Below are 115,343 nucleotides of genomic sequence, written 5' to 3' on the forward strand. Positions count from 1 at the left end.
AGGCCCTACAGCAAGCTGGACGACGACGCCTTCACCCGGGTGCGCGTCATCTACATGAACGGCATCATGGCGGATGCCCTGCGCACCAAGCACATGATGGCGCGCATCAACGCGTCCTTGCGCGAGCCGCTCGCCCGCATCCGCCGCGTGGAGCACTTCGAGCAGACGCTCATCAACTGGCTCAACCCCGCGGACCAGAACCCGCTGGAGACGACGCTCGGCTTCGAGCAGGTGGCCATCGAGGTGACCGCCAGCGTGGCCCTGCGCGAGCCCGACCCCTACCTGGCGCAGACCTACCGCTTCGGGCTCCTGGAGGACTTCGACCACCTGTACCGCTACTCGGCGCTCTACGACCGGCTCGAGGGCAAGGACCCCAACAACATCACCCAGTCCTATACGGACATCATCCCCGGCCGCCCCACCGTGGTGGAGCACCGCCACCCCGTGGATGACCTGCGCCGCCCGTACGACAAGACGCGCGCGCACCCGCTGACGAAGATTCACGCCATCAGCATCACCGCGGCGGAGAACCAGACGCACGACTACTACATGACGGTGGGCCCGTTCTTCGCGGACCCGGTCGCGCGTCAGCTCTACGCCGAAATCGCCGCCATCGAGGAGCAGCACGTCACCCAGTACGAGTCACTGCTCGACCCGGGCGAGACGCTGCTGGAGAAGTGGCTGATGCACGAGGCCGCGGAGGTCTACAACTTCTACTCCTGCCTCGAGTACGAGACGAACCCGCGCGTGAAGGAGGTGTGGCAGCGCTTCCTGGACTACGAGCTGGGGCAGCTGCACTTCGTCAAGGACCTGTTCGAGAACGTCGAGCGCCGGGACGCGGCCGAGGTGCTACCGAAGACCTTGCCCGAGCCCATCGAGTACAAGCAGCACCGCGAGTTCGTCCGCAAGACGCTCAGCCAGGAAGAGGACCTGGCCACCAACGGACCGGACTACGTGCGCATGGCGGAGCTGCCGGCGGACCACCGCTCGCGCGTGTACCGCGACCAGCTCAACTCGGAAGGCTCGCCGTCGGAGATCGCCGCGGCCGGCTACCAATGGACTCCTGGCACGGAGCTCGCCGCGCGGGCACAGCGCATGGGCTCGGTGGTCGAGGGAAGGAAGGTTCACTGACATGAAGAAGACGACCAGTGACATGGGACTCAACCGCACGGGCATCGCCACGTCGCCCATCGACAGCGCGGACATCTTCCAGCAGGCGCAGGAGCGGCTGCCCAGCTCCGCGGGGGATGGCTCGCTCATCCTGGAGGTCCGCCAGCAGTACGCGCGCGAATCCGATGGCCTGGGCAGCGTGCCGCCGCCGGCCAACCTCAAGGGCGTGGCCAAGACGGCGGTGGAGCTGCTCAAGGGCGCCAGGCCCACCGTGTTCCTCGACAAGCTGGGGGAGCGGCTCGCCTTCGAGCGCTCGGGCTCGCGGCTCTACGAGGGCGCGCTCGCCAAGCTCGACGTGTACGGCACGTGGGAGGGCGGCCCCACCCGCGAGGGCCTGGAGCGCATCCTCGACGACGAGCTGGCCCACTTCGGCCTCGTCTCCGAGACGCTGACGAAGCTGGGCGCGGACCCCACCGCGATGACGCCGTGCGCGGACCTGGTGGCCGTCACGTCCATGGGGCTTCCCGCGGTGCTGTCCGACCCGCGCACCAACCTGCGCCAGTCCCTGGAGGCGCTGCTGGTGGCGGAGCTGACGGACAACGCGAGCTGGGAGCTGCTCATCGAGCTGGCGCGCGGCCTGGGCCATGACACGCTGGCGGACCGCTTCCAGCTCGCGCTGGACGCGGAGGCCGAGCACCTGACGCTGGTGCGCGGCTGGCTCGCCTCGGGCATCACCCTGGAGGCCCGCGCCTCGCAAGCCGAGCCGGCTGGCGCTCCGGCCTGACGTCGACTCAGAAGGACGAGCCCGGCTCCTGGAGGAAGCGCGCTTCCTCGGGAGTCGAGGCCCGTCCCAGCGCGTCGTTGCGGTGCGGGAAGCGCCCGAAGCGCTCGATGACGTCCCGGTGCCGGCGCGCGTAGTCGAGCGTCTCCAGGCTGCCGGAGTGGTGCATCGTCAAGAGCTCGAAGAGGTCCACCGACAGCCGCTGGTCGTACAGCTCCTCGCTGTGCTCGAACGGCAGGTACATGAACCAGCGCCACACCGAGGGCAGCGTCACGTCCAGGCCCCGGGCCAGCGCGTGGCGGGCCACCGAGCGGGCCTTCGCATCCGTGGCGAACGCGCGCGGCGTGCCCCGGAAGAGGTTGCGGGGCACCTGGTCGAGCAGCAGGAGCAGCGCCAGGCACGTGCGGGCTTCGTTGCGCCAGGAGTCCAGCTCGCCCGCGGCCGCGCGCTCGTGGGCTCCCTGGAAGCGCTCCCTGCACTCCGCGTCGAAGGCCGCGTCGCGCTGGAACCAGACGGCCCGAGGTCGGATGCACGCTGGATTGCGAACCGGGTCCGCCGGCTGACCGAACCAGAAGTCGAGGACTTCCTCCGCACTCACCATGTCGTTCCTCCCCAAAGGCTCGATAGAGCGCCCACCCGTCAACAGTCAACGGGGGTGGACCCGGGGGCAGGTCGTTACCACCTTGCAGCGAACACTGCGCCCGCACACCGCGCGCAAGGAGACAGACCATGCACACCTCGTGGGAGACCTCGACGCGCACCGTGCCGGGGCCGGTCAAGCGCACCGCCCTCAACCCCACGCTGCGCACCGAGTCCGTCATCGCGCTGGGCGCGTTCGGCGCGCTCACGCTCGGCGCCGCCGCGCTGGGGGCCCGCCACAGCACCGCCGACACGCGCTGGTACCGCCACCTGCGCAAGCCGCCCTTCCAGCCGCCGCCCGCCGCCTTCGGGCCGGTGTGGACCGCGCTCTATGCGCTCATCGCCGTCTCCGGGTGGCGCGTGTGGACGGCGCCGGCGGGGCCCTCGCGCTCCCGGGCGCTCGGCTGGTGGGGCGTGCAGCTGGGCCTCAACGCCGCCTGGTCCTGGCTCTTCTTCGGCAGGCACCAGCCCAGGAAGGCCCTGGCCGACAACCTGGCGCTCCTGGGCAGCATCGGGGCCTACATCGCCGCGACGCGCGAGGTGGACCGGCCCGCCGCGTGGCTGGTCGCGCCCTACCTGGCCTGGGTGGGCTTCGCCAACGTCCTCAATGGCGAAATCGTCCGGCGCAATCCCTCTTCCGGACACTGAGACCCGGCGGCGATGGCCCCGGCGGAAAATTCGCCGGGAAATCCGGCCGGGAAGATGGCGGCGGGGCGTCGTTGAGAGGGGCGACCCGCCATGGATGCTTTCGCCCTGCAACCACCTGCCGCACGCGCCCGTCGCCCCCGGTCCCGGGGCTTGACGGCCCATGACGCGCCGGTCCAGCCTGCACCCCGCGTGGATAGCGGGCCTCCCTCAACGCCGACCCTGGACAATCGCTGGTTCTCCGCCTTCGTCCGGACGCACGAGGCGGCGTTGCGCGCCACGGCGCTCCGGCTGTGCGGAAACGCGGCGGAGGCCAACGACCTCCTGCAGGACACCTACGAGCGCGGGTTTCGCAACCTGTCCCGCTACCGCCCCGGCACCGACGGACGCGCGTGGCTGCTCACCATCCTCCACCACATCTTCATCGACAAGTGCCGCTCGAAGACGCGCGAGCGTCGCTCGGACGTGTCGGCGGAGGAGCTGGAGGAGCGCATCGCCGCGCCGGAGCCGGAGGCCGCCCCCGCGTGGGCTTCCATCAGCACGGAGCAGCTGCGCGAGGCCCTGACGCGGATTCCCGAGGAGTTCGCGACGGTGTACCGGCTCCACGCCCTGGAGGGGATGCCCTATCAGGACATCGCCGAGCGTCTGGGGATTCCCAAGGCGACGGTGGGCACGCGCCTCATCCGCGCGCGCCGCAAGCTGAAGGAGCTGTTGATGCCCGGCGCCACCGGCAAGGCGGAGGCGTCATGAGCGCCCCGGAGCCCATGGACCCGCACGACCTGGTGCACGCCTTCGCGGATGGCGAGCTGTCCCAGGAGGAGGCGGAGCAGTTCCGCGAGCACCTGGCCACGTGCGAGGCGTGCCAGGAGGAGCTCGACGACATCCTCCAGCTCCAGGCGCTGGGCACCCGGCTGGGGGCCGAGGAGGCTCGCGAGGCCCCGCGCGACGTCACCGCACCCGTGCCGCAGCAGCCCGTGGCGTCCGCGCCCCCGCGCGCGTTTCGTCCCGCGTGGAGCCGCCGCAAGTGGGTGGCCGCCGCCGCGCTGTCCGGCTCGCTGGCCGCCCTCCTGGTGCTGGTGGCGGTGCGCTCGGGGCCGTCGAGCGTGCGTGACGATTCGCAGCTCTTGGCCCTGGCGCCCACGCGCTCCATGGAGGCGCGGCTGAGCTGGTCCGGCGCCAGCGCGCACCGTCCCTACGGCGTGCTGCGCTCCGGCGACGAGCGCCCGCGCGAGCTGGTGCCGCTGCAGGCGCTGGCGAAGCTGGAGGAGCAGGGAGATTTGCAGGGCCTCGCGGTGGGGCACCTCTTGCGCGGTGAGCGCGAGCAGGCGGCCGACTACCTCCAGCGCGCGCCCGCGTCGCCGGACGTGGACAGCGACAAGGCGGTGGTGGCGCTGACGAAGGGCGAGCTCGAGTCCGCGCTCGTCCTGCTGGACGGTGTGCTGGAGAAGCACCCGCGTCACCCGCAGGCCCTGTGGAACCGCGCGCTCGTGCTGCGCGAGCTGGGCCTGGACGCGCTCGCGGCCGAGGCGTTCGACACCGTCGCCTCGCTGGGCGAGCCCGGCTGGGCCGAGGAGGCGCGGGAGCGCGCCGCGGTGCTGCGCCGTCAGCTGGAGGGACGTCGTGGGGCGTGGGACTCCGCGCAGCAGGCCGGCCGTGCGCTCGCGCTGCAGGGCACCGCGTTCCCGGAGGACGTGGCGCGGGCGGTGCCGGGCACGGCGCGCAACTGGCTCAATATCGCGCTGTGGATCGCGCCCTCCGCCGAGCGGGTGCGCGAGCTCCTGCCGCTGGCGCGGGTGCTGGACGCGCGCTACGGCGGCGACACGGTGGTGGCCTCCGTGGAGCGCGTGGCGGGGCTGGACTTCGCGCGCCGCGCGCCGTTCGCGGCCCGCTTCCGCCAGGTGCTGGAAGGCACCTTCGATGCCGCCTCGCTCGAGCCGCTGGTGAAGGAGCTGTCCGGCTCGCAGCACCAGGACATCCTGCTGGGTGTGCTGCCGCTGGCGGGCGGGCTGCCGGCGCACATCGACGTGTACGAGAAGGTGGCGCGCGCGCTCGGTGACTCGTGGCTGACGCTCAACGCGGAGCGCGAGCGCGCGCTGGCCGAGTACGGCAAGGGAGACCTGGCCGGCGCGGAGGCGCGGCTGTTGCGCGCGGTGGCGGCGTGCGAGGTCGCGAAGGCGGACTACCGCTGCGGCCAGCTGGAGCACCTGCTGGCGCACATCTACAAGGACGAGCACCGGCTGGTGGAGGCGCGCGAGCACGCGCTGGCGGGCCTGGGCTGGGCGCGGCAGACGCAGGAGTGGACGCTGCAGGCGGACCTGCTGCTGGTGCTGGGCGACATGGCGCGCTTCCGCAACGCCTTCGCCCTGACGCGCGCGTACCTGGGTGAGCAGGCCCTGCGAGACCGGGGCTGCGCGGCCGACCGGCACGTGCACGAGAGCCTGGCGTCGCTGCACGTCTTCGCGCTGCGCCCGCAGGCCGCGCGCGAGGAGCTGGAGAAGGCCCCGGTGTGCGACGTGCCCTTCTTCCTCAACGGCGCGTTCGTGCTGGCGGACCTGGCGCGGCTGGACCCGAAGCCGGGCGACGTGGAGAAGGTGCGCGAGGGCCTGGCGAAGCTGGACGCCGCGGGCTGGCTGCGCCCCGGTGAGAAGGTCATGGCCACGCACATCCAGGGCCGCGCCGTCATCGGCTCGGACCGCGCGGAGGGCCAGCGACTGCTGGGGCAGGCCATCGTCGCCGGTGAGCTGCTGGGCGCGGCGGACCCCGTCGCCGCCAAGGCGCGCGCGTACAGCTACTCGTCGCTCATCCTGGACGCGGGCTCCACCGGGGACTGGGCGCGGGCGCTGTCCCTCTTCGCGCAGGAGGCCCGCGTGCCGGCCCCCGAGCGCTGCGCCCTGGGCGTGGAGGTGCACGACGAGCGCACGCTGACCGCCGCGCGCGGACCCACGGGTGAGCTGCTGGGCCACCAGGACGCGAGCCGCCGCTCGCCCGACTTCGACGTGGCCTCGCTGGTGCCCGCCTCCGTCATCGCCGCGCTCAAGCCCTGCGAGCACGTGAGCGTGTTCGCGCGCTACCCCGTGCACGGACAGGCGGGCCTGCTGCCGCCGGACATCGCGTGGAGCTACCACACGGGCACGAAGGTCCAGGCGCCGAAGGTCTCCGCGCCGCGCCCGCTGGTGGTCTACGACGTGGACGCGCCCGCGTCGCTGAACCTGCCCCGGCTGCGCAGCTGGGAGCTGTCCGGCGGGCCGTCTCCGCGCCGCGTGGAGCTGACGGGCGCGGCCGCCACGCCGTCGCGCCTGCTGGCGGAGCTGGCGCAGGCCACCGAGGTGGAGATCCACGCGCACGGCCTGGTGAACCTGGGCGTGTCGGACGCGTCGCTGCTGGTGATGGCGCCGGAGGCGGGCGGCCGCTACGCGCTCACCGCGGGCCAGGTGCGACAGCAGAAGCTGCAGGGCGCGCCGGTGGTGCTGCTCGGCGCGTGTCAGGCGGCCCGGACTGCGCCCTACCTCCACGCGCCGTGGAGCCTCCCCGTGGCCTTCGCCGAGGCGGGCGCGCGCGCCGTCATCGCCTCACCCATCGACATCCCGGACGCCGAGGCCGGGCCCTTCTTCGCGCGGGTCATGGAGCGCATCCGCGCCGGTTCCTCCGCCAGCCTCGCGCTCCGAGACGAAAGGCTGCGCGTGTTGTCCACGCAGCCCGACAGCTGGGTGAAGACGGTCGTCGTCTTCGAGTAGCCCCGTCACCGCCGTCAGTCCCTCACCTCGGCTCGCACGAGCCGAGCACGCTCCACGTGTCTCTTCACACCAAGGAAACCCCGCCCATGAAGACGCTTCGCTCCGCGCTGCTGTGCCTCGTCACTCTGTCCACCTTCGCCGCGTGCGGCGTCGACTCCATCGACCAGGCCTCGCCCGAGACGCTGGAGTCGCTGGGCTCCGTGTCGCAGCAGGCCGTGCTGCCGCCTCCGCCGATTCCCAACTACTGCCCGGGCACCACCATCCCCGGCACGCCGTGGGTCATCCCCACCGCGCCCACGGCGCTGTCCAGCATCCCCAACGGCACGCCGATGTATCCCAACAGCGCCTCGCTGCTCAGCGCGTACACCGTCATCGTCACGGACCCGAACGACGCCAACGCCTTCTACGCCTTCGGCTTCGACGTGCGCGCCCAGCGGCTCATCTTCTGGGTGTCCGGCGCGAAGACGGAGCTGCGCCGCCTCAACAGCCAGCTCGCCACCGACATCACCGTGCTGGAGACGTCCAGCGGCATCGACCTGGGCTTCTCCTGGGGCACCAGCGGCCAGGTCGGCGGTCCGCTCATCCCCCGGCCGGGTGTGGCCGAGGGCGCGTGGAAGGTCGCGTTCAACAACTGGGCGCAGCTCGACAACTATCTCATCAGCCCGCCCGCGCCCGGCACCGCCCCCGTTCAGTGACGCAGCTTCGAGGGGGGAGGCGGATTGAGGGCCAGCACACCCGCCATGTAGCGCGCCTGGCCTTCCGTGGTGCAGCGGACCTCCTGGATGCGCCCCGCCACCTTCACCCGAACCAGCCAACCGTCATTGTCGCGAGTCCAAGCCGGAGTTTCCGTCGTCATGTCCCTGCTCCTCTCGGGTTCGACTTCTCTGGCGGGATGAAAAGCAGCCCTCGTGCCAGCGTCTGAAACACCTGAATCCAGGTGCTGGCTCGCAGCGGATGCACAGTGGTGGACACGGGGGGCTGTAGTTCTTTCGGGAGCGGGGGTGGCGAAAGCTTCAGTGGACGTGGCGCTCCGGCTGGGAAGCGGGCGGGTGAGAGGGGGCTCCCGTCAGCAGGGGCAGGGCGACATGGAAGGTGGAGCCTTCTCCCACCCGGCTCTCCACCCAGATGCGGCCGCCGTGGCGCTCGACGATGTCGCGGCTGATGTACAGGCCCAGGCCCAGCCCGCCGTACGAGCGCGTGGACACGTTGCGCGCGCGGAAGTAGCGCTCGAAGAGCAGCTTCTGCTGGTCCTCGGGGATGCCGATGCCCGGGTCCTTCACCGACAAGAGCGCCAGCTCTCCGCGCGTCTCCAGCTTGACGTGGATGACGCCGCCATCGGGGCTGTACTTGAGGGCGTTCTCCACCAGGTTGGTGACCACCTGCTCCAGCCGGTATGGGTCCGCGAACACCTGCACGTCGTGCTCGGGCCGCTCGTAGCGCAGCTCGTGTCCGCCGCGCTGTGCCTCCATCGCCTGCAGCACGTGCTCCACCAGGCTGTCCAGGCGCGTGGCCTGCGGATGCAGCGCCAGCCGGCCCGCCTCGATGCGGGACGCGTCCAGCAGGTCGTTGATGAGCCCGGTCATGCGCAAGATGTGCTGGCGCGCGTGGCGCAGGGTGGTGGGGTCCACGCTCTCGCCGCGCTCGAGCCTGCGCTCCAGCGTGGCCAGCCGGAGGCTCAGCGGCGTCAGCGGCGTCTTCAGCTCGTGCGAGGCGATGGACAGGAAGTCGTCGCGCACGCGGATGGCCTCACGCGCCTCGCGGTAGAGCCGCTCGCGCTCCTCCTCGGCGAGCCTGCGCTGGGTGATGTCCTCCACCAGCACGCCCACGCCCAACAGGTGTCCGTCCGGCGCGCGCACCGGGTAGCAGCTCCCCGTGAGCAGCCGCCGGGGGCCGGGATGGCCCACGGCCTGGGTGTCCACCTCCTGGCCCACCACGGGCTCGCCGGTGTCCAATACCTGTTGCAGCATGGCCGCCGCGGCGCTGCCGCCCTCACCCAGCACCTCGTAGGGCGTGCGCCCCAGGTGGGCCTCGGGGGGCAGGCCGTTGATGCGCGCCAGCCGCCCGTTGACGCGCACGTAGCGCAGGTTCGTGTCGAGGAAGCCCAGCGCCACGGGCGCGGTCTCGAACAGGGTGATGAGCAGGGCCAGGTTCTCGTCGCGCTGGCGCTCGGCGCGGCGGCGCTCGGAGACGTCCTCGACCAGGCCCACGCCGCCCTCCACCCGGCCCGCGTCGTTGTAGCAGGGCGCGAAGCGGATATGGACGGGCGTCACCTTGTGGCTGGTCACCGCGGCATAGTCCCCCACGTAGTCCGCGCTGTGGCCGGAGAGCGTCTCGCGCACGCACGCCATGAGCTGCTCGTCGCGCAGCGACATCAGGTTGAGCCCCACCACCACGCGCTTGGGGGTACCGACGATGGTGGCCAGCCGCTCGTTGCAGGCGGTGATGATGGGCGTGGTGTCGTAGTGGAAGATGCCCAGGGGGACGTTCTCCACGACGAGGCGGTAGAGGTCGTCGCCGCTGGTCCGCCTGGCCTCACCACCATCGCGAGGCGGCTCCATGGGCTCGCGGATGGTGTCGATGACCTCGTGCAGGCGCCGGAGGCTGAGGACGATGCGCTCGTCCTCTCCCTCGCCGGAGGTGCCCACCGTGAGCTCCACGAGCACCTCCACGCCGTCCTGGCGTCGCGCGAGCACCCTCGTGGGCCGCCCTCCCAGCGCCTGCCTGCGCGAGAGCAGGTATCGCACCAGGCTCTGGTCGCCGTGGTTGAGCCGCTGGGGGAAGAGCTCGGCCACCGGGTGTCCCTGGAGCTCCTCGCGCGTCCAGCCGAGCAGGCGCTCCGCGGCGCGATTGATGAGGTACACGTGCTCATGGGAATCGCAGGCGATCCACGGGTCGACCGCGGCGTCCAGCCAGGCACTGAGCTCCTCGTTGGCTGCGGCCATGTCGTCCCCTGCGCCCGTCGTCGGACGGAAAGACGCGAGCCGCCAACGCGCGCCATGGGCGTGGCCCCTCGAAGGGGCTCATCCCGTGGTGCCTTACAGGTAGCCACGACGGACCTGGGACGCGCCGGTGCGCGGGCCCGGCGCGCCTGGACGCTCAGCGCCGACGCTTGCCGGCGGGAGGCTTGCCCGGCTTCTTGCGCGCGGCGGCCTGCTTGCCTCGCGCGGGCCTCGTGGCACGGGCCTTCGACGCGGGGGGCGGCGGAGGCTTCGCCAGGCAGAGCCCCTCCAGCTTCTCGCGCATCGCGCGCGTGGCCTCCTTCAGCAGGTCCACCTCCTCGCGCAGCGACGCCAGCTCACGCGCCTGGGGCTCGCCCTCGCGCAGCGCTCGCACCGTCTCGCGCGCGGCGCGGCGGGCGCGGGCGTCGCTGAGCGGGGTGCCCTCCAGCGCGGGGATGATGCGCCGGTCTCCCAGGGTCCTTGCTGCCTCGAAGACGCCCATCTGCACGCGGAACATCGGGTCTCTCAGCAGCTCCGCCAGCAAATCTACCGCCTCGCGCTGACGGCCGGCCACCTCCGCCAGCCGGGCCACGGCCTGCGTGGCCGCGCGGCGCAGGAAGGCGGGCTGGCCATACGCGGTGCGCGCCTCCACCAGCGGGAAGGCGGCGGGGTCCTGCGACTCGGCCAGCCCGTCCATGGCGCCCACGGCGATGGCGTCCTGGAAGGACGGGCGCGTGGAGGTGGTCTCCAGCACCGTCAGCGCGTCCGCGGCGCGCAGCTTGCCATAGCTGCGCGCGGCCTCCGCCTCCACGAAGTAGCTGGTGTCTCCGGATTGCAGGAGCGAGCGCAAGAGCGCGATGACCTCCGCGTCGCGGCGGAACTCGCCCAGCGCGGCCACGACGGCGCGGCGCACGCGAGGGTGCTCGGCGCGCAGGCTCGCGAGCAGCCGGGCGCGGGCCTCCGGCGTGCGGATGCGGCCCAGGGCCTTGGCGCACGCGGCGCGGGTGCCCCAGAACAGGCGCGCGTCCGCGAGCGCGGTGCCCAGTGTCTCCACGGCGCGGTGGCCTCCGTCGCGGCCCAGCGCGTGGGCGGCCTCGGTGCGGGCGCGGGACTCGGGCGCGGCGCGCAGCTCCTCCAGCCAGAGGCCCACGGCCTTGTCCACGTCCAGCGTGCCCAGCACGTCGCGGCGCGGGTCCACGCGCACCTGCGAGGGCGCGGTGGGGCAGGGCAGGTGGAAGAAGTGCTCCGCGTCCGTCACGTCCAGCCGATGGCGGGTGTCCCTGCCCTCGACGGTGACGACGACGTCCAGCGGCAGGCGGAACAGGGGCGTGCCCGCGTCGGTGCGCTGCGTCTGGCGCACCTTGAGGCGCAGCCGACCCTCCTCGGCCTCGTGGCGCACCTCCACCTTGAGCTCCGGGTGGCCGGGGGCGAAGACGTACTGGTCGAAGAAGGCGTCCAGGTTGTGGCCGGTGGCCTGCTCGAAGGCGCGCGACAGGTCCACCGTCTCCACCGAGCCGTGCCGGTGGCGCGACACGTAGTGGCGCAGGCCGCGGAAGAACAGCTCGTCGCCCAGGCGGCGGCGCAGCTCGTGGAGGACCAGGCCGCCCTTCTCATAAAGGTGCCGGTCGAAGACATCCAGCGGGGCGTGGAAGCGGCGCGAGACGATGGGCCGCGCGTAGCGCTCCTTCACCTCGCCCAGGTAGGCCTCCAGGTCCGCCTGCCGGTGGTGGTCGGCCTCGTCCTGGCCGTCCGCGCGCTCCTTCCACAGCACCTCGAACCAGGTGGCGAAGCCCTCGTTGAGCCAGCCGTGGGGCCAGTCGCGGCAGGTGAGCAGGTCCCCGAACCACTGGTGCGCCAGCTCGTGGGAGATGAGCGGCTCCGCGTTGTAGTCCGCGTGCGCGCGCGCGTCGTGGAGGACGGAGTCGGTGAGGCTGGTGGCGGTGGTGTTCTCCATGCCGCCGAAGATGAACTCGGTGAGGAACACCTGCGCGTAGCCGCTCCACGGGTAGGGCTCGCCGGTGGCCTCCTGGAACACGCGCACCATCTCCGGGGTGCGGCGCACGCACCGCAGCGCGTCCTCGCGTCGACCGCGCGGGAAGAGGTAGCGCAGCGGGACGGTGCCCGCGGTGTCGGTGAGCTCCTCGAAGTCACCCACCGCGAGCGTGACGAGGTAGGGCGCGTGCGGCTGCTCCATGCGGTAGTGCTGGGTGCGCCGCTGGTCCTGCACGGTGTCGGAGACGAGCACGCCGTTGGAGAGCGCGGTGAGGCCGTCGGGGAAGGTGGCGATGAGCTCCGAGGTGGCCTTCTGCGCGGGCGTGTCCAGGCAGGGGAACCAGTGCCGTGCGTCGGTGTCCTGGTTCTGGGTCCAGGCCTGACGGGGCCGGTCCGGGTAGGCGGCCTCCGGGCCCCAGAAGTAGAGGCCCCGGCGTGGGCGGGCGGTGTAGTGGATGGCCACCTGGGCGGCCTGGCCGGGCGGCAGCGGCGCGGGCAGCTCCACGCGCACGTGCGAGCCGGAGTTGGTGAAGCGCACGGGGCGCTCGTCGACGAGGACGCGCGAGACGTCCAGGTCCACCGCGTCGAAGGTGAGGGTGGACGACAGCCGCACGGCGGACACGCGGGTGGTGCAGACGCCGGTGACGCGGCCTTGCTCGAAGTCGAGCTCCAGTTGGATGCGCACGTGCTCGGCGCGCAGGGGGCGCTCCGCGGCGTAGTGCTCGGTGGCGCCGGGGAGGCTGAAGGCGCGGGACTGGGGGAGGGCGGGCTCGGAGGAGTGACGGTGGCAGCAGCGCATAAGCGGGGATGACTCTTCCGCAAGCGCGCGAAACCGTCGAGCCGGTGTTTCGTCGCACTGTTCCGCCCTGCACCCTCTTGCCGCGCCAGGACATAACGCCTGTCTGGATGGCGCGGGACGGACTACGTTGTCCACCGTGCAGTTCGTCCTCTTCTATTCGGACAAGCGGGTGCGCGAGCAGCTCTTCGCCCATGTGGACGGGACGCGAGGGGTGTTGCTGGTGACGGGCGTGCGTCATGGGGCGGCCATGCGCTCGCCCGAGCTGCGCGAGCCCTTCGCCACGCTGGAGTTCCTCCACGGCCGCGTGTTGACGCAGGTGCTGGTGGCGGACGAGGGCACCCCGGACGGCATGTGGCGGGACCCGCTGGGAGACCTGGGCGACAGGCTGCACCCCGACAGCAAGGATGACGCGTACGCCGTCACCACGGGCTACCTGCTGCTGGTGGATGGCCAGCCGCGCCAGGTGGTGCGCAAGCACGGCCTGCCCGCCGAGGACCTGTGGTTCCTGGAGGACGCGCTGAGCCGGCTGGAGCCGCGCATCCCCGCGCCGGACCCCGCGCGCCGCCCGGGGAAGAGGCGCCCGGAGCCCGCGCCTCGCGCACCGCGTCGTCCCGCCAGCACCGGCGCGGCCCGGGAGCCCGAGGAGGCGGGGGGGCGCCGTGCGCGGGACGAGGAGCGGGAGGGCGGCGAGAGTCCGGGGCGTCGCTCCCGAGGCGCCTGGAGCGGTGACGACGAGCAGGTCGGAGGCGAGCATCCGGGTCGTCGCTCGCGAGGCGCCTGGGGCGGTGACGACGAGCAGGTCGGAGGCGAGCATCGCGCACGCGGGGCCCGGAGTCCTCGCGACCCGGAGGCCACGCCGCCCCGGGGCACCCGGGTACGCAGCGAGGCCCCCGCGCGCAAGGACGCATGGGAGGTGCTGGGGCTCGAGCGGGGCGTGTCGCGGGACGAGGCGCGCAAGGCGTTCCGCGCGCTCATCGCTGGCTACCACCCGGACAAGGTGGCGCACCTGGCGCCGGAGTTCCGCGAGCTGGCGGAGCGCCGCACGCGCGAACTCCTGGAGGCGTGGGAGACCGTGGAGCAGGAGCTCGGGTCGTAGCGGCGCGCCGCGGCCGCCCCTGTCATCCGGGCACGGGCCGCACGGTCAGCCCACGCTCGGCACCCCGGGCACGGGCAGCGTGACGGGGAGCGCCTCCAGCGCGAAGCGCGCGACGATGGGCATGTGGTCCGACAGCCCGTGGAAGCGGCTCTTCAAGTCCCCGAACGGGTGGGTCTCCTCGGTGTCGAGCCAGCGCACGCCCCCGCCGGAGAACATGTGGTCCAGGTGCATGCGCATGTGCATGAAGCCCGCGGTGGGGAAGCCCCGCGACACGCTCGGGTCAATCTGTCCCACGGCGGCCTGGGCGCACGTGAAGGAGACATCCCCGGTGAGGTAGCGGAACACCGGGGACGACGGCGGCGAGTTGAAGTCCCCGCAGACGATGAACGGCTCGTCGGCGCGGAGGCTGCCCACGAACTCCGCCAGCTTGCGCGCCTCGTGGAGCTGGTTCACGCCGCAGCCCATCTTGTCCTTGGTGGACCAGAACTCGCGCGCGAAGGGCGTGGGCAGGCTCAGGTGGGTGTTGAAGACGTGGAAGGGGCGCCCGTCCTCGCGGCGCAGCAGGCGCATGTGCGCGCAGATGCGGCTCTGCTTGCGGTCCTTGAGCCGCTGCACGTGGTGGTGGGTGATGGACATGGGCGCGTCCACGTTGTGCTTGTCCACCTGGAGGGTGCGCTTGTTGACGAGCACCGCCAGCCCCGTGGTGTAGAGCGACACCTCGCCCAGCTTGTAGTGGTGCGCGCGGAAGTAGAACGCCTCGTAGGGCATGTCGCGCCCCTGCGCGGCGAACGTCTCCTCCATGCGCCCCATGAAGGCCATCAGCTGCGTCTCGCCGGGCAGCTTGGGGCGGTGGGCGATGGTGCTGCGCAGCGAGGTGGTCTCCACCTCCTGCAGGCACACCACGTCCGGCAGCGGGTCCAGTCCGGCCAGCGCGAAGGCCACCCGGCGCTTGGGGCCCACGGTGCTCGCCAGGCCCCGGAGCATGTGGCCGAAGTAGCGGACGTTGTACGTGACGATTCGAAGCGAAGAGTCGGGCATACGAGGTCCGTGCCCGTCCCGGGCACGCCGCAAAGCTACTCATCCGCCCGCCCGCGCGCCCCCGATTCCTCACCTGCCGGACAGTTGACAGACGGTCGTCCCCGGTCGGGAAGCTCGCGCCGGCCCGTGGGTTCCCTCGCCCTGGGGGCCATGCTTTCCTGGTCGGGAGGAAGGCGCCCGCCTGCCCGGTGGGGTGGCGGACGCCCAGGGCCGGCGAGGGTGGTCTCCCGTGGAACTGGAGGGTCGATGAACGCGATGGGATGGGCGGCGCCGCTGGTGCTGCTGGTGGCGGGCTGTGGCGGCTTCGAGCAGGAGACGTATGACGTGGAGCTGGACGCGGCCCAGGCGGCCGCCGTGCCCTACTCGTGCACCGACAAGACGGCGAAGGAGCCGGTGGCGGTGCCGGGCATCGGCGGCGTCTCCGGCCTGGCGCTCCAGCAGCGCTGGACGGTGCGCGCCGAGGAGTACGGCGCCACGAGCATCGAGGTGCCCGACGTCTCCTTCACGCTGCACCGGGGCGACGTGGCGACGCTCGACGAGGACGACGCCCCGGACATCCTCCAGGGCACGCGCTCCGATGAGGGGCCGTTCCAATACGTGGACATCCGCTCCATCCCGTCGACAGTGGCCGGCGAGTCGAACATCGTCTACGTGCTGCGCTTCTACATCGCCAACGACTCGCTGGAGGACGACGACATCGAGGGCTTCATCGACGTGCGACGCACCTCGTTCGAGGGCCTGGGCATCGACGCGAGGGAGCTCGAGGAGTGCACGTACAAGGTCCGCCTCGCCGGTCGCCGGGTGAAGTGAGCCCGGGGCGCGAGGGCCCCGGGCCCGGCCTCACGGCGCGCGCTTGAGGCGCACCACGGTGTCGAGCAGGTGCTCCAGCGCGGCCTGGGGCTCCAGGCTCAGCCCCGAGTGCACCGGCCCCGTCTGGAGCATGGTGCTGCGCGGCGCCACGAGCCAGTGCCAGCGCTCCTTCTGCGGCAGCTGGCCGATGGGGCCCGCGCCCTTGCCGCCCACGCAGACGCGCTGGAAGCTGTCCAGGTGGCAGCGCACCGTCTCCAGGTCGATGTCGGGCGCGAGCGCCTTCAAGCGCGCCTCGTCCACCTCCACGCGCGCGCCCAGGAAGCGCTGCGTGGTGCAGAAGAGGACGACGCCCACGTTGATGAACTCCTCGCGCTCCACGCGCGGGACGACGCGGATGATGGCGTAGTCAAACGAGCTGTGCGCGGGCACGGGCCGCCTCCTCGATGAAGGCCGGCAGGGCCTGGACGCGCTTGCACAGCCAGCTCACGTAGGCGGCGCGGTGCGCCTCCACGGTGGGGAAGGGGGACTCGGCCGCCTTCAGCCAGCCCTCCGGAATCCCCGCCACGGTGGTCTCCATCAGCGCCCGCGTGAAGTGCGTGGACAGCAGCGCCTGGGCCTGGGGGAGCTGGCTGGCCCACGGCAGCAGCACGTGGTCCTTGATGGGCGCGAAGCGGCTCTGGCTGCGCTCCTCCCAGTCCTCCCACGCGTGGTGGAAGTAGAGCGACGCGCCATGGTCGATGAGCCACAGCTCCCGGTGCCAGCACAGGAGGTTGGGGTTCTTCGGCGTGCGGTCCACGTTGGTGATGAACGCGTCAAACGCCACCAGCGACGACGCCACGTCCACCTTCGGCGCCGGCCCCGCCACCGGGTCGAACGTCACCGAGCCGGGCAGGTAGTCCAGCGCCAGGTTCAGCCCCGCGCTCGCCTTGAGCAGCTCGCGAATCTCGCTGTCCGGCTCGTTGCGGCCCAGCGCCGGGTCCAGCTCCACCAGCACCAGCTCCGGCACGCGCAGCCCCGCGGTCCGGGCCAGCTCCGCGGCGATGTACTCCGCGATGAGCGCCTTGGCCCCCTGGCCCGCCCCCCGGAACTTCACGACATACAGCCCCGCGTCGTCCGCCTCGACGATGGCGGGCAGCGAGCCCCCCTCTCGCAGGGGCGTCACGTAGCGCGTGGCGACGATGGTCCTCGGCATCCTTCCCGTCCTCGCCCCACGCCGCGTCCGGGCCAGGGCCTGGGGCCAAACCCCCGGAAGGAGGGGCCCGGCCGCGCTCTACCACGCCTGACGCGCCTGCCCACCCGCCAAGGGGGTTCACTTCAGGTGGAAAAAGCAGCCCTCCAGGAAACTGATCCTGACGAGCTGCGACAATCAGGGACAGTCGTTGATTCCGCTTCCCCCCCGGAGCCGCCAACATGACCGTCACCCGCAAGCCCCTGTCGCTCCCGTCGCCCACCACCCGTACCGGGGAGGCTGCTCGTCCGGAGGCGCCCGCGACGCCCGCCGCGGAGCGCGTGGTGGCCCGGCCCGGCAAGAACGGCACGGACGGCTTCGAGTCGGCCAAGTCGGCGCGGCCCTCGAACTTCGTGGACCGTCCCACCGGTCACCGCCCGGACCCGAACGCCCCGGTGCTGCCGGCCACGGCGTTCGCCTTCGGCCCGAGCAAGGCCACGCTGGCCGGCCGTGACACCTCCACGCCGGTGACGCTGACGGCGTCCGCCACGCCCAACGCGGCGGTCAAGGACCTGGCGACGGTGACGTCCACGGTGAGCTTCGACAAGGACGTCTCGCTCGACTCGCTGAAGCTGAACCTGGACCTGGCGCACTCGTACCGGGGCGACCTGGTGGTGAAGGTGACCAGCCCGTCCGGCAAGACGGCGACGGTGTCCAACCGTCAGGGTGGCAGCGCGGACGACGTGAAGGGCTCGTTCGACCTGAGCACCACGTTCAAGGGCGAGTCGGCCAAGGGCACCTGGACGCTGTCCGTCGAGGACAAGGCGCGCGCGGACACGGGCACGCTGAAGAGCTGGGGCCTGGAGGCCACGGGCAAGGCGCCGGGCACGGACCCGGTGGACCCCAAGCCCCCGCGCCCCACGGGTGACCCGGTCATCGCGGTGTTCGACGGCGGCGTGGACTTCAAGCACAGCGACCTCGACAGCGCGATGTGGACGAACCCGAACGAGATTGCCGGCGACGGAATCGACAACGACGGCAACGGCGTGAAGGACGACATCCACGGCTACAACGTCGGCTTCAACAGCGGCGACGTGATGAAGGGCCAGGGTACGGACCACGGCACGCACGTGGCGGGCATCATCGCGGCCGAGGACAACGGCGAGGGCAACACGGGCATCGCCGCCGGCAAGGCGAAGGTGATGAGCATCGGCGGCCTGTACGACGGCGCGGACCTGCTCACCAACTTCGAGCGCGGCGTGGACTACATCGTCAACATGAAGGAGAACCACGGCGTCAACGTGCGCGCGCTCAACGCGAGCTTCGGTGACGAGTACCGCGACGCGGCCTCGCAGGCGCGCTGGAAGGCCGCCGTGCAGAAGCTGGCGGACGCGGACATCCTGCTGGTCGCGGCCACGGCCAACGGCAACGGCAGCAACATGAACAACGTGCAGGACTTCCCGGCCAACATCGACCTGCCCAACGTCATCACCGTGGCGGCCATGGACCAGCGCAACGACAAGCTGGCGCGCTTCTCCTCGCACGGCGACAAGGTGGTGGAGCTGGCCGCGGTGGGCGAGAACGTCCTGAGCACCGTGCCCGGCGGCGACTGGGAGAAGATGAGCGGCACGTCCATGGCCACCCCCACGGTGGCGGGCGCCGCGGCCCTGATGTTCGCCGCGAACCCGGACCTGACGGCCGCCCAGGTGCGCGACCTGCTGGTGCAGACGGTGGAACTCGACCCGGACCTCAAGGGCAAGGTCAGCACGGGCGGCAAGCTGGACATCGCCGCCGCCGTGAAGGCCGCCGAGGAGTTCGTCACCACGCCCCCCGCGACCGTCGCGGGCCGCTGAATCGCCCACGGGCCCGGACGTCCTCCGGGCCCTGAGCGGTCGGGTGGGTGGATATCCGGCCCCTGTCTTCCGCGGGTTTCGCGGTGGCAGGGGCCTCTTTTCGGCCCGAATTGATTGCGCGCGATTGAATTGCGCCCTAGATAAAGGGGGTCGGAAAGAAGCGACCCTGAACTTCCAGGAGAACAAGCCATGGCTCCCGTCACGATTTCGCCGCTGTACACCGCCCACGCCACCGCCCACGGAGGCCGGTCGGGCAAGGTCCAGTCCTCGGACCAGGTCATTGATTTGCCGCTGGCGATGCCGAAGGAGCTGGGCGGCGCGGGTGGGGCGGCGACGAACCCGGAGCAGCTGTTCGCGGCGGGGTATTCCTCGTGCTTCGAGAGCGCGCTGCGGTTGGTGGCGGGCAAGGCGGGCAGGAAGCTGGGGCCCGAGGTGGGCATCACCGCGTCGGTGACGATTGGGAAGACGCCGGACGGGGGCTTCGGGCTGGCGGTGGAGCTGAAGGGCATCCTGCCGGGCATCCCCCGTGACGAGGCGGAGAAGCTGATGCACGCGGCGCACGAGGTGTGCCCGTACTCGCGCGCCACGCGCGGCAACATCGACGTGAAGCTCTCCGTCGCGGAGCAGTGAGCGAACAGCCGTTCAGGCCTGCGAGGGAGTTGGTATGGGGAGGAATGTCGAACTCCTCCCTGTCCGCTCCCTCGCCTCGCGCATCCCTGTCCCTCGTCGCCCGTGAGAAGGGGGCGGTACGCGCCTGGTCCTTCGAGCGGGCTGGAGCGGCGGTGACGTTCCGAGAGGGCCCGCTCGGTGGGAAGTCGAAGCAGACCGAGAAGACGTTCGAGACCGAGGCCGAGGCGATGGCCTTCTGCGAGAAGAGCCTGCGCGCGAAGGTGGAGAAGGGGTACTTCGCCTCGGAGCTGGGCTTTCGCGCCGTGCCTGTCGAGCAGGTGCGCGCCGAGCTGAAGGTCGCGGGCGACGCCGAGGGCCGGGTGCTGGTGCATGACGGTGACCTCGTCATTCCGCACGACCTCATCCTGGACGACGGGTTCGGGTTGCTGGCGCCGGAGCAGGACGCGCAGGCCCCGTTGGTGGGGCTGTGGGTGCGCGGCGCGCTCACCGTCGAGGGCTGCCTGCTCAACTTCGAGGACGACACGGGGCCCTTCCTGCAGGTGGGAGGCGCGCTGGTCGCCCGGGGTATCGGCGTGGGTGGCTCCCAGGTCCGGGTCGATGGGAGCGTCCGTACGGGCGAGCTCATCGGCGTCTACAACCACGGGCTCGTCGATGTGGGCGGCGACCTGGACGCGCGCATCGTGGCGACCGAGCACACGGTGAGCGTGGCGGGGACGCTGAACGCGATGCGCTTCCTGGGGTGGGGCGCGAGTGTGTTCCGAGTGGTGGACGGTGTGGAGGAGGTGAGTGACCCGCATGAGGCCTCGGGTGTCTTCGTGGCGGGGGTGCTCAAGAAGCCGGAGGGGCAGGTGGACCTGTCGCTCGCGCGCAAGCGGCTGGCGGAGGGGAAGCCGAACCTGCTCGAGGCGCCGGTGAGTGTCCGCGCCGAGTTCCGCAAGCAGATGGCGAAGAAGCTGGAGGCGCCGGAGAAGCTCAAGAGCCTGGTGCTGAGCCGGAAGAACCTCCGCGTCCTGCCGGCGGAGTTGTTCCAGTTCCGTCGGTTGGAGACGCTGGACCTGTCGGGGAACAAGCTGCGCAGGCTGCCCGAGGAGCTGGGGTTGCTGACGGAGCTGCGAGAGCTCCGGCTGGGAGGCAACGGGCTGCAGGAACTGCCGGAGTCGGTGGGGGAGTTGGGGAAGCTCGTCCACCTGGACCTGGAGGCGAACTGCCTCTGGCGGCTGCCGGAGTCCCTGGCGCGCTGCACGGAGCTGCGCAGCATCAACCTCATCAACAATCCCTACTCATACGTGCGCGCCTCGTTCGGGAGCTGGCGGCAGGTGAAGGTGCTGCGGGACTTCCCCGAGGTGCTCACACGGTTGCCGAAGCTGGAGGTGGTGGAGTTCAACGGGACCTTCCTGCGCGCGTTGCCGACGCGGACCTTCGACAGTCGGGGCTTGCAGCGGGTGAGCATCAAGGACTCGCTCATCACGGAGGTGGACAAGGCGTTGCATCCGTTGGTCGAGGTCGACCTGGAGGCCGCGAAGAAGACGGCGGCGGACTTCGTGCGCTTCTGGTTCGCGCACGACTCCGTGCACCTGGAGGACTTCTATGACGCGAAGACGCGGACGTATGACTTCGCGGACGTCATCGCGCTGGTCCACATGCTGGTCGAGAGCGCCCTACCTGTCACCGCGGCGTACGAGGGGGTGCTGGCGACGTGGAAGGACCAGGTTGAACGTGTGGGCCACGTCATCGACCGGGCCGAGCGGAACCCGGAGCACTCGCGCGCGCTGTTCGGCGCGCTCCGGGATTCCCTCGACACGGTGGGCAAGACCACGGGGGCGAACGTGCTCGTGGATGGGCTGCGTGGGCTGTTCGACGAGCGAGCGCGCGCGGGGGGGTAGAGCCCGGCACGCTCCGTGTCGCGGGGGACACGCTGTGCCATGAAGGACATACGGGTTTTCCCTTAAGGACGCGGTGTCATGTGCGTGCGAGAGGCACGCGGGTGCGTCACTCCTCGACGCCCTCCCTCGGAGGACTCGCGGGAGGCGCCTTGGGGGGCCTCCTGGCATGTCCCTTGAAGTCTCCCCGGGGTGAAGGGGGGAAGCCTGTATGCATGAGCGTCAGCTCATTCCGATGGATGTGGCGGGGACCGCGGTCCTGGTGGCGGCTCGGATGTTGTTGGAGGAGCCGGACGTCGAGGAGTTCTTCGGGTGGTGGCGGCCCGAGGCGGGAGGACGTCCGCCAGGGCGGTGGAGCGCGGCGGAGGGGACCCGGTTGTATGCCGTGGCCGAGCGGGGCAACGGCGTCATCGGCCTCGCGGCGCTGACCCACATCCGCCGGGAGGAGCACTACGCCCGCGTGTGCTGCTCCATCGTGGCGCAGCATCGCCAGAATGGCGCGGAGCACTGGACCCTGTCGGAGCTCATCCGCCAGGGCGTCAGTCTAGATGGACTGCGGCACCTGGAGACCTCCGTCCGTGCGGGTCACTCGACGTCGCTTTCGACCCTGGAGTCGCTCGGCTTCCGGCGCCTGGACGTTTCAGGCCAGCTGTCCGGCGACATGTCTCCGAGCGGGTATGTCTATCTCCGGTTGGATTTGCCCTCCGGGTCGGTGGGGTACTTCCCACGTGTCATCGCGCGCAATCTCTGCGCGTGACGCGGCCGCTGGCGGGAGACGGACTCCCGCCTCGCGCATTCCTGTCGCGGGTGGCGGCGCGTGAGCCGGCGCAGCGCCCTGGCGGGCCTGGCGGGCCGACGGGCCACCTCCAAGCGGCTTGGTTGGAGTTTGTGACTTTGCAAGTCAATCTCAAATTTGTATGCTTGGGTCCATGGCACGGGTCCAGACAGTCGAGGCGCTCGAAGGGGTGGTGGGCTCCCGCCCGCTGGGTGTGATGCTCAAGTCGCTGGACTCGCTGGATGACCACTGCCTCAGGCTGCTGGCGTGCTCGTCGTTCGCGGTGCTCGGCTATGTCGACGTGGATGGGCAGGGGCGCGCGACGGCGGTTGGCGGGTCTCTGGGGTTCGCGCGCGTCGTGGACCCGACGCACCTGGAACTGCGACTGGACGCGCCCATTCCGCTCAACCCCACCGTGGGCTGTGGCCTGCTGTTCTTCATCCCGGGCCTGGGCGAGACGCTGCGGGTCAACGGTCACGCGACGCTCGAAGGGCACACCCTGCACGTCACCGTGGAAGAAGCCTTCGTGCACTGCGCGAAGGCCATCATCCGCTCGGGGCTCTGGAAGTCACCGAAGCCCGCCACCTCGGACACTCGCGCCGCGGGCACCTGGAGTGGTGACCCCGAGGTGCACGACTGGCTGTCACGCACGCCCTTCGTCGCGCTGGCCTCGTGGGATGCGCAGGGCCTCGCGGATGTGAGCCCCAAGGGCGACCCCACGGGCTTCCTCCGACTCGACGGCACGCGCGTGGCCGTGCCCGACCGCCCCGGAAACCGTCGCACGGACACGTTCCACAATGTCCTCGAACAATCCCGTGTGGCCCTGCTCGCGCTCATCCCTGGCGAGACGCGCTTCCTGGAGGTCTCCGGCGTCGCCTCGCTCTCCACCGAGCCCTCGCTGCTGGCCTCGATGACCGTCGAGGGCAAGGTGCCGAAGATGGCGCTGCTGCTGGAGTCCCACGCGGCGCGTCTCCACGCCAGTCAGGCCATCGTCGACGCGGGGCTGTGGGACACCGCGCGTCACGTGCCCGCGAGCCAGCTCCCCAAGATGGCCGACGTGTTCGTCGACCACGTCCGGCGCAGCCCCCAGAAGGGCGCCGCCGCCGCGACGGTGCGCGCCCTCGTGTCCAGGAGGATGCTGAGCTGGGCGCTGGAGCAGGACTACAAGAAGAACCTGTACTGAGTCCGCGAGGGCTCCCGTGTCTCGCGACGCAGGGAGCCCTCGTGCACCGTCAGAACCGCTTCACCTCGGTCAACACCTGCCGCGAGTGCCGCGTCACCGTCCCGAAGCGCGCGAGCGACTCCGCGCGCAGGTGCTTCGCCGCGTCGCTCGTGGTGTAGCGCTGGAAGTCCGCCTCACTGGCCAGCTCGAAGTGACACACGTACCGGGTCCAGCCATCCGGGGCCCGCTCCGTGTCCTTCCACTTGCGGCACCCCAGGAACCCCGGCTCGCGCAGCACCTCGGGGACATGCGTCCCCTCGTGCCACTGGTTCCACGCGGCCTCCGCGCCGGGCTCCACCTCGATGACCACGGTGTACAGCGACGTCACGGCTGCCACGCACCGAAGCCCGTCAGCTTCGCGCCGCCCTGCGACTCACGCTTGCCCTTGGACGAGACGCGATAGGTGAAGTCCGACAGCGGCTCGAACCGCGCCTCGTGCGCCAGCCCGCCGAGCGTCTTCTCCCACGGGTCCGCGGCGAACAGCAGCGTGCGCACCTGCTTCGCGTTCGTCGGCCCCTCGTTGGCGTCCACCTGGAGCACCGGCACCCGCTTGGTGCCCACCGCCAGCGTCTCGCGCACGGCCGGCGCAGAGTTGGGGACCGCGGGCGGCCACTGCTTGGGCTCCAGCCCCAGCGAGATGAACGACAGCAGCACCTCCTCCAGCGGCATCACGCTCGCCTGCGAGAAGTCCTGGCACGGCGCCTCGTCCGTCGCGGGGTTCACCGGCGCCTCCGTGCGCAGCACGTAACCGGCCTCCGCCGACTGGCACGTGCGCAGCACCGTCTTCGTGCCCTCCGACTCCATCTCCCGGTCGAACCACGTGCCAGGACCCAGCGGCCACTCCAGGTCCGGCGCCATGCCCGCGCCCTCCTTGCCCTGGCGCATCGACACCAGCGTGAGCTGATGGCTGCCCGCGCCGCCGAAGCCCGACAGCGTGGTGCTCGCGTCGAGCAGCCCGTTCGTCAGGTACAGCGGCCCCGCGTCCACCGCGTACAGCCGGTTCTCCAGTGGACCATCCACCGGACGATTGTCGCGCAGATAACGCTTGGCCTCCCAGGTGCGGCCCGCGGCCGTGGGCTGCTCGGACGTCGCGGTGCCCTCGCGCGCCACCTCCAGCGGCCGGGAGGCCTCCACGCGCATGGGAATCGCCAGCCGCCGCGACAGCCGGGGCTGCGTCAGCTCACCGCCCTTGTCGCTCTGGAGCGTCAACGTCAGCCACACGCGCGAGCTCTCCACCGCCGCGACCTCCAGCGTCAACTGGCCCGCCGCGGCCGAGCCACCCTGCGCGTCGCGAGGCGGCGTGCGAATCGCGGAGAACGAATAGACGACCTGGTCGCCCACCCGGGCGCGGTGCCAGGCAGAGGTCCCCTTCGTCGAGGCAGGAGCCTCGGGCGCGGCGGTGCCCGTGGGCGTGTCCGTGGTGCTCCCGGACGTGCCGCCTTGCGTCACCGGCACACCATCAGTGGGGCCCGCGGCGCGGGGCTTCGTGCTCTCACAGCCGGAGCCGAGCGTCAGCGTCGCGCACAGGAGCGCGGAGCGGGACAGGAAGGAAGCGGAGGGCTTTCGCATTCGGGCGTCACCTCACGAGAAGGGCCTTGCGCGGCATTGCGCGACCCCAGGCGGGGCTTGATACACCGGGGGACAGGTCATCCCCAACTTCCTGGAGTTTCCGCGCTCATGCCCACCCCACTGTCCATCCGCCGGGTCGTCCTCTACAAGCATGGCGTCGGGTACTTCGAGCGCCGGGGCAGCGTCACGGGCAGCGACACCCTGCACCTGGACTTCAAGGCGCGGGACATGAACGACGTGCTCAAGTCGCTGACGGTGTTGGACCTGTCGGGCGGCTCGGTGTCGGCGGTGAGCTACGACTCGACGAAGCCGCTGGAGCAGCTGCTCGCGGAGGCCACCATCCGGATTCCAGAGGACGGCAGCCTCACGGCGCTGCTCGGGCAGATCAAGGGCGCGCGCGTGCGGGCGCGCGTGGGCGGCGGTCAGGTGGAGGGCGCCATCATCGGCCTGGAGTCGCTCGCGGTGGCCGCCGGTGAGACCAGCGTGGTGCGCCCGTTCCTGTCGCTGCTGGTGGGCGCGTCGCTGCGCACGTTCGACGTGCTGGACATCACCGAGCTGGAGTTCCTCGACGAGGCGGTGCGCAAGGATTTGGAGTTCTATCTGTCCACGGTGCTGTCCTCGTACAAGAAGGACAGCAAGCGCATGAGCATCCTCACCGCGGGCGAGGGTGAGCGCGAGGTGTTCGTCAGCTACGTGGTGGAAGCGCCTGTGTGGAAGACGAGCTACCGCATCCTCCTGGACGAGGGCGAGTCTCCGCTGCTCCAGGGCTGGGCGCTGGTGGACAACACGGGGGACGAGGACTGGGTGGACGTGGAGCTGGCGCTCGTCGCGGGCCTGCCGGTGTCGTTCGTGCACGACCTCTACAACCCCCGCTACATGAAGCGCCCCGTGGTGGAGGTGAGGACGGAGGCCGCCGCCGCGCCGGTGATTCCGGAGGAGAGCTACGCGAGCGCCCCGGCCGTGATGGATGAAGAGAGTGATGCCATGCCGATGATGGCCGAGCTGGCGCCCGCGCCGGCGATGGCGCCGGGCCGCTCCCGCTCGCTGATGCGAAGCAAGGGCGGAGCGACCTCCGGTGGTCCTGGTGGGCCCCGGCTGCGGGATGTGCTCGAGCAGCAGGGCGCGAAGGTGACGACGCTGACGAAGGACGTGGGGGACTTGTTCGAGTACGGCGTGGACCGGCCGGTGACGGTGCACCGCAACCAGAGCGCACTGGTGCCCATCCTGCACAAGTCGTTCGAGGGGCGTCGGGTGCTGCTCTACAACCGGGCCACGCGCGAGAAGAACCCGATGGCGTGCATCGAGCTGAAGAACACCACGGGCCTGACGCTGGAGGGCGGCCCGGTGACGGTGACGGAGGACGAGCGCTACGTGGGCGAGGCGATGCTCGACACGATGAAGCCGCAGGACACGCGCTTCGTGCCGTACGCGGTGGAGCTGGGCTGCGTCGTCACGGTGGAGGAGGGCGCCGAGGACGGGCCCGTCTTCCGCGTGGTGGTGAGCCACGGCAGCCTGATGGCCGAGTACCACAACGTGCGGCGCACGACGTACGTGGTGCGCAACAAGGCGCCCCGGCCGCAGGTGCTGTTCATCGAGCACCCGCGCATCGGCTGGGAGCTGGCCAAGGACATGCCCGCGCCCGAGGAGACGACGGACGGCTTCTGGCGCTTCAAGCGGACGCTGGCCGCGGGCGCGCAGGAGACGTTCGTGGTGTCCGAGCGCACCACGGGCCATCGGCACTACGCGCTGTCCTCGGTGGGGCCGGACGACGTGGCCTTCTTCCTGTCGCAGCGCTACGTGGACAAGGCGATGTCGGACGCGCTGCGGGAGGTGATTGCCATCCGCGAGCGCGTGGCCACGCTCACGCGCGACGAGCAGCAGCTCACCCAGGAGCGCGCGCAGCTCTTCAAGGACCAGGAGCGCATCCGCTCCAACATCGAGTCGCTCAAGAGCGGCGTGTCGCAGCGGGAGCTGGCCGAGCGCTTCGTGGCCAAGCTCAACGAGCAGGAGGACCGGCTGGAGGCCATCGCCCGCGAGCTGGAGCGGCTGGCGAAGGAGCGACAGGCGGCGCAGGAGGAGCTGCACCGCCGCGTCCAGTCGCTCAGCCTGGTGTCGAACCTCTAATCACGGCTCACGGGGTGGCGCGGTGGACTTCATCGCCGCCCACCACGGTGAGGTGGACCTGGGCGCCGGGCAGCTCGGAGACGGGCGCGTCCACGGGGTCCACGGACAGGGCGACGAAGTCCGCGTCCATGCCGGGCTGCAGTCGGCCTCGGCGCGCCTCGGCGAAGGAGGCGTAGGCGGCGCCCACGGTGAAGCCCTCCAGGGCCTCCTGTCCGCTGAGGCGCTGGTCGGCGTACCAGCCGCCCTCGGGCGTGCCTCGCGCGTCCTGGCGGGTGCGCGCGGCGTACAGGCCGGCGAGCACGTCGGGGCGCTCCACGGGGAAGTCGCTGCCCAGGGCGAGCACGGCGCCGGAGGACTTCAGGCGCTGCCATGCGTAGGCGCCGCGGATGCGCTCGGGACCCACGCGCGCCTCGGCCCAGGGCATGTCGCTGGTGGCGTGCGTGGGCTGCACGCTGGCGATGAGGCCGATGCGGCCCAGGCGGGTGATGTCATCCAGGCCCATGATTTGCGCGTGCTCCACGCGGTGGCGGCCCGCTTGGGTGGACGTGGCCTGCATCGCGCGCGCGAGGGTGTCGAGCACCAGGGTGTTGGCGCGGTCGCCGATGGCGTGGGTGCAGACCTGGAAGCCGGCGCGCATGAAGTCGGTGACGCGCTTCTCGTACTCCTCGGGGGTGAGGAGCAAGAGGCCGCGGTGGCCGGGCTCGTCGCTGTAGTCCTGGTGCAGGGCGGCGCCACGGCTGCCGAGCGCTCCGTCCAGCACGAGCTTCACCGCGCGCAGGGTGAGGCGCTCGCCCTGGTAGGGGCCCATGCGCAGGAACTCGGCGCGCTCGGGGGCCTGGCCGTCGGCCATGGCGTAGACGCGCAGGGGCAGCTTGCCTTCCTTGTCCATGCGCTGGAGCAGCTGGAAGGTGGCCAGGTCCATGCCGGCGTCGTGCACGCCGGTGAGGCCCACGCGCGCGGCGCGGTTGAGGGCGGCGGTGAGCTGCGCGGTGCGCTCGGCCTCGGTGAGGGGCGGCAGCACGGCGTGAATCAGGCCGATGGCGTTGTCGACGAGGATGCCGGTGGGCTCGCCGTTGGCGTCGCGGAGGATGCGGCCGCCGTTGGGGTCCTGGGTGGCGCGGGTGATGTTCGCGCGGCGCAGCGCCTCGCTGTTGACCCAGGCGGCGTGGCCGTCGATGCGCGTGAGGTACACGGGCGTGCGCGGGTGCTTGGCGTCGAGGTCCTGTCGGGTGGGGAAGGTCTTCTCGGGCCAGTCGTTCTGGTCCCAGCCTTGTCCGACGAGCCACTCGCCCTGGTAGGAGGTGCTCGGCGCGTTGGCGACGCGGGCGAGGGCCTCTTCCTTGGTGGTGGCGCCGAGCAAGGTGACGGTGGCCTCCCACTGACCGAGGGAGGACAGGTGTCCGTGCGAGTCGGTGAGGCCGGGGACGATGGTGGCGGAGCCCAGGTCCACGACGCGCGCGCCGGGACCGGCGGCGGCGAGCACCTCGTCACGGGTGCCGGTGGCGAGCACCTTGCCGTCGCGGACGGCGAGGGCCTCGACGACGGGGCGGCCCGGGTCGAGGGTGCGCACGCGCGCCGCCACATAGACGGAGGTGCCCGCGGTGTCCGGGCGCGGGGTGTTCCGCGTGCAGCCGCCGAGGAGGGAGAGGAGCAGTACCGCACCGAGGAGCCCGCCGATTCGTCGCAGCATCGTTTCGCGCACCTGTCTGGATGGAGGGCCGCCCCGAGCCTGGGGCGGGCGCGCGACACTCTGGCGCACCCGGTGGTCGGGGGCCAGTCTGCTCACGAAGACCGAGCGTTCGGCATGGGCGCTAGTTGTTCTGGAGCCAGTAGAGCTTGTCGCCGCTGGCCAGCGCCCTGGAGAGGAACTCCTGGAGCGACGCGGCCACCTGTCGGACCTGCGGATAGGTCTCGTGGTACGCGTCGAGCATCGGATACGGCGCGGACTGGGACACATCCACGAGGATGAAGTCACTGTCCTGGCAGTCCACGAGCGTCCACCAACTGGCGGGGCCCATGCTGTCGTCGTCGACGTCGCGCATCCTCACGCGTGCGCGCGCAATCTCCGCGAGGGACTGGATGGAGTAGTTGGCATTGGGGAGCGGTCGGAACAGCTCCGCGCCATTGCAGCGCAGATAGAAGGCACGCAGCTCGGGGCCGAGTCGCCAACCGGCGCGTGCCTCGAACTCGGCGATGTCGCGCTCCGTGGCCGGCGGGTGCGGGTAGTGCTCACGCACCACGGTGTCGATGAGTTGGTCGAGCTTCGGGGGCATGGCTCAGTCGCTGTAGGGAAGGTCGGGCCCGATGGCGGACCATCGACCGCCGCGGGAGTAGCACTGAGGATAGGCGCTGGTGATGGTCTTGTGGACGTTGTCCGGCACGGGCATGACGTTGCGTGGGTCCGTGGGATGGCCTCCGTGGGCAAGGTCACGGATGTGATGTCCTGGCCAGTTGTGTCCGGAGGCGGTGACGGGCCACTCACCGAACTCCGTGGCCCAGGCGGCACGATACGCATCGCGCGCGGCGGCCCAGAGCTGACGGCTGCTCTCCGGATTGACGGTGGTGTAGTCGCAGCAGCAATGCGTCAGCGCATAGCGGGTGCCAGCCTCGGCGGGAAGATACGCCCACCGACCGGACCAGTCGCCCTTGAGGTCCGCGAGCCAGATGCAGCCGAGGAGTACGCGCCCTTCGGCTGTGCATCGTCGCTCACACTGGGCCATCCAGCGCGCATTGCACAGCCAGGGGCCGTAGTAGATGGCATAGCGCACGGTGCCGCCATCCGGAGTCGTCACCGGAGGCCCCTCCCATTTGGCGGACGCGGGAGGGCCGACAGCTCCTACTGTCGCGGAGCCGCACGCGGACGTCAGGCATACACCCAAGGCCAACAGGAGCGGCCGGATGGTCATGCAACGGATGCTATACGGGCTCTTGCCGAGCCGGTTGTTCTTGCACTCAGGATGAGTGAGTCCAGGACTCTTCGCCCGTTGATGAGTCATGGACGCAAGGCCTTCCGCATGAGTCCGCCCCATCTCTCGGACTGCTAGCTTGCGTCCTCATGGACACCGACACCCCCGCGCTCGCCTCGCTGTCCATTCCCCTGGCCTCGCTGCGCATGCAGGCCTTGGAGGCGGGGCCCGCGGACGGCCCGCTCATCCTCCTGCTGCACGGCTTCCCCGAGCTGTCGGAGAGCTGGCGTGACGTGCTGCCCGTGCTCGGCGCGGCGGGCTACCACGCCGTGGCCCCGGACCTGCGCGGCTATGGCGGCACGGACCGTCCCCGGAAGGGCTACGACCTCGACACGCTCGCCGAGGACATCTACCAGCTCGCCCGCCACCTCCAGCCCGACCGCCCCATCCACCTCGTGGGCCACGACTGGGGCGGCGGCATCGCCTACCACGTGGCCGCCACCCGCCCGGACATCGTCGCCACCCTCACCGTCGTCAACTGTCCCCACCCCTCCGTCCTGCTGCGCCGCATCTGGCGCCCCGCCCAGCTGCGCCGCTCCTGGTACATGTTCTTCTTCCAGCTCCCCTGGCTCCCCGAGCGCGCCCTGTCCGCGAACAACGGCGCCCGCGTCCCGGGTCTCATTCGCCGGGGCATGTCCCGCAACTCCCAGGTCAGCGACGCGCGCCTCGCCCCCTACGCCCAGAACCTCTCCCACCCGGACGCCGCCCGCGCCGCCGTGGATTACTACCGCCAGTCCTTCCGCGACCTCCTCACCCCCAACGGCGCCCGCCGCCTCCTCCAGGGCTACCCCCGCATCCGCGCCCCCTTCCGCCTGGTCTGGGCCGAGGAGGACCGCGCCCTGGGCCGCGAGCTCACCCACGACCTGGAGCCCTGGTTCGAGCTGCCTCCCCAGGTGCGCTTCCTCCCAGGCGTGGGCCACTTCGCTCCCCTGGAGGCGCCCGCCCTGGTTTCCGCGCAGATCCTCGAACACGTGGGCACACACCCGCCCCAGCCCATACGCCGAGCGTAGACAGACACGGAGGAGATGGTTGTCCCCGGCAACCTTCCCCCCGGGGACTTGGCGGCGGGGCGGGGGTGAGGGATGTTCCGGCCGTCTCACATTCCCTGGAGTCAAGCGCATGAACCCGTCCCAGTCCCGCCTCGGGGCGTTGTCGTTGCTCGTCGTCGCCGCCCTCTGTCTGACCTCCGCCACCGGCTGCGCCGGCCGCCGCCGCGAGGCCTTCCTCAACGACAAGGCGCGCACCCACGTCTACCGCAAGCCCGCCGCCGAGGTCTGGCCGCAGGCCATCGCCCTCCTCAAGGAGAAGGGCTACTCCATGCGCGCGGGCAAGGACGGCTTCGAGGCGTCCACCGAGTGGCTCATGCACGGCGCCCCCTCGTCGCTGGGCACCACCCAGGTGCGCTACCTGGTGAAGGCCGTCGAGCGCGGCCCCGGCCAGTGCGCCATCGAGTACTACAAGCAGCTGTCCACCGAGTCCCGCGGCGCCCAGAGCGGCGGCCGCCAGCAGTCGGAGTTCAACGACCCGGCCCCCCGCGCCGACGGCACCACCTTCAACCGCGACCCGGAGATGGAGTGGGAGCTCTTGCAGAAGGTGGACGCGGAGTCGGCCACCGCCCTGCGCGCCGAGGCGGAGAAGATCCAGTAACGAAGCCGAGCGTCCCCGAGGAGCCGCCGCGCGTCAGTCGCGCAGCGGCAGCTCCAGGGTGAAGCCGTCGTACGCCACCTCACAGGGCCCCTTGTACTCCTCGCGCGCCTGCGCGAGCAGCTTCGCGGGGTCCGTGTCGTGGCGACTGGACAGGTGGGTGAGCACCAGCCGGCGTGCTCCCGCCTCGCGGGCCACCCGCGCCGCCTCGCGCGCCGTGGAGTGATGCGTCTCCAGCGCCCGCGCCTGCTCGTCGTCGGAGAAGGTGGACTCGTGGATGAGCAGGTCCGCGTCCTGGGCCGCCTTCACCACCGCGGCGCACGGCCGCGTGTCCCCGGAGATGACCAGCTTGCGCCCCGGCCGAGGCGCGCCCAGCACGTCCTCGGGCTTCACCACGCGCCCGTCCTCCAGCGTGACGCTCTCGCCCTTCTGCAGCTTGCCGAAGTGGGGCCCCGACGGCACGCCCAGCTCGCGCGCCTTCTCCAGGTTGAAGCGCCCCGGCCGCTCGTCCTCCACCAGCGCGTACGCCAGCGCGTTGATGCGGTGGTCCACGCCGATGGCGTGCAGCGCGTACCCGTTGCGCCGCACCACGTCGCCGTCCTTCACCTCGTGGATTTCGACGGGGAAGGACATGGCCTCCACGCCCAGGTGCACCGCCTGGTGCAGCAGGCGCCGGGCCGGGGGCGGGCCGTACAGGTGGATGGCGTGCTCGCGCCCCATCATCCCCAGCGTGCGCAGGAAGCCGATGATTCCCAGGTAGTGGTCGGCGTGGAAGTGCGTGAAGAAGACCGCGTCCACCGTGAAGCCGGTGCCGAAGCGCACCATCTGCCGCTGGCTGCCCTCGCCGCAGTCGAACAGCAGCAGGTCCGTGTCCGCCTTCACCGCGAGGCCCGACAGGTTGCGGTGCAGGGTGGGTTGGGCGGCGGAGGTGCCGAGGAAGGTGAGCCTGAGGAGGGACATGCCGGCACTTCCCACGCGAAGAGTGTCTCCCGCGCCCGGACCGCCAGGGCGCGAGGCGCCATTTAGCAGGCTTTGGACCCGCCCGTGCTATGTGAGCCGCCCCCCAGACACCGCCATGCCCGAATCCCTGACGTTCGCCCCCACCTCGGACCCCCGCCGCGTGCGTGCCCCGGATGGCCGCGTGCTCTCCGTGCCGGAGGGCTGGGTCCTGCTGCCCCCCGGTGACGCCGGGCTCACCCGCCGCGTGAAGGCCGCGGGCCCCACCTGGACGGTGGTGGAGAAGGTGGGCCGCAAGCTCTTCTCCCGAGGCGTGTGGGCCCCCGAGCCGCACATCCTCCAGGCCAAGGCCGCGCTGGACGCCGAGCGCGCCACCCCCGCCTACGCCAGGAAGCTGGCCGCCGGCCGCGACCGGCGCGCCCGTGAGCAGGAGCAGTACGAGGTCGACTTCGCCAACAGCGTCCTGCGCTTCCTCGCCTTCTCCCCCGCGTGGCTGGCCCACGCCAAGAAGCTGGCCGTGCTCGTCTCCGCGCACGCCACCCCCGTGGGCAGCGGCACCGTGGCCCGGACGGAGCGCATCCCCGTGGAGCGCCGCGCCGAGGCCGCCGTCATCGCCTGGATGCGCCACCAGACGACCCAGTACGACGACATGAGCATCGCCCGCGTGAAGGGCGCCCGGCGTGAGGTGCGCCGCGAGCTGGCGGAAATCTCCCGCGCCGTGCTGGACCTGCACCGCCGCGACGTGCCCCACGGCCCCTCCGCGTGTCCGCTGTGCACCGCCCTGGCGCGTGTGGGAGCGGGTACTCCCCAGCCCTGAGCCCGGCCTCCGGGGTGGAATGACGGTGGGGTTTCTGACCCGCCGTTCACTCACATTGCGTCATTACTGACCGGCGGGTTAATAACGGGTCCGTCATGCCGAGACCCGCGGACCCCCACGCCAGGGAAGCCCTGATGACCGCCGCCCGGGCGGAGTTCGCCCGCAAGGGGCTGCGCGGGGCGCGCATCGAGGACATCACCGCCGCGTGCGGGCTCTCCAAGGGCGCCTTCTATCTGCACTTCGAGTCGAAGGAGGCGCTGTTCGCCGAGGTGCTGACCTCGCTCGAGACGCGGCTCAACTCGCTGAACACGCGGCGGATGGAGGCGGTGGAGCGCCACTTCCGCGAGCAGGGGCTGCCCGGCCCCCGGGACAGGCGGGATTTCATCGAACGCTACCAGCGCTTCTTCCAGACCGAAATCGACTTCGATTTGGAGTCGCTGGAGCTGATGTGGTCCCACCGGGACATCGTCGCGGTGCTCGTCAGCGGCAGCCAGGGCACGCCCTTCGAGTCGCTCTTGTGGCGCATGACGGACGCGCAGGTGGAGCGCGTGGCGCGCGACTTCCGGCGGATGCAGGAGGCGGGGGCGGCGGACTCGGAGATGGATGCGCGCCTGTTCGCCTCGTTCATCGTCGGCGCGTACGTGCTGCTCGCGCAGCGCATGGTCCACCTGCAGCAGAAGCCGGACCTGACGGCCTGGGCGCACACGCTCCAGCGCCTGTGTGAAGGCGGCACGGTGCCGCGCTTCGAGCCCTCCGCTGTCGCCCGGCCCTCCGTACGCGCGCAGCGGCCCAAGACTTCCACGCGACGGGCACCCGCCCGCGCGAAGACCCGTCACACCCCGAGGAAACGTCCGTGAACCTCCCCAGCAACCCCCGCGCCCCCAGGGCGCTCGCCATGGCGGGGCTCGTCGCCGCGACGCTGTCCGTGTCCGCCTGCTCCCGCGCGGATGCGTCCTCCACGCCCGCCGCCGGAGCCAAGACGGAGGCCGCGCCGCCGTCCGTGAAGCTGGTGTCCGCGCGCACGGTGAAGGCCGCGCCGCGCGAGGAGGTGACGGGCACGCTGTTCCCCGCGCAGATGCTCCAGGTGGGCTTCGAGGTGGGCGGGCGGCTGGCCGCGGTGAAGGTGGGCAAGGGGACGGTGGTGAAGAAGGGGGACGTGCTGGGGCAGCTGGACGTGGAGATCTCCGACGCGCAGGTGGCGCAGGCGGAGGCCGCGGTGGCGGCGGCGCAGGCGGGGGCGGACATGGCGGCGGACGTGGCCGCGCGCAACCAGACGCTGCAGAAGGAGGGCGGGGTGAGTGATTTGCAGAACCGCTCCACCGCGGCGCAGGCGGCGCAGGCCCAGGCGCAGCTGCTCGCGGCCAAGGCGCAGCTGGCGCAGGCGCGGGCGGCCCGGCGTCGGCACGACTTGAAGGCGCCCTTCGAGGGGACGCTCATCGACGCGCCGGAGCAGACGGGCGCCACGGTGGGGCCGGGCACGCCGCTGTTCAACCTGGAGCGGCTGGACACGCTCCTGCTCAAGACGACGGTGGCGGAGTCGCTGCGCGCCCGGCTCAAGCCCGGGCAGAAGGTGCGGGTGGAGGCCATCGCCGGCGGCGCCTTCACCGAGGACGCGGTGGTGCGCACCATCCTGCCCTCCGCGGACCCGGCCACGCGTCGGGTGCCGGTGGAGCTGGCGGTGCCCAACGCGGACGGCCGCTTCGTGGCGCACACGCTGGCGCGCGCGGTGCTCCAGCTGGGGGATGACCAGGACGCGCGGGTGGTGCCGGGCTCGGCGCTGTCCTCGGCGAACGGGGACCACGTGCTCATCGTCGGCTCGGGCGGCGAGGTGAAGCGGGTGGACGTGCAGGTGCTGGAGCGGCGCGAGCGCGAGGTGGTGGTGCTGGCGCGCTCCGAGTTCGAGTCGGTCATCGACCACCCCACGCCGAGCCTGTCGCAGGGCTCGCGCGTCACCGTGAAGTAGAGGGACGCCGCCATGCTCCTGAGCGACGTCTCCATCCGTCGGCCCGTCTTCACCACGATGCTGTCGCTGTGCCTCGTCGTCCTCGGCCTGATGGGCCTGGGGCGGCTGGGCACGGACCTGTATCCGGACGTGGCCTTCCCCGTCGTGGTCGTCAGCACCGTCTACAAGGGCGCGGGTCCGGGCGAAATCGAGACCCAGGTCGTCAAGCCCATCGAGGATGCCGTCGCGGGCATCAGCGGCGTGGACAAGATCCACTCCTGGAGCCGCGAGAACCTGAGCACGGTGGTGGTGCAGTTCAAGCTGTCCACCAACATCGACCGCGCGGTGCAGGAGGTGCGCGACAAGGTGGCGGGCATCGCCAACAAGCTGCCGCAGACGGCGGACGCGCCGGTGGTGGGCCGGGTGGACCTGTCTGCCACGCCCATCCTCACGTACGCGGTGTCCGCGGACCTGCGCTCCCAAGATTTGCGCCGGCTCATCGATGACCGCATCAAGCCCGCGCTCGCGCAGCTGGAGGGCGTGGCGGAGGTGCGAATCACGGGCGGCGACACGCGCGAGATTCAAATCGACCTGGACCTGGACAAGGCGCGCTCGGCGGGCGTGTCCCCGCTGGAGATCGCGCAGCGGGTGGGAGCGGAGAACCTGGACCTGCCGGCGGGCCGGCTGCAGCTGGGCTCGAGCGAGCTGACGGTGCGCTCGCTGGGGCAGTTCAAGGACGTGGAGGAGATCCGCCGGTTGCCGGTGGCGCGCAGCCGCACGGGCGCGCAGGTGCGGCTGGAGGAGATTGCGACGGTGACGGACGGGGTGGCGGAGCGGCGCACGGTGGCGCGGCTCAACGGGCAGGACGCCGTCATCCTGGACGTGGTGAAGCAGCCGGGCTCCAACACCATGGCGGTGAGCGACAACGTCAAGCGCGTGCTCAAGGACATGGGGCCGGAGGTGGGGCAGGGCTTCACGGCGCGGCTGCTCATCGACCAGTCGGACCTCATCAAGGAGAACGCGCACGAGGTGTGGGTGGCGCTCATCTTCGGCGGCGCGATGGCGGTGCTCATCATCCTGCTGTTCCTGCTGGATGGTCGCGGCACGTTCATCTCCGCGCTGGCGCTGCCCACGTCGGTGCTGGGGACGTTCTTCGCGATGTACCTCTTGGACTACACGCTCAACCAGATGACGCTCCTGGGGTTGTCGCTGGCCATCGGTCTGCTCATCGACGACGCGGTGGTGGTGCGCGAGGCGATCACCCACCGGCTGGAGAAGGGCGAGGACCCGATGAGCGCGGCGGCGAACGGCACGCGCGACGTCGGCCTCGCGGTGCTGGCGACGACGCTGTCGCTGGTGGCGGTGTTCGTGCCGGTGGCGTTCATGCCGGGCATCGTCGGTCAGTTCTTCAAGCAGTTCGGCATCACGATTTCGGTCGCCGTGCTCATCTCGCTGTTCATCTCCTTCACGCTGGACCCGATGCTGTCGGCGCGGCTCGCCAAGCAGCGCAGGCCGGGCGAGGTGCACAAGGACAACGCGGTGGCGGCGTGGCTGCGCGCCTTCCTGGACGGCACGGAGCGCGTGTACGAGCGCATCCTGCGCTGGGTGCTCGCGCACAAGTGGCTGACGACGGGCATCACCGTGGTGGTGCTGGTGGTGTCGTTCGGCGCGTCGAGCCGGCTGGGGTTGGAGTTCCTGTCGGCGGAGGACCGCTCGCAGTTCATGGTGGATTTGCAGCTGCCGGACTCGGCGAGCATCGCGGAGACGGAGTCGCGCACGGGGGAGGCGGAGGAGCTGCTGCGCAAGCTGCCGGAGGTGACGGCGGTCTACTCGGTGGTGGGCACCAACGGCGACGTGAACAAGGCTCGGCTGCGCGTGCTGACGGTGGGCAAGGGCGAGCGCACCAAGGGCATCCCGCAGTTGAAGGAGGAGGCGCGCGAGCTGCTCGCGGGGCTGGTGGCCACGCGGGTGAACCTGAGCGACCCGCCCATCCTCGAGGGCATGGGGGGGGACTTCTATCCCATCATGGTGCGGGTGACGGGGCCGGACCTGGCGCGGGTGCAGGTGGAGGCGGAGCGAATCGCCGACATCCTGCGCAAGCTGGAGGGGACGGCGGACGTGCGGGTGGAGGCGAATCCGCCCAAGCCGGAGCTCCAGGTGCACATCGACCGGGCGCGGGCGAGCGACGCGGACGTCAACGCGGCGGGGCTGGCGACGCAGCTGCGGCTGGCGATTGGCGGCGACGTGGTGGCGAAGCTGCGCGAGGGCACGACGGAGACGGACATCCGGGTGCGGCTGGCGGAGAAGGACCGGAGCACGCCGGAGCGGGTGCGGCAGCTGGAGGTGTTCACGCCCCGGGGCCTGAGGCCGGTGACGGACGTGGCGAGCGTGGAGCTGCGGGATGGGCCGAGCGTCATCGAGCACGAGAACCGCGAGCGGCAGATTGCCGTGTTCTCACAGCTGGGCAAGGGCGCGGCGCTGGGCAACATCGCGGCGAAGCTGAAGGAGCAGGTGGCGCTGGCGCCGCTGCCGCCGGGGTACACGATTGTCTACGACGGCCAGATGAAGAGCATGGATGAGCAGAACGAGGCGTTCGGCACGGCCTTCATGCTGGCGTTCGTGTTCATCTACATGGTGCTGGCGAGCCAGTTCGAGTCCTTCAAGCACCCGTTCACCATCATGGCGTCCTTGCCGCTGGCGCTGGTGGGCGCGTTGTTGGGATTGGTGCTGACGGGCTACCACCTGTCGATGGGCGCGATGATTGGCATCATCCTGTTGATGGGATTGGTGACGAAGAACGCGATTCTGCTCATCGACGGAGCGTTGCAGCACCTGCGCGAGGGTGACTCGGTGGACGAGGCGCTGATGAAGGCGGGGCCTCGTCGGTTGCGTCCGATCCTGATGACGAGCGCGGCGATGGCGATTGCCATGGTGCCGACGGCGGTGGGCACGGGGACGGGCTCGGAGTTCCGGGCACCCATGGCCATCTCGGTGATTGGCGGCGTCATCACGTCCACGTTCCTGACGCTGCTGGTGGTGCCGGTGGTGTTCGCGGCGATGGAGCGGGTGGGGCGCTTCGGTCGCAAGAAGACGCCCGCGGCCGGGCCCGCCGTGAAGCCAGTGGCGTCCGGGCCCAGTCAGGCCGCGTGACACCGTCTGTGTGAAACACGGGGCCCGAGGCGGTTGGCTCGGGCCCTGTCTCCGGAGTGGCTCACCCGCCCGTGTACACGGGCGTCATCGTGTCGAGGATGGCGCGCATGAGCGCCTGTCCGTCCGGCGTGTCCGGACACAGTCCTCCCCAGACCAGCGTGAGGCGCTCGGAGACGGGGCGGAAGTACATGCGCCCTCGCATCCTCACCGGCTCATAGCTCTCCCGGCCACCGGCGAGGTAGTCCTCCTCCGGCACGCCGAACACCGCGTAGTAGCTCAGGTCCGGCGCCTGCGCGTCCTCGGTGCGATGCAACCCGCTGGGGATGAGACAGGCCACGTCCGCGCTGTGCCACGCGCCCTGCCGCCCCGTCGTCACCTCCAGCGGCTCGAAACACATCCGCGACGCAGGGCACCCCAGCTCCCCCGCCGTCAGGAAGTTGTAGTCCAGCCGCGGAATCTCCAGCATCTCCTCCACGTCCACCCGTCCATCGCTCCGGAAACCCCAGGGGTTGCCGTCCCGTTTGTACGAGCGCACGCCATAGGCGCCGTAGAACACGTTGTACCAGGGGCTGTGCGGATTGAAGTAGTCCGAGCACCCCACGTCGTCCGGGAAGTCCGCGATGGTGAAGGCCACCAGCAAGTCGAACAGCCGCTTGTTCTCGAACGCGAGGAACGGCTCGTGCGCCACCGCCCCGATGGAGCCCCGGACCGCCGGCACCGGTGTCACCCACCCCAGCTCCTCCAGGAAGTTCGTCTTGCCCGGAAGCGGCGTCGCGTTCATGGCCATCACGGCCAGCTCTCGTTGGAGACCCATGGTGTTTTCGTTCCCCGCTGCAACGACAGATGGGTCCAGAGTACACTGGTGAACATGCCGGAGAAGCTCGTCTTCGAGCACACCTTCGAAGGGCTCTTCGTGAGGGGACTCGCGGGGCGCGTCACGCCCGTCCTGCGAGACCGCCTGCACGAGGTCGGCCTGGACCTGAAGAAGAAGCTCCGGCCCGCCTACGACTTCGACATCTGGTGCTCCGCCGTCCGCGTCGCCGCCCAGGAGCTGCACCCCGACGTGCCCCCCGAGGAGGGCTATGCCCTGCTGGGTGAGCGCATGGTGGACGGCTACCGCGAGACGGCGATGGGGCGCGCCCTCTTCAGCGTCATCCAGCTTCTGGGCCCTCGACGCGGCGTGGGCCGCGCCCAGCAGATGTTCCGCTCCGGCAACAACTACACCGAGGCCCGCATCGAGGATGTCTCCTCCAACGAGGTGGACCTCTGGATGAACGAGGCCGGCCCCATCCGCTACTTCACCCAGGGCGCCCTGCGCGCGGGCCTGCGCGCCACCGGCGCCGTGCAGCCGCTCGTCACCGTGGCGGGCTTCACCTCCGCCGACGTCACCTACCGCTGCACGTGGCGCAATGGAGTCTCCTGAGCCCTCCCTGCCGGGCCTGCTCGCCGTGGACCTGGGCCTGCGCTCGGGGCTCGCCCTGTACGGACCGGATGGGCGGCTGCGGACGTACCGCTCGCAGAACTTCGGCAGCCAGTCGCGGCTGAAGCGCGCGGTGCCCTCGGTCCTCGCGGGCTCGGGCGAGCTGGCCTGGCTCGTCCTCGAGGGCGGCGGGCCCGTGGCGGACGTCTGGGAGCGCGAGTCCGCACGGCGCGCGCTGCCCGTGCTGCGCGTCTCCGCCGAGGACTGGCGCGAGCGGCTCCTGTACGCCCGTGAGCAGCGCAGTGGCGGACAGGCGAAGGACGCGGCGGACGGACTGGCGCGCAGGGTCATCGCGTGGTCCGGCGCCCCGAAGCCGACCTCGCTGCGCCACGACGCCGCGGAGGCCATCCTGTTGGGCCTGTGGGGCGTGCTGGAGGTGGGCTGGCTCGCGCAGGTGCCGCCCGAGGTCCGCGCCCGGTAGGGGCCCTTGCCGCGTCCTGCTATGACGGGGGCTCGGGTTGCGCCGGAAGGAGGCCACGGTGAAGCGGTGGGTGGATGCGCTCGCGCGCACGGGGTACCGGGGCGCGTACACGCTGGCGCGGCTGTACTGGCTCGTGCGTCACCCCAGGACGGAGGGCGTCTTCGTCGGCGTGTGGCACGCCGGCCGGGTGCTGCTCCTCCAGAACTCCTACAAGCACCCGCTCAGCATGCCCGGCGGAGGCATGGACGGGGGCGAGTCCCCCGAGCAGGCCGGCGCCCGCGAGCTGCACGAGGAGGTCGGCCTGCGCGTGGACGTGTCCTCCCTGCGCCCCGTCTTCGAGACCGTGGGCACCTCCGAGAACAAGGAGGACCACGTCCGCTTCCTCGAGCTCGACGTGGACCACGAGCCCACGCTCACCATCGATGACCGCGAGGTCACCTGGGCGGCGTTCATCGACCTGGACACCGCCCTGCGCCTGCCCGTCTCGCCCCTGGTCCGTGCCTACCTGGAGCACGCGCGCTCACGCCGCTGACCCCCGGCAATCCCACGCGGGCAGACGATGGGCCCACGGGGCCATGCCCGCTCCCGCCGCGTCACCTCCGCGGCCGTGTCTCGAGACATGGCACCGCCAGGCCGGGGTGAGCCGGCGTCCTCGAGACAGGGATTGCCAGGGTGAGAAATCCCCGTGCGGGCGCGACAGTGACGTCGAGGAGGGGGCCCGTGCGGGGAGAGGAGACCGTCGTCAGCGGGCGTGGGCGACCGCGGGCTCGTTGACCAGGAAGTGCTGGGTACGGGCCTTGGCGAGCTGCTTGTCCGCTTCCTCGATGGACACACAATTCACGGTGATGTCGCCGTTCTCCGTCACCGTCTCGGAGGCCACGCGCGCCGTCTGGAGCCGGGCGATGACCGAGTCCGACACATGCACGCACACCAGGCAGCCCCGCTCGCGCCCGTACTGGACGACCTCGCCGAAGATGGCCGCCGACTCCGGCTCCAGCGCCTTCAAGCCCCGCATATCCGCCAGCACCAGGTGCCGGCCTTTCGCATACGTATCCGTCGCGGTCCGGTAGGCCGCGGCGAAGTCCTTCATCTCATTGGGTCGGACAAAGCCCTTCAACCGCACCGTGACGGTGCGGCGGTTCGTATCGTTGGAGACCTCGAACATGGAGCCCTCCCTCCTGGGGAGGACAAACAATAACAAACATCCGGGCCACTCCGAAACCACCCCCGGACAGTCTGTCCGCCCTGGAATAGTCGAAAGGAATTGTGTCGCAACAGACCCGGGACGATGGAACATTGCCACCAGCGCGCATCCCCATCTCACGCCAGCGCAATCCTCCGCGCCCAACGTGAAGTCGAGTCACATCCGACTCAGGCGCGCTGACTGCTCTCTCCGGTGACGACCGCCGAGCCGATGAGGTGCGCCAGCCGCAGCGCCTCCGGCACGTGGCCCCTGTCCGTCACGCGCCGGAGCGCCTCCGCCACGTCGTCGGGCCCGGCGCCCTGCACCTGGAAGGTGAAGCCCGCAAGCTGATGGATGGGCCCCGCACGGCAGAGCGTGGCCCAGCGCTCGTCCGCGCGCGGCAGCCGCCTCAGCGCGCGCTCCACCGCGTCCAGGTCCGGCGGCCTGCGCATCACCGTCACGCACGGCTTGCCCAGGCGCGCCGCGAGCGCGGGCAGGTCCACCACGTTGAAGCCGCCGAACGCGATGCCATCGAGCAACACCAGATGCACTTGCGGCAGGAACTTGCCGCCCTCCAGCAGCCGGCACACCTCGCGCGTGCCGTTCCAGCCGTCCCTGCGCACGCGCCCCCAGACGAGCCCCTCGAAGCGCGTGCCCGCGCAGACCACGCCCGCCAGGGGCACGGAGACTCCCGCGCGGCGGGGAAAGGGCCCATCGTCGAAGCCGATGACTCGGGGGAAGCGGGGCAGGCGCATGGGCGGCCCAGCCTCGCAAAGCCCGCCCCCCGTCGGAAAGGAAGAAGCCCGACCCCGCGCGACGCGGAGACGGGCTTCAGGGACGTCCGGACTGGGAAGAAGGCTCAGCCGGCGCGAACGTTCTGCGCCTGGAGGCCCTTGGGGCCGCGGCCGACCTCGAACTCCACCTTCTGGCCTTCCTGCAGCGTCCGGAAGCCATCCATGTTGATGGCCGTGTGGTGGACGAACACGTCCTCACCGCCACCGTCCTGCACGATGAAACCAAAGCCCTTCGCATCGTTGAACCACTTCACGGTACCAGTTGCCATGAATCGCGTTCTCTCGGGTGGTGCGGCGCGCCGCGGTTATCGGCCTCTGAGAATGTAGAGGCCGTAAGTCGGACATAGTCTGCCTGGGGCGGCCGGCTGAGTGGAAGCCCCCTCGGCCGCTTGCCGTGCGGGAGGGGTGAGGAGTGGTGGCCGGGATTCCTACTTCCGCGGGCATGCGGGGAGGGGCGCTGGCGGTGGGCGTGCCTACCGTCAGGAGGAGCCCTCGGTACCGCCCCGGAAAGGACCCCGCGATGAGCCTGTCCATCCTGCCTCCCCCTCCCATCACCCCCCGGGCGGAGAGCGCCCCCCGCCGGGTGGCGCGCCACCTGGTGGATACCAGCGCCCGGGCGGGCATCCTCTCCCGGCCGCTCCTGGAGCGCTTCCCGCTGCGCCGCTGGGTGCCCTCGGAGGTCCACACGCTGCTGGACTACCGCGCCGGCGTGGCCGCGGTGGTGGCCGGGCACCTGTCCGAGGATGGGACAGCGCGTCGAGCGGGCTGGGCCCTGGGCGCGTCGCTGGTTGGCATCACGCTGCTCACCGACGCGCGGCTGAGCGTCTCGAAGCTCATCCCCATCGAGGTGCATGAGCTGTTCGACTACGTCCACGGCGCGGCGGCGGTGCTGGCGCCCTTCGCGCTGGGCTATGCGAAGAGGCACCCCCTCACCGCCGCGGCGCACGTGCTGCTGGGCCTGTCGTCGCTGGCGGTGGCGCTGGTGACGGACTACCGCTGCCAGACGGGCATGCACCTGGGCGGCGAGCACCTGACGGACCCCGAGGGCATCGGCGCCTGAAGACGCGAAGCGGCGGAGCCCTGGGACAGGCACCCCGCCGCTGTTGAATCACGAAGGGAAGGCGGCGCTCAGGCCGTCTTCACCGCGGCCTGGGGCTTGGACTCGGGCGCGCTGGCGCCGGCGACGCTCTGGATGCGCATGCCGTAGAAGCTGCGGTAGACGAACACCGTCGAGAGCACGAAGAACACCACCGACAGGATGCGGGTGAGCTGGCCCTGGCCCGCGGCCTCCAGCTCCACCGCCAGCTCCACGGCGAGCAGGCCGAAGAGGGTGGTGAACTTGATGACCGGGTTGAGCGCCACGGAGGACGTGTCCTTGAACGGGTCGCCCACGGTGTCACCGACGACGGTGGCCGCGTGGAGGTCCGTGCCCTTGGCCTTGAGCTCCACCTCCACCAGCTTCTTCGCGTTGTCCCAGGCGCCACCCGCGTTGGCCATGAAGACGGCCTGGTACAGGCCGAAGATGGCGATGGAGATGAGGTAGCCCACGAAGAAGTACGGCTCCAGGCAGGCGAACGCGAGCGTGCTGAAGAAGACCGCCAGGAAGATGTTGATCATCCCCTTCTGCGCGTACTGCGTGCAGATTTCGACGACCTTCTTGGAGTCCGACACGCTGGCCTTCTCCACGCCCTCCAGCTTGATGTTGGCCTTGATGAACTCCACCGCGCGGTAGGCGCCCGTGGACACCGCCTGCATGGAGGCGCCGGAGAACCAGTAGATGACGGCGCCGCCGGTGATGAGGCCCAACAGGAACGGGGCGTGCAGCAGGGACAGGTACTGGGCCTTCTCCGGGTCGAGCACGCCGTTCTTGATGCCGACGAGCAGCACGATGATGGAGAAGATCATCGTGGTGGCGCCCACCACGGCCGTGCCGATGAGCACCGGCTTCGCGGTGGCCTTGAAGGTGTTGCCCGCGCCGTCGTTCTCCTCGAGGTACTCCTTGCCCTTCTCGAAGTCCGGCGTGAAGCCGAAGTCGCGCTTCACCTCGTCCTTCACGTCGGGGACGTTCTCGATGAGCGACAGCTCGTAGACGCTCTGCGCGTTGTCCGTCACCGGGCCGTACGAGTCCACGGCGATGGTGACCGGGCCCATGCCCAAAAAGCCGAAGGCCACCAGGCCGAAGGCGAACACCGGCGCGGCAATCATGAGCTGGCCCACGCCCTCGCCCGCGACGCCCGAGCCGCTGAACCAGAACGCCAGGCCCATCAGCATGGCGATGACGAGCCCCATCCAGTACGCGGAGAAGTTGCCAGCGACCAGGCCCGAGATGACGTTGAGCGACGCGCCGCCCTCGCGGCTCGCCGTCACCACCTCGCGCACGTGGCGGCTCTCCGTGGAGGTGAAGACCTTGATGACCTCCGGGATGATGGCGCCCGCCAGCGTGCCGCAGGTGATGATGGCGGACAGCTTCCACCACAGCGACGGGTCGCCGTTGAGGTTGGGGATGAGCAGGTAGCTGACCAGGAACGTCAGCGCCACGGAGATGATGGACGTCACCCACACCAGCGCGGTGAGGGGGTGCTCGAAGTTCATGTGGTCCGCGTTCTTGTACTTGGCGGACTGGTACACGTTGTTGAGCGCGTAGGCGGCCAGCGACGCGAGCACCATCACGATGCGCATCATGAAGATCCAGACGAGCAGTTCCACCCGGAAGCCCTCGCCCACCGCCAGCAGGATGAAGGTGATGAGCGCCACGCCCGTCACGCCGTAGGTCTCGAAGCCGTCCGCGGACGGGCCCACGCTGTCACCCGCGTTGTCACCCGTGCAGTCCGCGATGACGCCCGGGTTGCGAGCGTCGTCCTCCTTGATGCGGAAGACGATCTTCATCAGGTCCGAGCCGATGTCGGCAATCTTGGTGAAGATGCCGCCCGCGATGCGCAGCGCGGACGCGCCCAGCGACTCGCCGATGGCGAAGCCGATGAAGCACGGGCCCGCGAAGTCCGCCGGGATGAACAGCAGGATGGCCAGCATCAGCAACAGCTCCGTGCTGATGAGCACCATGCCGATGGACATGCCCGCCTGCAGGGGGATGGCGTAGGTGGGGTAGGGCTTGCCGCGCAAGCTCGCGAAGGCGGTGCGGCTGTTGGCGAACGTGTTGACGCGGATGCCGAACCAGGCGACGCCGCACGAGCCGGCGATGCCCACGAGGCTCGCGACGAGGATGATGCCCACCCGGCCCGCGTCCATGTGACGCAAGAAGCCGAAGTAGCCCACCATCACCACCGCGATGAGCGCCCACAGCACGCCGATGAACTTCAGCTGCGTCATCAGGTACGTCTTGCACGTCTCGTAGATGAGCTCGGAAATCTCGAGCATGGCCCGGTGCACGGGCAGCTTCTTGAGGCTGGCGTACTGGAGGAAGCCGAAGACGAGCCCCAGCACGCTCACCGCGATGCCGGACAACAGCAGTTGATGGCCATTGAGTCCGCCGCCCAGGAACGTCTTGGTGGCGAAGTCGGGGAGGACCAGGTCCGCCTCACTGGCGTGAGCGGACGTGGCGGCGAGGACCGACAGGAGCCCCAGGGCCCTGGCGACCACGCCGGTGACGCTCCGGGACGGAGCGTCCTTGCGTGAAACGGTGCTTGTCATGGGGGTGCAACTCCTCACAGAGACTCGGCCGGAAGCGCGACCCACAACGCCGCGCCCCGGGATGACAGGGAGTGGTGTCGAGGGGTTGGCCGTCTGCGAACGAAGTTGCCGCGCGCCGACGCTTCAGCACAGCCTCGCCCTTCAAGGCGCGCGAACGGCACGCGTCCGAAGGCGAGACGGCGAATACCATGGCCGCCCGTGGGAAGTCGAATCCGAGACAGGCTTCGATTGCCCGCAAGACAAATGATTGGGATGCCGCGTCTAAGTATTTCCCGCCATTTTTCGTGTCAGGGTTTCAGGCGGAAAAGAAAACCATCCTGCGGCTGCGGATAGGGCGTCCCTGGCGGAAGCTTTCGCCGCAGCGCGCCAGCCACCAATGTATGCCCTGTGACATCCACGGCCACGGTGCGGGCTGACGGCTGCTGGGGGCTTTCGAGCGTGCGGACCCAGAGCGCGTCGCCCTTCTCGGGCTGGAGGCGGGCGACGTAGAGGCCCGCGGGCGCGGCGGTGCGGGCCAGCTCCAGGGCGCCGTCGTGGGTGCCGGAGACGGTGAGCTGTCCGGCGTCATCCGTGGCGAGCGCGGTGGCGGTGGCGGCGAAGGAGCGCGCCCAGCGCTCCTGGCCGTCCGCGCTGAAGGCCGCGACGAAGCCGTGGTGGTTGCCCGCGTCGTGGGGCTGGCCCTGGAAGTAGAAGCGGCTGGAGAAGGCGCCCGCCACGTAGACGCGGTCGGGGCCCACGGCGAGCGCGTTCACCGCGCCGGTGGAGCCTCGGAGGTCGCGGCTCCACGCGTGGGTGCCCTCGGGCGTCAGCTTGAGGACGAAGGGCGTGCGCTGGCGCACCGTGAGGAACTGGCCACCGCCGAAGCACACCGCGCCCGCGTAGGCCCCGCCCACGTAGATGCCGCCGAAGGCATCCACGCCCGCGGCGCGCGCGGTGACGAAGCCCTCCGCGCCCGCGGACCAGACGCGGCTCCAGCGCGTGCGGCCCTGGGCGTCCAGGCGCAGGACGAAGGCGCCGCGCTCCCCGTCCGGAGGCGAGCGCACGGCGTCGCCGAAGTCGTGCTCGCCGCTGAAGTCTCCCACCACCACCACGCCGCCCGCGTCGGAGGTGACGGCCTGGATGGTGAGCGCGCCCTCGCCCGTGAAGCCCTTCACGGCCTCGACGGAGCCCGTGGGCGACAGGCGCGCGATGAAGGGACCATCCGGCAGGCGAGTGCCCGAGAGCGTGGCGCCGGAGATGGCGCCGCCCAGCCACGGCCGTCCCTGGGTGTCGATGACGAGCCCGCCCACGCGCACGCGCGAGGTGCCCTCCTCCGGAACGACACCGTGAGCCCAGCGCAGGGCCCCGTCCGGGGAGAAGCGCGCCACCAACAGATGAGGCTTCGATGCACTCCGGTTGAAAGGCAGGGGGCCGCCCCCCACGTCCATAGGCTCCCGGTATGTCGCCGCGACGAGGACGTCCCCGTCGGGAGCAATCACCGCGTGTGGCGCCTCGCTGTCCCCGTGCGCCAGCGGACGCGACCACGCCATGACCCCCTCGCCCTCGCCACCCCGCTCAGCCGTCCCCACCACCACCACCGGGCCTGGAGCACGTGGTGCTGCAATCGCCTGCTCCCCGCACGCCACGAGTGCAGGCGCCAGCAGACACACCACGCTCAACCACCGCCAACCCGCCATCGCCCGCCCCAGCCTCTCCCGCCGCCCAACCCCCCGACGACCCTCTGCCCTTCAACCGTGGGGATGCTTCTGCAAGCAGGTTGCCAGCGGCGTCCCCGCAAGGGTTTTCCCTCTGAGGGGCCCGGGGACATGGGCCTGGAGGGCGGGGTGGATGTCCTGTCTCCTGAAAAAATCCCTGTCCACCAGCCAACGCGGGAGGAAAAACGACGCGGCCGGCAGGAAGGCAGACAGGCTTGTAGCACCCACGAGCAGGCGAGGTGGCGGGGTGTGGGTCCAGCGGCTGTCAGGTGTCTGACATTGCGGCCGCGCGCGCCACGAACGCGCCACGAAGCGGCTGTGAAGGCTGCCGCACGGCGGGTGTGACACGGCGCTGGCCAAATCTTGACCAAGTTGAGTCAGCGCCTGTCTGGCCATTGAGGCACCTTGCTCCTCGTCGAAGCCCGGGCCTCCGGGTTCGACGGTCCTCTCCAGGCACTCGAAGCCACACCGCTCCCCCAGTCCGCGGGGAGAGGGCCGCGTCTTGCCGTCAATCCCCCGCGATACCTGAGGAGTCGTCCATGAACAGCATGAAGTGGGTGATGTCCGCCACGGTGGTGGCGATGTCGGTCGTCGGTTGCGGTGGTCAGTCGGTGGTGGGAGGGCAGCAGGCGGAGTCGAGCCGCGGGCAGGCGCTGGCGCAGGCCTTCTACGGCTCCGACACGCTGAAGGATACGTTCATCGCCGGGTCGCTGCAGGCGGGCTCCGGGCTGAGCGTGGAGGGCAAGGGCTCCGGCGTGGGCGAGGCGTGCATGCGCAACGGCGTGGGCTCCAGCGGCTTCTGCGGCGCGGGCCAGCAGACGCTGGCGCCCATGTCGCGTGACTTCGCCGCGCCGAAGACGGCGTCGGGGGCCACCTGTCTGGGGGGCGCCGCCGCGGACGCGAAGGGTTGCTGCCCCGGCGAGCGCAGCAACACCATCGCGCTGGACGCGGTGAACGCGTTCGTGAAGACGAGCACGTACACGGCGCTGGCGAGCAACGGCCTCACCACGCAGGAGCTGCGCCGCATCTTCTTCGCCACCGACAACGCGAACGTGGCCATCCCCGGCGCATGCCCCACGGACTGGAGCGCGTTCGGCCTGCCGTCGGCGCCCATCGTCAAGTACCGCCGCGACGACCTGTCCGGCACCACGGACACCTTCAAGTCGCTGCTCAAGGGCGGCGCGTTCTGCCCCGGCGTGACGGTCATCGTGGACGAGTCCGCCGCCAACCCCAGCCCCTGCACCGCGTCCGACGGCGCCACCGCCTGCATCGGCAAGCTGACGGAGGCCGGCGCCAACGCCATCGGCTACGCCGGTGACTCCGCGTCCCGTCCGGGCAACTCGAAGCTCAAGCTGAAGGCCGTCTCGCCCATCTCGCCCACCACGAGCGTCTACGTGGAGTCCAATGCCACCAACGTCCGCAAGCTGCTCCAGGCGGGCGCCACGGACATCTACCCGCTGTCCCGCCGGCTGTTCCTGAACGAGAACCGCAACACGGCCCGCTCGTTCGACGAGGCCACGCTGCACGAGTGGATCTACGACACGAACTCCGAGGACTTCGAGGCCATCCTGACCGAGCAGGGCTTCATCGCCTGCAGCGACCTGGGCGCGCTCGACTGCGGCGGCGACAAGGGCCGCGGCCAGGGCCTGTGCAACTAGTCATCGGCTGACCCGCTGGAGCGAGGGAGCGGGGGGCTCCCTCGCTCCCTCTCGTCTTTTCAACGCGTTCCCAACCGAAGTCCTGCTCCCATGCGCTCGAACCTTCATGTCGTGCTTCGCTCGTCGCTGCTCCTCGTCTCCACCTCGCTCGTGGGCGCGCCCGCCCTGGCGTCCGACCCCCAGGCCGCGCCCTGGGTCTGCCGGGATTCGCGGGGCGCGGTGGGGGACGTCTCGGAGCTTTCCCTGCCCGCGGGCTCGGGTCCCCTGAGCATCACCGTGGGTCCGGACCTGGCGCTCTGGTTCACCCAGGCGGGCTCCAACAAGGTGGGGCGCGCCACCCGGAGCGGGGTGCTCACCGAGTTCCCGCTCCCCACGTCGGGCGCGGGCGTGCAACAGATTGCCGCGGGCTTCGACGGGCACCTGTGGTTCACGGAGCTGGCCGCCAACCAGGTGGGACGCATCTCCCGCGACGGGGTGGTGACGGAGTTCCCGCTGCCCAGCCGCGGCTCGAGCCCCGCCGGCATCGCCGCCGGCCTGGATGGCAATGTCTGGTTCACCGAGGTGGTGGGCAACCGCATCGGCCGAATCACGCCCGAGGGCGTGGTGACGGAGTTCGCGCTGCCGACGGCGGGTGCCCAGCCTCGCGCCATCACCCAGGGCTTCGACGGCAACCTCTGGTTCGTGGAGCAGGCGGCCAACAAGATTGGCTCCATCTCCTTCGACGGCGTCATCCGGGAGTTCGAGCTGCCGGTGGCCCGGAGCGCGCCGTCCGCCATCGTCGCGGGCTTGGATGGCAATGTCTGGTTCACCGAGCAGGCCGGGGACCGCATCGGCCGCATCACGCCGGAGGGCGTGGTGACGGAGTTCGCCCTGCCCACGCCGGGGAGCCAGCCCAATGCCATCGCGCTGGGGCCGGATGGTCAGCTCTGGTTCACCCAACTCGCCGGCAACCGCATCGGCCGCATCTCCTACGCGGGCACCATCACCGAGTATGCCCTTGCGTCACCCAACAGCCGGCCCTCCGGCATCGTGCTCGCGCCGCCGGGCTCCTGGTGCCTGGATGCGCACCTGTGGTTCACCGAGCGCGGCACGCACAAGCTGGGACGGATTCGCGCCATCGCCGTGCCGTGACATGGCCGGGATCTGAGCGCCTTTCTTCGCATCCGGCCGTGACGTGTTCGTGAGACGTTGAAAGGCAGATGTCTTGCGTCATGGTCGGGTGCGGGTGGGGCGTGTCTGGTTTTGTTGCAAGGACTTGGCATTGACTGCCGGTGCGCGCGGCTAGGGTGCGCCCCATCCTGGCAGGTCTCCTTCATCCAGCTGGACCCGGTGGGGGAGGCCTGGGGTGGTCACGGTGCATCCGGAGGATGCGGGAGGGACATCATCATGGGGATGACACGGATTGGGCCGGGCCCAGGCCGCGCGCTGCTGTTGTGTCTGACGTTCGTTCCGGTCGTGCTGGCCTGCTCGTCCGAGACGGAGCCCGTGAAGGAGGTGCCGGTGGAGGTGCCCGCCTACGAGCGGGCCTGTCTCCCCGCGCGCACGGCGGAGCGGATTCCGCTGCGTCAGGCGGGCACCCGTCCCACGGTGACGGAGACCTTCGACCACCTGAAGACGCGGGTGGATGCGCAATGCGCCTCCTGCCACGTGGCGCCCAACATCCAGGGTGGCTTCCAGTACACCTCCGATGTGGAGGGGTTGAAGCGGGACGGCGCGCGCATGGCCTTGAAGGCGGACCAGGGCGAGATGCCGCCGCGCGCGACGCCCTCGCAGCTCAAGGAGGCGGTGGAGGTGTCCTGCGCGCTCCAGTCGTGGCTGGCGCAGGGCGCTCCGGCGGGGGCGTTCCCCGTCCGATGTGAGGCGTCGTCCGAGGGCGGTGTCGCGGTGGCGCGCGAGGTGGGCGACGCGATGACGGACCTGGGCAACTGCGTGCCCTACGTCTCCCCGGAGTATCCGCTGGGCAGCGATGCTCCGAAGGACACCTTCTTCGCGGGGCTCACGAAGCTGCCGCGCCTGCTGTCGGAGACGGACACCGACATCATGACGTTCGACATGGCGAAGCTGGTGGAGCACGGCACGGTGGCCTTCGCGCCCACGTACCCGCTCTTCTCCGACAACGCCAAGAAGCTGCGGCTGGTTCATGTCCCCGCGGGACAGTCCATCCGGTACGACGCGGAGACGAAGCGGTTCCACGTCCCGCCGAACACGCGCTTCTACAAGACATTCTTCAAGGCGGTGTCCGATGGAAACGGGCACCGGCGCTATCGAAGAATCGAGACGCGGCTCATCGTGGTGCGCGAGCCGTGGAGCCAGTCGCTCTTCGGCACCTACCTCTGGAACGAGGACGAGACGGTGGCGGAGCTGCATGACCTGCGCTACCGGGACAACGAGCCGTTCTCGGACCGGGTCCTCGTCTACAAGGCGTTCGAGATTGGCGGAGCCACGCGCAACTACGCCGTCCCCGGAGCCCACCGCTGCGTCCAGTGCCACACGGGCGCGGAGGCCCGGAACTTCGTCCTCGGCTTCACGCCGCTCCAGCTCAACCGCCGCGCCTCGGGCGAGGCGGGCGTGGACGCGAAGACGCGGGTGGAGGAGGACGAGCTGAACCAGATGGACCGGCTGGTGCGCTATGGCGTCGTCACTGGCGTGCCCGTCTTCCGGGAGCTGGCGGCGCTGGAGGAGCACCTGCCCCGGCTGGAGCGCTTCGCCGAGGCCCGCGCGTTGCCCGGGTCGGAGGAGGCCCGGAAGGCGGCGCTGGAGCTGCAGGGGTACTTCGTCGGCAACTGCGGCCAGTGCCACAGTCCTCATGGGTTCGCGGTGCAGAGCAACCCGGCCATCGCCTCGCTGGACTTCACGGCGGAGGGCATCCTGTTCGGCTGGAACCCGTGCGGCGTGAAGGAGAGCAACGGGCAGCGCGTATACGCGGACTGCGAGGTGCCCAGCTTCCAGCAGGACCTGGTCCTCCGCACGCCGTCCAGCACGCTGTACCAGCGCGTGGCGCGGGACACGGACGCGCGCGTCATCCACATGCCCACCAACGTGCCGGGCAAGGACTGCCGCGCGTCGCTCCTGGTGGCGCGCTACCTGGCGACGCTCGAGTGGCCCGCGGAGAAGTCGTTGAGCCCGGAGGCGAAGCTGGAGGCGGTGCGGACGCGGCTGCGGCAGGCGGACACCGCGGTGGCGGGCTCGTGCTCGGACCCGGCGGACGTCACCTGGATTGCCGAGGACTTCACCGACAAGGTGCCGTACGAGCCGCGCGGACATGACTGGCGTCAGGCCATCGGCCACGGGCCGTTCGAGTTCCTCACGCGGTACGCGATCACCGAGCGCCACGAGCAGCTGGCGAAGAAGCGCTTCCCCACCAACTGGTGGCAGCCCAAGCGCGTCTGTTCGTTCCCCACGCGGAGCAGTCCTCCCGACGGGCATGACCCGTGGAACGACTCGCGCGACAAGTGGATGGTGAACGCGCTGGGCAACCCGCGCGCGCCTTGGGGCGAGCTGTACTACTCCACGCCGGGGGCCACCGCGTACCAGGGCATCTGCGCCAACTGTCACGGACGCGCGGGGGATGGACAGACGGGCGCGGCCAAGGTGCTGGTGGCGCTCAACGGGGGCCGCGTGGCCAACCTGGTCAGCGGCATGTTCGGCGCGACGGACGGGGTGTCGAACCTGGGGTTGTTCGACACCCTGAACCCCCATGGGGCGGCTCGCTACCTGGCGTACATGGCGTCGGGTGGGACGACGGTGCAGTTCACGCCGGAGTTCATGAGCGCGTGGATCAAATACGGCGAGGTGGACATCGACTTCTCGCCGCGCGCCTCGGACTGGAGCAAGTGGGGCGCGAACATGCTGGGTGCGGGGCGCGGGGCGTGTGACCTCATCCGCACGGGGAGCTTCGGCACCGCGTCGGCGGAGCCTCCCAGTGGCAATCGCAACGCGGTGGGCGGCGTGCGCATGTGGGAGGAGGTCTGCACGCTCGACAACGTGCTGACGGACGCGGTGCGCGGCGGACAGGAGCCCGCGCTCACCGAGTGGCTGCAGCGCGCGCAGTTCAACGTGGGGGTGATGGCCTACTTCTACCTGCGTGACGAGCTGTCGCGTGGCGCGAGCGCCATCCATCCCCTGCGGACCGAGTGTGAGCGTGGAGTGACGCCGTGAGCGGCCCTGGCCGTGTGAGTCCTTTCTTCCGGAGCGCCAACGTGACCCAGAGCAGACTCCTGCGTGTGTGGCTGTTGATGCTGGCGGGCCTGTTGTCGGTGGGGCCCATCGGGTGTGGAGATGATTCCGAGGACCCGAGGCCCGACTCGGGCGTGCCGGACTCGGGCGTGCCGGACGCGGGACGGGACTCCGGCCCCGGACCTGTCGACAGTGGGCCGGATGGGGGCCCTGTCGTCCCGGATGCGGGGGCTCCGGATGCGGGCCCTGTCGTGCCGGACGCGGGGACTCCGGATGCGGGGATTCCGGATGCGGGGCCGGACACGCGGCCTCGGGCGCGGGTGCGCTTCGTGAATGCCTTCCTGGGTTCGAAGGGCAATCCCACGGATGTGACGGACCAGCCCTGGGCGCCCTTCTCGGTGGACCTGCACGTGGGGGACTCGAAGCTGTTCACCTCGGTGGAGGCGGGGGGCGAGGCGGTGACCGCGTTCCAGGAGGTGATTCTCACGGGCGACACTCAGGAGGTGGTGTTCGTGGCGCGCGACACGGGAGGAGGCGAGTCGGCTCCGGTGCTCGCGCAGGTGGGCTTCACGCTGGAGGCGGGGAAGTGGGTGACGGTGGTGGGCGCGGGCTCGTTGCTCCAGGTGGGACAGGAGCGACCGGACCGTCCTCGGCTGGTGGTGTTGCGGGATGACGCGTTGGGGGGCGAGACGGAGCCGGACCTGGTGCGGGTGCGCTTCATGTCGGCGGACCGGGTCACCTCCGCGACGGCGACGCGTCGCCTGGCCGACGAGGCGGGCAATCCCTACGAGGGCAACACGGTCAATGCCTACTCGGTGGACGAGCACGAGGAGGGGGTGCGGGTTCCACGGGAGGACGTGAGGGTGAGCGTCACGGGGGCGAGCCCGGCCTTCACGCCCTCGCAGAGTGGATGGCTTTACTACAACCTGCCGCCGCGGACGCTCGAGGAGGGGCGGGCGTACTACGTCATCAACACCGGTGAGGACCGGCGCACGCTGCCGGATGATGGGGCCTCCGCGCTGCTCATCATCACCGCGAAGCAGGACCAGGTCGTGCGGCTGCGGCGCGGACCGCTGGTCTACTTCTTCAACGGGCTGCTCCCCGCCACACCCGGGGGCACGGCGTCCTCGCTCCAGGTCGTCTACCAGTCGCTCAACATCGCCACGGGCATCACCTACGGCACGTCGCCGAAGGTGGCGGACCTGCCCGTGTCGGAGACGGGCGTACCCGTGCGCGTCACCGTCAATGGTCAGCCCGGGCAGGCGGTGCTCGAGTCCGCGAACAGCGGGCCGCTGGAGGCCGGTGGCCGCTACCTGGGCGTGCTGTGTGGACGACAGGGCGCCTCGCCGACGCTCACCGTGGTGAGGGAGCGGTTCGCGGCGGAGGTGCCTCCGTCGGCGTTCCTGCGCTTCATCCACTGTTCGGCCAGCGCGCCGACGCCGCTCGACTTCGGGTCCTATTCGATGCTGGAGGATGGCTTCAGTCGGGGGGACTTCTCGCCGCTCCTCACGGAGGCGTCGTTCCTGACGGCCACCGAGCCCGCGGCGGGTGTGGTCTTCTCTCCGCCCGTGTCCAACACGTCCCCGGCGTACACGTGGCTGGGCGTGCGCACGACGGGTGGGTCCTCACTGGAGCGCTTCATCCGGGGCAGGGTGCTCGCCACGCCATCCTTCCTCATCCTCATCGGTGAGTGGGAGGGCTCCCTCACGTACCGGACGCTCAACGTCCGGCAGAACAACTGGGGCGCCTCGGGCCCCAACGACGCCAGCTTCAGTCCGCTGCCGGCGCCGTGAGTCGGGCCTGACGATTCCGACGCCCACCCGGGCCCTTGCAACAGGGGCTCGAGGTGGGCGCGGTGTTTTCAGCGACCCGGGGTGTCAGACGTCGATGTAGCAGAGGCACATCCCATTGATGCAGGCGCCATTCGCACCCGACAGGCTGCACTGGTATTGGCACTCGGACCTGCTGCAGATGGGCGGGATGGAGGGGCCCGCGGCCTCCGCCGCCAGCGGGAAGGCTCCCAGGGTGAAGCCTCCGCCCAGTCCCACCATCAACGCCGTGCTCATCATGATTCGATACATGTGTCCTCCCATGCGCGGAGGATTCCGCGCGGGAGGACTACCCGGGCGACGCCGTGCTCATTTCCAGCCGGAGACCGTCGACCTGGAGTCGTTGCTTTTTCAGCCTCATTCCCTGGGCTCGGGAATGGTTGTCGTGAGATGGAAATATCGGCTCAGGTCTGGTGTCGCGCCACCGCACGGAAGAACTGGGTGAGCGAGGAGTCCAGCAGGGACTGCACCGACTCACACGAGCACGGGTTCCGGCGGCGCTCCCTTGCGCGGCAGCTTCTTCTCGGGAGGCGGGCCCATCACATCCTCGACGGCGACACCGCTCTCGTCGAGACGTGCGGCGAACTCCGCGAAGCGCTCGCTCACGAGGATGTACACCGGCATCGCAGCGAACCGGACCACGTCGAGCGTCGGCACGCTCCCCGCGTCGAGCCACCACGTGTCGGACGTGGCGTACTTGGACTGACCACACGTGACACACGGCTCGCCGTAGTGCACGCGCTGGCACCCGGCGCCCAGCGCGCCTTGTCGGGTGAGGGCCAGTTCGTAGAGCGGCCCGCGCTTGTTCCCCGTGATGCGGCTCTCCACGGGCGCGATGCCCGTCAGGCCCGCCGCCGTCATCTGCTCGAGCACGTCGCCGTGGACCAACATCGTCCATGGGTCTTGCAGGACGAAGGGCGGGAGACTGCCGCTGGCCTTCCCAACGAGAGGGCCCAGGCCCACGCCTGGCTGAACGACGGCTCCCTCCGGCAGGTACGGCATCACTCCATCACGGAGCCGCACGTACTCATCCCAGGGCACCTGCCGCGCCTTGCGGTACTCCTTCTCTCCGGGGTGGTTCGAAAGGTTCACGGGGGGGAGTTCCAACCCGAGGTCCGAGTACTCGGTATCGCATGTCGGGCAGACCGAGTCGGGCAGGCGCCATTGCCGTTTCGCGATGTAGCTGCCTCGGTGCTTCGAGCCCGTTGCGGACGTCTTCAGCCGAAAATAGCGCATCACCCACCTCCCTCTTCCGCGAGACTCCAGTCACCGAGCTTCTGCCAGTACGACATGGGCATGCCCACCAGACCGTACTTTTGAATCATGTAGCCCGCCTGCTCCATCAACTCCCACCTCTCCGCGCGCTTCCCGTCCTTCTCCACCCGCTGGATGAACTCTCGCCAATCGCTGTTCCACGGTCCACCGTACCCGTCCCGATGGATTCGCTTGTGCTGGGCCACGTCGATGGCGAGGGCGAACTCGTGGATGTTGATGCCACGCCTGGTGAAGTACTCCTCCAGCGCCCTGGGGAAGATGTGGTGCTTCTCCTTGGGCCTGGACGCCCATTCGGCATGAGCCTTGCGCACGCGGGCCTGACTGGGCAGTTCCTCGTCTCGGTGGAACTTGAAGACCATGACCGGCTCGCGGCCCGGCATGGGCATGGAGGGGAGCCAGTTACGCTGTGGGGCTCGCGCGGCCCTCGTGGGCGCACTCCCACGCAGCGCCAGCGGAGGTGTGGCCACGTCCTCGCACCGGTAGAGGCCACACGTCTCGCCCTCACACGCGACGACCGTGCACCCGGCATCTTCTGACTCCGCGGCGCACTCCGAGGCCGACTGTCCAGCCCCGTCGCCGAGTCGTGCCCTATCGCCAGCGTCTGTCGTAGCGCAGCCGATGAGCAACCATGCGGCCGTCACCCACAACCACTTCCAGATGGTGTTCATGCATCCCCGCTTTTGCAGGCGAGAGTCATCACAACCCAAGCCAGGGTTCGCGAACCTCCCTCACCTGTCCGGCCCCATCACCCCCGAAGTGCCTCCTCCAGCAGCATCTCCAACTTCATCCGAATGGCTCCCAGGAACAGCGTGCGCACCGGCACGTGGGAATACCGGCCAGGAGCGGACCGTCACCTGGAAGCACGCCACGCCCCACCTTCTCCTGGGCGTCCACCCCAATCTTCCAACGCCCCAGGCCTACGCATGCACATCGACGCCTCCGTGGATTGCCCTTGAAGGGACTTTCAGGACATGCCTCGACCCCTCGAGAGGTGGTAGGGCCCGCAGGAATGGCCAGGCGACAAGTGCTATCCGAAGACGAGGTCGTGCGTGTCCGATGAACTGGACTGGGACCCCATCCGCACCCTTGCCCGTCGTGTGTTGCAGGGCGGTGAAGGCCTCGTGCTCACCGATGACATCCGCACCCTGCTCGAGCGCACGGCCCGTGAGGTTGGTATCGGTATCTCCGAAGCCACCGATTTGCTGGCAACGGACGCTGGCGCCCGGACGCTCTTGGAAGAGTGCGCGCGGCGCATTCGCGAGGGCTCCAGCCGCATGGTGTCTTCACTGAACCAGATGTACCGTCACAAGCGAGCCGGCGACTTCGATGCTGCTCGCCAGGTGATGCGGGACGTGCTCGCCGTCGAGCGGGTGCCGCACTATCGCGAAGTGGCCCAAGGACAGCTCGACGAGATGTCCGACGACCCGTGACGTGAGTCGTGGCTCGGAGACACCACGTCTTGCGGTCCCGTATCCGCGAAGCCCCCGCGTGGTGCCGTGCTAGCGTCCCCGCACCTTCCTGCCCTCTTCACCCACCATGCGCTTCCGGACATTCACCTGGGTTCTCTCCTCCTGCCTGCTGGGCGCCGCGACCGCTGTCGCCACACCGCCGGCTCAGCCGAAACTCCCGCCGCTTCCACAGTTACAGGCCTACACCGTGGACGCGCCCTGGTTGCAGCCCATCCTGCCGCTGCGCATCGCCGACCGCACCTGGCAGATTGGCACCGAGGAGCTGACCGCCCTGCTGGTGGAGACCCAGGACGGTGTCGTGCTGCTCGACGGCGGCATGCCCCAGATGGCCGACCATCTGCTGGAGAACCTGCGGCGTCGTGGCTTCAAGCCCCAGGACCTGCGCCTGCTGCTGAGCAGCCACGCCCATGCCGACCATGCCGGTCCCTTCGCCGCGTTGAAGCGCCGCACCGGCGCGCGGGTCGTCGCCAGCGCCGAATCCGCGGTCCTGCTGGCTCGCGGGGGCGTCGATGATCTGCACTTCGGTGATGACTTCGTCTTCGCCCCCGTCGTGGTGGACCGCGTGGTGATGGACGGCGAGGTCGTCAAGCAGGGCGGCGTCGAGTTCACCGCGCACTTCATGCCAGGGCACACCCCTGGCAGCACCGCCTGGACGTGGACGGATACACGAGACGGCAAGCCCGTGCGCATCGCCTACGTCGACAGTCTCAGCACCCCCGGGTATCAGTTGCTGGGCAACCCGCGCTACCCCCGACTGGTCGACGACTATCGACGCAGCCTCGCCACCGTGCGCGCGCTGCCTTGTGATGTCTTGCTGTCACCTCATCCGAGCTTCAGCGGCTGGGAATACTCCGCCGGAGACAAGGCCGGCGCCAAGGCGCTGACCTGCAAGGCCTACGCGGACGCCGCCGAGCACGACTTCAACGCCAGGCTGAGCGAGCAGCGTCGCAAGCCTCGTTGAACCACGCGTGCCCACCCGAGCCCTCGAAACAGGGGCTCGTGGCGGGCCGTGCCTTCTTCACTCCGCGCTGAGCCGGGCCTCCGGCCACCGCTGACCCGAGCTGTAGTTGAGGGGCACCCACCGGTAGCTCCGCCCCTCCGCGCTCAGTCGGCCCAGTCCAGGAAACGGCATGTGCGAGAGCCCAATCAGGTCTCCGCGCGCCGCGGCGTCGGCGAACACACGCGCCCGCTGCGCGGCGGCGGACCGGTCATCCACGTCGTAGGCCACCGTCACCGAGGGCTCGCGCAGCTGCACCGAGCCGAAGTGCATCAGGTCGCCGAACAGGACCAGCCGCTGGCGCCGGCTCTCGATGATGAAGCTGCTGTGCCCCGGCGTATGTCCCGTCGTCGGCATGACCCGGATGCCCGGGACGATGGTGTCCCCACCGCCGAATGTCCGCAGCTTCCCGGCCGCGCGGTAGGGCTCCACCATCGCCCGCGCCTCCTCGAAGTACTTCGGGTCCACCGTGCCCTTGCCCTTGTCGCGCCCGAGCCAGAAGTCCGCCTCGCGTGCATGCACCTGGAGGAGGGCGTTGGGGAACAGCCGACGCGCGCCGGACATCAGCCCTCCGGAGTGGTCGGAGTGGATGTGCGTGAGCAACCATGGCCAGCGTCAGGCCGACTCCACTGCGCGAATGCCGCTCAGCGCGCATGGTCCCCCAGTTTCCAGTTGAGAAGGTGCTCGGCTGCAGCCCCAGTTCCATGCACTCTTGCAATTCATCTGACGTGGAAGCCGAGCAACTGTTAGAGGCGCGTTCGACCTGCCTTTAGAAACGCAAGAGCAGGTCGAAATAGACTCCCTCCCGCTGGAATCAGTATGAAATGCAGTCGCTGTAGTCGGTCCAGGTAGAGCAAATTTGCACATAGGCCGCTGCGGTTGCTCATGTCGTCAACGGATGGGTCCCATTCAACCTCTAGACGGCTCCATGAAAATCACCCTAGCCTCTGTAGTGAAGTTCGATTCTCAGGATGTCTCTATTCCTTCTGAATCCGAGTACACACTTTTGCTTGGGCGAGTGCAAAGATGATGAACGTCTATACAACCGAGTTCCCCGCAAAGCCTGGCGCTGGTTTTGCCGAAATCCTTAAGATCTGCCATGTCTGGCTCTCGCAGAGTCCTCACTACAAGCTAAAGAAACTCCAGGCATTAAGTACTGTGGAGAACGAGATTTCAGACTTTTCGGTCGGGATGAATAATATTTTTACGGCCGAGATTAATCAAGGGGGTGAAAAGCGCGTTGGGATCCAACATTCGACAGTGGAGCGTGGACGGCGGAAGTGGACGGCGGAGATAGTCGCGAGTGAAGGTAGTGATTGCCTTTGGGTGTCTGTTGCCATTGGGTGTGAGGTGCTGGTTCCGGGAGAGCCTCCACCAGTCCCCAAAAAGCCGTTCATTATTGGTCAGTTGTTTTCGAAGGTAGGAGGAGGAAATGATGGCCCGTTGGTTGCGCAGGATAAACCCTTTCGACTGGGGCAGGGGGATCTTGAGTTGGCGAAGTCGATTGTGCTCAGGACATCGTCGAATCACCTTCCTGTTGTATATGTTAGTTGTGGATTCAATGGGCGCTCTCCGGTGGATACGAATGAATTGGCGAGTCGTCTTAGTGGCTTGGCTCATGTTGTCGTTGAACCGAATCGAATCTTTTCGATGCGACTTGCGCCGTTAGTGTCTTCATCGAATCCTTATGGAGGGGCACTTGGGCTGTTCTGGCCGGGAAGTCGTGGGCGTGTTGTTCGCTATCTTCCGAGTTCTTTCGAATCCATTAAGGAATTGCTGGATACGTTAGATGGTGATCTTCGCCAAGGCTGGCTCTTTTGGCGCTCTCCACGCAATAACTCGTGGGCTCAAATCAAAGAGGCAATATCGAGTGCGAAAATCCAAGAGCTTAAGTTGAAGGGAAGTCAGTCGCTTAATGAGTTCATGGAGGCTTTTGACCAGGAGAATGCTGCGTTGAGGCGACAGATTCAAGAGGGCGAAACGAGACAGTATTTCCTTGAGGAGACTCTGCGAAAACTCCAGTCGCAAAATCAGCAGGGAGGGGAATTGCGCTTTGTTAGAGGCAAGGAGGCCGAGCTTTTCCCTGGTGAGACTCGGGATGGGATTCTTAGAACGCTTCAGGAAGATCGAGTTGGTCTTTCTCAGGACTCTCGACGCAAAGTGATTCTTGATGATTTCCTTGAGGCAAATCAGGCGTCCGGGACTGCATCCGAGTTGGAGACGTCTATAAAGAATATATTATCGAAGACCGATCGCATATCGGCTGCTGAAATAAAGTCATTGGAGGGTCTTGGGTTTTCTGTTGCGGATGGTGGGAAACATTACAAGGCAGTATTCGGCGGGGAGCCTCGGCTTACATTTTCGCTGTTTAAGACGGCAAGTGATTACAGGGCGGGGAGGAATCTCGCGAGTGATATTGTTAAGAGAATTCTTGGCCGATAGAGAGCTGTTGCTTTCGTGTTGGCAGTGTCGAGTCGGGAATGTTTTATGGTTCGATGGTAAGTAGGGTGTCCCGTTGAGTTCGAAGCAGGAACGCGGGCCGCGCGTCGTTCTCCTGTCTCCGAATGGTCGCGCCTGATACTTGCTAGCTGGTGGCCTTCAGTAATCTGGCCCTTGCGTTGTGGCTCTTGTCGAACACCAACGCCCACCCAAGGCCGCAAGGGGCCTCGTGGTGGGCGTCAGGTGCTTCACGCATGCGCTCGAAGTGAGCGCGGTGCGTGACTCAGTTCACCTTGACCTGCAGCTCCTTGAGGACCTGGTCACCGCGCATCACGGAGACCGTCCAGTTGCCCGGCTTGTTGAGCCGCACGCCCGTCCACTGCCGCGCGCGCCAGCCGTCGCCCTTGAGCTTCACGTCCTTGGTCTCGCGCACCACGTTGCCCTGCTTGGTCTGCACCATGACGTCCTCGACCGAGTCGCCCTGGGGCACCAGGTAGGCCTGCCACAGCATCACGGTGGTGTTCGCCTTGATGCCCTCGGCGGCGACCTCGGCGATGCACTCGTACTTGTTGGGGCCGTCCTTGGCCACCTCCGTACAGAGCTTGGCCTCCACCAGCACGGGTCCCTGGCCCTTGCCGTTGTAGAAGAAGTTCCAGGTGTCACGGACCGCGTCCGCGCTCGGAACCTTCGCGGGCTCCTTGGCCGGAGCCTCCGCCGTCGCGTCCTGCGCCAACGCCAGCGACGACATCCCCAACACCGCACACACCATGGTCCGCGTCATCAGCTTCTTCATGCTCGGGGTCCCCTCGTTGGATGAGTTGGGACCCGCCTTCCCCGGCGGGTCCTGCCCGGAGGTCTAGCACGGAACCCCGTCGCGTCTCATCCGAGCCACCAGAACGCCAGCGTCACCAGCGGCAGGTACACCAGGAACGCCACCAGCAAGAACCCCAGGATGTCCTTGAACTCCAAACGGGCCACGGCCAGGAGCGGCAGCGCCCAGAAGGGCTGGATGAGGTCGGTGGCCATGTCACCCCAGGCGTACGCGAGCACCACCTTCTCCGGCGCCACCCCCAGCCGACTGGCCGCGTCGAGCAGGTAGGGCGCCTCGATGGCCCACTTGGAACCCCCCGACGGGACGAAGTAGTTCACCACGCCGCTGTAGAGATAGACGATGGCCGGGAAGGTCTGCGGCGTGGACAGCGACACGAAGAGCTGGCCGATGCGGTCCGTCAGCCCCGTGGCCTTGAAGATGCCGTAGATGCCCGCGTACAGGGGGAACTGCAGGACGATGCCGTGCAGCACCGTGCCGGCCTCCTCCGCCGCCTTGATGAGCCGCGCGGGCGTGCCGTGCAGCAGCACCGCGAGCACCAGGAAGGTGAAGTTCACCACGTTGAGGTTGAGCGCCCGCCAGCCGCCGTTGAGCCACAGGTACTGGCCCAGCCACAGCAACCCCAGCACCCCGAAGAGGACGTTGAGCAGCCGCGCGTGGTCCAGCCAGACGGCCAGGCTCTGGTCGGCGGGGCGCTCGGGCGGAACGAAGTCCCCCAGCTTCTCCAGCACCGCCGGGTCCACCCGCACCACGTGCTCGGGCCTGGGATGCAGCGCCCACGCCAGCAGCGTGAGGCCGGCGACGACGCCCACGGTGAGCGAGACGTTGAAGGGCGAGAAGAGCGTCCGGTCGATGGGGATGAGGCCCATGCTCTTCTCGAGGAAGTGGCCCGGCGTGGCGACCAGCAGCGGCGCGGAGGCGGACAGGCCCGCGTGCCACGTCGCGCCCAGGCCGAAGTACGCGCACGCGACGAGCAGCCGGTAGTCCACGTCCGGCCGGCGCCGCGCGACGAAGCGCACCAGCATGGCGCTGGCCACCAGGGACAGGCCCCAGTTGATGTACGCCAGCGCCATGGACACGAAGGCCATCAGCGCCACCGCGCCGCGCGGCGTGCGCGCCAGGCCGGACGCCTTCTCCAGGAGCGCTCGGACAGGCGTGGTGAGCGCGAGCAGGTAGCCAGTGAACATCACCAGTGCCATCTGCATGGAGAACGTGAGCAGCTCCCAGAAGCCGCCGCCCCACGCGTCGAGCACCTTGGGGGGACTTGCGCCCACCCAGCCCATGGCGAGGCCCATGGTCAACAGGCTCAGGAGTACGGCGATGGAGAACGCGCTGGGCACGAAGCGCGCGGAGAAACGGCCAAGGGCTTCGGCGATGCGGACGAGGGTGTCCACGCGGGGCAGGGGCTCCTGGAGGGTTCCAGGTCCGTTCTACGGCATTCCGAGGGCTTGTCGTGCTCCCTGTAAGCAATCCAGGCGCGCGGGACGTACGTTTTGCGGTATGAGCGCTCCCATGTCTCCTTCCGAGCAAGCGCCGCGGCAGGACGCGCGTGTGTCCACCGGCGTGCCCGGCCTGGACGCCGTGCTGGGCGGTGGCCTCATCACCTCGGGTGTCTACATCGTCGTGGGCGAGCCCGGGGCGGGCAAGACACTCTTCGCCAACCAGCTCTGCTACCACCAGGGCCGAGCCGGGGTGCGCTGCCTCTACGTGACGCTCCTGGCCGAGTCGCACGCGCGCATGCTCGCCAACATGCGGGACATGGCCTTCTTCGACCCCGCGCTGCTGCCCGATGGCGTGTACTACGTCAGCGGCTTCCGCACGCTGGAGGAGCAGGGGCTGCCGGGGCTGTTGGAGCTGTTGCGCCGCGAGGTGCGCAACCACAACGCCAACATCCTGGTGCTGGACGGCCTGGTGCAGGCCCAGGAGGCGGCGGGCAGCAGCCGCGACTTCAAGAAGTTCATCCACGAGCTGCAGGTGTCCGCGGGCCTGTCCCGCTTCACCGCGCTGATGCTCACCAGCTCCAACGGCCCCACCGTCCACCCCGAGTACACCATGGTGGATGGCATCCTGGAGCTGCGCGAGCGGACCCTGGGCGTGCGCTCCTGGCGCGAGCTGCAGGTCCGCAAGTTCCGCGGCGGCGCGACGATGGGGGGGGTGCACACCTTCCGCATCTCCAACGCGGGGCTGGAGGTCTTCCCCCGGCTGGAGGCCCGGATGCGGCGCGGCCCGCCGCCCGAGCCGCGCGAGAAGCGGGTCCACTTCGGCATCCCGTCCATGGACGCCCTCTTCCCCGGCGGGCTGGCGGCGGGCTCCACGTCGCTCTTGCTGGGGCCGCCGGGCAGCGGCAAGACGCTGATGGGCAGCAGCCTGCTCGTCGAGGGACTGAGGCAGGGCGAGAGCTGCCTGTACATGGGCTTCTACGAGTCGCCCGAGCGGCTGCTGCACAAGGTGGCGGCCGCCGGCATGGACATGTCCGGCGCGGTGAAGGAGGGCCGGATGCACCTGCTCTGGCAGCCCCCCGCCGAGTGCATCCTGGACGTGCTCGCGGACCAGCTGTTGAGCGCGGTGCGCAAGCACGACGTGTCGCGGGTGTTCGTGGACGGGCTGCCCGCCATGAGCCAGGCGGCGCCGGACCCCGCGCGCATGCCGTCGTTCTTCGCGGCGCTCACGCAGGAGCTGCGCTCCTCTTGCGCCACCACCATCTTCAGTCTGGAGACGCCGCGCCTGTTCGGGCCGGTGCTCGACGTCCCCCTGGAGCCGGGGCCCTCCGCCGTGGCGGAGAACCTCTTCTTCCTGCGTCACGTGGAGCTGGAGGGGCGTCTGCGCCGGCTGTTGACCCTCTTCAAGCTGCGGGACACCGACTACGACCCCTCCATCCGGGAGTTCGTCATCTCCCGCCAAGGAATCGAGGTTCAGCCTCCCTTCGACGTCGCCCTGGACACCCTGTTGACGGGGCTTGCCCGCCACCGGAGCGGTGGCCATCCCTGATTCGCGAGGAGCGCAGCCCGCCCGTATGGAGACGGTCCTGGTGGTGGATGACGAGCAGGGCATCCTGGAGGCCCTCGCGGACCTTTTGCGCGAGGAGGGCTACCGGGTGCTGACGGCCTCGCATGGTCGCGAGGCGCTGGCGCGCATGAGCGAGCTGCGCCCGGACCTGGTCCTCACCGACTGGATGATGCCGGTGATGGACGGCCCCGCGCTCATCAAGCACATCCGCACGGAGCCGGAGTGGAAGGGCGTGTCGCTGCTGGGCATGAGCGCGGTGGACGTGGCCGCGCTGCGCGCGGAGTACCCGGGCATCCCCTTCCTCCAGAAGCCCTTCGACATCCCCGCGCTGATGAAGCAGGTCCGCAAGGCCCTGGACGGCAAGCGCGCGCTCTAGAAGGGCCCCCATGTTCTACCTGCTGAAGCTCGGCCCGGTGCCGCTCTCCCAGGGCACGACGGACGTGTACCTGCGCATCACCGACGCGGGCGAGCCGTCCGCGCCCGTGTTCGAGCGCGACGACGTGGCGGGGCTGACGGTGCTCCTGGAGGGGCTGGAAGCGCGCGAGTCGGTGCGGTGCGAGCCGGCGTTGGCCCAGGCTGGCGCCGCGCTGGGCGTGCGGGCGGAGGAGCCGACGGAGGCGGCGTTGTCGTCGCGGGCGGCCATCGCCACGTTCCTGGCCTGGGGACAGCGGGGGTTGTCCGGGCTGGGCTCGGACAAGGCGCTGTTGTTCGTGCAGGCGGCCACCGAGTACTGGGAGGCGCGGCCGTGGACGCATTGGGATGACAGCCAGCCCTTCGAGGTGGCGGTGTCCGGTCCGCTGACGCACACCTTCGAGGGCTGCGTGTTCCACACCGGCGATGGCCGGGCGGGGCTGGCGCTGTACTTCCAGCCGGGCGCGCTCCAACAGCTGATGCACATGCAGGCGCAGGGACAGGCGGAGGCGGCGCAGGGGCTGCCGGCCATCGCGGTGACGCTGGACACGACGCCGGCGTACGCGGTGGAGGCGCTGTCCTCGGCGGGGCGGGTGCCCCGGCTGCCCATGCCGCTGAAGACGGGCGCGGGCGGCGTGGGCGTGCCGTCGACGGTGGAGGCGCTGTTGCTGGTGGCCACGCTGCGCGCGGTGGCGCGGCTGGGGCCCGAGCAGCAGGAGGTGCTCAGCAGCGTGGTGGCGGGGGACGCGCGCATGGAGGTCCACGTGCGCGCCCCGAAGCCGCGCGTGCGGCACTGAGGCGGCCTTACCCGCGCGGGGCCGCGCCCAGGCCGTGGCGCTGCAGCAGGCGGCGCAGGTGCGTGCGGTGCATCCCCAGCGCGCGGGCCGCGGCGGCCACGTTGCCTCCGTGGGCGCGCAGGGCCTCCTCCACGCGCGCGCGCTCCGAGTCCTCCAGGGGCGGGCGGGGGCGGGGCGGCCTGGGCGCTGGCGCCTCTTCTGGAGTCCGCTCCCGTGGGTCGGTGTTGAACGCGTGGCCCGCGCCCGGTGCCAGGTGCCCCGCCTCGATGCGTCGGGCGCCGCGCAGGAGGGCCTCTTGGCTGGCGCCGCGCACCTCCACGCGCAGCTCGCGCACGTTGCCCGGCCAGGCGCGCAGCAGGCAGGCCTCGAACAGCGAGACGTGCGCGCCGAGGCCCTCGGGGCCCTCCTGGAGGAAGCGCGCCACCAGGAGCGTGAGCTCCTCCGGGCGTTGTCGCAGGGCGGGCAGGCGGACCTCCGGGCGACCGAGCCGGAAGTACAGGTCCTCGCGCAGCCGTCCGGTGGCCACCTGCGCTCGCAGGTCCCGGTTGCTGGCCGAGCACACCCGCACGTCCACCTTGCGGGCGCGCGAGCTGCCCAGGGGGAGGACCTCGTGGGTCTCCAGCGTCCGCAGCAGCTTGGCCTGCACCTGGAGGTCCAGCTCCGTCACCTCGTCGAGGAACAGCGTCCCGCCGTCCGCGGCCTGGAGGTAGCCCTCCGCGTCGTCGGCGCCGGAGTAGGCGCCCCGCTTCGCGCCGAACAGCAGGCGCTCGGCGAGCCCCTGGGGGATGGCCGCGCAGTTGACGGCCACGAAGGGCCCCGCGCGCCTGGGGCCCAACTCATGGAACGCCCGCGCCACGCCCTCCTTGCCCGCGCCGCTCTCGCCGTGGATGTGCAGCGTCAGGCCATGCTGGGCCAGGCGTGACACCTGCTCCAGCAGCCGCCGCATCGCGGGCCCGCGCACGAAGCCCCCGTCGTCGATGACGCCCTGGCGCGCGAGCGGGCCCACATCCGCGCTGGGGATGAACAGGGAGTCGCCCAGGCGCAGGACGCGGTGCACCTGGCGCCGCTCGCCGGAGGGGAGCGGCTCTCCGTCCACGAAGGTGCCGTTCTGGCTGCCCAGGTCGGTGACCCAGCAGCGCTGGCCGTCGTGGCTCACCCGCGCGTGGTGGCGTGACATCCTGGGGTCGGCCGGCTCGCTCAGGCCGGGCGTGCCCCGCCCCAGCGCCTGCTCGCCGTGGAGCGGCACGGCCACGGCCACCGGAGCGCCCGCGCCGAGGACCTGCACCAGCCCGGGCCGGGGTGGCTCGTCCGAGTCCCGCCGCGCGGCGGCGTCGCTCTGCCCCAGGGTCGACCCCTCGTGTTCCATGGGGCCCATCTTACGTAAACCGGCGGTGTCACCAGGCACTGTGCCACCTGGGTGTGCCACGTGCGCCGCTGGCGGGGGGCGCCGCTCGGGCGTGGGCGCGGGAGGGGGTTGGCACGGGGCTGGCTAACGTGGCCACCGCGAACGACCCGCGCCCTTGGCGCGGCTTTTGAGGAGACATCTTTGGCGAGGATTCAGCAGGCGTGGCTCGTGGGCACTCTGGCGTTGTTGGCGGTGGGTGGAGGGTGCCGGCTGACGGCGCCCCCGGGGCCGCTCCAGGCGGGGCGGTCCGACGGTCCGACGGGGGGCGGGGGCTGTCCCACGGGGCAGTGCGACCCGGACCCCAACGGCCTGGGCATCTACATCGCGGAGGGCGACGACTACTGCTTCCAGCACGAGGGGCGGCCCGTGTGGTGTCCGGAGGGCTTCCTGAACACCGCGGAGGGCGTGCTGATGCGGGTGCGCTCCACGGCCGAGCGGCGCACGGTGCTCGACGTGCCGGTTCGGCTCACCCGTCCGTCGGAGCCGGAGCCGGAGGCCATCGGGGTGCTCACGGGCCTGCACGCCAGCCCCGCGGACTTCTTCGTGGCGCTCACGCAAGGGGGCGAGTCGCGCAAGGTGCGCGGGGCCTCGCTGGCGAAGCTGTCGTTCTACTTCCTCCTGCCGGTGGACGTGGGGGGCGGAGACAGCCGCCAGGTGCTCCACGAGCTGTCGCTGGGCGCGCCGGAGGCGGGCCGCTTCCAGGTGCGCTACCGGGTGGTGGGGACCGGGGACTGGCAGCCCCAGTGCCGGGCGACGGGGGGGCAGGGTGACGCGCGGTCCGTCTTGCTGCCGGGGCGACAGGTGGATGGCCTGAGCGCCGCGGTGCGCGAGCGCGCCAGCGCGGTGACGCTGGCTTGCGAGACGGGCGCCATCGCGGCGTGCCTGAAGTGGAAGTATCAGCCGTGGGACCCGGAGACGCACCAGGACGACGCGGAGCGGGAGCTCGTCTATCGGTCCTGTCTGCAGGCCAAGCGCGCCGCGTACTTCGTGGGACAGGGGGACCTGCGCGCGTTCACGGTGAGCGGCACGCCGTTCCTGCGGCGTGACGCGCACGGGTTCGACCCGCGCTCGGGAGCGCGGCTGGAGGATCTGGAGGCGCTGGAGGCGCTCTGGGGACCTCGGGGGGCGGTGTGCCTCAACCCGGAGAACCGTCGCCAGTCGACGCCGCCGCTGCCGAAGGGGCTGTCGCTGCCCAGGTGCGGCCCTGCGCCTCAGTGGCGCACGGACGCGCCGCTGGCGACCGGCGTGCCCAGGGCGGCGGAGCGCTGAGGCGCGCAGCGGGGGAGGTGGCGGAGCGCTGGGGCGGGGCGCGGGTGGCCAGCGTGTGCGAGGTGGCGGAGCGCTGGGGCGGGGCGCGGGTGGCCAGCGTGTGCGAGGTGGCGGAGCGTGGAGGCGCGCCGAGGGGGAGCCAGCGTGCGCAGGCCGGCGGAGTGCTGAGACACTTCGCAGGTGCTCCCGCCACCTTGTTGCGTCGGACTCGCGCGGGGAGGGGCGGTTCAGGGGGCCGCGGGCCGGGCTCGGAGTGCGGCCCCGGTGTGCGCGGGCTCGGCGAGGTCCTGGACCAGCCGGGGGTACGCGCGGCTCAGCCGTGGTGCGCGCTCGAGGACCTGGTCGAGCACGGTGCGAGCCTCGCCCAGGGTGGCCTCGCGCGAGGCCGTGTCCGACAGGCCCCGGGCCCGCGCCCACAGCAGTCCGGCCCGGAGGGCTTCGGCCTCCGCCAGCCCTGGCGACAGCCGTAGCGCCTTCTGCACGTGGGACAATCCCTCCTCCTCCACCTCGTGCGAGACGGAAGGGGACGCGGCGCGGGCCCATCGCCAGCATGCGCGCGCCATCATCAGGTGGCTCTCGTCATAGGCGTACAGCGCCACCGCGCGCCGCGCCTCGTCGAGCGCGCGGCGCAGGCGGGGCAAGCCCGAGCCGCCTCGAAGTTGTTCCAGGTCCGCCGCCGTCAGCTCCAGCCAGGCCCCCATCACCCGGCAGTCCGCGCAGGAGGGACTCAGCCGATAGGCTTCCTCCAGAGCGCGTCGCCCTGCCTCCAGCGCGGCAGTCGCTTCGCCCTCGCGCAGCGTCCACCGTGCGCGCTCCTCTTGGACAGTGCGCGGGAGGGTGAAGGCGCTTTCCGAGCGCGTGTCGAGCCGCTGCGTCTCCAATGCAGCCGTCGTGTCACCGGCCTCGCGCCGCGTCTTCTGCGTGCGCGGGGCGTGCTCCGAGCGCGTGTCGCGTAGCGCGGCCGTCGCATCACTGCCCTCGCGGAGCATCCACCGCGCGCGCTCCACGTGGACCGTGGCCTGGTGGAGGAGGGCGCGCTCCGAGCGCGCGTTGAGCCGCTGGGCCTCGAGCGCCGCGCTCAGCGCCCGCTCCAGGGCCGGACCCGGGTCCTGCTCCGTCTGCTCCAGGTGGCGCGCCCGCGTCAGCTCCGCCGCCGCGGTGTGCTCGAGCGCGGAGTGGAACCGGGCGTCGATGGCGCGCGCCCGCCCGCTCGCCTCCAGCGCCCGCCGCACGTCGTCCTCCGGGTCCTGGCCGAGCCCCAGCCGGTGGCCCGCCATCGCCACGTACAGCTCCGCCAGGTTCGAGTGGGCGAACAGGTACTGCGGGTCCACGCGCGTGGCGTCGAGGAAGGCGCGCGCGGCCTGTTCGTAGGCGGGCAGCGGGTCCCCACCGTGCTCCCGCAGGTGGTTGCCCCGCCACCGGTGGACGAGCCCCAAGTCGTTGAGCGCCCAGGGATACAGCGGCTGCAGCTCGAGCGCGCGCGACAGCCAGCGCAAGGCCTCGCTCCAGGAGGCCTCCGGCGCCTCGCCCGCGCGCGCCTGACGCAAGCCCCGCATGAAGTGGCTGTAGCCCAGCGAGTCGAGCGCGAGCACGTCGCGCGGGTCCAGCTCCACGGCCCGCGCCGCCGCGCGCGTCCACTCCTCGAGGAGGGCCGCAGCGCCGCGCGAGTCCGGCTCCCCCTGGAAGTTCACCGCGCGATACTGATTCATCAGCACCTGGGCCCGCTGGGTGTGGCCCGCCGCGCGCTCCGGGTCGGCGGTGAGTGAGCGCTCCACGGCCCGCTCCGCCTCGTCGAGCGCGGCCTTGCGAGAGCGCCCCTCGCGCTTGTCCAGCTCGGAGCGCTGCAGCCACACCTCGGCGAGCGCCGCATGACCCCACGCGTCGCTGCGGCCCAGCTCCAGCGTCTTCTCGTAGCGCTGGCCGGCCTCCTCCAGCCATCGTCGTGCCTGGACGTAATCCCCTTGCTCCAGCAACATCATGGCGCGAGCACGGGCCACGTCCCCCGCGAGCGCGCGGGCCTCGGGCATCCAGGAGGCCTGGGCCATGGCCTCTTGGGCGGCGTGCTCGGCGGCCTCGTGCTCGCCGCGGTACAGGGCGATGAGCCCCTCCAGGTAGCGCGGCGACTCCAGCTCCAGGCTCCGGCTCCGCTCCAGCGAGGCGAGGGCGGGCGTGAGGAAGCGCGCCTCGAGCTGCCGTCGCTGCTCGTCCACCCACCGCGCCCCGCCCTCGCGCCGGGCGTCCTCCAGGCCCTGGCGATAGCGCTCGCCGAGCGCCCGGCCCAGCGCGTAGTGCAGCCCCGGCGTGTCCACGCCCAAGGCGTGCGCGCGCTCCAAGGCTTCGTGGGCCTGCTCGAACTCGCGCAGCGCCAGGTGCCCCCGACCGAGCGCCTGACGCACGAGCCCCTCCTCCTGGGGGCCGTGCCCGGTCTCCATGGCCGACAGCTTCGCCAGCCGCTCGCGGGCCAGCCGCAGCTCGGGGCGGGTGTCGTGCAGGGGCAGGGCCTGGAAGGCGCGCACGAACGACTCCAGCTCCCGCACCTGCTGGCCCAACTGCTCCGCCAGGAGCACCCGCGAGGCGGTGCGCGCCTCCAGCTCCCTCCGGGACAGCCACGCCTGTCCTCCCGCGGCGCCGAGCAGCAGCATGCCGGACAGCGAGCCGGCCGAGAGCCAGAAGGCGACGCGGTGCGCTCGCGCCAGGCGCCGCACGCGGTCCACCAGGCCGGGCCCGCGGCCGAGGATGGGCTGCCCGTCGAGGATGCGCCCCAGGTCCTCCGCGAGCGCGAGGCTCGAGCCGTAGCGCTGGTCCGGCTCCCGGGCGAGGCACTTGAGGCACACCGTGTCCAGGGCGGCGTCCAGCGTGGGCACGCGCGCGCGCGGCGGCACGAACTCCCCATCCAGCACCTTCGCGAGCGTCTCCAGGGGCGTGGCGCCCTGGAAGGGCGGGGCCCCCGTGAGCAGCTCGTACAGCGTGGCGCCCAGGGCGTAGATGTCGGCGCGGTGGTCGACGGCGCGCACCTCGCCGCGGGCCTGCTCCGGCGCCATGTACGCGGGCGTCCCGAGCACGGCGCCCGTGGTGGTGAGGCCATGTCCCAGCGCCAGCTCGTAGGCGAGGCCGAAGTCCAGGATGACGGGCGTGGGGCGGTCCGAGTCCGCGCCGCGCACCATGATGTTGGAGGGCTTGAGGTCGCGGTGGATGACGCCCAGCGCGTGGGCGGCGTGGACGGCCTCGGCCACGTGCTTCATCAGGCGCAGCTTGCGCGTCAGCGTCATGCGCGCCGCGGCGTGCTCCAGCAGCTCCCCCTCCACGAGCTGCATGGCGATGAACGTCCGGCCATCGACCTCGCCGACCTCGAAGACCTTGCAGACATGCGGGTGGTCGATGCGCGCCTGGGCGCGGGCCTCCTGCACCAGTCGCATGGCCCGCTCGGGGGCCGCGCCCTGGATGAACTTGAGCGCCACCTGTCGCCCCAGCCGCGTGTCGCGCGCGCGGTGGACCTCACCCATCCCGCCCCGGCCCAGGAGGCCGAGCAGCTCGTAGTGTCCCCAGGACGTGGCCTCGGATGCGCGCGGGGCTTCGTCGCGCGAGGCGCCGGAGACCGAGCCCTCCGCCGTGGCGGCGGTCGCCGGTGAGTGCTCCAGCGCGGGCGGGGTGGGCGTCAGGGGCGGTCCATCTGCGCCGTGCGGCGGCATGGCCCGACGCTACCACACGCGCGCGTGCACCCAGGTGGCACACCCGGAGGCATGTGCCATCCGAGTGCCATTCGTGGTGCCACGTGAGGGGCGAGGACGAGCGCCCGCTCGGAGCGCGCGACGACACGCATGCGGCATGTGCCTTGCTCAAGCAGGCGGCGGCGCGAACGCGCGCTCCAACCCATCACCGAGAAAGACACCCTCATGTCGAAGCTGCGTCACACCCTGGTCATGCTCACGATTCCCGCCGTGCTGTGGGGCTGCGGCCCCGAGGACCTGACCGAGGCGCCTGGGCAGAACGGCGCGTCCACGCCCGGCGCCGAGTCACTGGCCAGCACGTCCGCCGCGCTGGTGGCGAGCAACGAGTTCACCTGGTCCCAGGGCAACCTCGCCAAGCCGATGGGAGGCACGGACGGGCGCTCGTGCTTCCTCACGCGCGTGGGCGGCGACCTCCAGGGAGGTGGCGAGCGCGTGGACATCTTCCAGTCGGGCGGCTCCTGGTACCTGGGCGGCGCCTCGCAGCAGACGGGCATCCACGGCGCGGCCCGGTGCGTGGAGGCGGAGGGTGACACCACCGAGTACCAGTGGACGCAGTCGATGGCGTACCCCGTCTACATGGGCACCGCGACCAACCGCGTCTGCTACCTGGTGGGCATCGCCGGCAAGTTCAACGGCACCGGAGAGTGGGTCCACGCCTACGTCAGCGGCGGGAGCTGGTACCTGAACGGCAACTCCAGCCAGAGCAGCGTGCGCGCCCGCGCGCGGTGCATCGACGTCTCGCCGTCCGGCACCGACCCCGCGTATACGAATGAAGTCGCCTGGTACCAGGGCTCGCCCGCGTCCTACCTCATGGCGACGCCCTCGACGCGCGCTTGCGGCCTCACGTTCGTGCGCGGCAAGTTCGAGGGGAGCGGTGAGTACGTGCGCATCTACAACGACTCCGGTTACTGGTACCTGAGCGGCTCCTCGAACCAGACCGGTGTCGCCGCTCGCGCGCGCTGCTTCTGACGCGGGGCTCGCACGCTGGCGCTTCGGGCGGCCTCGGGCGACAGGGCTCAAGGCCGTGCCGGCGTGAGTCCAGGCGCTCCTGGAAGGGCGCGGGGCGCGCCCGGGAACCGCCGGGCGCGCCTTCCTCCCGGGCGAGCGGGCAGGCTCGGCCCGCGTGTCCGACTTCACGCGCCGTGGCGGACCTCCCCTGGGTCAATGTTGGCTGGCGCACGAAGTCGCGGGCGAGTGTCCGGTGGTGGGCACTGTGCCCTCCCGAGGGGGCTGTCGGGGGCGGGGGAGTCGCGGGACAACGCAGTGGCCGCGCCCATCCCAGGGACGTGCAGGGGCTCTCCATGACTGTGAAGAAGGTTGTCTCGCGTCGCGCTCGCGCGGTGGTGCCACCGCAGCGCTCCGTGGAGGACGACTCGGATGCGTTGGACTCGCGGCAGCTCTTGCGCGTGCTGACGGCGGTGCGCAAGGGTGACTTCTCCGTGCGCATGCCCGTGGACAAGGTGGGCAACGCGGGCAAGGTCGCGGACTCGCTGAACGAAATCATCGAGCTCAACGAGCGCATGGCGCACGAGTTCGAGCGCATCGGCAACGTGGTGGGCAAGGAGGGCCGCATCACCCAGCGCGCGCACGTGGTGAGCGCGGTGGGCTCCTGGGCCGACTGCGTGGAGTCGGTGAACACACTGGTGGCGGACCTGGCGCAGCCGACGACGGAGATGGGCCGCGTCATCGGCGCGGTGGCCAAGGGCGACCTGTCCCAGACGGTGGCGCTGGAGGTGGACGGCCGGCCGCTGAAGGGCGAGTTCTTCCGCACCGCCCGGCTGGTGAACGGCATGGTGGAGCAGCTCGGCGCCTTCGCCTCCGAGGTGACGCGCGTGGCGCGCGAGGTGGGTACCGAGGGAAAGCTGGGCGGCCAGGCCCGCGTGAAGGGCGTCGCCGGCACGTGGAAGGACCTCACGGACAACGTGAACTCGATGGCGTCGAACCTGACGTCGCAGGTGCGCAACATCGCCGAGGTGACGACGGCCGTCGCCAAGGGCGACCTGTCCAAGAAGATCACCGTGGACGTGCGCGGTGAGATTCTCGAGCTGAAGAACACCATCAACACGATGGTGGACCAGCTGTCGTCCTTCGCCTCGGAAGTGACGCGCGTGGCGCGTGAGGTGGGTACGGAGGGAAAGCTGGGCGGTCAGGCCGTGGTGAAGGGCGTGGGCGGCACGTGGAAGGACCTCACGGACAACGTGAACTCCATGGCCTCCAACCTCACGTCCCAGGTGCGCAACATCGCCGAGGTGACGACGGCCGTCGCCAATGGAGACCTGTCGAAGAAGATCACCGTGGACGTGCGCGGCGAGATCCTGGAGCTGAAGAACACCATCAACACGATGGTGGACCAGCTCAACTCGTTCGCGTCCGAGGTGACCCGCGTCGCGCGCGAGGTCGGCACGGAGGGCAAGCTCGGCGGACAGGCCGTGGTGAAGGGCGTCGCCGGCACGTGGAAGGACCTCACGGACAACGTGAACTCGATGGCGTCGAACCTGACGTCGCAGGTGCGCAACATCGCCGAGGTGACCACGGCGGTGGCCAACGGAGACCTGTCGAAGAAGATCACCGTGGACGTGCAGGGCGAGATCCTCGAGCTGAAGAACACCATCAACACGATGGTGGACCAGCTCAACTCGTTCGCGTCCGAGGTGACGCGCGTGGCGCGCGAGGTCGGCACCGAGGGCAAGCTGGGCGGCCAGGCCGTGGTGCGCGGCGTGGGTGGCACGTGGAAGGACCTCACGGACAACGTGAACTCCATGGCCTCCAACCTCACCGCGCAGGTGCGCAACATCGCCGACGTGACGACGGCGGTGGCCAAGGGTGACCTGTCGAAGAAGATCACCGTCGATGCACGCGGCGAGGTGCTGGAGCTGAAGAACACCATCAACACGATGGTGGACCAGCTGTCGTCCTTCGCCTCCGAGGTGACGCGCGTCGCGAAGGAGGTCGGCACGGAAGGAAAGCTCGGCGGTCAGGCCGTGGTGCGCGGCGTGGGTGGCACGTGGAAGGACCTCACGGACAACGTGAACTCCATGGCCTCCAACCTGACGTCCCAGGTGCGCAACATCGCCGAGGTGACGATGGCGGTGGCGCGCGGTGACCTGTCCAAGAAGATCACCGTGGACGTGCGTGGCGAGATTCTGGAGCTCAAGAACACCATCAACACGATGGTGGACCAGCTCAACTCGTTCGCGTCCGAGGTGACCCGCGTCGCCCGTGAAGTGGGGACGGAAGGAAAGCTCGGCGGTCAGGCCGTCGTGAAGGGCGTGGGCGGCACGTGGAAGGACCTCACGGACAACGTGAACTCCATGGCCTCCAACCTCACCGCGCAGGTGCGCAACATCGCCGAGGTGACCACCGCCGTCGCCAACGGTGACCTGTCCAAGAAAATCACGGTGGACGTGCGCGGCGAGATCCTGGAGCTGAAGAACACCATCAACACGATGGTGGACCAGCTCAACTCGTTCGCGTCCGAGGTGACCCGCGTCGCGCGCGAGGTCGGCACGGAGGGCAAGCTCGGCGGACAGGCCGTGGTGAAGGGCGTCGCCGGCACGTGGAAGGACCTCACGGACAACGTGAACTCGATGGCGTCGAACCTGACGTCGCAGGTGCGAAACATCGCCGAAGTCACCACGGCCGTGGCGCGCGGTGATTTGTCGAAGAAGATCACCGTGGACGTGCAGGGTGAAATCCTGGAGCTGAAGAACACCATCAACACGATGGTGGACCAGCTGTCGTCCTTCGCCTCCGAGGTGACGCGCGTCGCTCGTGAAGTCGGCACGGAAGGAAAGCTGGGCGGTCAGGCGGAGGTGAAGGGGGTGGCCGGCACGTGGAAGGACCTCACGGACAACGTGAACTCCATGGCCTCCAACCTGACGACGCAGGTGCGCGGCATCGCCAAGGTGGTGACGGCGGTGGCCAACGGCGACCTGAAGCGCAAGCTGGTCGTGGACGCGAAGGGGGAAATCGCCGAGCTGGCGGACACCATCAACGGGATGATCGACACGCTGGCGGTGTTCGCCGACCAGGTGACCACGGTGGCCCGCGAGGTGGGAATCGAAGGGAAGCTGGGTGGACAGGCGCGCGTGCCCGGCACGGCCGGCATCTGGCGCGACCTCACCGACAACGTGAACCAGCTCGCCGCGAACCTGACGACGCAGGTGCGCGCCATCGCCGAGGTGGCCACGGCGGTGACCAAGGGTGACCTCACGCGCTTCATCACGGTGTCCGCGCAGGGCGAAGTGGCCGCCCTCAAGGACAACATCAACGAGATGATCCGCAACCTGAAGGACACCACGCGCAAGAACACGGAACAGGACTGGCTCAAGACCAACCTGGCCAAGTTCACCCGCGTCCTCCAGGGACAGCGAGACCTGCTCACGGTGTCCAAGGTCATCCTGTCGGAGCTGGCGCCGCTGGTGGACGCGCAGCACGGCGTCTTCTACATCTCCGAGCGCGCCGAGGCCGGGGAGCAGATCCTCAAGCTGCTCGCGTCCTACGCGTACCGGGAGCGCAAGGGCCTCTCCAACACCTTCAAGCTGGGCGAGGGCCTGGTGGGCCAGTGCGCGCTGGAGAAGGAGCCCATCCTCCTGTCGGACGTGCCGGACACGTACATCCGCATCTCCTCCGGGCTCGGTGAGGAGGTGCCGCGCAACATCGTCGTGCTGCCGGTGCTCTTCGAGGGGGAAATCAAGGCCGTCATCGAGCTGGCCTCGTTCCACCGCTTCAGCGAGGTGCACCTGGGCTTCCTCGCGCAGCTCACCGAGTCCATCGGCATCGTGCTCAACACGATTGCCGCCAACATGCGCACCGAGGCGCTGCTCAAGCAGTCCCAGGCGCTCACCGACGAGCTGCGCAAGCAGCAGGAGGAGCTGACGGAGACGAACAAGCGCCTGGAGCAGCAGGCCACCTCGCTCCAGCAGTCCGAGGAGCTGCTCAAGCGTCAGCAGGAGGAGCTGCGCCGCACCAACGAGGAGCTGCAGGAGAAGGCGAAGCTGCTCTCCGAGCAGAAGACGGAGGTCGAGCGCAAGAACGGCGAGGTCGAGCAGGCCAAGCGCGCGCTGGAGGAGAAGGCCGAGCAGCTGAGCCTCACCTCCAAGTACAAGTCCGAGTTCCTCGCCAACATGAGCCACGAGCTGCGCACGCCGCTCAACTCGCTGCTCATCCTCAGCCAGACGCTCAGCGACAACGTGGAGGGCAACCTCACCGGACGTCAGGTGGAGTTCGCCAAGACCATCCACGCCTCGGGCGCGGACCTCCTGGAGCTCATCAACGACATCCTCGACCTGTCCAAGATCGAGTCCGGCACCATGACGGTGGACGTGGGCCCGCTGCGCTTCAGCGACCTGCGCGAGTTCGTGGACCGCACCTTCCGCCAGGTGGCGGACAAGAAGGGCCTCCAGTTCGACATCGACCTGTCGCCGGGCATGGCGGGCGAGGTGGAGACGGACGCGAAGCGGCTGCAGCAGGTGCTCAAGAACCTGCTGTCCAACGCCTTCAAGTTCACCGAGTCCGGCTCGGTGTCGCTGCGCATCGGCATGGCGAGGAACGGCTGGACGCCGGACCACCCGGTGCTCTCCAGCGCGCCCTCGGTGGTGGCCTTCTCCGTGCGCGACACGGGCATCGGCATCCCCAAGGACAAGCACCACATCATCTTCGAGGCCTTCCAGCAGGCGGACGGCTCCACCGCGCGCAAGTACGGCGGCACCGGCCTGGGCCTGTCCATCAGCCGCGAAATCGCACGCCTGCTCGGCGGCGAAATCCGGCTGGAGAGCGAGCCGGGCCAGGGCAGCATCTTCACCCTCTACCTGCCCCTGGACTTCATGGCGGAGCGGCCCGGCGTGGACAACCGCCTGGTGTCCAGCGTGCTGGCGCAGTCGGTCGCCATGCTGCCGCCGCCCCTGCACCTGGAGGAGCCCTCCTCGGCGCCCACGGGGCTCGTCACGCTGTCCATCGATGATGACCGCGCCACCATCCAGCCCGGGGACAAGGTGCTCCTGGCGGTGACGCACGCGCCGGACCACGCGGCGCGGCTGCGCGCGGCGGCGCAGGGCGCGGGCTTCAAGGTGCTCGTCTCCACGGAGGTGGAGGGCGCGCTGGACGTGGTGCGCGACTCGCGGCCCGTGGCCGTGGCGGTGGACCTGGACCTGCCGGAGATGGCGGGCTGGGTGGTGCTGGACCGGCTCAAGCACGACGCCAGCACGCGCGCGCTCCCGGTCTACACCGTGTCGGACGACGACCACCGCGAGCGCTCGCTCAACCTGGGCGCCATCGGCCACCTGCGCGCGGCGGCGGACCCGGCCGCGGCGGTGGCGGCGCTGGCCTCCCTGCGCGACTTCGTGGAGCGCAAGGGCCGCGGGCTGCTCATCGTCGAGGACGACGCCGTGCACCGCCAGTCGCTCCAGGAGCTGCTGGGCAGCGACGACGTGCAGACGATGGCGGTGGGCACCGCGGCGGCCGCGCTGGCCGCGCTGGCGGAGCGCCGCTTCGACTGCATGGTGCTGGACCTGGGCCTGCCGGACCTGCCCGGCACGGAGCTCATCCGCCGCGTGCGCGAGGCGCATGGGGCCGGCGGGCCGCCCATCATCGTCTACACCGGCCGCGAGCTGTCGCGCGCGCAGGAGACGGAGCTGCGCCGGGTGGCGGAGGCCATCGTCGTCAAGGACGCGCAGAGCCCCGAGCGCCTGCTGGAGGAGACGAGCCTGTTCCTGCACCGCTCACCCGCCACGCTGTCGGAGACCAAGCGCCGCATGCTGGAGAAGGCGCGCGAGCGGGACCCGCTGCTCGTCAACCGCAAGGTGCTGGTGGTGGACGACGACGTGCGCAACATCTTCGCCCTCAACACCGTGCTGGAGCGCTACGGCATGAAGGTGGCCTTCGCGGAGAGCGCGCGCGAGGGCCTGGCGCAGCTGGAGACGGACGAGGACATCGAGCTGGTGCTGATGGACGTGATGATGCCGGAGATGGACGGCTACCAGGCCATGCGCGCCATCCGCCGCATGGAGCGCGTCTCGCACCTGCCCATCCTGGCCCTCACCGCGAAGGCGATGAAGGGTGACCGCGAGAAGTGCCTGGAGGCGGGCGCGTCCGACTACATCACCAAGCCGGTGGACATCGAGAAGCTGCTCAGCCTCCTGCGCGTGTGGCTGCACGCGCCCCGGGGTGCTCAGGCCAAGGGCCCGCGCACGGAGGTCTCCGGGTGAGCGCCGGGGCCCAGTCCTCGGCGCTGGAGACGCTGGAGGCGGAGCTCCTGCTGGAGGGCGTGGCCCGCCACTGGGGCTTCGACCTGCGCAGCCACTCGCGTCCGCAGTTGCTGCGGCGGCTGCGGCGTTACCTGCGCGAGGAGCGCCTGGAGTCCTTCTCCGCGCTCCAGGCCCGCGTGCTCCACGACAGCGACGCGCTGGAGGGGCTCCTGCGCGCGCTGTCGTGCACACCGCCCACGCTCTTCTCGGACGCGGCCTTCTTCCGCGACTTCCGCGCGCGCGTCGTCCCCGTGCTGCGCACCTGGCCGTCGGTGCGCGTGTGGCACGCGGGCTGCGGCACGGGCGAGGACACCTACTCGCTGGCCATCCTCCTGCACGAGGAGGGGCTGTGGGGGCGGTGCCGGCTGTACGCATCCGACGCGAGCGAGGGGCTGCTCGCGGACGCGCGCACCGGCGTGGTGCCCCTGCCCGGCGAGGACTGCGCGCGCCGCCACGCGGAGTCGGGCGGCAAGGGCTCGCTGTCGGACCACTACACGCGCGACGGCAACTGGGCGCTGCTCCACCCGAAGCTGCGCGACGGCATCTTCTTCACCCAGCACAACCTGGCCATCGACGGCTCGTTCAACGAGTTCCATGTCATCGTGTGCCGGGACACGCTGCTGTCCTTCAACCGCGCGCTGCACAACCGCGTGCACTCGCGGCTGTACGAGAGCCTGGCCCGCTTCGGCTTCTTGTGCCTGGGGCGCAAGGAGTCGCTGTCGCGCACGCCCCACGCCCAGGCCTTCGAGGAGCTGGAGGGCAGTGGTCGCATCTTCCGGAGGGTGTCATGAGCGTGGGGTTGCTGGTGGTGGGCGCGCCGCGTGGCGCCGCGGCGGACCTGGAGACGCTGCTGTCCGTGTTGCCGGCGCACCTGCCGGCGCCCGTCGTCGTGGCGCTGCACCGGGGGCCGCACGACCGGCTGGTGGAGCCCCTGGGCCGCCGCTGCGCGCTGCCGGTGGTGGAGCCGGACGACAAGGACGACCTGGTGCCCGGCCGCGTGTACCTGGCGCCGTGGGGCTACCACCTGCTGGTGGACCGGGGCTCGGTGTCGCTGTCGGTGGAGCCTCCCGAGCACGGCTGTCGTCCCGCCATCGACGCGCTCTTCGAGTCCGCGGCGGACAGCCACGGCGCCGCCGCGGCGGGGTTGCTCTTCGGCGGCCATGACGACGGCCTCACGGGGCTGGGCCTGCTCCAGGCGCGCGGCGGGCGCGTGGCGCTGGTGGGCGGCGAGGACGTGGAGCTGTTCGACGCGGAGGTCGAGCGCTTGTCACTCGGGGACGTGGGAGGTTGGCTCGCGCGACTGGCCTACGTGTCGCGCGGCAGGGTGCAGCCATGAGCCCCGTGTCCGTCCTCCTGGTCGACGACCAGCCCGAGGGGCTGCTCGCGCTGGAGGCGACGCTCGCGCCGCTGGGGCTCCAGCTCGTCACCGCGCGCAGCGGCCGCGAGGCGCTGCGCCACCTGCTCTCCCAGGACTTCGCCGCCATCCTCCTGGACGTCGTGATGCCGGGCATGGACGGCTTCGAGACGGCGAGCCTCATCCGCGAGCGCGAGCGCAGCCGCCACACCCCGCTGCTCTTCCTCACCGCCCTGTCGCGCGGCCAGCTGCCGGAGCTGCGCGCCTACGCCGTGGGCGCGGTGGACTACCTGCTCAAGCCCTACGAGCCGGAGATCCTCCGCTCCAAGGTGAGCGTGTTCGCGGACCTCTACCGCAAGACGGAGCTGGTGAAGCGTCAGGCGGAGGTGCTGCGGCAGACCGAGCGGCGCGAGCACGAGAACGAGCTGGCCGAGGCCCAGCGCCGCGTGGACGCCGAGCGCGCCCGCGCCCGCGAGGAGCTGCTGCGCCGGGAGATGGAGACGCACCGCAACCAGCAGCGCTGGCTGGAGGCCGTGCTCGCGGCGCTCCCCACGCCGCTCGCCCTGGTGGAGCCCGGCACGGGCCACACCCTGCTGGCCAACCGCGCGGCCCAGGGGCTCGCTGGCGGAGGGCTCGCGTACCGCGAGGCCCAGGGCCTCCACGAGGGCCTCGTCGTGCGGGGCCCGCAAGGCCAGGTGCTCTCCACCGACGAGCAGCCCCTCATGCGCGCGGCCCGCGGTGAGGCCCTCCAGGGCTTCCATGTGGATTGGGAGTGGGGTGGCCAACAAGGCTCGGTGCGCGCCTTCAGCACCTGGCTGCCCCGGATGCATGGCCGTCCGGAGACGGTGCTGCTCGCCCTGCTGGACGTGGCGGCGCCGAGCGCCACGGTGCAGCTTGTGGAAGGACTCAGGCAGCTTGCGCCCGCCCACCCGGGACGGGAGGACATGGAGGGCCCGCTTCCCGTGAGGCAGGGCGAGCGGGCGAGGGACACGTCCGCGCCGGAACCTGAACATCCTGTTGCGAGAAAAGGTTGACGCACAAAATAACGTGGGCATGGTGGCCCTGTGAGCGACGCCGGACTTCCGCTGCGGGTCCAGCGCTTCATCACGACGCACATCGACTCCCTGGAGAAGCTGGAGGTGCTCCTCCTGCTTCGAGCCCAGCCGGGGCGGGAGTGGACCGCGTCATCGGTGAGCCTGGAGCTGCGCATCACAGAACCTTCCGCCGCCGCGAGGCTGGCGGACCTCACCGCGAGGAGCCTGCTGGTGAGCGACGGCGGACGTGTGCCCGTCTATCGCTTCAGTCCGGCGAGCTCGGAGGACGTGCAGGCCGTCACGGAGCTGGCGGCGGTGTACGGTGCGCGCCGGGTGAGTGTCATCTCCTTCATCTTCTCCCGGCCCCTGGACAAGGTCCGGGGCTTCGCGGAGGCCTTCGTGCTGAAGAAGGACAAGGACGGCGACCATGGCTGAAGCGGTCTACATCCTCTGTGCCTTGACGAGCATGGCGTGCGCGGTGCTGCTCCTGCGCGCATGGAAGCGCAGCCAGTCACGGCTCCTGCTGTGGAGCGGGCTGTGCTTCGTGGGCATGGCGGTCAACAACGTCCTGTTGTTCGTGGACCTGGTGGTCCTGCCGACGACGATTGATTTGTACCTGCCCCGCCAGCTCACCACCCTGGCCAGCGTCTCCGTCCTGCTGTACGGCCTCATCTGGGACGGCTCGTAGCGAGAGGAACCCCCCATGTTCCACTCCATGCTCAATGGCGCGGTGGCGATGGCGTGGCTGGCCTGCGCGCTGTTCTTCCTGCGCTTCTGGAAGCAGTCGCACGACCGGCTGTTCGCCTTCTTCGCGCTGTCGTTCGCGGTGCTCGGGGTGAACTCGGTGGTGGCCGCGCTCATCGACGTGCAGGACGAGCGGCGCTACTACATCTACGTGGCCCGGCTTGTCGCCTTCCTCATCATCCTCTACGCCATCTGGGACAAGAATCGCGAGAGTCGACGCGGCTGATGTGTCCTGACGCGCACCCGTCCTCCGCGTTCAGTGGTGGGGCGGCGCGCGGGTGGTTCTCCTTCCCGGTACAGGAGAACCACGCATGCGGCTCGGTCGTCGCGACTTCCTTCGTCTCTCCGCGCTCGGGGGGAGCGCGCTCGCCTTCGGCCCCGGGTTCTGGAAGGCCGCCTACGCGGCCCCGGCCCAGGCGGGCCCAGGTCCCTACGGCGCCATCTCCGGCTCGCCCGACGCCAACGGCCTGAGGCTGCCGGCGGGCTTCACCTCCCGCATCGTGGCGCGCTCGGGACAACCGGTGGGGCCCACCGGTTACGTCTGGCATCCGGCGCCGGACGGGGGGGCCTGCTTCGCGCGGCCGGAGGGTGGCTACGTCTATGTGTCCAACAGCGAGGCCATCTCCGGCGGCGCGAGCGCGGTGCGCTTCGACGCGGGCGGCCGGGTGCTGGCGGCCTATCGAATCCTCGCGGGCACGCGGCTGAACTGCGCGGGCGGGCCCACGCCGTGGGGCACGTGGCTGTCGTGCGAGGAGCACCCGACGGGTTGGGTGTGGGAGTGCAACCCGGCGAGGCCGTCGCAGGGCGTGGAGCGGCCGGCGCTCGGCGCGTTCCCGCACGAGGCGGTGGCGGTGGACCCGGTGGGCCAGCGGCTGTACCTGACGGAGGACCAGCCCGAGGGGCGGCTGTACCGCTTCACGCCGTCCGTGTGGCCCCGATTGTCGGAGGGCACGCTGGAGGCCGCGAAGGTGTCGGGCGACGCGCTGGCGGGTGAGGCCCGGCTGTCGTGGGTGCGGTGCTCGCCGGAGAAGTCCGTGTCGCGTCAGCCGGACGTCGCGGCGCGCACGACGGTGTTCGAGGGCGGCGAGGGCTGCTGGTACGACGGTGGCACCGTCTACTTCACCACCAAGGGAGACAACCGCGTGTGGGCGCACACGCCGGCGACGGGGAGGCTGGAGGTCATCTACGCGGCGTCGCTCCTGCCGCTCGCGCCGCTGACGGGCGTGGACAACGTGGTGGTGTCGCGCTCGGGGGACCTGTTCGTCGCCGAGGACGGCGGCACCATGGACCTGTGTCTCATCACCCCGGGACCCCAGCGCGTGGTGTCGTCGTTCCTCCGGCTGAGGGGACACTCGGGCTCGGAGCTCACCGGGCCGGCCTTCAGCCCGGATGGGCGGCGGCTGTACTTCAGCTCGCAGCGCGGCACCTCGAACTCCATCAACGCCGGTGTCACGTTCGAGGTGTCCGGTCCCTTCCGCTGAAGCCGGCGCGCGGCTTGACGACGCGGGAGGGCTCTTGCAGATACGGGGTCATGTCCACGCTCCCTTCCTTCTCGCCCCGCCGCGCGCTGGGCCGCACCGGCTTCGTCGCCACGGCGGTGGGCATCGGTGACATCGCCGACCGCTCGACGCCCCGCGAGGTGCTCGTCGCCACGCTCACGCGCGCGCTGGACGCGGGGCTGAACGTCATCGACACCGCGCCCAACTACGAGGAGGGCCTGAGCGAGGAGGTGGTGGGAGAGGCGCTGCGCGGCCGGCGCGAGGGCGTGTTCCTCATCGACAAGGTGGACGTGCTCGACGCGCCGGTGGGGCCCCAGGTCGCGGCGAGCCTGAAGCGGCTGGGGCACGCGCACGTGGACCTGTTCGTCTTCCATGCCGTGTCGGAGCTGTCCGCGTGGGAGGCGCTCGCCGCGCCGGGTGGGGGGCTGGCGCAGCTGGGCGAGTGCGTGCGCGCGGGACAGGCGCGCTTCCGGGGCATCTCCAGCCATCATCCGGAGGTGCTGCGCCGGGCGGTGCTGTCCGGGCTGTGTGACGTGGTGATGTTCCCCCTGGGGCCCTTCGTGGACGCGCGCTACGTGGAGGACGTGCTGCCGCTGGCGCGCTCGCGCGGCGTGGGCGTGGTGTCGTTCAAGACGTTCGGCGCGGGCAAGCTCCTGGGCGACACGGAGGGCTATGGCCGGCCGCTGGAGTCGCGGCCCCGGGGCAAGGTGGGCTCGGGTGGACGTGAGGACCGGGAGGCGCCGCTGCTGCCGCACCTGGGCGTGGAGGAGTGCGTGCGCTACACGCTGACGTTGGACCCGGACGTCATGTTGATGGGGATGAGCCACCCCAACGAGCAGGACGCGGCGCTCGCGGCGGCCCACGCGTGGCGTCCGCTCACGCCCGAGGCGCTGGAGGACGTGCGCGTGCGCGCGCGCCGGGCCATCGACGGCAAGGGCGCCGTGTGGTGGAACCCGACCGCGGCTTGAGTCGAAGACCCCGAGTCATTTCGCCTGAAACACACCCCGGGCGTGGGGGGTGTGGCCATTCAACGTCTGGCGGGTCTGGGATTGGACAGTCCTCCCGTCCGCGGAGGTGGGCGGCATTGTTGCGGGCGTCGGGACGCTCTTAGCTGCGGGCTTCACCGCGCTCTCGGGGTCGCCTTCATGTCCGCCGAGCCGAACCCACTCGACGACCTTCCTGGCGACACCGCCGGGACACCGCGAGGCGCCGCGGCGACAGGGCCTCGCGCCGAGCCCGCGTCCTCCGAGTCCGCGCGGCTGGCCTTCCTGTATCGCGCGGGTGAGGCGCTGGGGGCCTCGCTGGAGTGGCGCACGGTGTTGCGGCGGCTGGCGGAGCTGGTGGTGCCGGAGCTGGCGGACTGGTGCGCGGTGGACGTGCTGGGGGACGACGGCCGCGTGGAGCGCGTGGCCGCGGCGCATCGGGAGCCGGGGCGGGTGGCGCTGGTGCACGAGCTGTTCCGCCTGCGTCCGGTGGACCTGACGATGTCGGACGTCATCGCGCAGACGCTGCGCACCGGTGTCGCGTCGCGGATGGAGGCCGTGTCGGAGCGGGCCTGGGAGCGCGAGGTGGCGCTGGGCGCGCGGGTGGGGATGGTGTTGCCGCTGGTGGCGCGCGGCCGGGTGTTGGGGGCGATGTCGCTGCTGCGCGGTGACGCGGCGGCGGGCTTCACGGAGCAGGACCTGGAGGTGGCGCGGGAGCTGGGGCGGCGCGCGAGCCTCTCCATGGAGAACGCGCTGTTGTACGAGGAGGCCCGGGTCTCCCAGGCGCTCTCCGCGCGACTGCAGACGGTGACGGCGGCGCTGTCCCGGGCGGCCACCGCGGAGGACGTGGCCCGGGTGCTGGTGCATGACGGGCTGGAGGCCTCGGGCGCGGCGCGTGGCACGGTGATGAGCCTGACGGACGAGGGCTTCATCCACTTCATCGGCGCGTTCGGCTATTCGCGGGAGTTCAGGGCCGCGCTGGAGGGGAAGCGTCCGCTGGTGGTGCCGGTGCTGGCGCGCGCGGCCGAGCGGCGGGAGGCGCAGTGGTTCTCGCGCCTGGAGGACCTGTTGCCCCTGACGGGCATCGTCCGGCGCGAGGTGGCGGTGCTGGGGGGCGGGGCGCGCGCGGTGCTGCCGCTGCTCACGGAGCGGGGCGTGCGCGGCTTCGTGTGGCTGGCCTGGGAGGGGCAGCGCGACTTCACCGCGTCGGAGCGCTCGTTCCTGGAGGCGCTGGCCCAGCAGTGCTCGCAGGCGCTGGAGCGCGCGGTGCTGTACGGCACGCTGCGCGAGCGGGGCGAGCGGTTGCACCACGCGCTCCAGATGGGGAAGGAGGCCGAGGAGCGGCTGTTCTTCCTGCTCGAGGCGAGCCGCGCGCTGGCCGAGCACCTGGACGACGTGGAGTGGACGCTGGAGCACGTGGCGCGCGTGGCCGCCAGCAGCGTGGCGTCCAGCTGTCTGGTGGAGCTGGTGGGGCCGGATGGCACGCTGCGGTGCGTGGCGTCCGCGCACCAGGAGCCCTCGCGCGATGCGTCGGTGCTCCAGGCGCTCGGCGGAGAGGGCGCGCTGTCGCTGTCGCGCGAGTGCTTCCATTCCGGAGAGCCGCGCTTCGTGCCGGACGTGGACGCGGCGCTGTGCGAGCGATTGTCGGACAGCTCCGAGCAGCGGGCGCTGTTGCAGGCGCTCAGGCCGGCGTCGCTGTTGGTGGTGCCGGTGCGCACGCGCGGACGCACGCTGGGCGTCATCACGTTGGGGACGTCGCCGCCGCAGCGGCCGCTGGCCATGTCGGACGTGTCGATGATGGAGGAGCTGGCGCGACGCGTGGCGGTGGCGCTGGAGAACGCGTCGCTGTATCGGGACGCGCAGGCGGCGGTGCGGCTGCGCGACGAGTTCCTCTCCGTGGCGAGCCACGAGCTGAAGACGCCGTTGACGAGCCTGAAGCTCCAGCACGGGCTCATCGACCGGGCGCTGGGGCCGGACTCGCGCGAGAAGGTGGCGCCGAGGTTGTCCACGGCGATGCGGCAGGTGCAGCGGCTGGCGTCGCTGGTGGACCACCTGTTGGACGTGAGCCGTGTCTCGCTGGGGCGGCTGGCATTGGAGCCCACGGAGGTGGACCTGGGGCAGGCGGTGCGCGACGCGGTGGACCGGATGGAGGAGGTCTTCGCGGTGGCCGGGTGCACGGTGCGGGTGGAGATTCCAGAGCCGCTGCAGGGGCGGTGGGACGCGCTGCGGTTGGACCAGGTGCTGGTCAACCTGCTCACCAACGCGGCGAAGTACGGCGCGGGGCGGCCGGTGCAGGTGTCCGCCTCCGCCGAGGGCGAGGCGCGGGTGCGCCTGTCGGTGCGCGACGAGGGCATCGGCATCTCGGAGACCGACCTGCCGCGCCTGTTCGGCCGCTTCGAGCGCGCGGTGTCGGAGCGCCACTACGGTGGGCTGGGGCTGGGGCTCTACATCAGCCGGCAGATCGTGGAGGCCATGGGCGGGAGCATCGAGGTGGAGAGCCGCGAGGGCGTGGGCTCCGTCTTCACCGTGCTGTTGCCTCGTTCAGCAGGCTGAGGGCGCGCTCGAGCACCTCGTCGCGTCCGGCGCGCAGGCCCTCGAGGGTGGGGTGGACCTCCACGTCGGGGCGCAGGCCCACGCCCTGGACCGGCTGGCCGTCGGGTGTCTCGAAGCGCTGACCGGTGAAGAGGACGCAGAGAGCGCCGGGGAGGCAGACGTTGGTGGTGTCACCCACGGCGCCCGCGGTGGCGCTGCCCACGAGGCGTGCGCCGGACGCGGCGCGCAGCATCATCGCGGTGTATTCGCCCTGGCTCAGCGTCCGCGCGTCGACCAGGAGGATGACGTGTCCTCGGTAGAGGGGACCGTTGTTGGGTGGGAGCAGGGTGGGGAAGCGCTCCTCCAGGCGCTCTCCGGCGGAGAGCCGGGGGCGGGAGATGAGCGCGGACGTCGTGGCGCCGCGCGTGTTGAGTCGCGGCGCGAGCGCCCAGGCGCTGCCCTGGGGATAGCCGCGCAGGTCGAGCACCAGGCCCCGCGTGTCCTTCATGGCGGTGAGCATGGGGTCCACGGACTCGGCGCGCAGCCTGCGCAGGTCCACGTAGCCGATGCCGCCGCTCAGCATCTTCCAGGGGGCGTCGTCGCGGGGTGGGGGACGCAGGAACGGGAGGAAGTCGCGTGAGCGCGGCAGGCGTGACTCCTTGAGGCGGCCGTCGGAGCCCTGGAGCATGACCTCGACGTGCTTGCCGTCCGCGCCCGCGAGCAACAGGCTGGCGACGCGCTCGGCCCTCGCGGCGTCGTGTGAGGCACCGAGGAGGGAGGTGAGTCGCCGCGCGTGCAGGGCGACGGGCTCCTGGTCCACGGCGACCACCTCGTCGCCCACGTGGATGCCGGCGGCGCGGGTGACCTCGGGCGCGGGCAGCTCCGTCACGATGAAGCGCCCCTGCACGGGCCGCAGGACGACGGGCGCGGTGGCCTCGGCGAGAGAGCGCAGCGGCTGGCCCTGCTCCGCGACGAAGATGTGTCCGTCGTGGACGCGCGCGGCCAGGGTGTAGAGGACTTGTGTGTAGGCGCGAGCGTCCGCCGCCGCGCGAGCCTGACCGAGGAACGTGGGCAGGACGGCGTCCCAGTCCCGCAGGGCTTTCGGGTCGGGATGAAAGAAGCGCATCACGTTCCAGAACCGGATGACGGCGAGCAGCCGATGCGGTTCCGGTGGATACCCCGGGTGCTCGTACATGGCCTCGGCGCTGATGATGGGGAGCGCGGAGGCGGACCTCGATGGGGCTGTGCTCGCGCGAGTCCGCGTCCCCGACGTGCCCGAGCGCACCCGTTGGAGCGCGGCCTGGAACGCGGGCCCCGAGTCACCCTCGTCCGCCTCCACCGGCACGGTGACGTCCGCGGACAGTCCCGAGGCGCCGGAGGCGAACACGAGCTCCGAGGCGCGCACCACCGCGCGATATCCCCCGGGCAGCGGCAGCGTGCGAGTCCTCACGGCGGAGGACTCGTCGAGCCCACCCTGCGCGATGACTCGCGTGCGAGGCGTGGACATCAGCGCGAGCACCAGCGGCGTCAGCGGCGTCCGCGCGTTGACGAGCAGCGCCACCGAGCGCTTCGGCGTCCCGGACACCGGCGTGAAGCTCCGCGCGAGCCGCGTCTCGACGGACGCGCTGTATCCCCCGGAGCTGGGCCCCCACTGCACGGGATGGCCCGAGTACACACGGAAGCGCTCCGCGGGCGCCGTCAGCTCCTCCGCCACCAGCGAGCGCTCCAGGAAGCCGAGCGCCATCTCCGCCCACGCGGCCGCGTCATCCCCACTCATGCGCAGGTCGATGACCACGCGGCGAGCTCGCGCGAGCTCCGGCTCCAGCGCGCCCATCGCGGGATACAGTGCGTCGACATTCGCGAAGGTTCGGTCCAGGTCCAGCACCAGCGCGTCACCCACCCAGCGCGACAGCGGCCCAGGTGCCGTGCTCGTGGCCACCACCGGCCCATCCCGCACGACCCGGGTGAGCGGGTCCTCGAGCGTGCGCAGCATGCCGCCCACTGTCGCGGCGAGCGCCTCGGGGGTGCTCGCCGCGAGCGCACCGGGCAGCGCGGCGAGGAGCGCCGCATCCCAATCGACCGCGCCCGTCGCGAGCGCCGGATGCGCGTACTTCACCTCGCCCCAGACGCGCCCCAGCGCCGCGGCGTTCTCCAGCGCGGGCGCGACGCTCGCACCCGGTCCACCCGGCTCCGCGCCCGCTCCGACCCCCGCGCCGAGCAGCACCGTCAACACCCCGACACCGAGTGTCCAGCTCGGCACCCGTCGGATTCTCACGTGCTCCACAACCACCTCCGATGACGGCCCCGCCCGCTCGACACCACCCTCACGGAAAAGTTCCCGAGCGAACCGCTCCGAGGCGTCTGCCGGCGCCCTCATCGAGGCTCCGCGTTCAAGCGCGTCCACGCCTGGTGAAGCGCGTGGCCGGGGGCGTGGGTGCCGGGTCTTCTTCGCGTGGTGGAAGTGCTCGCGGGGAGCAGTCGTCTACAAGGGCTGGCTCCCTCGCTCCAGGCGTGTGGCCCGGCCATGCTCATGGCTCCGAGGTCTCGCGCGGCGCTCGACACCCGTACACCTGGAACTGGAGAACGTTCATGCGACGTCTGAACCTCATTGCGACTCCCTCTCTCGTGGTGGCCCTGTGCGCGTTGCTCGCGAGCGGATGCGGTGGCTCACCCGGGCCCGACGCGGAGCCGTCCACCGGCGCGCCCCAGTCCGGCGGCCTGGAGGGTGCGCCCGGCACCGACGAGGGCGAGGCCGCGGGAGCCGACTCCGATGATCCGTTCCACCCGCTCAACGCGGGCAAGGTCACCCTCTGCCACATCCCGCCGGGCAACCCCGACAACGCGCACTCCATCACCGTGGGCCTGGCCGCCGTGAAGGCCCACGTCAAGCACGGCGACACGCTGGGCGCCTGTGACAGCGAGCCCGACGCGGGCACCGGCGGCGAGCCCGACGCGGGCACCGGCGGCGAGCCCGATGCCGGCTCCTGCCAGCCCGTCGAGGCGCCCTGTGGCGAAGGCGCTGCCTGCTGCTCGGGCCTGGCCTGCTCGACCGACGGCTACTGCGAGCCCATCATCGGCTGATGAACAGGGCCCACCGGCCCTCCCGAAGACGACGCCTCACCCAGACCCCTCCGGCGGCGCCCCCGTGGCTCCGCCCGAGGGGTCTTCCTGTTTCCGGGGAGCCACGCCCCTCGGTTCATCCTCATCACATCTTTTGACTCAAGGAACCCGACCCCCTGCGTCTTCCCTTCAGGGGGGCGGCGAGACAGGGAAGGCGTGAAACGTGTTCCACAAAACATGGGAGTGAGACGGAGAGAAAAGGAATCCCAGAAACCCAACCGCGCATTGCGAGCCGAGCGGTAAAGTTTTCAACCGAATGGCTGTAGTTTCTGCGGAGAGAGCAGGGGAGACTTCCAGCAATGAGGGCGCGTTCCTCCCTCACTGTCCGGAACCTGAAGTCACACGACTCCTTTCGCATGAAGCGCCGGTGCCAGCGCGGTTGAATCGAGGGTGGCACACGACTCGCAACCCGTCTTCCGAATCACCCTGTCCCCGCGTCCCCCAATCGCCCCGTGTTCGTCCAGAACGTCATCTGCTCCTGCGTGCCTCCGCACTCCGACCCCAGTGAGTGTCCGACCTGGGTGCGTCCTCACCGGCACACGCCGGCGGAAGGGAACACGATGTTGTACGCGGGGACGCCGCCGCCGCCCGTCCGGGTGGAGACGCTGACGCCGGTCCCCACGCCCGTGCCGGGCTCGTTGGTGGGGCACCAGCTGGGGCACTTCAAGCTGCTGAAGGAGCTGGGCCGCGGCGGCATGGGCACGGTGATGCTGGCCGAGCACGCCCTCATCCAGAAGCGCGTGGCCATCAAGGTGCTGCACTCGCACCTGGCGCAGGACCCGGACCTGGTGGCCCGCTTCCTGTCGGAGGCGCGCACGCTGACGGTGGTGCAGCACGAGAACGTCGTCGCGCTCTACGACTTGGACACGCGCGACGGCCGTCCCTACCTGGTGATGGAGTACCTGGAGGGGCAGAGCCTGGCGGCCTTCGCCAAGGAGCCGCTGCCGCCCGCGCTGGTGGTGGACCTGCTCTCCCAGGTGTGTGACGCGCTGGGCGCGGCGCACGCGCACGGCATCGTCCACCGTGACTTGAAGCCGGCCAACGTCTTCCTGGTGCCGGGGCCGCAGGGCCGCCAGCGCGTGAAGCTCCTGGACTTCGGCATCGCCAAGCTGCTGTCGCGCCCGGCGGGCGTGCACACCACGGAGGTGGGCGTGCTGCTGGGGACGCCGGAGTTCATGGCCCCCGAACAGTGCGGCGACGAAGTGGTGGACGCGCGCACGGACCTCTACGCGGTGGGCGTGCTGGGCTACTTCCTGCTCACCGGACGCGTGCCCTTCGCGGGCCGCACCGCGGCGGAGGTGCTCATCGGCCACCTCCAGAAGCCGCCGGTGCCGCCGCACGAGGTGCGCCCGGACGTGCCCAGGACGCTGTCGCGCGTGCTCCTGCGCGCCTTGGCCAAGCGCCCCGCGGACCGCTTCGCCCAGGCCTCGGACCTGCGCGCCGCGCTCGCCACCGCGCTCGTGCCCGAGCCGGAGCCCGCGGCGCCCGGCTTCACCGCCCGGGTGCGCATGGCGGGCGCGCCGCACTCGCACGAGCTGTCGTGCGAGTGGGTGGGCCGCGCCGGCCTCTTCCTGCACACGCCCGCCGCGCCGCCGCCGCTGCTCTCCGACGTGGGGCTCCTGCTGCGGCTGCCCGGCGGCGAACTCGCCTGCACCGGCCAGGTGGTGCGCCACGTGACGGAGGAGCAGGCCAGGGCCTGGCGCATGTCGCCGGGCTTCGGCGTGCAGCTTCGCGACACGTCCCCCGCCTTCCAGGAGGCGCTCGCCCGGCTGAAGTCCGGCGTGCGCCTGGAGCCGCCCACGCCGCCGCCGTCCCCCATGCGCGAGGACGCCGAGGCGGAGCGCGTGCTCCAGGGCTTCCGCAACCGGATGTCCGGGGACCACTACGCCGTGCTGGAGGTCCCCCGGGACGCCACGCCGGAGACCCTGCGCGTGGGCGCCCAGCGCGCCCGCACGGCGCTCGAGCCCCTCAAGGCGCGCAACCTGTCCCTGGGGCAGCGCGCCCAGCTCGAGCGGGTGGGGGAGCGGGTGGCCGCGGCGCTGCATGTGCTGGGGCACGTGGAGCGCCGGGCGGAGTACGACGCGCGCCTGGGCAACGTGGAGGGCGTGGAGCGCTGCCTCGCCGCGGGCCTCACCGCCACGGCGCTGGAGAACTGCCGCCGCCGCTTCCTCGCCGAGTTCCCCGGCCGCGACGGCCGCGCCGCGGTGCAGCGGCTGTCCGGTGACGCGCTGTCCTCGGTGGGCCGGCTGCAGGAGGCGCTCGCCGCCTACGAGCAGGCGGTGCGCATGGACCCGCTGGATCTGGAAGGGCTCAAGCGCTGGCGCATGCTCCGGGCCCGGCTGCGCAACACGCCCACGCCCCGGTAGGCGGGCGGGCGGGCGCCAGGGGTGGACCGCCGTTCCTTGCGTCCCGGGGTGGGCTCCTTGTTAATCCACCCTGGACCCATGGCCTCCGACTCCGACGACTCGCTTCCACCCCAAGGGCGCTTCACCCGGCTGCGCAAGCTGGCGGGCCTCTCCATGCAGGTGGGCACCGACGTGCTCAAGAGCAGCGCGAAGCGCCTGACGGGCGGCACGCCGGAACTGCTCAGCAGGAACGCCGCGGAGAAGCTCGTCTCCACCCTGGGGGAGCTCAAGGGCGCGGCCATGAAGCTGGGCCAGGCGCTCTCCATGGACCCGGACCTGCTCACCCCCGAGGTGCGCCAGGTCCTCGCCCGCCTGCAGAACCAGGCCCCTTCCATGTCCTACGACATGGTGTCGCGCGTGGTGCGCGAGGAGCTGGGCTGTCCCCCCGAGGAGGCCTTCCGCGAGTTCAGCCGCGAGCCCCTGGCCGCCGCCTCCCTGGGCCAGGTGCACCGCGCGGTGCTCGCGGACGGGCGCCCCGTGGCGGTGAAGGTGCAGTACCCGGGCATCGCCGAGTCGCTGACGCACGACATGGAGAACCTGGGCCTCGTCGTGAAGACGATGTCCAAGGCCTCGCGGCTGATGGACGGCTCGGCGTACTTCCAGGAGTTCCGCGACGAGCTGCTGCTGGAGCTGGACTACCGGCGCGAGGCGGAGCTCGCCCGGGGCTTCGCCAGGAGCGTGGCCCGGCTGGAGGACCTCCACGTCCCCGGCGTCGTCGACAGCCACAGCGCCGGGCGCGTGCTGACCATGGAGCTGCTGGAGGGCCTGACGCTCAAGGACTGGGTGACGAAGGAGTCCTCCAACGAGGAGCGCTTCCGCGTGTCGCGCCAGCTCATCCGCGCCACGTACGGGCCCTTCTTCGGCGCGGGTGAAATCCACGCGGACCCGCACCCGGGCAACTTCATGGTGATGCCGGACGGGCGCCTGGGCCTGCTCGACTTCGGCTCCATCAAGCGCTTCAGCCCGCGCTTCGTGGACGCCAACCGGCGCATGTTCCAGCAGTCCCTGAAGCTGGAGCCCTTCGACGTGCTGCGGCTGAGCCTGGAGGTGGGCTTCACCGTGGAGCTGCCCGGCGACGAGGCCGCGGACCTCATCCGCGAGGTGCTGCACATCGCCGGCAGGCCCATGCGCACCACCCCGTACGACTACACGTCCTGCGAAATCCCCCGCGACATGCGCAACCACTTCACGCGCAACGCGGCCCGCTTCCTCAAAATCAAGCCGCCGCCGGAGGCGGTGATGTTCTTCCGCTCCACGGGGGGGCTGGCGCAGAACCTGCGGCTCATCGGCGCCCGCGGGGACTTCCGCGGCGTCTTCCTGGAGATGGCGGAGCTGCTCGGCTGAGAGGAGCCCGCGCGCGTGCTACGGCGCGGACGAGGCCGCCTGGCCGCGGCCCTTGGCGTGGATGGCGTGGAGCCTCCGCGCCAGCTCCTCGCCCTGGGTGCTCTTGGTGATGTAGCCGTCCGCGCCGGACTCCAGCGCCAGCTTGCGCAGCTGCGCCTCGTCCGACGCGGAGAAGAGCACGAAGCGCGTGCCCGCCGGGGCCTGCCCCCGCGCCAACGTCAGCACCCGGTCCCCGGTGAGGGCCGGGATGTTCACGTCCAGCAGCACCAGGTCCGGCATCGTCGTGCGCACCAGGTTGGACACGCCCAACGAGGAGCGGTGGGTGCGCACATCGAACCCGTACGCCGACAGCGAGCGCTCCGCGAGCGTGAGCTGCTCCTGGTCGTCATCCACCACCAGCACTCGGATTTTCATCTCCGACATGACTCCTCCCCCTCATGGGCGCCCGACGCCCACCGGATGTCGCCACCAGGCCGGGTGGCCTACGGATTATCACCTAGCCGAGGGCCGCCTGTCGCCCCCTTGCGCTCTCGCGAAGTCGCCCTTCGCGCCGCCGTGACAGGACGTGGTGGGTGGACCGGGTGTACCTCCACCCGCCCCGTCCACCCCGGCCGGGGCCCCGTGTCTCAGCCGGAGCGGTACTCGGAGGCCCGGCCGCCCCGGCCCGTGGCCGTCCGCCTGAGCGAGGGGAGGGTGAGGGTGAAGACGGCGCCGCCCTCCGGGCGGTTGGACGCGACCAGGGTGCCGCGTGCCCGCGCCACCACCTCGTGCGCCATGGAGAGGCCCAGGCCCGTGCCGTGCTGGCCCTTCGTGGTGAAGAAGGGCTGGAAGATGGAGAGCAGGTGCTGCTCGGGGATGCCCGTGCCCTCGTCCTCCACGGTGATGACGACCTGGCCCGCCGAGGTCTGGTGGCCGCGCACGCGCAGGGTGCCGCCCCGGGGCATGGCGTCGCGTCCGTTGCGCAGCAGGTTGAGGAACACGCAGCGCAGGTCCGCCGCGGAGCTCTCCACCAGCGGCATCCGGGGCACGTCCACGTCCAGGTGCAGGCTCAGCCCCTCGCGCGCGGCCCGCGACTCCAGCTCCCCCCGGGCTATCTCCACCGCGTCACGCACCACGTCGGCCAGCTGCACCGGCTCCACCGGAGACTCGGGCTTCTGCCGCGCGAAGTCGCGCAGCCGCGACAGCCGCGTCGTCGCGTCCGCCACGATTCGCAACAGCGTGTCCACGTGGGCCGGCGTCTCCTGCTCACCCTGCTTGCCAGGGCGGGTCTGGAGCAGCTCCAGCCGCAGCTTCATGGCCACCAGCAGGCTGCTCAAATCATGGGCGATTCCCGAGGCCTGCTCACTGAGCATGCGCAGGTGCTCGCGCTCCGCCAGGGCGCGGCGCTCCTTCTCCAGCGCCTCCTCCTGACGCGCCTGCTCGGTGATGTCCCGGGCGAGCACCAGGACGACCCTGGGCGCCAGGTCCGCGCGGACATGCCGGACGCCCACCTCCAATTGCTGATGCCCCCCCGCGTAGGTGTAGCGCGAGATGCGGGCCGGCTCCTCCGGCGTCGAGTCCAGCGCCCGCACCTCCGCGGCCACGACGCTGCGCAGCGTCAGCAGGGCGGGCCCCTCCTCCTGTCCGCGCTCTGTCAAACGCCGCCACGGACCCCGGGCCAGTGTGAGGGATTGCCAGCGCAGGTTGACATACAGCGCCGCATCCCCTCGGAGCAGGGCCACCGCGCCGGCAATGCCTTCCAGGGCCGGCGAGTGTCGGGAGGGCGTCAGGGGCTCGTCCTCGAAGTCGGGCCCGTGTGTCTTGTTCACCTTTTCGAGGAGGGCCGCCAGCTCATGCTCGGTCGACGACGCGGGTGACATGCGTTGAGCTGTAACCCAGGGCGCGGCACGCGGCAAGGGAGGGTCCCCCGCCCTCACGGAGCCCCAGCCCGCACGGGTATGTCTGATGTGGACTGTACTGCCATTCCCCCGTGCGCCGACTGCGAAAGACTGACATACGGATGGGTGCCCGACATGGACAGCATCCCTGGATGGAGGCTCCGCACGCCAGTGAATGGCTTACCTTGAACAGTCCCTGAACAACTTTTGAACATCGCCTGATGAACAAGGTCGCGGAAGGGCTCTCGTCGGAAGTGAATCCCGAGGGCTCTCATCGCATCTGGAGTGATGATGACGACAGACATTTCCAATGAGAGAATCCGGGTGGCGCTCCTGGAGGACCAGCAGGTCTTCAGGGAGAGTCTGGTATTGGTCCTCGAGAGTGCGGGCATGGACGTGGTGGCGCGCTGCTCCCAGACGCCGCCCTTCCTGGCGCGGGTGCGTGAGCAGATGCCGCACGTGGCGGTGTTGGACCTGAAGCTGGAGCCGCCGGACCAGGATGGGACGGCGACGGGGATGACGGCGCTGCAGTGCCTGCATGACTTCTATCCGTCGGTGAGGTCGCTGGTGTTGTCGAGCCACCACGAGCCGGAGGTGGTGGAGCAGTGCCTGCAGGCGGGCGCCGCGGGCTACCTGTGGAAGCACAACGTGGGCTGCGCGGAGGTGGTGGAGGCGGTGACGCGCGTGGCGCGCGGGGAGCGGCTGATGCCGCCCGGGCTGTCGTGGGTGCCGTCGCTGCCGGGCTTCATGCTGCAGCACGAGGTGCCGACGGGCGGCGCGGAGCTGGGGCTGCTCACGCCGCGCGAGCGCGAGGTGCTGGGGTATGTGGCCGCGGGCGCGGACAACCTCAAGATTGCCGCGTGCCTGAGCATCACCGAGCGCACGGTGAAGGCGCACATCACCAGCATCTACAAGAAGATTGGCTCGGAGAACCGCACGCAGCTGGCGGTGCTCGCGCTGCAACTGGGCGTTCAGCGCCCGGCAGGCATCTGAGACCGCGGTGCGCCAGCACTTGCAGGCAATGGGCGCGGGCGCGGGCGCATGAGAGGGTGGGTGGACCCGTGGCGCTCCACTCCCGAAAACCCCCGCGCGCGGGTCTTCGCGTCACCGTCCCCGGCGGGCCAGGGCAGCTCCGAACGCAGCGGCTGCCCTGGCCCGTTCACTGTCGACGCCGCACGGCGTCAGGGCTTCTGGGCCGTCACCAGCTCGAAGGGGCCGCCGGGCAGCACGCGCACGTGGTGGAAGCCCGCCTGCGTGAGCATCCGCTCGTAGAGCTCAACCTCGCGCAGCCGGCTGACGCACGAGTCCACGCCGATGAGGAAGTAGGTCCAGAAGAACTGCGCGGCCAGGCGCTCCGGGGTGCGGAACTCCTCGCAGATGATGACGCGCCCGCCCGGGGGCAGCGCCGCCCACGCCGCCTGCAAGAGCGCCTGCGCCGTCTGCGGCGCCCAGTCGTGCAGCACGCGCACGAAGCTCATCACGTCGTAGCCCTCGGGCAGCGGCTCCTTCAGGAAGTCCCCGGCCACGAATCCCAGGCGCGAGGCGGACAGGCCGAAGCGCTCGCGCGTGCGCTCCACCAGCGCGAGCGTCGCCGGCAGGTTGAAGACATCCACCTTCAAGCCCGGGTGCTCTCGCGACAGGTGCGCCGCGAGGCTGCCGTCGCCGCCGCCCACGTCGAGCACGCGCTGGCCGTCCCTCCACAGCGCGGGCGCGTGCAGGCGCAGCGCCTCGAGGATGGGCGGCAGCCCCGCCGCCATGCTCGTCTCGAAGCCCTCCAGCTGTTCGGGGGTGCGCAGGGGCCAGTCGAAGTCCGCGGGGGCGATGGAGTGGTGCCCGCGCAGCACCTCCGGCAGCCGGCCGTGCAGGGTGCGCCAGGCGAACTTCTCGCGGTCCGTCTCCCGGCCGTCGGGCCCCAGCACCGCGAGGGCCGCGTCGCGCAGGCCCTCCACCGCGTGGTAGCGCGCGGACGCGAGCGCGTCCGTGTCCTGCTCGCGCGTCACCAGGCCCAGGCTCTCCAGACAGTCGAGCAGCTTGTAGAGCCGGCCCGGCACCAGGCCATGCCTCGCGGCCAGCTGGGCCAGGGTGATGGGCTCGGGGCCCTCCAGCGACTCGAGCAGCCCCAGCTCCAGCGACGCCGTCAGCACGTCCACCGCCTTGGCGCCGTTGTAGAGCAGGTGCAGCAGCGCGCGAGGCGAGCGCTCCACTCCGCCCGCCCTCGACGTCACGACTCGCCCCGGGTGGGCGTGAAGCCCGCGTGCGCCACCGGGCACCCGCCGCCCGTCCTGGCGGGCGCCGCGTAGGCCGCCGCGCTCATCGCGCCCTCCATGCAGCCGTCACGGCGCGCGCCCGGGGAATGGCCTCCCTCCCGGCGCCAGCCGGCCGTCAGCTCCACGCGCACGTCCCAGAGCTGACGGAACAGGGGCAGCGTCATCCGCCCCGCGAGCACCTGCGTGGGCAGCCCGTCCAGCGCCTTCACCGAGCGGTCCACGCCGATGGTGCGCCGCACCAGCTGGAAGTGTCGGTACAGCCAGCCCTGGAAGGCCTCGTCCACGTCCACGAACTGCTCGCACAGCCGCTTCAGGTCGTCCGGCCCGCCGCCCGAGTACACCTCCAGGAGCGTGCGCGAGCGCCGCGCGAGCAGCCGCTCCAGCGCGGCCTCCAGTCCCTCCGACGCCTTGCGCAGCATGTTGTAGCCCGGCGACTCCTGGCCGCTGCCGTTGCCCAGGCTGCGGCGGATGACCTGATAGGTGTCCGGCGTCATCGTCTCCATCACCCCCAGCTCCGCCTCCAGGCTCCGGAGGATTCGCACCAGCCGCTCCAGTCTGGCGGACGCGGCCCACAGGGCGTCCCGGTCCAGCTCCGCCACCACCTCCACCGCCTCGCGCGAGCCCAGCTTCAGCCACAGCTCCTGCGCCTGGTGCACCACCTGGAACATCAGCTCGTCGTGCGAGACGCGCTCCTCCTCCGACGCCTGCAGCGACAACAGCTGCTGCGTCTTCAGATAGACCTCGTAGTCCAGCTCCCCCTTCCCCACCCACTTCTTCAACAGGGGGTTGAACAGCGGTGCATCCAGTTCTTGCCGTAACTTTTCCGCAGGACTGTAATCATTGAACGTGTGCATGGACCCCTCCGGAGGGGAGAAATGGGCATTCAGGGGCGGAGAGCGAAGCAGACGTGCCCGACGGTGACGGCCAGAGGCTCGCGACGACGACGGTGCTGCTGCTGCAGGTGGAAGCCGCGCCAAGGCCCTTTCGGGCACGAGGCGCGGCGGTGAGGGCTTCAGGGTGAAGGCGGGCGCGGCTTGAGGCGGAAGGTGCGCAGCCGGTTGGCCAGCTCCTCCCCCTGGACGCTCTTGGAGATGTAGCCGTCCGCGCCGGACGCCAGCGCGAGCGAGCGCAGCTTCGACTCGTCGGAGGCCGAATAGAGGATGAACTTCGTCTTGGCGGACGCGTACTGGCGCGCCAGGTTGACGACCTTGTCGCCCTTGAGGGCGGGGAAGTTCACGTCGATGAGCACGAAGTCCGGCTCCGACTGGCTCACCAGGTTGGACACACCCAACGCCGAGGTGTGCGTGAGCACCTCGAAGCCATACGCGCTCAGCGAGCGCTGCACGAGGTCGAGCAGGTCCGGGTCATCGTCCACCACCAGGACGCGTGCTTTTTCTTCAGCCATGGCTTCTCCCTAGATGCTTGCGGATCATCTCGAGCAACTGGTCACGATCAAGGGGCTTGGTGAGGTACGCGGTGCAACCGGCCGCGTGCGCCTTGTCCTGATATTCACGCCCCGCGTGAGCCGTCACCGCGATGACGGGCACGTTGGCCACGGAGGGTACCGCACGCAAGCGACGTGTTGCCTCCCAACCATCCAACCGCGGTAGGGACAGGTCCATCAGGATGAGGTCCGGATTGTCGCGCGTGGCGCGCTCCAGGCCGTGCTCTCCGTCCTCCGCTTCGATGACTTCGAACAGTCCGCCCAGGTAGCGCCGGACGATGTCCCGATTCTGGGCACTGTCCTCCACGTACAGGATGCGCGGCAGCCGCCCCGCGGACGCGGCGCGCTGGGAGAGCAGCAGGCCCTTGGCCTGGGCGATGACGTCCTCGAGCGCGTGGCCGCCCTTCTTCACGAAGCCGGCGAAGCCGTCGCGCAAGAGCGCCTCCTCCTCGTGGGTGAGCGACTTGCCGGTGAGCACCACCACGGGCACCTGGAGCTTCTCGGCGCGCAGGCGCCGCAGCACCTCGAAGCCGTCCAGGTTGGGCATCATCAAATCCAACACGACGAGCGATGGCGGGGACACGCGCGCCTTGAGCAGCGCGTCCTCGCCGCTCCGGGCCTCGGCGGTGCTGAAGCCCGCGCGGCGCAGGTTGCGGCTGACCAGCTCGCGCGTGGCGGAGTCGTCGTCCACCACCAGCACTTCGCCCACCCCGGCGGACGAGCCCAGCGACTGGGCCAGGCTGCGCTGCACCACCTCCACCAGCCGCTCGGGCTCCACGGGTTTGACCAGGTACTCGCACGCGCCCAGCGAGAAGCCGCGCGAGCGCTGCTCCTCCACGGAGATGAGGATGACGGGGATGCCCGCGAGCGCCGGCTCGCTCTTGAGCTGGCTGAGCACGCTCCACCCGTCCAGCTTGGGCAGGTGGATGTCCAGCAGGATGGCCTGGGGCTTGAGCTCCCGCGCCCGCTTGAGCGCGATGATGCCGTCCTCGGCCACCACCACCTTGAAGCCCACGGGCTCCAGCTGGCCCGTCACCAGCTGCTGGATGAGCGGATCATCATCCACCACCAGCACGGTGCTGCCCGGCTGCGCGAGCGCGCCCACGTGGCTGGCCACCTCCGCCACGGGCACGCCGCGCTCGGCGTGCTGTGAGGCCTGCGCGCCCGTCGGCGCCGCGTCCGGGGTGTTGGGCAGGCGCACCGTGAAGGTGGTGCCGCGGCCCAGCGTGGACGTCACGGAGACGGTGCCGCCCAGCACGCGCGACAGCTCGCGCACGATGGCGAGCCCCAGGCCCGTGCCGCCCACCTTGCGCGTGGTGGAGCCGTCCACCTGGCGGAACTTCTCGAAGATGAAGGGGAGCTGGTCGGCGGGGATGCCCACGCCGGTGTCCTCGACAATCATCACCACCTCGTCCCCGTTGGGGACCAGGCTCAGCGCCACCTCGCCCGTCTCGGTGAACTTGGCGGCGTTGCTCAACAGGTTGAGCATGATCTGCCGCAGCTTCAGCGCGTCGGTGCGCAGGGTCTCGACCGCCGCGTCCACGTGCACCGTGAGGGCCACGTCCTTGCCCTTGAGGTACTCCTTCACGGTGGCCATGCACTCCTCGGCCAGCTCGCGCACGTCCACGGGCTCGGTGACGACGTCCACCTTGCCCGACTCGATCTTGGACAGGTCCAGGATGTCGTTGATGAGCGCCAAGAGCGTCTTGGCGTTCGTCTTGACGACGTTGAGGTCGCGCCGGCCGTGGGCCGTCAGCCGCGAGCCCTCCTCGCGCATGAGCAGGTCGCAGTAGCCGATGATGCCGTTGAGCGGCGTGCGGATTTCATGGCTGAAGTTGGCCAGGAACTCGCTCTTGAGGCGGGCGGCGGCCTCGGCCTCGCGGGCGCGCTCCTCCTCGTTGCGCTTGGCCACCGCCAGCTCCTGGGCCAGCCGGTCCAGGTCCTCGTTCTGCTGGCGGATGATCTCCATCTGCAGCGCGCGCTGCTGATAGGACGCCAGCGAGCGGGCGGACACCGCGCGCGTGCGCTTGATCTCCTCCAGGCTCGCGGCCAGCTGCTTGTTGGCCGCCTCCAGCTCCGCCTTGGAGGCGCGCAGCATCTCCTCGTTCTGCTTGCGCTCGGTGATGTCCTCGGTGACGCCCAGCACGTAGCGGGCCTCGCCGGAGGCGTCGAGCAGCGGCAGCTTGCGCGTGGCGAAGATGCGGTCCACGCCGCCGGCGCGCGCCACCTCCTCGAACGAGCGCATCTTCTTGGACGCGAGGATGTCCGAGTCGATGGCGATGAACGAGTCGGCCTGCTCCTTCGGGAAGTAGTCGTGGTCCAGCTTGCCGAGCAGCCACTCCTTGGTGACGCCGAACGCGTCCGCGAACGTCTTGTTCGCCACCACCAGCCGCCGCGTCGCCGCGTCCTTCACGAAGAGGACGAAGGGCAGGGCGTCGATGATGTTGCCCAATATCCAGTTGGCGTGATGCAGCTGCTCCTGGGTGGCGTCATGGCGCAGCCGGTCCCCGGCCAGGGGCAGCTCGCGCCGCAGCACGTGCCCCAGCCGGTTGAAGCGGTCCTCGCTGACGTAGTCGCGAGCGCCCGCGCGGGTGCTCGCCTCCAACAGCTCGTCGCTCCACTCGCGCGACAGGACGACGAACGGCAGCTCACGCGAGTGCTTGCGCCACAGGGCTTGCGCCTCGGCGAAGCCCAGGCCGGGCAGCTCCGAGCCGCACACGACGAGCGACCAGGGGCGGGCGAGCGCGGCCTCCAGGGCGGGGGCGCTGGTGGCGCGCTCGACGTGGGCGATGACACCCGCGTGCCCGAGCGCCTCTTCCACGCGCTGACACTCGCGCTCACTGGCGACGAGCAGCAGGGACGTGGCGTCCGCCACGGGGACGGAAGGGGGGAGGGAGGTGGCCATGACTCAGTTCGCCCCGAACACCAGCGCGGTCAACGTGGTGTTGATGTGGAACCCTGAATAGATTTCGAAGTGCACGTTCATCCCAGCGGCGGTGGGTGCGGCCTTCAGGGTCTCCGCGAGCTGGGCCACGCTGTTGGTCGCATGCGCGTACCACATGCGCCCGCCGCAGTGGAACAGGAGAGCGGCCTGGGGGTTCTGCACCCGGCGGGGCATCTCGTCGGTGAAGAAGCCGCGCGTCATGCCCGCCATGTCCCCCAGCTTCATCAGCTCCAGCTCCGTGCCCTCCTCCAGCAGGTTGGCGAAGAGGATGGAGCCGTCCTCCTGGGGCCGCCACGCGGCGCGGATGAAGTACTCGCGGCCCACGCGCAGCGCGGTGGGGCGCACCGCGAAGCCCTCGGGCGTGCCGAACTCCAAATCCTTCACGTCCTTGACGCCCAGGATTTCAGCGTAGCGCCGGGCGGCCGGGTGCCCGTCGATTTCCAGCGCGCGGGTGTGGCTCTCGTCCACCTTGGTGATGGTGAGCTTCTCCCCGGTGGGCACGTACCAGTGCGAGCGCAGGGCCGCCCAGGGCGCGCTGGTGCGGAACAGCGCCACCAGCACCGCGTCGGTGGCCACCTCGCCGTCCACGTGCACCAGCGCGGACTGCTTGGCCGGGTCGCGGTTGTCGTCGCTGGCCCCGCCGCCCACCAGCACCAGCGTCTGGCTGCGCTCCAGGATGCCCAGCAGCAGCTCTTCTTTCTTGTAACGAAAGCCGTCGTCGATGACGAGGCCCACGTACCGCCTGGGGTCCAGGTCCTGCTGGCGCACGCCCAAATCCTCGCACGCGCGCTTGATGGCGTTCTGCCCGGCGGTGATGGCGTCCACCGACAGCTGCGTGCCCAGCCCCAGGCCCACCTCCACGTCGCCGGAGAGCGCGGACAGCACCACGCTGCCCTCGTGGATGCCGGTGTTGTCCAGCTCGCCCGCCGTCGTCGCGCCGATGAGGCGCGTGCCCGGGGGGAGCCGCTCGCGCACCGCGCGGTTCAACGCATGCTGGTCCCGGTTGCGCGAGGCGAACATCGTCACCAGCACGGGCTTGACGTTGCCCAGCTGGCTCAAGAGGTCCTCCGCGGCCGCGGCCGGCTCCGTCAGCGTGGTTCGAGCCGTCTGCATCTTCACTTGGGCCATGGAGGACCTCCGAGGTGTCTGGCGGCGGCTACAGGCCGCTGCGCGGGTGCTGGGTATGACAGGCGCCGGTGCACTGCTGGAAGGACTCGGGTCCTCCGCCGACGTACATGCTTTCAATCTTCCCGAACTGGGCCTCGTGGCTCTTCGGGTAGCTCTTGTGGCACGACAGGCACGCGGCCTTGCTCGTGCGCTGGATGCTCTCCTTCGTCAGGTGGCAGGAGGAGCACTGCTCCAGCGGCTTGTCGAAGCGGTTGGAGCGCGAGTGGATGAAGTGCGTGCGCACGAAGATGGGCCCCTCCAGCTCGAAGCCCAGGGGCGCGTGGCAGCCCGAGCACGCGGCGCGGTTGTCGTTGCCGTGGAGCACCTGGGAGAGCTCTCCGCCCTCGCTGTGGCAGCTGTTGCACGGGCCGGTGGTGAGCCTCGCCTCGGTGCGGCGCGGGGTGCCCACCTGGATTTCAATCGTCCGCGAGCCGGGCAGGTCCTCGCCCAGGTACACGCGGCGGCCCTTCACCGTCACCAGGTAGGTGCCGGGCGTGGCGTCGGCGGGAATCTTGTACTGCCACTTGTCCGTGTTGGGCCGGTCCCACAGGCCCTCCTCCGGGAAGAAGGCGCCGCGGAAGACGATGTTGGCGAACGGGAGGATGGCGAACTGCGAGTACACGCCGTCGCGCGCCTCGGTGGCGACCACCTGCTCGTCCACCTCCGGGTCCAGGAAGGCCTCCAGCGCGATGACGCTGCGGATGGGCTGGATGTTCTGCGCGGGCCCGATGATTTGGGACATCAACATCCGCTCCCGGTGCTTGCGCCGGTAGTACGTCGTCGTCGCATCGAAGAAGGCCCGATAGTACTGGATGCCCGCCGCGTTTCCGTCCGGCGCGACCTCATTGTAGGACGGCAGACTGCCTTCGGGGTGCAGTCTGTTGCCCGCCCCGTCCTTCAGGGCGACCTGGAAGGTGATTTCGGACCCTGGGGCATACGTGCCATCGCGGCGCGGCGGGGTGAGCGCCTTCACGTCGATGCCGAAGCCATAGGCGTAGTCGGCGTCGCGCACCTGCTCCACGGGGATGATGTAGGGCGTGAAGGGGCGCAGGCTCCAGCGCAGCCGCAGCGCGGTGGTGGTGGTGGTGAGCGTGAAGGCCTTCGCCTTGGCGTGCTCGTACGCGTTGCGCACCTCCACCAGCGCCTCCTCCTCGAACTTCCGGGCGCCCGTGCAGTTGGTGGGGGACTGGCAGTCGGTGATGGACTGGATGGCGCGCAGCCGGCGGATGAAGAAGTCGTCGGTGCGCTCGCGTCGCGAGTCCTCCGAGCCGATGTTGAGCACCACGGGCAGGCCCGTGAGCCGGCCGCGCGAGTCCACGGGCTCCACCGTGAAGATGCTGGGCACGTCCATCCACGCCGCGCCCCGGTAGAAGCGCCGGCGGGTGAAGGCACCCGGGCTGCCCAGCAGCACCGGCTCCTCGTCCACGGCCTTGAGGCCCGACCAGCCCAGCCCCGCGAAGTCGCTCTGCGTCTTCAGCGCGGCGAGCCCCGTGTCGCGGTTGGACAGCACCGAGGCGCGCAGGTCGATCTGGTTGATGTAGAAGCTCGAGCCCGCGCGCACGCGCAAGAGCTGCCCCTTGCCGTTGTCCACCTCGAGCGCCAGCCCCACCGGCTTGGGCGCAGGCGGCCACGGCCAGCCGAACAGCTCCTGGGACTCCGACGCGGTCTCTCCGGCCTCCGGCGCCAGCGCCGCCTCGTCCAGTGACGCGTCTTCCGGTCCGCCGCAGGCCACCAGCAACCCCGTCACCAGGGCCCACGCCAACGTCTGGCGGGCCGTGGGGTAACCGAGCGAGCGGTGCGTACACGCTTCGCGCTGGGACCAGGGTGCTCCAAGTCCACCCATGGGTGACTCTCCTCGTACATGTGGTTGAGGGCACCACCATTGGCACCCCGGCCAGCGGACCCTGTAGCCCTTCGCCCGCAGGGGGCGAGGGGGGCCGGATCTCTCCCGTTTCCGGGTTTCCCCGGTTCGAGCCTTTTTAGCCGTACGAAGAATATCTGGACTGAACAGACGCCTTCAACTTCTGGGAAAATAATCCGCCCTCTTTAAATCCCGGAAGCCTCCAACTGTTCGGATTTCCTCAATACGCTGCGGGCTGAACCGACTCAAGCGGTCGCTTGCAGGGGGATGTGAGCCCTGCCCTGCAGGGCACGGGGAAGTTCAACAGTGAATTCCGCGCCTTCCCCGATTCGGCTCCGGACGTGGATGGAGCCGCCGTGGGCCTGGACCAGCTGTTGGACGATGTAGAGGCCCAGGCCGGTGCCGGGGTGGCGGCGGCCGTCGCCGTGGACGCGCTCGAAGCGGTGGAACAGGCGCTGCTGGTCGCCGGGGGCGATGCCCAGGCCCGCGTCCTTCACGGTGACGCGCGCGTGGGAGGCGTCGGCGTGGACACTGATTTCCACGGGGTGGCCGTGGCCGAACTTGAGGGCGTTGTTGATCAGGTTGGTGAGGACGCGGTCCAGGCGCAGCCGGTCCCACGAGCCGGTGGTGTCCTGCTCCTGGACGCGCACGGTGAGCGCGCAGCCGGCGGCGGCGGCCTGCTCCGCGTGGCGCTCGGCCACCTCCCTGGTCAGCGCGGCCAGGTCCATCTGCTCGCGGTCCAGCGTCATGGGGCCCGCGGACAGGCTCGACAGGTCCAGCAGGTTGTGGAGCAGCCGGCCCATGCGCCGGGCCTCGCCCTCCACGCCCACCAGGCCCTCGCGCAGCCGGGGCTCGTGCGCGTTCACCTCCAGCAGGCGAAGGCGCCTGAGGCGCAGCTGGAGCGAGGACAGCGGGTTGCCCAGGTCATGCGCGGCCACGCCGATGAGTTCGAGCGCGCCCTGCGCCTCGGTGAGCAGGCGCGCGTTGTCCAGCGCGAGCGCGGCCCGGGCGGCCAGCTCCTCCATGAAGGCGCGGTCCACCTCGCCGTAGCGCCGCGCGCCGGTGGACAGCAGGCACAGCGCGCCCAGCACGCGCGAGCCCACCGCCAGCGGCACGGTGAGCGAGGAGGTGACGCCCAGCACGCGCAAGAGCTCGCCGTGGGCGCTGCCCTCGAGCGCCACGGGCAGGTGCTCCGCTTCCACCTCCGAGAGGAGTTCCGCGCGGCCGGTGCACACCACGTGACAGGGGCCCACCTCGTCCGCGTCGGGGCAGCGCAAGAGCGGCTCCCACAGGCGGCTGGCGGCCTGGTCGTCCGCGCACGCCACGGCCTGGGGCCGCACGCGGCCGTCGGCGGAGGGGAGGAAGAGGATGCACGCGTCGGCGACCTCGGGCACGCACAGGCGCGTGAGGGCCTCGCCCACCTCGCGCGCGCCGGACAAGGGCTGCAGCACGCGGCCCGCCTCGGCGAAGAGCGCCTGGGCCCGCTCCATGCGGCGCCGCTCGGTGATGTCGCGCGTCACCTCCGCGAAGCCGCACAGCCGCCCGCGCGAGTCCGACAGCGCGGTGAGCAGCGTCTCCGCCCAGAAGCGCGTGCCGTCGCGCCGCACGCGCCAGCCCTCGGACAACAGGCGCCCCTCGCGTCGGGCGCGCTCCAGCTGGGCGCGAGGCAGGCCCGCGGCCACGGCGTCCTCGGGGTGCAGCCGCTCCAAGGCACAGCCCGCCACGTCCTCGGCGGCCCAGCCCGTCAGCCGCTGCGCGCCGGCGTTCCAGGCCGTCACCCGGCCGCGCGAATCCAGGAAGCACAAGGCGTAGTCCGTCACCGCCTCCATGAGCAGGCCCAGGCGCTGCTCGCTGTGCTCGTGGCGCGCGTGCAGCGGCGCCAGCAGGTGGCTCAGCACCAGCCCCAGCGCGCCCACGCCGGCCAGCCCCACGAAGCCCGCGAGCAGTGCCTGTCTCAAGGCCAGGCGCGAGACCTCCTCATGGGTGAACAGTCCGTGCACGACGGACAGGAGCGTCGCGAACAACAACAGGCCGGCGAGCATGCAGGCGGACACCCCCGCACCCACCCGCTGGGCGAACGTCCAACGTCGCATCATGTGAGGCTCCCCCCGCTCCTGGCGAAAGCCCGCAACCGGCCCGCATCAGGAAGGTGATGGACAGCATCCCCGATGCGAGGACAGCGGAAAATTGCCCGGTTGGACAAAGTCTGAGTCACCCCAGGGAGGTTGCTGACACTCCCTGGGTGGAAGGACTCCCCATCTGGAATGGCCATCGCCAGGGCGCGGGGTTATGAGGCGTGCCCCCCCCTCATTCGTCTCGCGTCTGTCCACACCGCCTATGTCTCTCGTCGAAGGTCTGAAGGTCCGCTATCTCCCCCAGCCCGAATGGGGTGTGGGTCACCTGCTGTCCCTCCAGGAGGACGGAGCCAAGGCGCTCGTCGTCTTCCCCGCACGGGAGGACGCCCCGGTGCTGGTGTCCACCAAGGGCGGCGCCCTGGTGTCCTACCCGCTGCCTCCGGGAGAGCCGGTGGTGACGTACAAGGGGCGGCTGGCCCTGGTGGTGGCCGAGGAGCCGGGAGCGCGGGGCCTGCGGCGCTACGTGCTGAGGTACGCGGACACGGGCGAGGAGGACGAGCTGCCGGAGTCCGAGGTGCGCGCGCTGCCGCCGCGCTCGGACCTGTTGTCGACACTTCGCGAGGGTCGGGTGGGGGACGCGCGCGCCTTCACGCTGCGCAAGCAGGCGCTGGTGCTGGACGACGAGCGGCGGTGTGACGCGCTGGGCGCGCTGCTCGCCAGCCGCGTCATGGTGAAACCCCACCAGGTGGGCGTGGTGCAGCGGGTGTTGTCCGCCCGGCGTCCGCGCTTCGTGCTCGCCGACGAGGTGGGCCTGGGCAAGACGATTGAAGCGGGCATGGTGTTCAGCGCGCTGCGGCTGTCGGGCCTGGTGCGGCGCTGTCTGGTGGTGGCCCCCAGCCACCTCACCGTGCAGTGGCTGGTGGAGCTGTTCCACAAGTTCAACCAGCTCTTCACGCTGATGGACTCGGACCGCTACGCGCAGTCCCTCAAGGAGGCCCCGGGCGTGTCGCCCTGGGCGCGCTTCCCGCTGGTGGTGACCAGCCTGGAGCTGCTGTCGCGCAGCGAGGAGCACCGCCAGGAGCTCGCGGGCGAGGACGCGTTCTGGGACCTGGTCATCATCGACGAGGCGCACCACCTGAAGGGCGAGCGCGCCTTCGAGGCCGCCTCCGTGCTGGCGAAGAACTCCTGGGGCCTCTTGCTGCTCACCGCGACGCCCATGCAACTGGACCCGGCCGAGTACCACGGGCTGCTCACGCTCATCGACGCGGCCACGGCCCCGTCCGTGAAGGGCTTCGAGGAGCGGCTCGCGCGCCAGGAGGAGCTGTCCACCGCGGTGCGCGCGCTGCGCGAGGGCGGCAAGGCCCAGGCCACGGCGGCGGTGAAGGCCCTGGCCCAGCGCTTCCCCGAGGACGCGCGGCTCAAGACGCTCAAGGAGCCCGAAGCGCTCCTGCAGCACCTGGCGGAGACGTACAGCCTCAGCGACACGCTGGTACGTAACCGCCGTGCGGTGGTGGGTGGTTTCTCCACGCGCAGGCTGCACCGGCACCCGGTGGCGCTGCCCGCCGAGGAGCTGAAGGTCCGCGACGCGGCCTTGGAGGTGCTGGCGCAGGGCACGCTGAGGGGCGCGCCCCTGGGCAACGTGCTGCGCCGGCTGGAGTCCAGCTCCGCGGCGTTCTCCGGCGCGGTGAAGTCCAACCCGGTGCTCAAGGCGAAGGCGGACGTGCTGAAGCTGCCGTCGCGCGACGCGAAGTTCAGCGCCTTCGTGGGCGTGCTGCGCGGCGTGTGGAAGGCGGAGCCCTCCGCGAAGGTGCTTGTCTTCACCGAGAGCCGCGACACGCTGGAGATGCTCCAGTCGGAGCTGTCGCGCGAGAACGTGGAGGCCTTGGGCTACCACGGAGATTTGCCGCTGGTGGAGCGGGACAGGCAGGTGGCGCGCTTCAGGGATCCGGAGGGCCCCAAGGTGCTGCTCTGCACGGAGGTGGGCGGCGAGGGCCGCAACTTCCAGTTCGCGCACCACCTGGTGCACTACGATTTGCCCTGGAGCCCGGCGACGGTGGAGCAGCGCATCGGCCGGCTGGACCGCATCGGCCAGACGCACCCGGTGGAGATCCACGTCTTCGACGTGGCGGGCACGCTGGCGTCGGACGTGCTGACGCTGCTGGCGGACGCGGTGGGCGTGTTCGGCGAGACGGTGGGCGGCCTGGACGCGGTGCTGGAGGAGGTGGAGGACCGGCTGGCGGAGCTGGCGCTGCTGCCGCGCGAGGCGCGCGTGGCCTATGCGGGCGAGCTCAAGGCCAAGGTGGAGTCGGCGCGCGAGCAGGTGAAGCGCGCGTATGATCCGCTCCTGGACGTGCGCAGCTTCGACCGCCCCGCGGTGGAGCGCCTGGTGAAGAAGGCCCAGGAGCGCATGGGCATCGAGTCCGACGAGGAAGGCGACGACGGCGAGGCGCCCGGGCTGGAGGACGGCCTGTGGGGCGTCGCGCGGGACCTGGACGAGCGGCTGGAGGAGACCGTCACGGAGCTGGCGCGCCGGGTGGGCATCGGCGTGGACACCGACGAGCAGGTGGAGGCCTTCCAGGTGGCGTTCCAGTTCGGCCACGCGCTGAAGGTGGACGGCCTGCCGGGGCTGGACGTGCTGGAGGACCGCACGCAGCTGGGCACCTTCTGGCGCGACACCGCGGTGGAGGCCGAGGAGCTGGAGTACTTCGCCACCGGCCACCCGCTGGTGGAGGCGCTGTTCGGCTTCCTGCGCGACGGTCCCTATGGTCGCAGCGCGTTCCGCTTCATCGAGAAGCGCGGGCCCCAGAAGGCGCGCGGCGTGGAGCTGCTCTACCACCTGCAGCTGCCGGAGCCGGAGGACACCTCGCCCGGCGCGCGCGTGCCCAGCCGTCAGCTGGCGCGCTTCCTGGAGCGCACCCTGGTCCACGTGGCCGTGGTGGATGGCGGCGCGTCCGGCCCCAGGGCCGACGACGCGGTGCTCCCCGCGCTGGAGGCCGAGGGCAAGACGCTCAAGGGCGACGAGGTGTCGCGCGCCTTCCCGGGCTTCGACGCCTTCCTCGACGCCGCGGTGCCCGTGGGCCAGAAGGCCGCCGAGGCCGCGCTGAAGAAGCTCACCACCGCCGCCCGCGAGGCCATCGAGGCCGAGCGCGACGCCGGCCTGGAGCGCCTGCGCCTGTCCCTGGACCACCAGGGCCTGTCGGATGACGCCCTCGCCACCCAGCTGGGCGCCGAGCATGCGCACTACGAGCGTCTGCTCCACGCACTGCGTGACGCGAAGGTGACACTCGACTCGGCTTGCGGTTTCATTCTCAACCGCTGAGACGTGCGGGGCAGGCGGGGTGTTGCGCCCGTGACGCGAGGTGTCGGATGCTCGCGCGGACAGTCCCACTGTGTCGTGGACAGTGGGGCTGGGTACCGAATTTGGCTACGGTCCAGTTGACCGATTCCTCAATCAACAAGATTCAGGGAATTGGAAGGTGTATGCTTCCCCGCGCCATTTCACCCACATCCAGGCAGTCCGGACAGGCAGCGGTGGAAGCGGCGCTGACGCTCCCGCTGGTGGTGTTCCTGGTGTTGGGGACGCTGCAGCTCTTCATGATGCTGCAGGCGCGAATCCTGGCGCAGGTGGCGGTGTACCGGGCGGTGCGGGCTGGCAGCCTCAACCACGCGGACTGCCTGCCGATGATGCACGCGGCGATGGTGACGATGCTGCCGTCGGTGGTGCGCACGGACAGCCCGCGCGCGCTGGCGGACGCGTTCCGGGTGCGGCGGGACAACGAGTACCGGGTGACCAGCTCCTACGGGAACCTGTTCCGGGGCCCCATGGTGGAGATCGTCCGCGACTCGCCGGACGTCGCGTGGGTGCAGTCGCTCGCCTTCAACGAGGACCTGCTGTTCGACCAGTCCACGGACAGCGACGCGGCGCTCGACAACCGCACGTTGGAGATCCGCATGGTGGCCTGGTACTACATGCGCATCCCCTTCGCGAACTGGGTGATGAGCCGGATGTTCCTGGCCCACTTCGGTCTGCGTCGCTACACCGCCACCAACCCGCTGATGCCGGCGCAGAAGCAGTCGGACTGGTGGAACGACGAGGCGCCGCCCCTGGGGCCGGATGACTGGCCCGGTGGCGCGCTCGACGAGCGCATGGTGGCGTGGAGCCGGCAGGGCCACTTCGTGTTCCCCATCCAGGTCCACGCGGCGATGCGGATGATGACGCCGGTGATGGCCCAGAACTTCCCGCGAGGCGCCGAATGTCCCGTCACCGGCTTCTGAGTGCTCCGCGCGGTCAGGCGCTCGTCCTCTTCGCGCTGACGCTGCTGCTGCTCGCGTTGATGGTGCTGATGACGCTGGGCTTCGGCATGCGCGCCAAGGAGCGCGTCGAAATCCAGATGGCGGCGGACGCGGCGGCCTACAGCCAGGCGGTGGCCGCGGCGCGCACGTTCAACGCCATCTCCGTGATGAACCGCGCGCAGGTGGCGCACATGGTGGCCATGGCCGGCACCCAGGCGCTCATCAGCCGCAGCAGCCAGGTGTACGCGGCCCACATGGTCTGCGCGCCCAAGTACACCGTGACGGAGTGGGAGGCGCGGGACAAGGACGCCGCCACGCAGACGAAGCTGGCCCAGGGCAAGGCGGGCAACCTGTACCGCGCGGGGCTGGAAATCTACGCGCACCTGCTCACCGAGCACATCGCCGGACAGAAGCTCGCGGTGCGCATCGCCCGGGGCGCCAACCCGGAGCTGGAGGCGACGGCGGACGGCGCGGCCAAGAGCTTCCTGGAGCTCAACGGCTCCGAGGACGTGCCTCGCCACGGGCCGCTGATGGACGCCGTGCGGCGAGGCGGCGGCGCCTGTGGCGGCGGCGCGGTGTGCCCGGTGGGCGGCGCCTCGCGCGCGCACCTGAACGCCACCATGGGCAGCCTGGGCTGGACGTGGGTGCACAACCGGCCCACCGGCAGCGCGGGGTTCGGCACGGGCGGCGCGGCGCGCTCCACGGCCTTCCGTCGCTACGGCTCCGCCGCGGAGATGGACCCTTCGACCTACAACACGGTGTCGGGGCGCAACGCCACGGGCCATGACCACGGGACGGCCATCGTCCCCACGCAGTGCGCGAGCAACGCGCCGCCCGCGCCGGTGCCGGTGACGGACGCGTGGGTGATGTCCGACGAGCAGCAGACGCCGCAGGACCAGCACGTCTACGGCCTGCGCCTGCCGCCGGGGCAGGCGCCCGAGGCGGGCGAGCCCCTCTACGAGCGGCACACGCTGGGCGCGTGCGTGACGTGCCCGGGCATCTGGCCGTTCGCCATGAGCTACAACGTGGACGAGATGTGGCGCGGGCCGAGCAACCACTACGCGCAGCCGAAGCTGTACTCGGTGCTGCATCGCGATTACGGCAGTGACGCGCGCCGCAGGAACCCGGACCCGTGGAACCTGTTCTTCCGCTTCAAGTTCTCGGAGGAGAACACGACGGAGTTCGACCTCTCGATTCCGCTGGGGCGCTCGCGTCCGACGGGGCGTGAGAGCGTGCAGCGCAACCAGGTCGCGCTGTCGGCGGGCATCGTCTACTACCACCGGCCGCGCGCGGCGGCGCAGGGGGGAGGCTGGCGCGAGCCGCCCAACTTCCTCAACCCCTTCTGGCGCGCCACGCTGGTGAGCGCCGAGGGCGCGGTGGACGACAGGCCGGCGCAGAGCCTGGAGACGGCGGGGTTCGCGGAGCACGGCCGGACGCTGCGGGAGCTGGAAGAGGCGGGTTACCGCGGCGGCAGCCGGCGGGGAGCGGGGTACTGACATGCGCTCGCGACGCGCGGCACGACGAGGTCAGTCGCTCATCGAGACGGCGCTGGGGTTGATGGTGTTCGTCACCATCCTCCTGTTCGGCATCTACTTCGCGGAGGTGGGCGCGCTGACGCTGAAGGTGCAGGAGGCCGCCAACTTCGCGCTCTGGAACGCCACGGGGCGCGTGATGCACGACCCGGCGGCGGGGGAGTGGCAGCGGCCCTCCGCGGTGACGGGCGCGCTGGCGGAGGCGAACGGGCGCTACGTGGATTACGACGGGCGCAGCCGCATGGACGGAGCGGGTGGGGTGCCGGTGCAGCTCGCCGTCGCTCGCGCGCAGCCCATCCAGGTGGACTGCGAGCCGGAGCTCCCGGCGGGAGTCCCCACGCTGGAGCCGCAGCATGCGGGAGGGCCGCTGGCGACGATGCGGGTGGCGTCGCCGGGCATGCGCTGCACGGCGTCCACGCGGCTTCGCGCCGAGCGCATCGGCCGCTTCATGGAGCCGAGCTTCTTCCAGACCTCGCAGCGCGCGGCGGCGGCGACGTTCCGCGTGTGCGCGGCGGGGCGCGCGACGGCGGGCGAGTGCCGGGGGCGGTTCGGGGTGTTCCTGGACGACTGGGGTCTGTCGACGGTGGCGGAGGGACGGGCCTGCGCGCTGAGCATCAACAGCGGCAGGGTGTGTGGCAACCCGGACTACTACCTCTGGGCGGAGCGGGTGTACCGGCGCAACGGTGGTGGCGGGAACGCGGGCTCGGCGCTGGCGGGCCTGGTGGGCGCGGAGTCGGTCAACGAGGACCAGTTCTTCATGAGCTTCCGGGGCGAGGAGGACCGCTACGAGGAGAACATCGGCGCCACGCACGCGGGCGGCCAGTCCGTCTGGGAGA

91 protein-coding genes (2 of these 91 cut by a window edge) are annotated in these 115,343 nt (G+C 70.6%); 54 read left to right on the forward strand and 37 right to left on the reverse strand.

All coding sequences use genetic code 11. The annotated features are described in order from the left end of the window. Together K8640_RS24060 and K8640_RS24065 are read left to right on the forward strand one after the other, a co-directional pair. Nucleotides 1–1,131: the 3' portion of a hypothetical protein gene (locus K8640_RS24060; protein WP_223749189.1), read on the forward strand. The gene continues 75 nt to the left of window position 1, outside the view; only the last 1,131 of its 1,206 coding nucleotides appear in the window; its start codon lies off the left edge, out of view; its stop codon occupies nucleotides 1,129–1,131. A 1-nt stretch (nucleotide 1,132) separates the two neighbouring features. Next, entirely contained in the window at nucleotides 1,133–1,894 is a 762-nt protein-coding gene (locus tag K8640_RS24065; RefSeq protein WP_223749190.1) for a ferritin-like domain-containing protein, read from the forward strand. A 7-nt stretch (nucleotides 1,895–1,901) separates the two neighbouring features. Here the strand turns inward: K8640_RS24065 and K8640_RS24070 are convergent, their stop codons facing one another. Next, entirely contained in the window at nucleotides 1,902–2,492 is a 591-nt protein-coding gene (locus tag K8640_RS24070) for a DUF924 family protein (RefSeq protein WP_223749191.1), read from the reverse strand. 128 nt (nucleotides 2,493–2,620) lie between these two features. Here K8640_RS24070 and K8640_RS24075 point away from each other — a divergent pair, with 128 nt between their 5' ends. The 4 genes from K8640_RS24075 to K8640_RS24090 all read left to right on the forward strand — a co-directional run bounded on the left by K8640_RS24075 (nucleotide 2,621) and on the right by K8640_RS24090 (nucleotide 7,604). Beyond that, complete coding sequence (locus K8640_RS24075; RefSeq protein WP_223749192.1) at nucleotides 2,621–3,178, forward strand: TspO/MBR family protein; 558 nt, start codon at nucleotides 2,621–2,623, stop codon at nucleotides 3,176–3,178. Between the two features lie 189 nt (nucleotides 3,179–3,367). Next, nucleotides 3,368–3,925 carry an RNA polymerase sigma factor gene (locus K8640_RS24080; protein WP_223749193.1) on the forward strand — a complete coding sequence of 186 codons (558 nt, stop codon included), beginning with the start codon at nucleotides 3,368–3,370 and terminating at the stop codon, nucleotides 3,923–3,925. Further along, nucleotides 3,922–6,909: a CHAT domain-containing protein gene (locus tag K8640_RS24085; RefSeq protein WP_223749194.1), complete on the forward strand. Its 2,988-nt coding sequence runs from the start codon at nucleotides 3,922–3,924 to the stop codon at nucleotides 6,907–6,909. The genes K8640_RS24080 and K8640_RS24085 overlap by 4 nt, the downstream gene beginning before the upstream one ends. Nucleotides 6,910–6,995: 86 nt before the next feature. Further along, the gene (locus K8640_RS24090; RefSeq protein WP_223749195.1) at nucleotides 6,996–7,604 is read left to right on the forward strand and encodes a hypothetical protein; all 609 of its coding nucleotides are present in this window, start codon (nucleotides 6,996–6,998) and stop codon (nucleotides 7,602–7,604) included. On the opposite strand, the gene K8640_RS24095 is transcribed toward K8640_RS24090, so the two are convergent. The 3 genes from K8640_RS24095 to K8640_RS24105 form a co-directional block, all read right to left on the reverse strand. After that, nucleotides 7,598–7,765, reverse strand: coding sequence for a hypothetical protein (locus K8640_RS24095; RefSeq protein WP_170300435.1), 168 nt, complete (start codon nucleotides 7,763–7,765; stop codon nucleotides 7,598–7,600). The two genes, K8640_RS24090 and K8640_RS24095, sit on opposite strands and share 7 nt — an antisense overlap. A 157-nt stretch (nucleotides 7,766–7,922) precedes the next feature. Beyond that, nucleotides 7,923–9,851, reverse strand: coding sequence for a PAS domain S-box protein (locus K8640_RS24100; RefSeq protein WP_223749196.1), 1,929 nt, complete (start codon nucleotides 9,849–9,851; stop codon nucleotides 7,923–7,925). A 154-nt stretch (nucleotides 9,852–10,005) separates the two neighbouring features. Then, complete coding sequence (locus tag K8640_RS24105) at nucleotides 10,006–12,639, reverse strand: M1 family aminopeptidase (RefSeq protein ID WP_223749197.1); 2,634 nt, start codon at nucleotides 12,637–12,639, stop codon at nucleotides 10,006–10,008. Between the two features lie 136 nt (nucleotides 12,640–12,775). Between K8640_RS24105 and K8640_RS24110 the strand changes: the two genes are divergently transcribed. Beyond that, complete coding sequence (locus K8640_RS24110) at nucleotides 12,776–13,735, forward strand: J domain-containing protein (RefSeq protein WP_223749342.1); 960 nt, start codon at nucleotides 12,776–12,778, stop codon at nucleotides 13,733–13,735. 45 nt (nucleotides 13,736–13,780) lie between these two features. Here K8640_RS24110 and K8640_RS24115 read toward each other — a convergent pair whose 3' ends face one another. Continuing rightward, on the reverse strand, nucleotides 13,781–14,773 hold the full coding sequence (locus tag K8640_RS24115) for an endonuclease/exonuclease/phosphatase family protein (RefSeq protein WP_223749198.1): 993 nt from the start codon (nucleotides 14,771–14,773) through the stop codon (nucleotides 13,781–13,783). A 246-nt stretch (nucleotides 14,774–15,019) separates the two neighbouring features. On the opposite strand from K8640_RS24115, the gene K8640_RS24120 reads away from it, so the two are divergent. Next, on the forward strand, nucleotides 15,020–15,583 hold the full coding sequence (locus tag K8640_RS24120) for a hypothetical protein (protein WP_141329407.1): 564 nt from the start codon (nucleotides 15,020–15,022) through the stop codon (nucleotides 15,581–15,583). 30 nt (nucleotides 15,584–15,613) lie between these two features. On the opposite strand, the gene K8640_RS24125 is transcribed toward K8640_RS24120, so the two are convergent. Together K8640_RS24125 and K8640_RS24130 are read right to left on the reverse strand one after the other, a co-directional pair. Continuing rightward, nucleotides 15,614–16,012: a DUF3037 domain-containing protein gene (locus tag K8640_RS24125; protein WP_223749199.1), complete on the reverse strand. Its 399-nt coding sequence runs from the start codon at nucleotides 16,010–16,012 to the stop codon at nucleotides 15,614–15,616. Beyond that, a complete protein-coding gene (locus tag K8640_RS24130; RefSeq protein ID WP_223749200.1) occupies nucleotides 15,990–16,775 on the reverse strand; it encodes a HipA family kinase in 786 nt (261 codons plus the stop codon). The genes K8640_RS24125 and K8640_RS24130 overlap by 23 nt, the downstream gene beginning before the upstream one ends. Before the next feature lie 218 nt (nucleotides 16,776–16,993). On the opposite strand from K8640_RS24130, the gene K8640_RS24135 reads away from it, so the two are divergent. The 5 genes from K8640_RS24135 (at nucleotide 16,994) to K8640_RS24155 (ending at nucleotide 23,072) form a co-directional block, all read left to right on the forward strand. Further along, nucleotides 16,994–18,604, forward strand: a complete 1,611-nt coding sequence (locus K8640_RS24135) for a S8 family serine peptidase (protein ID WP_223749201.1) — start codon at nucleotides 16,994–16,996, stop codon at nucleotides 18,602–18,604. 189 nt (nucleotides 18,605–18,793) lie between these two features. Next, nucleotides 18,794–19,234, forward strand: coding sequence for an organic hydroperoxide resistance protein (locus K8640_RS24140; protein ID WP_223749202.1), 441 nt, complete (start codon nucleotides 18,794–18,796; stop codon nucleotides 19,232–19,234). Nucleotides 19,235–19,278: 44 nt separating this feature from the next. Further along, a complete protein-coding gene (locus K8640_RS24145) occupies nucleotides 19,279–21,117 on the forward strand; it encodes a hypothetical protein (protein WP_223749203.1) in 1,839 nt (612 codons plus the stop codon). 208 nt (nucleotides 21,118–21,325) lie between these two features. Continuing rightward, complete coding sequence (locus K8640_RS24150; protein ID WP_223749204.1) at nucleotides 21,326–21,871, forward strand: GNAT family N-acetyltransferase; 546 nt, start codon at nucleotides 21,326–21,328, stop codon at nucleotides 21,869–21,871. A gap of 172 nt (nucleotides 21,872–22,043) precedes the next feature. After that, nucleotides 22,044–23,072, forward strand: a complete 1,029-nt coding sequence (locus K8640_RS24155) for a pyridoxamine 5'-phosphate oxidase family protein (RefSeq protein WP_223749205.1) — start codon at nucleotides 22,044–22,046, stop codon at nucleotides 23,070–23,072. Between the two features lie 49 nt (nucleotides 23,073–23,121). Here K8640_RS24155 and K8640_RS24160 read toward each other — a convergent pair whose 3' ends face one another. Together K8640_RS24160 and K8640_RS24165 are read right to left on the reverse strand one after the other, a co-directional pair. Beyond that, nucleotides 23,122–23,448 carry a DUF4286 family protein gene (locus K8640_RS24160; protein WP_223749206.1) on the reverse strand — a complete coding sequence of 109 codons (327 nt, stop codon included), beginning with the start codon at nucleotides 23,446–23,448 and terminating at the stop codon, nucleotides 23,122–23,124. Next, nucleotides 23,436–24,680 carry a DUF6068 family protein gene (locus K8640_RS24165; RefSeq protein WP_223749207.1) on the reverse strand — a complete coding sequence of 415 codons (1,245 nt, stop codon included), beginning with the start codon at nucleotides 24,678–24,680 and terminating at the stop codon, nucleotides 23,436–23,438. Before K8640_RS24165 ends, K8640_RS24160 begins: the two co-directional genes overlap by 13 nt. A gap of 108 nt (nucleotides 24,681–24,788) precedes the next feature. On the opposite strand from K8640_RS24165, the gene K8640_RS24170 reads away from it, so the two are divergent. After that, a complete protein-coding gene (locus tag K8640_RS24170) occupies nucleotides 24,789–26,804 on the forward strand; it encodes a hypothetical protein (protein ID WP_223749208.1) in 2,016 nt (671 codons plus the stop codon). 7 nt (nucleotides 26,805–26,811) lie between these two features. Here the strand turns inward: K8640_RS24170 and K8640_RS24175 are convergent, their stop codons facing one another. From K8640_RS24175 to K8640_RS24185, 3 genes are all read right to left on the reverse strand, one after another. After that, entirely contained in the window at nucleotides 26,812–28,494 is a 1,683-nt protein-coding gene (locus K8640_RS24175; RefSeq protein ID WP_223749209.1) for an amidohydrolase, read from the reverse strand. A 121-nt stretch (nucleotides 28,495–28,615) separates the two neighbouring features. After that, the gene (locus K8640_RS24180; protein ID WP_223749210.1) at nucleotides 28,616–29,077 is read right to left on the reverse strand and encodes an SMI1/KNR4 family protein; all 462 of its coding nucleotides are present in this window, start codon (nucleotides 29,075–29,077) and stop codon (nucleotides 28,616–28,618) included. 3 nt (nucleotides 29,078–29,080) lie between these two features. Next, nucleotides 29,081–29,596, reverse strand: a complete 516-nt coding sequence (locus K8640_RS24185; RefSeq protein WP_223749211.1) for a hypothetical protein — start codon at nucleotides 29,594–29,596, stop codon at nucleotides 29,081–29,083. 263 nt (nucleotides 29,597–29,859) lie between these two features. Between K8640_RS24185 and K8640_RS24190 the strand changes: the two genes are divergently transcribed. Beyond that, nucleotides 29,860–30,780 (forward strand): alpha/beta fold hydrolase, encoded by a 921-nt coding sequence (locus K8640_RS24190; protein WP_305070676.1) that lies wholly within the window; start codon nucleotides 29,860–29,862, stop codon nucleotides 30,778–30,780. A gap of 109 nt (nucleotides 30,781–30,889) precedes the next feature. Next, on the forward strand, nucleotides 30,890–31,417 hold the full coding sequence (locus K8640_RS24195; RefSeq protein ID WP_223749212.1) for a hypothetical protein: 528 nt from the start codon (nucleotides 30,890–30,892) through the stop codon (nucleotides 31,415–31,417). A 33-nt stretch (nucleotides 31,418–31,450) separates the two neighbouring features. Here K8640_RS24195 and rnz read toward each other — a convergent pair whose 3' ends face one another. Beyond that, nucleotides 31,451–32,374 (reverse strand): ribonuclease Z, encoded by a 924-nt coding sequence (rnz, locus tag K8640_RS24200; protein ID WP_223749213.1) that lies wholly within the window; start codon nucleotides 32,372–32,374, stop codon nucleotides 31,451–31,453. 115 nt (nucleotides 32,375–32,489) lie between these two features. On the opposite strand from rnz, the gene K8640_RS24205 reads away from it, so the two are divergent. From K8640_RS24205 to K8640_RS24220, 4 genes are all read left to right on the forward strand, one after another. Beyond that, on the forward strand, nucleotides 32,490–33,188 hold the full coding sequence (locus K8640_RS24205) for a DUF2293 domain-containing protein (protein WP_223749214.1): 699 nt from the start codon (nucleotides 32,490–32,492) through the stop codon (nucleotides 33,186–33,188). A 134-nt stretch (nucleotides 33,189–33,322) separates the two neighbouring features. After that, nucleotides 33,323–34,045: a TetR/AcrR family transcriptional regulator gene (locus K8640_RS24210; RefSeq protein ID WP_223749215.1), complete on the forward strand. Its 723-nt coding sequence runs from the start codon at nucleotides 33,323–33,325 to the stop codon at nucleotides 34,043–34,045. A gap of 38 nt (nucleotides 34,046–34,083) precedes the next feature. Next, nucleotides 34,084–35,151, forward strand: a complete 1,068-nt coding sequence (locus K8640_RS24215; protein ID WP_223749344.1) for an efflux RND transporter periplasmic adaptor subunit — start codon at nucleotides 34,084–34,086, stop codon at nucleotides 35,149–35,151. A gap of 12 nt (nucleotides 35,152–35,163) precedes the next feature. Then, entirely contained in the window at nucleotides 35,164–38,280 is a 3,117-nt protein-coding gene (locus K8640_RS24220) for an efflux RND transporter permease subunit (RefSeq protein ID WP_223749216.1), read from the forward strand. Nucleotides 38,281–38,341: 61 nt separating this feature from the next. Here the strand turns inward: K8640_RS24220 and K8640_RS24225 are convergent, their stop codons facing one another. Further along, entirely contained in the window at nucleotides 38,342–39,094 is a 753-nt protein-coding gene (locus tag K8640_RS24225; protein ID WP_223749217.1) for a hypothetical protein, read from the reverse strand. Between the two features lie 54 nt (nucleotides 39,095–39,148). On the opposite strand from K8640_RS24225, the gene K8640_RS24230 reads away from it, so the two are divergent. The 3 genes from K8640_RS24230 to K8640_RS24240 are packed head-to-tail and all read left to right on the forward strand — an operon-like array spanning nucleotide 39,149 to nucleotide 40,713. Next, nucleotides 39,149–39,703, forward strand: a complete 555-nt coding sequence (locus K8640_RS24230; protein WP_223749218.1) for a DUF2378 family protein — start codon at nucleotides 39,149–39,151, stop codon at nucleotides 39,701–39,703. Next, nucleotides 39,690–40,181, forward strand: a complete 492-nt coding sequence (locus tag K8640_RS24235) for a hypothetical protein (protein ID WP_223749219.1) — start codon at nucleotides 39,690–39,692, stop codon at nucleotides 40,179–40,181. Before K8640_RS24230 ends, K8640_RS24235 begins: the two co-directional genes overlap by 14 nt. Nucleotides 40,182–40,239: 58 nt before the next feature. Further along, nucleotides 40,240–40,713 (forward strand): NUDIX hydrolase, encoded by a 474-nt coding sequence (locus K8640_RS24240; RefSeq protein ID WP_223749220.1) that lies wholly within the window; start codon nucleotides 40,240–40,242, stop codon nucleotides 40,711–40,713. Nucleotides 40,714–40,923: 210 nt separating this feature from the next. Here the strand turns inward: K8640_RS24240 and K8640_RS24245 are convergent, their stop codons facing one another. The 3 genes from K8640_RS24245 to K8640_RS24255 form a co-directional block, all read right to left on the reverse strand. Next, entirely contained in the window at nucleotides 40,924–41,346 is a 423-nt protein-coding gene (locus K8640_RS24245) for a hypothetical protein (protein WP_141331705.1), read from the reverse strand. Nucleotides 41,347–41,552: 206 nt separating this feature from the next. After that, the gene (locus K8640_RS24250) at nucleotides 41,553–42,119 is read right to left on the reverse strand and encodes a DUF99 family protein (RefSeq protein WP_223749221.1); all 567 of its coding nucleotides are present in this window, start codon (nucleotides 42,117–42,119) and stop codon (nucleotides 41,553–41,555) included. Between the two features lie 104 nt (nucleotides 42,120–42,223). Next, on the reverse strand, nucleotides 42,224–42,427 hold the full coding sequence (locus K8640_RS24255; protein WP_046710823.1) for a cold-shock protein: 204 nt from the start codon (nucleotides 42,425–42,427) through the stop codon (nucleotides 42,224–42,226). Between the two features lie 251 nt (nucleotides 42,428–42,678). Here K8640_RS24255 and K8640_RS24260 point away from each other — a divergent pair, with 251 nt between their 5' ends. Beyond that, complete coding sequence (locus K8640_RS24260) at nucleotides 42,679–43,218, forward strand: hypothetical protein (protein WP_223749222.1); 540 nt, start codon at nucleotides 42,679–42,681, stop codon at nucleotides 43,216–43,218. Nucleotides 43,219–43,286: 68 nt separating this feature from the next. Here K8640_RS24260 and K8640_RS24265 read toward each other — a convergent pair whose 3' ends face one another. Further along, the gene (locus tag K8640_RS24265; protein WP_223749223.1) at nucleotides 43,287–45,806 is read right to left on the reverse strand and encodes a sodium-translocating pyrophosphatase; all 2,520 of its coding nucleotides are present in this window, start codon (nucleotides 45,804–45,806) and stop codon (nucleotides 43,287–43,289) included. 287 nt (nucleotides 45,807–46,093) lie between these two features. Continuing rightward, nucleotides 46,094–47,335 carry a hypothetical protein gene (locus K8640_RS24270; RefSeq protein ID WP_223749224.1) on the reverse strand — a complete coding sequence of 414 codons (1,242 nt, stop codon included), beginning with the start codon at nucleotides 47,333–47,335 and terminating at the stop codon, nucleotides 46,094–46,096. A 704-nt stretch (nucleotides 47,336–48,039) separates the two neighbouring features. On the opposite strand from K8640_RS24270, the gene K8640_RS24275 reads away from it, so the two are divergent. From K8640_RS24275 to K8640_RS24290, 4 genes are all read left to right on the forward strand, one after another. Then, on the forward strand, nucleotides 48,040–49,158 hold the full coding sequence (locus K8640_RS24275) for a substrate-binding domain-containing protein (protein WP_223749225.1): 1,119 nt from the start codon (nucleotides 48,040–48,042) through the stop codon (nucleotides 49,156–49,158). A 90-nt stretch (nucleotides 49,159–49,248) separates the two neighbouring features. Further along, entirely contained in the window at nucleotides 49,249–50,289 is a 1,041-nt protein-coding gene (locus tag K8640_RS24280; RefSeq protein ID WP_223749226.1) for a Virginiamycin B lyase, read from the forward strand. Nucleotides 50,290–50,544: 255 nt separating this feature from the next. Continuing rightward, nucleotides 50,545–53,316 (forward strand): hypothetical protein, encoded by a 2,772-nt coding sequence (locus K8640_RS24285; RefSeq protein ID WP_223749227.1) that lies wholly within the window; start codon nucleotides 50,545–50,547, stop codon nucleotides 53,314–53,316. Between the two features lie 41 nt (nucleotides 53,317–53,357). Beyond that, complete coding sequence (locus tag K8640_RS24290; RefSeq protein ID WP_223749228.1) at nucleotides 53,358–55,127, forward strand: DUF4397 domain-containing protein; 1,770 nt, start codon at nucleotides 53,358–53,360, stop codon at nucleotides 55,125–55,127. An 84-nt stretch (nucleotides 55,128–55,211) separates the two neighbouring features. Here the strand turns inward: K8640_RS24290 and K8640_RS24295 are convergent, their stop codons facing one another. The 3 genes from K8640_RS24295 to K8640_RS24305 form a co-directional block, all read right to left on the reverse strand. Next, complete coding sequence (locus K8640_RS24295; RefSeq protein ID WP_223749229.1) at nucleotides 55,212–55,415, reverse strand: hypothetical protein; 204 nt, start codon at nucleotides 55,413–55,415, stop codon at nucleotides 55,212–55,214. A 222-nt stretch (nucleotides 55,416–55,637) separates the two neighbouring features. After that, nucleotides 55,638–56,399 carry a double-CXXCG motif protein gene (locus K8640_RS24300; protein ID WP_223749345.1) on the reverse strand — a complete coding sequence of 254 codons (762 nt, stop codon included), beginning with the start codon at nucleotides 56,397–56,399 and terminating at the stop codon, nucleotides 55,638–55,640. Then, complete coding sequence (locus K8640_RS24305) at nucleotides 56,399–57,106, reverse strand: TIGR02269 family lipoprotein (RefSeq protein WP_223749230.1); 708 nt, start codon at nucleotides 57,104–57,106, stop codon at nucleotides 56,399–56,401. Before K8640_RS24305 ends, K8640_RS24300 begins: the two co-directional genes overlap by 1 nt. A 381-nt stretch (nucleotides 57,107–57,487) precedes the next feature. On the opposite strand from K8640_RS24305, the gene K8640_RS24310 reads away from it, so the two are divergent. Continuing rightward, the gene (locus tag K8640_RS24310; protein ID WP_223749231.1) at nucleotides 57,488–57,868 is read left to right on the forward strand and encodes a DUSAM domain-containing protein; all 381 of its coding nucleotides are present in this window, start codon (nucleotides 57,488–57,490) and stop codon (nucleotides 57,866–57,868) included. Nucleotides 57,869–57,974: 106 nt separating this feature from the next. Beyond that, a complete protein-coding gene (bla, locus tag K8640_RS24315) occupies nucleotides 57,975–58,868 on the forward strand; it encodes a subclass B3 metallo-beta-lactamase (RefSeq protein ID WP_255653415.1) in 894 nt (297 codons plus the stop codon). Nucleotides 58,869–58,925: 57 nt separating this feature from the next. On the opposite strand, the gene K8640_RS24320 is transcribed toward bla, so the two are convergent. Then, nucleotides 58,926–59,507 (reverse strand): MBL fold metallo-hydrolase, encoded by a 582-nt coding sequence (locus K8640_RS24320; protein WP_223749232.1) that lies wholly within the window; start codon nucleotides 59,505–59,507, stop codon nucleotides 58,926–58,928. Nucleotides 59,508–59,930: 423 nt separating this feature from the next. Here K8640_RS24320 and K8640_RS24325 point away from each other — a divergent pair, with 423 nt between their 5' ends. After that, nucleotides 59,931–61,346, forward strand: coding sequence for a hypothetical protein (locus K8640_RS24325; protein WP_223749233.1), 1,416 nt, complete (start codon nucleotides 59,931–59,933; stop codon nucleotides 61,344–61,346). Between the two features lie 280 nt (nucleotides 61,347–61,626). Here the strand turns inward: K8640_RS24325 and K8640_RS24330 are convergent, their stop codons facing one another. Together K8640_RS24330 and K8640_RS24335 are read right to left on the reverse strand one after the other, a co-directional pair. Further along, the gene (locus K8640_RS24330; RefSeq protein ID WP_223749234.1) at nucleotides 61,627–62,136 is read right to left on the reverse strand and encodes a hypothetical protein; all 510 of its coding nucleotides are present in this window, start codon (nucleotides 62,134–62,136) and stop codon (nucleotides 61,627–61,629) included. Between the two features lie 86 nt (nucleotides 62,137–62,222). Beyond that, the gene (locus tag K8640_RS24335; protein WP_223749235.1) at nucleotides 62,223–63,566 is read right to left on the reverse strand and encodes a short-chain fatty acid transporter; all 1,344 of its coding nucleotides are present in this window, start codon (nucleotides 63,564–63,566) and stop codon (nucleotides 62,223–62,225) included. A 118-nt stretch (nucleotides 63,567–63,684) separates the two neighbouring features. Between K8640_RS24335 and K8640_RS24340 the strand changes: the two genes are divergently transcribed. The 3 genes from K8640_RS24340 to K8640_RS24350 are packed head-to-tail and all read left to right on the forward strand — an operon-like array spanning nucleotide 63,685 to nucleotide 66,386. Further along, a complete protein-coding gene (locus K8640_RS24340; protein ID WP_223749236.1) occupies nucleotides 63,685–65,160 on the forward strand; it encodes an ATPase domain-containing protein in 1,476 nt (491 codons plus the stop codon). A 25-nt stretch (nucleotides 65,161–65,185) separates the two neighbouring features. After that, a complete protein-coding gene (locus tag K8640_RS24345; protein WP_046710836.1) occupies nucleotides 65,186–65,554 on the forward strand; it encodes a response regulator in 369 nt (122 codons plus the stop codon). Between the two features lie 10 nt (nucleotides 65,555–65,564). Continuing rightward, nucleotides 65,565–66,386 (forward strand): hypothetical protein, encoded by an 822-nt coding sequence (locus tag K8640_RS24350; RefSeq protein ID WP_223749237.1) that lies wholly within the window; start codon nucleotides 65,565–65,567, stop codon nucleotides 66,384–66,386. A 7-nt stretch (nucleotides 66,387–66,393) separates the two neighbouring features. On the opposite strand, the gene K8640_RS24355 is transcribed toward K8640_RS24350, so the two are convergent. Next, complete coding sequence (locus K8640_RS24355; protein WP_223749238.1) at nucleotides 66,394–67,752, reverse strand: sigma 54-interacting transcriptional regulator; 1,359 nt, start codon at nucleotides 67,750–67,752, stop codon at nucleotides 66,394–66,396. A 180-nt stretch (nucleotides 67,753–67,932) separates the two neighbouring features. On the opposite strand from K8640_RS24355, the gene K8640_RS24360 reads away from it, so the two are divergent. Then, a complete protein-coding gene (locus tag K8640_RS24360) occupies nucleotides 67,933–69,060 on the forward strand; it encodes an ADYC domain-containing protein (RefSeq protein WP_223749239.1) in 1,128 nt (375 codons plus the stop codon). Nucleotides 69,061–69,287: 227 nt separating this feature from the next. On the opposite strand, the gene K8640_RS24365 is transcribed toward K8640_RS24360, so the two are convergent. Further along, nucleotides 69,288–72,749: a serine/threonine-protein kinase gene (locus K8640_RS24365; RefSeq protein WP_223749240.1), complete on the reverse strand. Its 3,462-nt coding sequence runs from the start codon at nucleotides 72,747–72,749 to the stop codon at nucleotides 69,288–69,290. A gap of 204 nt (nucleotides 72,750–72,953) precedes the next feature. On the opposite strand from K8640_RS24365, the gene K8640_RS24370 reads away from it, so the two are divergent. From K8640_RS24370 to K8640_RS24420, 11 genes are all read left to right on the forward strand, one after another. Next, nucleotides 72,954–73,757 (forward strand): hypothetical protein, encoded by an 804-nt coding sequence (locus tag K8640_RS24370; RefSeq protein WP_223749241.1) that lies wholly within the window; start codon nucleotides 72,954–72,956, stop codon nucleotides 73,755–73,757. Nucleotides 73,758–74,089: 332 nt separating this feature from the next. Then, nucleotides 74,090–79,993, forward strand: a complete 5,904-nt coding sequence (locus K8640_RS24375) for a HAMP domain-containing protein (protein WP_223749242.1) — start codon at nucleotides 74,090–74,092, stop codon at nucleotides 79,991–79,993. Next, nucleotides 79,990–80,823 (forward strand): CheR family methyltransferase, encoded by an 834-nt coding sequence (locus K8640_RS24380; RefSeq protein WP_223749243.1) that lies wholly within the window; start codon nucleotides 79,990–79,992, stop codon nucleotides 80,821–80,823. The genes K8640_RS24375 and K8640_RS24380 overlap by 4 nt, the downstream gene beginning before the upstream one ends. Beyond that, nucleotides 80,820–81,368, forward strand: a complete 549-nt coding sequence (locus tag K8640_RS24385; protein ID WP_223749244.1) for a chemotaxis protein CheB — start codon at nucleotides 80,820–80,822, stop codon at nucleotides 81,366–81,368. The genes K8640_RS24380 and K8640_RS24385 overlap by 4 nt, the downstream gene beginning before the upstream one ends. Next, nucleotides 81,365–82,420, forward strand: a complete 1,056-nt coding sequence (locus tag K8640_RS42905; RefSeq protein WP_305070677.1) for a two-component system response regulator — start codon at nucleotides 81,365–81,367, stop codon at nucleotides 82,418–82,420. The genes K8640_RS24385 and K8640_RS42905 overlap by 4 nt, the downstream gene beginning before the upstream one ends. Before the next feature lie 30 nt (nucleotides 82,421–82,450). Then, nucleotides 82,451–82,855: a hypothetical protein gene (locus K8640_RS24395; protein WP_223749245.1), complete on the forward strand. Its 405-nt coding sequence runs from the start codon at nucleotides 82,451–82,453 to the stop codon at nucleotides 82,853–82,855. Next, nucleotides 82,848–83,108 carry a DUF5985 family protein gene (locus tag K8640_RS24400; protein WP_223749246.1) on the forward strand — a complete coding sequence of 87 codons (261 nt, stop codon included), beginning with the start codon at nucleotides 82,848–82,850 and terminating at the stop codon, nucleotides 83,106–83,108. The genes K8640_RS24395 and K8640_RS24400 overlap by 8 nt, the downstream gene beginning before the upstream one ends. A gap of 15 nt (nucleotides 83,109–83,123) precedes the next feature. Then, a complete protein-coding gene (locus tag K8640_RS24405; protein WP_223749247.1) occupies nucleotides 83,124–83,390 on the forward strand; it encodes a DUF5985 family protein in 267 nt (88 codons plus the stop codon). 85 nt (nucleotides 83,391–83,475) lie between these two features. Further along, nucleotides 83,476–84,645: an alkaline phosphatase PhoX gene (locus K8640_RS24410; RefSeq protein ID WP_223749248.1), complete on the forward strand. Its 1,170-nt coding sequence runs from the start codon at nucleotides 83,476–83,478 to the stop codon at nucleotides 84,643–84,645. Nucleotides 84,646–84,695: 50 nt separating this feature from the next. Next, nucleotides 84,696–85,631, forward strand: a complete 936-nt coding sequence (locus K8640_RS24415) for an aldo/keto reductase (RefSeq protein ID WP_223749249.1) — start codon at nucleotides 84,696–84,698, stop codon at nucleotides 85,629–85,631. 177 nt (nucleotides 85,632–85,808) lie between these two features. After that, entirely contained in the window at nucleotides 85,809–88,199 is a 2,391-nt protein-coding gene (locus K8640_RS24420) for a GAF domain-containing protein (RefSeq protein ID WP_223749250.1), read from the forward strand. On the opposite strand, the gene K8640_RS43210 is transcribed toward K8640_RS24420, so the two are convergent. Beyond that, a complete protein-coding gene (locus K8640_RS43210; RefSeq protein ID WP_223749251.1) occupies nucleotides 88,168–90,453 on the reverse strand; it encodes a S41 family peptidase in 2,286 nt (761 codons plus the stop codon). The genes K8640_RS24420 and K8640_RS43210 overlap by 32 nt on opposite strands. A 314-nt stretch (nucleotides 90,454–90,767) precedes the next feature. Here K8640_RS43210 and K8640_RS24430 point away from each other — a divergent pair, with 314 nt between their 5' ends. From K8640_RS24430 to K8640_RS24440, 3 genes are all read left to right on the forward strand, one after another. After that, nucleotides 90,768–91,259: a hypothetical protein gene (locus K8640_RS24430; protein WP_223749252.1), complete on the forward strand. Its 492-nt coding sequence runs from the start codon at nucleotides 90,768–90,770 to the stop codon at nucleotides 91,257–91,259. Nucleotides 91,260–91,858: 599 nt separating this feature from the next. Further along, a complete protein-coding gene (locus tag K8640_RS24435; RefSeq protein ID WP_223749253.1) occupies nucleotides 91,859–93,664 on the forward strand; it encodes a serine/threonine-protein kinase in 1,806 nt (601 codons plus the stop codon). Between the two features lie 78 nt (nucleotides 93,665–93,742). Then, the gene (locus K8640_RS24440; protein ID WP_223749254.1) at nucleotides 93,743–95,047 is read left to right on the forward strand and encodes an AarF/ABC1/UbiB kinase family protein; all 1,305 of its coding nucleotides are present in this window, start codon (nucleotides 93,743–93,745) and stop codon (nucleotides 95,045–95,047) included. An 18-nt stretch (nucleotides 95,048–95,065) separates the two neighbouring features. Here K8640_RS24440 and K8640_RS24445 read toward each other — a convergent pair whose 3' ends face one another. Together K8640_RS24445 and K8640_RS43215 are read right to left on the reverse strand one after the other, a co-directional pair. Then, a complete protein-coding gene (locus K8640_RS24445; RefSeq protein ID WP_046710851.1) occupies nucleotides 95,066–95,470 on the reverse strand; it encodes a response regulator in 405 nt (134 codons plus the stop codon). A gap of 203 nt (nucleotides 95,471–95,673) precedes the next feature. Further along, the gene (locus K8640_RS43215; protein ID WP_223749255.1) at nucleotides 95,674–96,855 is read right to left on the reverse strand and encodes a sensor histidine kinase; all 1,182 of its coding nucleotides are present in this window, start codon (nucleotides 96,853–96,855) and stop codon (nucleotides 95,674–95,676) included. A 360-nt stretch (nucleotides 96,856–97,215) separates the two neighbouring features. Between K8640_RS43215 and K8640_RS42910 the strand changes: the two genes are divergently transcribed. After that, on the forward strand, nucleotides 97,216–97,917 hold the full coding sequence (locus K8640_RS42910) for a response regulator transcription factor (RefSeq protein ID WP_267698214.1): 702 nt from the start codon (nucleotides 97,216–97,218) through the stop codon (nucleotides 97,915–97,917). Between the two features lie 188 nt (nucleotides 97,918–98,105). Here K8640_RS42910 and K8640_RS24465 read toward each other — a convergent pair whose 3' ends face one another. The 7 genes from K8640_RS24465 to K8640_RS24495 form a co-directional block, all read right to left on the reverse strand. Then, nucleotides 98,106–99,128 (reverse strand): methyltransferase, encoded by a 1,023-nt coding sequence (locus K8640_RS24465; protein WP_223749256.1) that lies wholly within the window; start codon nucleotides 99,126–99,128, stop codon nucleotides 98,106–98,108. 17 nt (nucleotides 99,129–99,145) lie between these two features. After that, a complete protein-coding gene (locus K8640_RS24470) occupies nucleotides 99,146–100,045 on the reverse strand; it encodes a tryptophan 2,3-dioxygenase family protein (protein WP_223749257.1) in 900 nt (299 codons plus the stop codon). A 158-nt stretch (nucleotides 100,046–100,203) separates the two neighbouring features. Next, nucleotides 100,204–100,596 carry a response regulator gene (locus K8640_RS24475; protein WP_046710855.1) on the reverse strand — a complete coding sequence of 131 codons (393 nt, stop codon included), beginning with the start codon at nucleotides 100,594–100,596 and terminating at the stop codon, nucleotides 100,204–100,206. Beyond that, nucleotides 100,589–103,540, reverse strand: coding sequence for a response regulator (locus tag K8640_RS24480; RefSeq protein WP_223749258.1), 2,952 nt, complete (start codon nucleotides 103,538–103,540; stop codon nucleotides 100,589–100,591). The genes K8640_RS24475 and K8640_RS24480 overlap by 8 nt, the downstream gene beginning before the upstream one ends. Nucleotides 103,541–103,543: 3 nt before the next feature. Beyond that, the gene (locus K8640_RS24485) at nucleotides 103,544–104,707 is read right to left on the reverse strand and encodes an FIST signal transduction protein (RefSeq protein WP_223749259.1); all 1,164 of its coding nucleotides are present in this window, start codon (nucleotides 104,705–104,707) and stop codon (nucleotides 103,544–103,546) included. A 28-nt stretch (nucleotides 104,708–104,735) separates the two neighbouring features. Beyond that, nucleotides 104,736–106,589 (reverse strand): cytochrome C, encoded by a 1,854-nt coding sequence (locus K8640_RS24490; protein ID WP_223749260.1) that lies wholly within the window; start codon nucleotides 106,587–106,589, stop codon nucleotides 104,736–104,738. A 263-nt stretch (nucleotides 106,590–106,852) separates the two neighbouring features. Beyond that, nucleotides 106,853–108,703, reverse strand: coding sequence for an ATP-binding protein (locus K8640_RS24495; protein ID WP_223749261.1), 1,851 nt, complete (start codon nucleotides 108,701–108,703; stop codon nucleotides 106,853–106,855). Between the two features lie 241 nt (nucleotides 108,704–108,944). Between K8640_RS24495 and K8640_RS24500 the strand changes: the two genes are divergently transcribed. The 4 genes from K8640_RS24500 to K8640_RS24515 all read left to right on the forward strand — a co-directional run. Continuing rightward, complete coding sequence (locus K8640_RS24500; RefSeq protein ID WP_223749262.1) at nucleotides 108,945–112,001, forward strand: helicase-related protein; 3,057 nt, start codon at nucleotides 108,945–108,947, stop codon at nucleotides 111,999–112,001. A gap of 161 nt (nucleotides 112,002–112,162) precedes the next feature. After that, on the forward strand, nucleotides 112,163–112,957 hold the full coding sequence (locus K8640_RS24505) for a TadE family protein (protein ID WP_223749263.1): 795 nt from the start codon (nucleotides 112,163–112,165) through the stop codon (nucleotides 112,955–112,957). Next, nucleotides 112,936–114,471 (forward strand): pilus assembly protein, encoded by a 1,536-nt coding sequence (locus K8640_RS24510; protein WP_223749264.1) that lies wholly within the window; start codon nucleotides 112,936–112,938, stop codon nucleotides 114,469–114,471. The genes K8640_RS24505 and K8640_RS24510 overlap by 22 nt, the downstream gene beginning before the upstream one ends. A gap of 1 nt (nucleotide 114,472) precedes the next feature. Next, nucleotides 114,473–115,343, forward strand: partial view of a hypothetical protein gene (locus K8640_RS24515; RefSeq protein ID WP_223749265.1) — the 5' portion only. The gene runs 86 nt beyond the window's last position; the window shows 871 of its 957 coding nt (coding positions 1–871); it begins with the start codon at nucleotides 114,473–114,475; its stop codon lies beyond the right edge, outside the window.

The sequence above is a fragment of the Myxococcus sp. XM-1-1-1 genome (genome assembly GCF_020037095.1).
In the GTDB taxonomy this organism is placed as follows: Bacteria; Myxococcota; Myxococcia; order Myxococcales; family Myxococcaceae; genus Myxococcus; species Myxococcus fulvus.

Bases quoted from the DNA above. Each gene is read 5' to 3' on its own strand.
- K8640_RS24305 (WP_223749230.1), bottom strand. From the start codon at position 57,106: ATGAACACCATCTGGAAGTGGTTGTGGGTGACGGCCGCATGGTTGCTC.
- K8640_RS24180 (WP_223749210.1), bottom strand. From the start codon at position 29,077: ATGCCCCCGAAGCTCGACCAACTCATCGACACCGTGGTGCGTGAGCAC.
- K8640_RS24260 (WP_223749222.1), top strand. From the start codon at position 42,679: ATGAGCCTGTCCATCCTGCCTCCCCCTCCCATCACCCCCCGGGCGGAG.
- K8640_RS24495 (WP_223749261.1), bottom strand. From the start codon at position 108,703: ATGATGCGACGTTGGACGTTCGCCCAGCGGGTGGGTGCGGGGGTGTCC.
- K8640_RS24435 (WP_223749253.1), top strand. From the start codon at position 91,859: ATGTTGTACGCGGGGACGCCGCCGCCGCCCGTCCGGGTGGAGACGCTG.
- K8640_RS24250 (WP_223749221.1), bottom strand. From the start codon at position 42,119: ATGCGCCTGCCCCGCTTCCCCCGAGTCATCGGCTTCGACGATGGGCCC.
- K8640_RS24485 (WP_223749259.1), bottom strand. From the start codon at position 104,707: ATGGCCCAAGTGAAGATGCAGACGGCTCGAACCACGCTGACGGAGCCG.
- K8640_RS42905 (WP_305070677.1), top strand. From the start codon at position 81,365: ATGAGCCCCGTGTCCGTCCTCCTGGTCGACGACCAGCCCGAGGGGCTG.
- K8640_RS24120 (WP_141329407.1), top strand. From the start codon at position 15,020: ATGAACGCGATGGGATGGGCGGCGCCGCTGGTGCTGCTGGTGGCGGGC.
- K8640_RS24365 (WP_223749240.1), bottom strand. From the start codon at position 72,749: ATGCCGCCGCACGGCGCAGATGGACCGCCCCTGACGCCCACCCCGCCC.
- K8640_RS24230 (WP_223749218.1), top strand. From the start codon at position 39,149: ATGCCGGAGAAGCTCGTCTTCGAGCACACCTTCGAAGGGCTCTTCGTG.
- K8640_RS42910 (WP_267698214.1), top strand. From the start codon at position 97,216: ATGACGACAGACATTTCCAATGAGAGAATCCGGGTGGCGCTCCTGGAG.
- K8640_RS24410 (WP_223749248.1), top strand. From the start codon at position 83,476: ATGCGGCTCGGTCGTCGCGACTTCCTTCGTCTCTCCGCGCTCGGGGGG.
- K8640_RS24280 (WP_223749226.1), top strand. From the start codon at position 49,249: ATGCGCTCGAACCTTCATGTCGTGCTTCGCTCGTCGCTGCTCCTCGTC.
- K8640_RS24385 (WP_223749244.1), top strand. From the start codon at position 80,820: ATGAGCGTGGGGTTGCTGGTGGTGGGCGCGCCGCGTGGCGCCGCGGCG.
- K8640_RS24330 (WP_223749234.1), bottom strand. From the start codon at position 62,136: ATGAAGAAGCTGATGACGCGGACCATGGTGTGTGCGGTGTTGGGGATG.
- K8640_RS24235 (WP_223749219.1), top strand. From the start codon at position 39,690: ATGGAGTCTCCTGAGCCCTCCCTGCCGGGCCTGCTCGCCGTGGACCTG.
- K8640_RS24220 (WP_223749216.1), top strand. From the start codon at position 35,164: ATGCTCCTGAGCGACGTCTCCATCCGTCGGCCCGTCTTCACCACGATG.
- K8640_RS24415 (WP_223749249.1), top strand. From the start codon at position 84,696: ATGTCCACGCTCCCTTCCTTCTCGCCCCGCCGCGCGCTGGGCCGCACC.
- K8640_RS24445 (WP_046710851.1), bottom strand. From the start codon at position 95,470: ATGTCGGAGATGAAAATCCGAGTGCTGGTGGTGGATGACGACCAGGAG.
- K8640_RS24340 (WP_223749236.1), top strand. From the start codon at position 63,685: ATGTCTCCTTCCGAGCAAGCGCCGCGGCAGGACGCGCGTGTGTCCACC.
- K8640_RS24225 (WP_223749217.1), bottom strand. From the start codon at position 39,094: ATGGGTCTCCAACGAGAGCTGGCCGTGATGGCCATGAACGCGACGCCG.
- K8640_RS24255 (WP_046710823.1), bottom strand. From the start codon at position 42,427: ATGGCAACTGGTACCGTGAAGTGGTTCAACGATGCGAAGGGCTTTGGT.
- K8640_RS24095 (WP_170300435.1), bottom strand. From the start codon at position 7,765: ATGACGACGGAAACTCCGGCTTGGACTCGCGACAATGACGGTTGGCTG.
- K8640_RS24065 (WP_223749190.1), top strand. From the start codon at position 1,133: ATGAAGAAGACGACCAGTGACATGGGACTCAACCGCACGGGCATCGCC.
- K8640_RS24375 (WP_223749242.1), top strand. From the start codon at position 74,090: ATGACTGTGAAGAAGGTTGTCTCGCGTCGCGCTCGCGCGGTGGTGCCA.
- K8640_RS24155 (WP_223749205.1), top strand. From the start codon at position 22,044: ATGGCACGGGTCCAGACAGTCGAGGCGCTCGAAGGGGTGGTGGGCTCC.
- K8640_RS24100 (WP_223749196.1), bottom strand. From the start codon at position 9,851: ATGGCCGCAGCCAACGAGGAGCTCAGTGCCTGGCTGGACGCCGCGGTC.
- K8640_RS24140 (WP_223749202.1), top strand. From the start codon at position 18,794: ATGGCTCCCGTCACGATTTCGCCGCTGTACACCGCCCACGCCACCGCC.
- K8640_RS24400 (WP_223749246.1), top strand. From the start codon at position 82,848: ATGGCTGAAGCGGTCTACATCCTCTGTGCCTTGACGAGCATGGCGTGC.
- K8640_RS24490 (WP_223749260.1), bottom strand. From the start codon at position 106,589: ATGGGTGGACTTGGAGCACCCTGGTCCCAGCGCGAAGCGTGTACGCAC.
- K8640_RS24090 (WP_223749195.1), top strand. From the start codon at position 6,996: ATGAAGACGCTTCGCTCCGCGCTGCTGTGCCTCGTCACTCTGTCCACC.
- K8640_RS24075 (WP_223749192.1), top strand. From the start codon at position 2,621: ATGCACACCTCGTGGGAGACCTCGACGCGCACCGTGCCGGGGCCGGTC.
- K8640_RS24440 (WP_223749254.1), top strand. From the start codon at position 93,743: ATGGCCTCCGACTCCGACGACTCGCTTCCACCCCAAGGGCGCTTCACC.
- K8640_RS24210 (WP_223749215.1), top strand. From the start codon at position 33,323: ATGACCGCCGCCCGGGCGGAGTTCGCCCGCAAGGGGCTGCGCGGGGCG.
- K8640_RS24405 (WP_223749247.1), top strand. From the start codon at position 83,124: ATGTTCCACTCCATGCTCAATGGCGCGGTGGCGATGGCGTGGCTGGCC.
- K8640_RS24475 (WP_046710855.1), bottom strand. From the start codon at position 100,596: ATGGCTGAAGAAAAAGCACGCGTCCTGGTGGTGGACGATGACCCGGAC.
- K8640_RS24295 (WP_223749229.1), bottom strand. From the start codon at position 55,415: ATGTATCGAATCATGATGAGCACGGCGTTGATGGTGGGACTGGGCGGA.
- K8640_RS24370 (WP_223749241.1), top strand. From the start codon at position 72,954: ATGTCGAAGCTGCGTCACACCCTGGTCATGCTCACGATTCCCGCCGTG.
- K8640_RS24135 (WP_223749201.1), top strand. From the start codon at position 16,994: ATGACCGTCACCCGCAAGCCCCTGTCGCTCCCGTCGCCCACCACCCGT.
- K8640_RS24275 (WP_223749225.1), top strand. From the start codon at position 48,040: ATGAACAGCATGAAGTGGGTGATGTCCGCCACGGTGGTGGCGATGTCG.
- bla (WP_255653415.1), top strand. From the start codon at position 57,975: ATGCGCTTCCGGACATTCACCTGGGTTCTCTCCTCCTGCCTGCTGGGC.
- K8640_RS24505 (WP_223749263.1), top strand. From the start codon at position 112,163: ATGCTTCCCCGCGCCATTTCACCCACATCCAGGCAGTCCGGACAGGCA.
- K8640_RS24170 (WP_223749208.1), top strand. From the start codon at position 24,789: ATGCCCACCCCACTGTCCATCCGCCGGGTCGTCCTCTACAAGCATGGC.
- K8640_RS24350 (WP_223749237.1), top strand. From the start codon at position 65,565: ATGTTCTACCTGCTGAAGCTCGGCCCGGTGCCGCTCTCCCAGGGCACG.
- K8640_RS24190 (WP_305070676.1), top strand. From the start codon at position 29,860: ATGGACACCGACACCCCCGCGCTCGCCTCGCTGTCCATTCCCCTGGCC.
- K8640_RS24105 (WP_223749197.1), bottom strand. From the start codon at position 12,639: ATGCGCTGCTGCCACCGTCACTCCTCCGAGCCCGCCCTCCCCCAGTCC.
- rnz (WP_223749213.1), bottom strand. From the start codon at position 32,374: ATGTCCCTCCTCAGGCTCACCTTCCTCGGCACCTCCGCCGCCCAACCC.
- K8640_RS24355 (WP_223749238.1), bottom strand. From the start codon at position 67,752: ATGGAACACGAGGGGTCGACCCTGGGGCAGAGCGACGCCGCCGCGCGG.
- K8640_RS24285 (WP_223749227.1), top strand. From the start codon at position 50,545: ATGGGGATGACACGGATTGGGCCGGGCCCAGGCCGCGCGCTGCTGTTG.
- K8640_RS24510 (WP_223749264.1), top strand. From the start codon at position 112,936: ATGTCCCGTCACCGGCTTCTGAGTGCTCCGCGCGGTCAGGCGCTCGTC.
- K8640_RS24085 (WP_223749194.1), top strand. From the start codon at position 3,922: ATGAGCGCCCCGGAGCCCATGGACCCGCACGACCTGGTGCACGCCTTC.
- K8640_RS24300 (WP_223749345.1), bottom strand. From the start codon at position 56,399: ATGCGCTATTTTCGGCTGAAGACGTCCGCAACGGGCTCGAAGCACCGA.
- K8640_RS24150 (WP_223749204.1), top strand. From the start codon at position 21,326: ATGCATGAGCGTCAGCTCATTCCGATGGATGTGGCGGGGACCGCGGTC.
- K8640_RS24480 (WP_223749258.1), bottom strand. From the start codon at position 103,540: ATGGCCACCTCCCTCCCCCCTTCCGTCCCCGTGGCGGACGCCACGTCC.
- K8640_RS24500 (WP_223749262.1), top strand. From the start codon at position 108,945: ATGTCTCTCGTCGAAGGTCTGAAGGTCCGCTATCTCCCCCAGCCCGAA.
- K8640_RS24325 (WP_223749233.1), top strand. From the start codon at position 59,931: ATGATGAACGTCTATACAACCGAGTTCCCCGCAAAGCCTGGCGCTGGT.
- K8640_RS24215 (WP_223749344.1), top strand. From the start codon at position 34,084: ATGGCGGGGCTCGTCGCCGCGACGCTGTCCGTGTCCGCCTGCTCCCGC.
- K8640_RS24470 (WP_223749257.1), bottom strand. From the start codon at position 100,045: ATGCACACGTTCAATGATTACAGTCCTGCGGAAAAGTTACGGCAAGAA.
- K8640_RS24130 (WP_223749200.1), bottom strand. From the start codon at position 16,775: ATGCCGAGGACCATCGTCGCCACGCGCTACGTGACGCCCCTGCGAGAG.
- K8640_RS24070 (WP_223749191.1), bottom strand. From the start codon at position 2,492: ATGGTGAGTGCGGAGGAAGTCCTCGACTTCTGGTTCGGTCAGCCGGCG.
- K8640_RS24145 (WP_223749203.1), top strand. From the start codon at position 19,279: ATGTCGAACTCCTCCCTGTCCGCTCCCTCGCCTCGCGCATCCCTGTCC.
- K8640_RS24265 (WP_223749223.1), bottom strand. From the start codon at position 45,806: ATGACAAGCACCGTTTCACGCAAGGACGCTCCGTCCCGGAGCGTCACC.
- K8640_RS24420 (WP_223749250.1), top strand. From the start codon at position 85,809: ATGTCCGCCGAGCCGAACCCACTCGACGACCTTCCTGGCGACACCGCC.
- K8640_RS24205 (WP_223749214.1), top strand. From the start codon at position 32,490: ATGCCCGAATCCCTGACGTTCGCCCCCACCTCGGACCCCCGCCGCGTG.
- K8640_RS24345 (WP_046710836.1), top strand. From the start codon at position 65,186: ATGGAGACGGTCCTGGTGGTGGATGACGAGCAGGGCATCCTGGAGGCC.
- K8640_RS24270 (WP_223749224.1), bottom strand. From the start codon at position 47,335: ATGGCGTGGTCGCGTCCGCTGGCGCACGGGGACAGCGAGGCGCCACAC.
- K8640_RS24195 (WP_223749212.1), top strand. From the start codon at position 30,890: ATGAACCCGTCCCAGTCCCGCCTCGGGGCGTTGTCGTTGCTCGTCGTC.
- K8640_RS24165 (WP_223749207.1), bottom strand. From the start codon at position 24,680: ATGCGAAAGCCCTCCGCTTCCTTCCTGTCCCGCTCCGCGCTCCTGTGC.
- K8640_RS24175 (WP_223749209.1), bottom strand. From the start codon at position 28,494: ATGCTGCGACGAATCGGCGGGCTCCTCGGTGCGGTACTGCTCCTCTCC.
- K8640_RS24430 (WP_223749252.1), top strand. From the start codon at position 90,768: ATGCGACGTCTGAACCTCATTGCGACTCCCTCTCTCGTGGTGGCCCTG.
- K8640_RS24115 (WP_223749198.1), bottom strand. From the start codon at position 14,773: ATGCCCGACTCTTCGCTTCGAATCGTCACGTACAACGTCCGCTACTTC.
- K8640_RS24245 (WP_141331705.1), bottom strand. From the start codon at position 41,346: ATGTTCGAGGTCTCCAACGATACGAACCGCCGCACCGTCACGGTGCGG.